At 71.0% G+C, this 112,142-nt stretch carries 106 protein-coding genes and 5 tRNA genes (1 of these 111 cut by a window edge); 72 read left to right on the forward strand and 39 right to left on the reverse strand.

Annotated elements, in window-relative coordinates:
* From RWH45_RS14120 to RWH45_RS14130, 3 genes are all read left to right on the forward strand, one after another.
* Window positions 1-906, forward strand: the 3' portion of a protein-coding gene (locus RWH45_RS14120) for a YifB family Mg chelatase-like AAA ATPase (protein ID WP_315995525.1). 621 nt of this gene lie to the left of the window's left edge; the window shows 906 of its 1,527 coding nt (coding positions 622-1,527); the start codon falls outside the window, past its left edge; its stop codon occupies window positions 904-906.
* A complete protein-coding gene (gene dprA / locus RWH45_RS14125) occupies window positions 903-2,096 on the forward strand; it encodes a DNA-processing protein DprA (RefSeq protein ID WP_315995526.1) in 1,194 nt (397 codons plus the stop codon). The genes RWH45_RS14120 and dprA overlap by 4 nt, the downstream gene beginning before the upstream one ends.
* Window positions 2,097-2,240: 144 nt before the next feature.
* Window positions 2,241-3,257: a tyrosine recombinase XerC gene (locus tag RWH45_RS14130; protein ID WP_315995527.1), complete on the forward strand. Its 1,017-nt coding sequence runs from the start codon at window positions 2,241-2,243 to the stop codon at window positions 3,255-3,257.
* Window positions 3,258-3,421: 164 nt separating this feature from the next.
* On the opposite strand, the gene RWH45_RS14135 is transcribed toward RWH45_RS14130, so the two are convergent.
* Complete coding sequence (locus tag RWH45_RS14135; RefSeq protein ID WP_315995528.1) at window positions 3,422-3,646, reverse strand: hypothetical protein; 225 nt, start codon at window positions 3,644-3,646, stop codon at window positions 3,422-3,424.
* 22 nt (window positions 3,647-3,668) lie between these two features.
* On the opposite strand from RWH45_RS14135, the gene RWH45_RS14140 reads away from it, so the two are divergent.
* Window positions 3,669-3,968 (forward strand): hypothetical protein, encoded by a 300-nt coding sequence (locus RWH45_RS14140; protein WP_315995529.1) that lies wholly within the window; start codon window positions 3,669-3,671, stop codon window positions 3,966-3,968.
* A gap of 346 nt (window positions 3,969-4,314) precedes the next feature.
* On the opposite strand, the gene RWH45_RS14145 is transcribed toward RWH45_RS14140, so the two are convergent.
* Window positions 4,315-4,830 carry a murein hydrolase activator EnvC family protein gene (locus tag RWH45_RS14145; RefSeq protein ID WP_315995530.1) on the reverse strand — a complete coding sequence of 172 codons (516 nt, stop codon included), beginning with the start codon at window positions 4,828-4,830 and terminating at the stop codon, window positions 4,315-4,317.
* A gap of 315 nt (window positions 4,831-5,145) precedes the next feature.
* Here RWH45_RS14145 and rpsB point away from each other — a divergent pair, with 315 nt between their 5' ends.
* From rpsB to RWH45_RS14190, 9 genes are all read left to right on the forward strand, one after another.
* Window positions 5,146-6,039, forward strand: a complete 894-nt coding sequence (gene rpsB / locus RWH45_RS14150) for a 30S ribosomal protein S2 (RefSeq protein WP_315995531.1) — start codon at window positions 5,146-5,148, stop codon at window positions 6,037-6,039.
* A 155-nt stretch (window positions 6,040-6,194) separates the two neighbouring features.
* Window positions 6,195-7,022, forward strand: coding sequence for a translation elongation factor Ts (gene tsf, locus RWH45_RS14155; RefSeq protein WP_136585461.1), 828 nt, complete (start codon window positions 6,195-6,197; stop codon window positions 7,020-7,022).
* Between the two features lie 131 nt (window positions 7,023-7,153).
* Complete coding sequence (gene pyrH / locus RWH45_RS14160) at window positions 7,154-7,873, forward strand: UMP kinase (RefSeq protein ID WP_315995532.1); 720 nt, start codon at window positions 7,154-7,156, stop codon at window positions 7,871-7,873.
* 74 nt (window positions 7,874-7,947) lie between these two features.
* The gene (gene frr / locus RWH45_RS14165) at window positions 7,948-8,502 is read left to right on the forward strand and encodes a ribosome recycling factor (protein ID WP_315995533.1); all 555 of its coding nucleotides are present in this window, start codon (window positions 7,948-7,950) and stop codon (window positions 8,500-8,502) included.
* Between the two features lie 5 nt (window positions 8,503-8,507).
* Window positions 8,508-9,554 carry a phosphatidate cytidylyltransferase gene (locus RWH45_RS14170; protein WP_315995534.1) on the forward strand — a complete coding sequence of 349 codons (1,047 nt, stop codon included), beginning with the start codon at window positions 8,508-8,510 and terminating at the stop codon, window positions 9,552-9,554.
* Complete coding sequence (locus tag RWH45_RS14175) at window positions 9,551-10,126, forward strand: DivIVA domain-containing protein (protein WP_315995535.1); 576 nt, start codon at window positions 9,551-9,553, stop codon at window positions 10,124-10,126. Before RWH45_RS14170 ends, RWH45_RS14175 begins: the two co-directional genes overlap by 4 nt.
* A 238-nt stretch (window positions 10,127-10,364) precedes the next feature.
* Complete coding sequence (locus RWH45_RS14180) at window positions 10,365-10,904, forward strand: aggregation-promoting factor C-terminal-like domain-containing protein (RefSeq protein ID WP_315995536.1); 540 nt, start codon at window positions 10,365-10,367, stop codon at window positions 10,902-10,904.
* 9 nt (window positions 10,905-10,913) lie between these two features.
* Entirely contained in the window at window positions 10,914-11,201 is a 288-nt protein-coding gene (locus RWH45_RS14185) for an Rv1322 family protein (RefSeq protein WP_315995537.1), read from the forward strand.
* Entirely contained in the window at window positions 11,201-11,923 is a 723-nt protein-coding gene (locus RWH45_RS14190; protein ID WP_315995538.1) for an alpha/beta hydrolase, read from the forward strand. The genes RWH45_RS14185 and RWH45_RS14190 overlap by 1 nt, the downstream gene beginning before the upstream one ends.
* A gap of 2 nt (window positions 11,924-11,925) precedes the next feature.
* Here the strand turns inward: RWH45_RS14190 and RWH45_RS14195 are convergent, their stop codons facing one another.
* Window positions 11,926-13,002: an AI-2E family transporter gene (locus tag RWH45_RS14195; RefSeq protein ID WP_315995539.1), complete on the reverse strand. Its 1,077-nt coding sequence runs from the start codon at window positions 13,000-13,002 to the stop codon at window positions 11,926-11,928.
* A gap of 171 nt (window positions 13,003-13,173) precedes the next feature.
* Here RWH45_RS14195 and RWH45_RS14200 point away from each other — a divergent pair, with 171 nt between their 5' ends.
* Window positions 13,174-14,985 (forward strand): DUF8094 domain-containing protein, encoded by a 1,812-nt coding sequence (locus RWH45_RS14200; RefSeq protein ID WP_315995540.1) that lies wholly within the window; start codon window positions 13,174-13,176, stop codon window positions 14,983-14,985.
* On the forward strand, window positions 14,982-15,917 hold the full coding sequence (locus RWH45_RS14205) for a tetratricopeptide repeat protein (RefSeq protein ID WP_315995541.1): 936 nt from the start codon (window positions 14,982-14,984) through the stop codon (window positions 15,915-15,917). The genes RWH45_RS14200 and RWH45_RS14205 overlap by 4 nt, the downstream gene beginning before the upstream one ends.
* Before the next feature lie 180 nt (window positions 15,918-16,097).
* Here the strand turns inward: RWH45_RS14205 and glgB are convergent, their stop codons facing one another.
* The 3 genes from glgB to glgX all read right to left on the reverse strand — a co-directional run bounded on the left by glgB (window position 16,098) and on the right by glgX (window position 22,485).
* On the reverse strand, window positions 16,098-18,236 hold the full coding sequence (glgB, locus tag RWH45_RS14210) for a 1,4-alpha-glucan branching protein GlgB (protein WP_315995542.1): 2,139 nt from the start codon (window positions 18,234-18,236) through the stop codon (window positions 16,098-16,100).
* Entirely contained in the window at window positions 18,233-20,200 is a 1,968-nt protein-coding gene (locus tag RWH45_RS14215) for an alpha-1,4-glucan--maltose-1-phosphate maltosyltransferase (RefSeq protein WP_315995898.1), read from the reverse strand. Before RWH45_RS14215 ends, glgB begins: the two co-directional genes overlap by 4 nt.
* Before the next feature lie 185 nt (window positions 20,201-20,385).
* Window positions 20,386-22,485 carry a glycogen debranching protein GlgX gene (gene glgX, locus RWH45_RS14220; protein WP_315995543.1) on the reverse strand — a complete coding sequence of 700 codons (2,100 nt, stop codon included), beginning with the start codon at window positions 22,483-22,485 and terminating at the stop codon, window positions 20,386-20,388.
* Between the two features lie 47 nt (window positions 22,486-22,532).
* On the opposite strand from glgX, the gene RWH45_RS14225 reads away from it, so the two are divergent.
* The 3 genes from RWH45_RS14225 (at window position 22,533) to ligA (ending at window position 27,336) form a co-directional block, all read left to right on the forward strand.
* A complete protein-coding gene (locus RWH45_RS14225) occupies window positions 22,533-23,726 on the forward strand; it encodes a cysteine desulfurase family protein (RefSeq protein WP_315995544.1) in 1,194 nt (397 codons plus the stop codon).
* Between the two features lie 9 nt (window positions 23,727-23,735).
* Complete coding sequence (mnmA, locus tag RWH45_RS14230; protein ID WP_315995545.1) at window positions 23,736-24,833, forward strand: tRNA 2-thiouridine(34) synthase MnmA; 1,098 nt, start codon at window positions 23,736-23,738, stop codon at window positions 24,831-24,833.
* Between the two features lie 64 nt (window positions 24,834-24,897).
* Window positions 24,898-27,336, forward strand: a complete 2,439-nt coding sequence (ligA, locus tag RWH45_RS14235) for an NAD-dependent DNA ligase LigA (RefSeq protein WP_315995546.1) — start codon at window positions 24,898-24,900, stop codon at window positions 27,334-27,336.
* Between the two features lie 75 nt (window positions 27,337-27,411).
* On the opposite strand, the gene RWH45_RS14240 is transcribed toward ligA, so the two are convergent.
* Window positions 27,412-27,912 (reverse strand): hypothetical protein, encoded by a 501-nt coding sequence (locus RWH45_RS14240; RefSeq protein ID WP_315995547.1) that lies wholly within the window; start codon window positions 27,910-27,912, stop codon window positions 27,412-27,414.
* Between the two features lie 170 nt (window positions 27,913-28,082).
* Window positions 28,083-29,762 carry a long-chain-fatty-acid--CoA ligase gene (locus RWH45_RS14245; RefSeq protein ID WP_315995548.1) on the reverse strand — a complete coding sequence of 560 codons (1,680 nt, stop codon included), beginning with the start codon at window positions 29,760-29,762 and terminating at the stop codon, window positions 28,083-28,085.
* An 82-nt stretch (window positions 29,763-29,844) separates the two neighbouring features.
* On the opposite strand from RWH45_RS14245, the gene gatC reads away from it, so the two are divergent.
* From gatC to RWH45_RS14275, 6 genes are all read left to right on the forward strand, one after another.
* Entirely contained in the window at window positions 29,845-30,144 is a 300-nt protein-coding gene (gene gatC, locus RWH45_RS14250) for an Asp-tRNA(Asn)/Glu-tRNA(Gln) amidotransferase subunit GatC (protein WP_315995549.1), read from the forward strand.
* Window positions 30,141-31,661: an Asp-tRNA(Asn)/Glu-tRNA(Gln) amidotransferase subunit GatA gene (gene gatA, locus RWH45_RS14255; RefSeq protein ID WP_315995550.1), complete on the forward strand. Its 1,521-nt coding sequence runs from the start codon at window positions 30,141-30,143 to the stop codon at window positions 31,659-31,661. Before gatC ends, gatA begins: the two co-directional genes overlap by 4 nt.
* Window positions 31,661-33,175, forward strand: coding sequence for an Asp-tRNA(Asn)/Glu-tRNA(Gln) amidotransferase subunit GatB (gene gatB, locus RWH45_RS14260; protein ID WP_315995551.1), 1,515 nt, complete (start codon window positions 31,661-31,663; stop codon window positions 33,173-33,175). Before gatA ends, gatB begins: the two co-directional genes overlap by 1 nt.
* Before the next feature lie 225 nt (window positions 33,176-33,400).
* On the forward strand, window positions 33,401-34,657 hold the full coding sequence (locus tag RWH45_RS14265; protein WP_315995552.1) for a DNA polymerase IV: 1,257 nt from the start codon (window positions 33,401-33,403) through the stop codon (window positions 34,655-34,657).
* An 80-nt stretch (window positions 34,658-34,737) separates the two neighbouring features.
* A complete protein-coding gene (locus RWH45_RS14270; protein ID WP_315995553.1) occupies window positions 34,738-35,058 on the forward strand; it encodes a hypothetical protein in 321 nt (106 codons plus the stop codon).
* Entirely contained in the window at window positions 35,033-35,626 is a 594-nt protein-coding gene (locus RWH45_RS14275; protein ID WP_315995554.1) for a nucleoside/nucleotide kinase family protein, read from the forward strand. Before RWH45_RS14270 ends, RWH45_RS14275 begins: the two co-directional genes overlap by 26 nt.
* Before the next feature lie 30 nt (window positions 35,627-35,656).
* Here RWH45_RS14275 and RWH45_RS14280 read toward each other — a convergent pair whose 3' ends face one another.
* The 6 genes from RWH45_RS14280 to RWH45_RS14305 all read right to left on the reverse strand — a co-directional run bounded on the left by RWH45_RS14280 (window position 35,657) and on the right by RWH45_RS14305 (window position 37,800).
* Entirely contained in the window at window positions 35,657-36,139 is a 483-nt protein-coding gene (locus tag RWH45_RS14280) for a DUF2017 family protein (protein ID WP_315995555.1), read from the reverse strand.
* Window positions 36,136-36,435 (reverse strand): ATP-dependent Clp protease adapter ClpS, encoded by a 300-nt coding sequence (gene clpS / locus RWH45_RS14285; protein ID WP_391404522.1) that lies wholly within the window; start codon window positions 36,433-36,435, stop codon window positions 36,136-36,138. The genes RWH45_RS14280 and clpS overlap by 4 nt, the downstream gene beginning before the upstream one ends.
* Window positions 36,435-36,782 carry a metallopeptidase family protein gene (locus RWH45_RS14290; RefSeq protein ID WP_315995899.1) on the reverse strand — a complete coding sequence of 116 codons (348 nt, stop codon included), beginning with the start codon at window positions 36,780-36,782 and terminating at the stop codon, window positions 36,435-36,437. The genes clpS and RWH45_RS14290 overlap by 1 nt, the downstream gene beginning before the upstream one ends.
* Before the next feature lie 168 nt (window positions 36,783-36,950).
* Window positions 36,951-37,026, reverse strand: a tRNA-His gene (locus tag RWH45_RS14295).
* Window positions 37,027-37,062: 36 nt separating this feature from the next.
* Window positions 37,063-37,689: an oligoribonuclease gene (gene orn / locus RWH45_RS14300; protein ID WP_315995557.1), complete on the reverse strand. Its 627-nt coding sequence runs from the start codon at window positions 37,687-37,689 to the stop codon at window positions 37,063-37,065.
* A gap of 35 nt (window positions 37,690-37,724) precedes the next feature.
* Window positions 37,725-37,800, reverse strand: a tRNA-Arg gene (locus RWH45_RS14305).
* A 104-nt stretch (window positions 37,801-37,904) separates the two neighbouring features.
* Here RWH45_RS14305 and RWH45_RS14310 point away from each other — a divergent pair.
* Window positions 37,905-38,114 (forward strand): methyltransferase, encoded by a 210-nt coding sequence (locus RWH45_RS14310; protein WP_315995558.1) that lies wholly within the window; start codon window positions 37,905-37,907, stop codon window positions 38,112-38,114.
* Between the two features lie 50 nt (window positions 38,115-38,164).
* Here the strand turns inward: RWH45_RS14310 and yczE are convergent, their stop codons facing one another.
* On the reverse strand, window positions 38,165-38,773 hold the full coding sequence (gene yczE / locus RWH45_RS14315) for a membrane protein YczE (RefSeq protein WP_315995559.1): 609 nt from the start codon (window positions 38,771-38,773) through the stop codon (window positions 38,165-38,167).
* 61 nt (window positions 38,774-38,834) lie between these two features.
* On the opposite strand from yczE, the gene yczR reads away from it, so the two are divergent.
* Window positions 38,835-40,253: a MocR-like transcription factor YczR gene (gene yczR / locus RWH45_RS14320; RefSeq protein ID WP_315995560.1), complete on the forward strand. Its 1,419-nt coding sequence runs from the start codon at window positions 38,835-38,837 to the stop codon at window positions 40,251-40,253.
* Window positions 40,254-40,541: 288 nt separating this feature from the next.
* Here yczR and RWH45_RS14325 read toward each other — a convergent pair whose 3' ends face one another.
* Complete coding sequence (locus tag RWH45_RS14325) at window positions 40,542-40,799, reverse strand: hypothetical protein (protein WP_315995561.1); 258 nt, start codon at window positions 40,797-40,799, stop codon at window positions 40,542-40,544.
* A 204-nt stretch (window positions 40,800-41,003) separates the two neighbouring features.
* Between RWH45_RS14325 and RWH45_RS14330 the strand changes: the two genes are divergently transcribed.
* The 4 genes from RWH45_RS14330 to RWH45_RS14345 all read left to right on the forward strand — a co-directional run bounded on the left by RWH45_RS14330 (window position 41,004) and on the right by RWH45_RS14345 (window position 44,420).
* Window positions 41,004-41,564 carry a single-stranded DNA-binding protein gene (locus tag RWH45_RS14330; RefSeq protein ID WP_315995562.1) on the forward strand — a complete coding sequence of 187 codons (561 nt, stop codon included), beginning with the start codon at window positions 41,004-41,006 and terminating at the stop codon, window positions 41,562-41,564.
* Between the two features lie 54 nt (window positions 41,565-41,618).
* On the forward strand, window positions 41,619-42,137 hold the full coding sequence (locus RWH45_RS14335; RefSeq protein ID WP_315995563.1) for a DUF6993 domain-containing protein: 519 nt from the start codon (window positions 41,619-41,621) through the stop codon (window positions 42,135-42,137).
* A 71-nt stretch (window positions 42,138-42,208) separates the two neighbouring features.
* Window positions 42,209-43,888 carry an energy-dependent translational throttle protein EttA gene (ettA, locus tag RWH45_RS14340; RefSeq protein ID WP_315995564.1) on the forward strand — a complete coding sequence of 560 codons (1,680 nt, stop codon included), beginning with the start codon at window positions 42,209-42,211 and terminating at the stop codon, window positions 43,886-43,888.
* Window positions 43,881-44,420, forward strand: coding sequence for an acyl-CoA thioesterase (locus RWH45_RS14345; protein ID WP_315995565.1), 540 nt, complete (start codon window positions 43,881-43,883; stop codon window positions 44,418-44,420). Before ettA ends, RWH45_RS14345 begins: the two co-directional genes overlap by 8 nt.
* Before the next feature lie 94 nt (window positions 44,421-44,514).
* Here the strand turns inward: RWH45_RS14345 and RWH45_RS14350 are convergent, their stop codons facing one another.
* Window positions 44,515-45,384: an acyl-CoA thioesterase gene (locus RWH45_RS14350; protein WP_315995566.1), complete on the reverse strand. Its 870-nt coding sequence runs from the start codon at window positions 45,382-45,384 to the stop codon at window positions 44,515-44,517.
* Window positions 45,385-45,438: 54 nt separating this feature from the next.
* On the opposite strand from RWH45_RS14350, the gene RWH45_RS14355 reads away from it, so the two are divergent.
* Both RWH45_RS14355 and RWH45_RS14360 read left to right on the forward strand, forming a co-directional pair.
* Window positions 45,439-46,107, forward strand: a complete 669-nt coding sequence (locus tag RWH45_RS14355) for a DUF8185 domain-containing protein (RefSeq protein WP_315995567.1) — start codon at window positions 45,439-45,441, stop codon at window positions 46,105-46,107.
* A gap of 191 nt (window positions 46,108-46,298) precedes the next feature.
* Entirely contained in the window at window positions 46,299-47,126 is an 828-nt protein-coding gene (locus tag RWH45_RS14360; RefSeq protein WP_315995568.1) for a cation-transporting ATPase, read from the forward strand.
* A 112-nt stretch (window positions 47,127-47,238) separates the two neighbouring features.
* Here the strand turns inward: RWH45_RS14360 and RWH45_RS14365 are convergent, their stop codons facing one another.
* The 5 genes from RWH45_RS14365 to pepN all read right to left on the reverse strand — a co-directional run bounded on the left by RWH45_RS14365 (window position 47,239) and on the right by pepN (window position 53,415).
* Window positions 47,239-47,688, reverse strand: a complete 450-nt coding sequence (locus tag RWH45_RS14365) for a globin (RefSeq protein WP_315995569.1) — start codon at window positions 47,686-47,688, stop codon at window positions 47,239-47,241.
* A complete protein-coding gene (locus tag RWH45_RS14370; RefSeq protein ID WP_315995570.1) occupies window positions 47,685-48,938 on the reverse strand; it encodes a mechanosensitive ion channel family protein in 1,254 nt (417 codons plus the stop codon). Before RWH45_RS14370 ends, RWH45_RS14365 begins: the two co-directional genes overlap by 4 nt.
* Window positions 48,939-49,022: 84 nt before the next feature.
* Window positions 49,023-49,823, reverse strand: a complete 801-nt coding sequence (locus RWH45_RS14375) for an ABC transporter permease subunit (RefSeq protein ID WP_315995571.1) — start codon at window positions 49,821-49,823, stop codon at window positions 49,023-49,025.
* Window positions 49,820-50,731, reverse strand: a complete 912-nt coding sequence (locus RWH45_RS14380) for an ABC transporter ATP-binding protein (protein WP_315995572.1) — start codon at window positions 50,729-50,731, stop codon at window positions 49,820-49,822. The genes RWH45_RS14375 and RWH45_RS14380 overlap by 4 nt, the downstream gene beginning before the upstream one ends.
* 134 nt (window positions 50,732-50,865) lie before the next feature.
* A complete protein-coding gene (pepN, locus tag RWH45_RS14385) occupies window positions 50,866-53,415 on the reverse strand; it encodes an aminopeptidase N (RefSeq protein WP_315995573.1) in 2,550 nt (849 codons plus the stop codon).
* 151 nt (window positions 53,416-53,566) lie between these two features.
* Here pepN and RWH45_RS14390 point away from each other — a divergent pair, with 151 nt between their 5' ends.
* From RWH45_RS14390 to RWH45_RS14410, 5 genes are all read left to right on the forward strand, one after another.
* On the forward strand, window positions 53,567-54,754 hold the full coding sequence (locus tag RWH45_RS14390) for a ferrochelatase (RefSeq protein ID WP_315995574.1): 1,188 nt from the start codon (window positions 53,567-53,569) through the stop codon (window positions 54,752-54,754).
* 90 nt (window positions 54,755-54,844) lie between these two features.
* Window positions 54,845-55,387, forward strand: coding sequence for a ribose-5-phosphate isomerase (locus RWH45_RS14395; RefSeq protein WP_315995575.1), 543 nt, complete (start codon window positions 54,845-54,847; stop codon window positions 55,385-55,387).
* A complete protein-coding gene (locus tag RWH45_RS14400; protein ID WP_315995576.1) occupies window positions 55,387-56,376 on the forward strand; it encodes an Fpg/Nei family DNA glycosylase in 990 nt (329 codons plus the stop codon). The genes RWH45_RS14395 and RWH45_RS14400 overlap by 1 nt, the downstream gene beginning before the upstream one ends.
* Before the next feature lie 135 nt (window positions 56,377-56,511).
* The gene (locus tag RWH45_RS14405; protein WP_315995577.1) at window positions 56,512-57,135 is read left to right on the forward strand and encodes an FMN-binding negative transcriptional regulator; all 624 of its coding nucleotides are present in this window, start codon (window positions 56,512-56,514) and stop codon (window positions 57,133-57,135) included.
* Window positions 57,132-58,625, forward strand: a complete 1,494-nt coding sequence (locus tag RWH45_RS14410; RefSeq protein WP_315995578.1) for an amidohydrolase — start codon at window positions 57,132-57,134, stop codon at window positions 58,623-58,625. The genes RWH45_RS14405 and RWH45_RS14410 overlap by 4 nt, the downstream gene beginning before the upstream one ends.
* 115 nt (window positions 58,626-58,740) lie before the next feature.
* Here the strand turns inward: RWH45_RS14410 and RWH45_RS14415 are convergent, their stop codons facing one another.
* From RWH45_RS14415 to RWH45_RS14435, 5 genes are all read right to left on the reverse strand, one after another.
* On the reverse strand, window positions 58,741-59,226 hold the full coding sequence (locus tag RWH45_RS14415) for a Dps family protein (protein WP_076675873.1): 486 nt from the start codon (window positions 59,224-59,226) through the stop codon (window positions 58,741-58,743).
* A 110-nt stretch (window positions 59,227-59,336) separates the two neighbouring features.
* Complete coding sequence (locus tag RWH45_RS14420; RefSeq protein ID WP_315995579.1) at window positions 59,337-60,536, reverse strand: signal peptidase I; 1,200 nt, start codon at window positions 60,534-60,536, stop codon at window positions 59,337-59,339.
* On the reverse strand, window positions 60,527-61,021 hold the full coding sequence (locus tag RWH45_RS14425) for a hypothetical protein (protein ID WP_315995580.1): 495 nt from the start codon (window positions 61,019-61,021) through the stop codon (window positions 60,527-60,529). The genes RWH45_RS14420 and RWH45_RS14425 overlap by 10 nt, the downstream gene beginning before the upstream one ends.
* On the reverse strand, window positions 61,018-61,533 hold the full coding sequence (locus RWH45_RS14430; protein ID WP_315995581.1) for a hypothetical protein: 516 nt from the start codon (window positions 61,531-61,533) through the stop codon (window positions 61,018-61,020). Before RWH45_RS14430 ends, RWH45_RS14425 begins: the two co-directional genes overlap by 4 nt.
* A gap of 12 nt (window positions 61,534-61,545) precedes the next feature.
* A complete protein-coding gene (locus RWH45_RS14435) occupies window positions 61,546-62,142 on the reverse strand; it encodes an alternate-type signal peptide domain-containing protein (protein ID WP_315995582.1) in 597 nt (198 codons plus the stop codon).
* 148 nt (window positions 62,143-62,290) lie between these two features.
* Between RWH45_RS14435 and RWH45_RS14440 the strand changes: the two genes are divergently transcribed.
* From RWH45_RS14440 to RWH45_RS14450, 3 genes are all read left to right on the forward strand, one after another.
* Window positions 62,291-62,827, forward strand: coding sequence for a gamma carbonic anhydrase family protein (locus tag RWH45_RS14440; protein ID WP_315995583.1), 537 nt, complete (start codon window positions 62,291-62,293; stop codon window positions 62,825-62,827).
* Window positions 62,828-62,951: 124 nt separating this feature from the next.
* Window positions 62,952-63,341, forward strand: a complete 390-nt coding sequence (locus RWH45_RS14445; protein WP_315995584.1) for an A1S_2505 family phage non-structural protein — start codon at window positions 62,952-62,954, stop codon at window positions 63,339-63,341.
* The gene (locus tag RWH45_RS14450; RefSeq protein WP_315995585.1) at window positions 63,338-63,694 is read left to right on the forward strand and encodes an SdpI family protein; all 357 of its coding nucleotides are present in this window, start codon (window positions 63,338-63,340) and stop codon (window positions 63,692-63,694) included. Before RWH45_RS14445 ends, RWH45_RS14450 begins: the two co-directional genes overlap by 4 nt.
* 36 nt (window positions 63,695-63,730) lie before the next feature.
* On the opposite strand, the gene RWH45_RS14455 is transcribed toward RWH45_RS14450, so the two are convergent.
* A tRNA-Gly gene (locus RWH45_RS14455) sits at window positions 63,731-63,804 on the reverse strand.
* A gap of 190 nt (window positions 63,805-63,994) precedes the next feature.
* On the opposite strand from RWH45_RS14455, the gene RWH45_RS14460 reads away from it, so the two are divergent.
* The 8 genes from RWH45_RS14460 to RWH45_RS14495 all read left to right on the forward strand — a co-directional run bounded on the left by RWH45_RS14460 (window position 63,995) and on the right by RWH45_RS14495 (window position 70,486).
* Window positions 63,995-64,068, forward strand: a tRNA-Pro gene (locus tag RWH45_RS14460).
* 73 nt (window positions 64,069-64,141) lie between these two features.
* Complete coding sequence (gene tig / locus RWH45_RS14465) at window positions 64,142-65,653, forward strand: trigger factor (protein WP_315995586.1); 1,512 nt, start codon at window positions 64,142-64,144, stop codon at window positions 65,651-65,653.
* Window positions 65,654-65,852: 199 nt separating this feature from the next.
* On the forward strand, window positions 65,853-66,368 hold the full coding sequence (locus RWH45_RS14470; protein ID WP_315995587.1) for a tetratricopeptide repeat protein: 516 nt from the start codon (window positions 65,853-65,855) through the stop codon (window positions 66,366-66,368).
* Between the two features lie 78 nt (window positions 66,369-66,446).
* Entirely contained in the window at window positions 66,447-67,031 is a 585-nt protein-coding gene (locus RWH45_RS14475) for an ATP-dependent Clp protease proteolytic subunit (protein ID WP_058231493.1), read from the forward strand.
* Window positions 67,032-67,054: 23 nt separating this feature from the next.
* A complete protein-coding gene (locus RWH45_RS14480) occupies window positions 67,055-67,717 on the forward strand; it encodes an ATP-dependent Clp protease proteolytic subunit (protein ID WP_315995588.1) in 663 nt (220 codons plus the stop codon).
* 261 nt (window positions 67,718-67,978) lie between these two features.
* Window positions 67,979-69,247, forward strand: coding sequence for an ATP-dependent Clp protease ATP-binding subunit ClpX (clpX, locus tag RWH45_RS14485; RefSeq protein WP_315995589.1), 1,269 nt, complete (start codon window positions 67,979-67,981; stop codon window positions 69,245-69,247).
* Window positions 69,248-69,288: 41 nt separating this feature from the next.
* Window positions 69,289-69,822 carry a hypothetical protein gene (locus tag RWH45_RS14490; protein WP_315995590.1) on the forward strand — a complete coding sequence of 178 codons (534 nt, stop codon included), beginning with the start codon at window positions 69,289-69,291 and terminating at the stop codon, window positions 69,820-69,822.
* A gap of 154 nt (window positions 69,823-69,976) precedes the next feature.
* Window positions 69,977-70,486 carry a GNAT family N-acetyltransferase gene (locus tag RWH45_RS14495; protein ID WP_315995591.1) on the forward strand — a complete coding sequence of 170 codons (510 nt, stop codon included), beginning with the start codon at window positions 69,977-69,979 and terminating at the stop codon, window positions 70,484-70,486.
* 42 nt (window positions 70,487-70,528) lie between these two features.
* On the opposite strand, the gene RWH45_RS14500 is transcribed toward RWH45_RS14495, so the two are convergent.
* The 3 genes from RWH45_RS14500 to valS form a co-directional block, all read right to left on the reverse strand.
* On the reverse strand, window positions 70,529-72,577 hold the full coding sequence (locus RWH45_RS14500; RefSeq protein WP_315995592.1) for a M3 family metallopeptidase: 2,049 nt from the start codon (window positions 72,575-72,577) through the stop codon (window positions 70,529-70,531).
* Between the two features lie 190 nt (window positions 72,578-72,767).
* Window positions 72,768-73,016: a hypothetical protein gene (locus RWH45_RS14505; RefSeq protein ID WP_315995593.1), complete on the reverse strand. Its 249-nt coding sequence runs from the start codon at window positions 73,014-73,016 to the stop codon at window positions 72,768-72,770.
* On the reverse strand, window positions 73,016-75,586 hold the full coding sequence (gene valS, locus RWH45_RS14510; RefSeq protein ID WP_315995594.1) for a valine--tRNA ligase: 2,571 nt from the start codon (window positions 75,584-75,586) through the stop codon (window positions 73,016-73,018). Before valS ends, RWH45_RS14505 begins: the two co-directional genes overlap by 1 nt.
* 390 nt (window positions 75,587-75,976) lie before the next feature.
* On the opposite strand from valS, the gene RWH45_RS14515 reads away from it, so the two are divergent.
* The 9 genes from RWH45_RS14515 (at window position 75,977) to ndk (ending at window position 88,193) form a co-directional block, all read left to right on the forward strand.
* Window positions 75,977-76,816, forward strand: coding sequence for a DUF559 domain-containing protein (locus RWH45_RS14515; protein ID WP_315995595.1), 840 nt, complete (start codon window positions 75,977-75,979; stop codon window positions 76,814-76,816).
* A gap of 386 nt (window positions 76,817-77,202) precedes the next feature.
* On the forward strand, window positions 77,203-78,816 hold the full coding sequence (locus RWH45_RS14520) for an ABC transporter substrate-binding protein (RefSeq protein ID WP_315995596.1): 1,614 nt from the start codon (window positions 77,203-77,205) through the stop codon (window positions 78,814-78,816).
* A gap of 25 nt (window positions 78,817-78,841) precedes the next feature.
* Window positions 78,842-79,819 carry an ABC transporter permease gene (locus RWH45_RS14525; RefSeq protein WP_315995597.1) on the forward strand — a complete coding sequence of 326 codons (978 nt, stop codon included), beginning with the start codon at window positions 78,842-78,844 and terminating at the stop codon, window positions 79,817-79,819.
* A complete protein-coding gene (locus tag RWH45_RS14530; RefSeq protein WP_315995598.1) occupies window positions 79,816-80,646 on the forward strand; it encodes an ABC transporter permease in 831 nt (276 codons plus the stop codon). The genes RWH45_RS14525 and RWH45_RS14530 overlap by 4 nt, the downstream gene beginning before the upstream one ends.
* Window positions 80,643-82,190 (forward strand): dipeptide ABC transporter ATP-binding protein, encoded by a 1,548-nt coding sequence (locus tag RWH45_RS14535; protein ID WP_315995599.1) that lies wholly within the window; start codon window positions 80,643-80,645, stop codon window positions 82,188-82,190. The genes RWH45_RS14530 and RWH45_RS14535 overlap by 4 nt, the downstream gene beginning before the upstream one ends.
* A 428-nt stretch (window positions 82,191-82,618) precedes the next feature.
* Window positions 82,619-86,014 carry an isoleucine--tRNA ligase gene (gene ileS / locus RWH45_RS14540; protein WP_315995600.1) on the forward strand — a complete coding sequence of 1,132 codons (3,396 nt, stop codon included), beginning with the start codon at window positions 82,619-82,621 and terminating at the stop codon, window positions 86,012-86,014.
* Window positions 86,011-87,363, forward strand: a complete 1,353-nt coding sequence (locus RWH45_RS14545) for a bifunctional folylpolyglutamate synthase/dihydrofolate synthase (RefSeq protein ID WP_315995601.1) — start codon at window positions 86,011-86,013, stop codon at window positions 87,361-87,363. The genes ileS and RWH45_RS14545 overlap by 4 nt, the downstream gene beginning before the upstream one ends.
* Complete coding sequence (locus RWH45_RS14550) at window positions 87,360-87,773, forward strand: DUF4233 domain-containing protein (RefSeq protein ID WP_315995602.1); 414 nt, start codon at window positions 87,360-87,362, stop codon at window positions 87,771-87,773. The genes RWH45_RS14545 and RWH45_RS14550 overlap by 4 nt, the downstream gene beginning before the upstream one ends.
* A gap of 3 nt (window positions 87,774-87,776) precedes the next feature.
* Window positions 87,777-88,193, forward strand: a complete 417-nt coding sequence (gene ndk / locus RWH45_RS14555; RefSeq protein ID WP_103209139.1) for a nucleoside-diphosphate kinase — start codon at window positions 87,777-87,779, stop codon at window positions 88,191-88,193.
* Window positions 88,194-88,438: 245 nt separating this feature from the next.
* Here the strand turns inward: ndk and RWH45_RS14560 are convergent, their stop codons facing one another.
* Both RWH45_RS14560 and RWH45_RS14565 read right to left on the reverse strand, forming a co-directional pair.
* The gene (locus RWH45_RS14560) at window positions 88,439-88,675 is read right to left on the reverse strand and encodes a PLDc N-terminal domain-containing protein (RefSeq protein WP_315995603.1); all 237 of its coding nucleotides are present in this window, start codon (window positions 88,673-88,675) and stop codon (window positions 88,439-88,441) included.
* A 24-nt stretch (window positions 88,676-88,699) separates the two neighbouring features.
* Window positions 88,700-89,299, reverse strand: a complete 600-nt coding sequence (locus RWH45_RS14565) for a vitamin K epoxide reductase family protein (RefSeq protein ID WP_315995604.1) — start codon at window positions 89,297-89,299, stop codon at window positions 88,700-88,702.
* Window positions 89,300-89,658: 359 nt separating this feature from the next.
* On the opposite strand from RWH45_RS14565, the gene RWH45_RS14570 reads away from it, so the two are divergent.
* Complete coding sequence (locus RWH45_RS14570; RefSeq protein WP_315995605.1) at window positions 89,659-92,394, forward strand: Rne/Rng family ribonuclease; 2,736 nt, start codon at window positions 89,659-89,661, stop codon at window positions 92,392-92,394.
* A gap of 71 nt (window positions 92,395-92,465) precedes the next feature.
* On the opposite strand, the gene RWH45_RS14575 is transcribed toward RWH45_RS14570, so the two are convergent.
* Window positions 92,466-92,744 carry a DUF4031 domain-containing protein gene (locus tag RWH45_RS14575; RefSeq protein WP_315995606.1) on the reverse strand — a complete coding sequence of 93 codons (279 nt, stop codon included), beginning with the start codon at window positions 92,742-92,744 and terminating at the stop codon, window positions 92,466-92,468.
* A gap of 214 nt (window positions 92,745-92,958) precedes the next feature.
* Between RWH45_RS14575 and rplU the strand changes: the two genes are divergently transcribed.
* From rplU to rsfS, 9 genes are all read left to right on the forward strand, one after another.
* Window positions 92,959-93,267 (forward strand): 50S ribosomal protein L21, encoded by a 309-nt coding sequence (rplU, locus tag RWH45_RS14580; RefSeq protein WP_076675829.1) that lies wholly within the window; start codon window positions 92,959-92,961, stop codon window positions 93,265-93,267.
* A gap of 18 nt (window positions 93,268-93,285) precedes the next feature.
* The gene (gene rpmA / locus RWH45_RS14585) at window positions 93,286-93,543 is read left to right on the forward strand and encodes a 50S ribosomal protein L27 (RefSeq protein ID WP_058596273.1); all 258 of its coding nucleotides are present in this window, start codon (window positions 93,286-93,288) and stop codon (window positions 93,541-93,543) included.
* A gap of 151 nt (window positions 93,544-93,694) precedes the next feature.
* On the forward strand, window positions 93,695-95,239 hold the full coding sequence (gene obgE, locus RWH45_RS14590) for a GTPase ObgE (protein ID WP_315995607.1): 1,545 nt from the start codon (window positions 93,695-93,697) through the stop codon (window positions 95,237-95,239).
* Window positions 95,236-96,072, forward strand: a complete 837-nt coding sequence (gene proB, locus RWH45_RS14595; protein WP_315995608.1) for a glutamate 5-kinase — start codon at window positions 95,236-95,238, stop codon at window positions 96,070-96,072. Before obgE ends, proB begins: the two co-directional genes overlap by 4 nt.
* 4 nt (window positions 96,073-96,076) lie before the next feature.
* A complete protein-coding gene (locus RWH45_RS14600; RefSeq protein ID WP_315995609.1) occupies window positions 96,077-97,336 on the forward strand; it encodes a glutamate-5-semialdehyde dehydrogenase in 1,260 nt (419 codons plus the stop codon).
* A gap of 55 nt (window positions 97,337-97,391) precedes the next feature.
* On the forward strand, window positions 97,392-97,616 hold the full coding sequence (locus tag RWH45_RS14605) for a hypothetical protein (protein ID WP_315995610.1): 225 nt from the start codon (window positions 97,392-97,394) through the stop codon (window positions 97,614-97,616).
* 10 nt (window positions 97,617-97,626) lie between these two features.
* The gene (gene nadD / locus RWH45_RS14610; RefSeq protein ID WP_136585537.1) at window positions 97,627-98,223 is read left to right on the forward strand and encodes a nicotinate-nucleotide adenylyltransferase; all 597 of its coding nucleotides are present in this window, start codon (window positions 97,627-97,629) and stop codon (window positions 98,221-98,223) included.
* Window positions 98,220-99,353, forward strand: a complete 1,134-nt coding sequence (locus tag RWH45_RS14615; protein ID WP_315995611.1) for a hypothetical protein — start codon at window positions 98,220-98,222, stop codon at window positions 99,351-99,353. Before nadD ends, RWH45_RS14615 begins: the two co-directional genes overlap by 4 nt.
* Entirely contained in the window at window positions 99,350-99,730 is a 381-nt protein-coding gene (rsfS, locus tag RWH45_RS14620; protein WP_315995612.1) for a ribosome silencing factor, read from the forward strand. The genes RWH45_RS14615 and rsfS overlap by 4 nt, the downstream gene beginning before the upstream one ends.
* Window positions 99,731-99,980: 250 nt before the next feature.
* On the opposite strand, the gene RWH45_RS14625 is transcribed toward rsfS, so the two are convergent.
* The 5 genes from RWH45_RS14625 to RWH45_RS14645 all read right to left on the reverse strand — a co-directional run bounded on the left by RWH45_RS14625 (window position 99,981) and on the right by RWH45_RS14645 (window position 103,637).
* Window positions 99,981-100,053: transfer RNA gene (locus tag RWH45_RS14625), tRNA-Ala, on the reverse strand.
* Window positions 100,054-100,094: 41 nt separating this feature from the next.
* Complete coding sequence (locus tag RWH45_RS14630) at window positions 100,095-101,006, reverse strand: 3-methyladenine DNA glycosylase (RefSeq protein WP_437127350.1); 912 nt, start codon at window positions 101,004-101,006, stop codon at window positions 100,095-100,097.
* A complete protein-coding gene (locus RWH45_RS14635; RefSeq protein WP_315995613.1) occupies window positions 101,003-101,713 on the reverse strand; it encodes an SOS response-associated peptidase in 711 nt (236 codons plus the stop codon). The genes RWH45_RS14630 and RWH45_RS14635 overlap by 4 nt, the downstream gene beginning before the upstream one ends.
* A 206-nt stretch (window positions 101,714-101,919) precedes the next feature.
* Window positions 101,920-102,951: an App1 family protein phosphatidate phosphatase gene (locus RWH45_RS14640; protein ID WP_315995614.1), complete on the reverse strand. Its 1,032-nt coding sequence runs from the start codon at window positions 102,949-102,951 to the stop codon at window positions 101,920-101,922.
* Window positions 102,952-102,956: 5 nt separating this feature from the next.
* On the reverse strand, window positions 102,957-103,637 hold the full coding sequence (locus RWH45_RS14645) for a DedA family protein (RefSeq protein WP_315995615.1): 681 nt from the start codon (window positions 103,635-103,637) through the stop codon (window positions 102,957-102,959).
* Between the two features lie 42 nt (window positions 103,638-103,679).
* Here RWH45_RS14645 and RWH45_RS14650 point away from each other — a divergent pair, with 42 nt between their 5' ends.
* The 5 genes from RWH45_RS14650 to holA all read left to right on the forward strand — a co-directional run bounded on the left by RWH45_RS14650 (window position 103,680) and on the right by holA (window position 111,867).
* Window positions 103,680-104,921 carry an anthranilate synthase component I family protein gene (locus tag RWH45_RS14650; RefSeq protein WP_315995616.1) on the forward strand — a complete coding sequence of 414 codons (1,242 nt, stop codon included), beginning with the start codon at window positions 103,680-103,682 and terminating at the stop codon, window positions 104,919-104,921.
* A gap of 65 nt (window positions 104,922-104,986) precedes the next feature.
* A complete protein-coding gene (gene leuS, locus RWH45_RS14655; RefSeq protein ID WP_315995617.1) occupies window positions 104,987-107,560 on the forward strand; it encodes a leucine--tRNA ligase in 2,574 nt (857 codons plus the stop codon).
* A gap of 252 nt (window positions 107,561-107,812) precedes the next feature.
* Window positions 107,813-108,433, forward strand: a complete 621-nt coding sequence (locus RWH45_RS14660) for a ComEA family DNA-binding protein (RefSeq protein WP_315995618.1) — start codon at window positions 107,813-107,815, stop codon at window positions 108,431-108,433.
* A 2-nt stretch (window positions 108,434-108,435) separates the two neighbouring features.
* On the forward strand, window positions 108,436-110,736 hold the full coding sequence (locus RWH45_RS14665) for a ComEC/Rec2 family competence protein (protein WP_315995619.1): 2,301 nt from the start codon (window positions 108,436-108,438) through the stop codon (window positions 110,734-110,736).
* 93 nt (window positions 110,737-110,829) lie between these two features.
* Window positions 110,830-111,867 carry a DNA polymerase III subunit delta gene (gene holA, locus RWH45_RS14670; RefSeq protein WP_315995620.1) on the forward strand — a complete coding sequence of 346 codons (1,038 nt, stop codon included), beginning with the start codon at window positions 110,830-110,832 and terminating at the stop codon, window positions 111,865-111,867.
* Window positions 111,868-112,142 lie beyond the last annotated feature (275 nt).

The raw sequence follows: 112,142 nt of genomic DNA on the forward strand, positions 1-112,142 counted from the left end.
CTCGTGGTGGCGGCCGCGGGCGGGCATCACGTCCTCATGAGCGGACCACCGGGGGCCGGTAAGACCATGCTGGCCCGCCGACTGCCCGGCATCCTGCCGCCGCTCGACGACGAGGCGGCCCTGTCCGTCGCGTCGGTGCGCTCGCTCTCCGGCGAGACCGTGACCCGTCTGACGCGCGTACCGCCGTTCGAGAGTCCCCACCACGGGGCGACGGCGGCCGCGCTCATCGGGGGCGGCTCCGGAGTGATCCGCCCGGGCGCGATCGCGCGGGCGAGTGAGGGCGTTCTGTTCCTCGACGAGGGCGGGGAATTCCCGGCCTCGGTCTTGGACGCCCTGCGGCAACCGCTCGAGAGCGGGGTGATCCAGGTGCATCGCTCCGGCGTGGCGGCGACCTATCCGGCGCGGTTCCAGCTGGTGGTGGCCACCAATCCGTGTCCGTGCGGGCAGTACGGCGTCCCGGGAGCCACGTGCGAATGCGCCCCGCAAGCGATCCGCCGCTACACCCGGCGCCTGTCGGGACCGCTGCTGGACCGCATCGACATCGACCTTCGCCTGCAACGCGTCTCGTCGGTGCGCCGCGACTTCGCAGGCGCGACGATGACGACGGCGCATGCCCGGTCGCTGGTGGCGGAGGCACGCGCCCGTGCCGCGCGACGGTGGGACGAGACGCCGTGGCGGCGGAACGCCGATGTCCCCGGAACCTGGCTGCGCGGACCCGCTGCGCCGAGCTCCGAGGTGCTCGCGCCGCTCGACGTCGCGCTGCGACGAGGCGCCCTGACGCTGCGCGGATACGACCGCCTCATGCGCGTCGCCTGGACGGTCGCCGACATCGCCGGCCACGACCGCTTGGAGGCAGCCGACGTCGGTCGAGCGCTCTTCCTGCGGCGCGGAGCGAACGCCTCATGATCCCCATCGAACTGTCCGAGGCGTCGGCGCGCCGCGCGCTCGACGGGCTTCGCGAGGGCGTCGACCTCGGCGACGAACCGCTCGACCCGGCGGAGGTCTATGCGCGCGCGGTGTGGAGCGTGCTCGTCGAGCCGGGAGACAGCGAGGCGGGCGTGCTGATCGCGGCCGTCGGCGCCGCCGCAGCGCTCCGTGTGGTGATGGACGGCCGCGGTGACGCCCTCGACCGGGCACGAGCGCGATGGATGCCGAGACTCCAGGGTTCGGCGGTCGACGCCGCTCTCGACGCGGCTCGGCGATGCGGCGCCCGCCTCGTGGTTCCCGGAGATGAGGCGTGGCCAGCGCGCTTCGGAGATCTCGAGGCGCACGCCCCGGTCGCCCTCTGGCGACGGGGGAGAGGGACGCCGTCGGATGCGCCCGCGGTCGCTCTCGTGGGCGCGCGTGCCGCGACCGCGTACGGCGAAGGTGTGGCGGCCGATCTCGCCGCCGAGCTCGCGGCGGCAGGTGCGGTGGTGATCTCCGGCGCCGCCTACGGCATCGACGGCGCGTGCCACCGGGGTGCGCTGTCGATGGGTGGCACGACGGTGGCCTTCCTCGCCGGAGGGGTCGACCGCCCGTACCCCCGCGGACACGAGGGTCTTCTGGAGCGGATCGCGGCGACGGGGGCCGTGTGGAGCGAGACCCCGTGCGGAGCGGCGCCGACGAAGTGGCGGTTCCTCGGGAGGAACCGCCTCATCGCGGCGATGGCCCACGCGGTCGTCGTCATCGAGGCCGGCTGGCGGAGCGGATCCCTGAACACCGCCGGCCACGCCGCGATGCTCGGCAGGCGGCTCGGGGCGGTGCCCGGTCCGATCACGAGTGCGGCGTCGGCCGGATGCCATCGGGTGCTGCGCGAATTGGACGGCGTGTGCGTGACGTCGGCGGCGGACGTCCTCGAAATGCTGGGAGCGGACGGCCCTCCCGCGGGCGACAGTGGGCGCGCCGCCGATGCCGGCAGGACCGATGACACCACGAGGCTGTTCGACGCGCTGTCGCCTCGATCGGCGAGGTCGGTCGACGATGTGGCACGACGGAGTGGACTCGCCCGTGACGATGCCGCCGTCCTGCTCGGCTTCGCGGAGTTGGAGGGTCGTGCCGTCCGCGGCGACGACGGCGCGTGGCGTTCGGTGACGCGGGGGAGTACTCGGCCATGAGAGGGGGCGACGCCGCGTCCGGCTGCAGCGCGGCGGTCCTGGGCGGAGCGCATCGTCGGCGACGGGCCGAGGGCCGGGGCACCGGCTCGCGCGCTTCCCGCGCGTCACCCGCGGCTCGGCGACGGCGGGAGTCAAAGTGGGAGGGTGCGTACATCCGCGGTGGTCGAGGGCTATCTGTCCCACCTGGCGGAGGTGCGCCGCCTCTCGGCCGCGACGGTCCGCGCCTATCGGTCGGATCTCGACGACCTGGTGCGCGTCCTGAACGATCCGCCGATCGCCGAGATCGGGGTCGACGACCTTCGCGAATGGCAGTGGCGCGCCTCGCAAGCGGGCAAGAGCAAAGCCACCGCGGCTCGACGCACCTCGACGGTGCGCGGGATGTTCGCCTGGGCGGGCGACGCCGGCCTCGTCACCGTCGATCCGTCCCAACGGCTCGTCTCCCCCAAGCGCGGGCGGACGCTCCCCGCCGTGGCCACGCAGGACGCGCTCTCGGAGGTGCTCGCCGCGGTGGCCGAGTCGGCGACGCAGGGCGATGCCGTCGCTCTCCGCGATCACGCCCTTCTCGAACTGCTCTACGGCTCCGGGGCGCGGGTCTCCGAGGCATGCGGACTCGACCTCGACGACATCGACCACGAACGGCGGACCCTCCGGCTACGCGGAAAAGGCGACAAGGAGCGCGTCGTGCCGTTCGGACTGCCGGCCGAGCGCGCCCTCCAGGCCTACCTCGTCCGGGCTCGGCCGGTCCTCCGCGCCCGGAGGGAAGCGCAGGCGTCCGACGATCTCCCCCGCAGCGACCGGGGGCGCCCCGACGCAGCCCGTGGCGATGGCGGTCGGGCGGCCCGCTCCAGCTCGGGCGGCGCTGCACACGGCACGGACCGCGACGCGCGAGCTGTGTTCCTCGGAGCGAAGGGGTCGCGCCTGGGACCGCGCGCCGTCCATGCGCTCGTGTCGCGCACCGTCGGTCCGCGGCTGGGGACCGACGTGCTGGGCCCGCACGCGCTCCGGCACTCCGCCGCCACACACCTCCTCGACGGCGGCGCCGATCTGAGGGCCGTGCAGGAGATCCTGGGCCACGCCAGTCTGGGGACCACTCAGATCTACACGCACGTCTCGGCGGAGAGGCTCCGGGAGGCGTACCGTCTCGCCCACCCTCGAGCCTGAGCCCGGCGGCCCCCGGCTGGCGTGCGCGACCCCGCACCCCGTAGCGTGGGAGCCGTGCCGTCCCGTCGAGTCGTCGCCGCTGTCGCAGGTGCGTTGTTCGCCTGCGGTGCGCTCACCGCGTGTGCGATGCAACCCCAACCGGTCGAGACGCGACTCCCGCCCGGTTACGGAGCCTCGGACGCTTCGCCGACGGCATCCGTCCCGACGGCATCCGTTCCGTCGCCCTCGGTCGTGACGCGCTCGCCGGCCCCGGACGCCGATGCGACATCCGCGCCGCTGGTCACCGTCACTCCGCAGCCCTCGAGCCCCGTCGCCGACCCCGGCGCGCTCTCGTGCGGCGACGGCGGCAGCCAGAACATCTCGGGCTCCGAGCGATCCGTGCGTGTCACGGGCACGTGTTCGGAAGTGACCGTGTCGGGGTCGGCCCTCACCGTCGACGCCTCCGGGGCGTCCATCGGCACGCTCCGGATCTCCGGCGACCGGGCGCGTGTCGTCGCCGCCGGAATAGACATGGTCGTGGTGCAGGGGAACGACGGCTCGGTCGAATCCTCAGGCGGGATCGGAAGCGTCGACCTCAGCGGCGACCGTACGTCGATGCAGGCGGCGGGTGCCATCTCGGCGGTGACCGTTCGCGGGCAGGACAACGTGGTGCGCGCCGGTGGGGGCATCGGAACGACGACGATCGAGGGTCGCGGCAATCAGATCGGGTGATGCCGGTCCTCGACCGGGCGCCGGTGAGGCCGATCTTCGCCCGACACGGGGGAGCACGACGGGGCCCGAGGCGGCGCCCCACGAACGGGAGCGGTGAGGCCGACCTTCGCCCGACACGGGGGAGCACACGAGCCCTGTTGCAGCGCCCCGAACGGCAGCCGGTGAACCCGATCCTCGCCCGACACGGGGGAGCACCAGGATGTCCGAGCGGCGCCCTGCGACCGGGCGCCGGTGAGCCGATCTTGGCCCGAAGCGGGGCAGGACGGGGACCCGAGGCAGGGGCCCGGGGTGACGCCGACACGGGGAGGAGCGCCCCGGAACGACACCGCGAGTCATCCTCCGCCGCTCAGCAGCACGGCAGGAGCACAGCGCGTGGCACGCCGCCGAGAAGACGGAGCGGATTGACGTACTCGCCGTCGAGGCGGACCCCCAGGTGTACCGTCGCGGGCGCGGTGTGCCCGCCCTCGGCGACCATCGCGAGCGGCTGGCCCCGCGCCACGTGCTCACCGACCGCCAGGTCCGAGACGACCGGCTCGAACGAACTCACCAGGCCCCCGCCGTGGTCGATCGTGAGCACCCCGCGCCCCGCGACCGCGCCGACGAAGGCGACGACCCCGTCGGCGGGAGCGCGCACCTCCGTGCCGGCGAGGTCGACGCCCCGATGGCCCGGACCGTAGGGGTGCGCGGGGGCCTCCCACCCGCGCACGATCCTCACCGGAGAGACCGGCCACACCCAGCCGCGCTCGGCGAGGGGGGCCGCACCGTCCCCGCGAGCCGGGGCGTTCATGCCGACGAGCGCTGCGCACAGGGTCAGGATCACGACGATCGCAGCGAGGCGTCGGCGCGCGGAAGGAGGAGTCATGGCGGGGAGTCTGCCCCTCCCCGTCACCTCCGCGTGGCGGCCGCGGCGCGAATCGGGACGGACCCGTGCGCGCACGCGGTGGGGAGGAGGCGTCCTGTATGCTGGGGGATGCATCCCGCACGTCGGGATGACTCCGCGTGCCCACAGCGCATCGCGTCTTCTTCCCAGAAGCCGCACCGCGCGGCATCCACACCCCATGGTCCTCCGCTCCGGCGGGTGGCGGGTGTGCGCCGGGCACCAGGCTCGCCGGACGGTCCGTCCGGCGCGAATAACCGCAACCACGGCGCGAAAGCGCCCAGAAACAGGAGTACGACCATGGCCGTCGTCACCATCCGCCAGCTGCTCGACAGCGGCGTTCACTTCGGACACCAGACCCGCCGGTGGAACCCGAAGGTCAAGCGCTTCATCCTGACCGAGCGCTCCGGCATCCACATCATCGACCTGCAGCAGTCGCTCGGCTACATCGACAAGGCGTACGAGTTCGTCAAGGAGACCGTCGCGCACGGCGGCACCATCCTCTTCGTCGGCACCAAGAAGCAGGCGCAGGAAGTCCTCGCCGAGCAGGCGACCCGCGTGGGCCAGCCCTACGTCAACCAGCGCTGGCTCGGTGGCCTCCTCACCAACTTCCAGACGGTGTCGAAGCGCCTCGCCCGCATGAAGGAGCTCGAGGAGCTCGACTACGAGAACCCGGCCGAGAGCGGCTTCACCAAGAAGGAGCTCCTGCTCAAGAAGCGCGAGCTCGACAAGCTGCACAAGTCGCTCGGCGGTATCCGCAACCTGCAGAAGACCCCGTCGGCCATCTGGGTCGTCGACGCCAAGCGCGAGCACCTCGCGGTCGACGAGGCCAAGAAGCTCGGCATCCCCGTGATCGGCATCCTCGACACGAACGCCGACCCCGACGAGTTCCAGTACCCGATCCCCGGTAACGACGACGCGATCCGCTCGGTGAGCCTGCTCACGCGCATCATCGCCGACGCCGCGGCCGAGGGCCTCATCCAGCGTCACCAGCCCGCCGGTGAGGAAGAGGCCGCCGAGCCTCTCGCCGAGTGGGAGCGCGAGCTGCTCGAGACCAACGCCGAGACCACCGAGGCCGCGACCGAGTCGGCTGACGACGCCGCCGGCGCCGAGGCTCACGACGAGGCCGTCGCCGCCGAGTCGGGCGAGACCGCGACCGAGGTCGCGGACGCCGAGGCCACCGACAGCAAGTAAGCCGCACGACGCCGCCGTCACCCCCGCGTGCACGGCGCGTCACCCGCACAGGCTACGATCCGGCGGGGTCGTGACAGCCCCCTTCTCGTGAGGGCGGCGACACGGCCCCGCCGGGCCCACATCTAGAACGCAAACGACAAGGAGACCGCCACACCATGGCAAACTTCACGATCGCCGACATCAAGGCGCTGCGCGAGCAGCTCGGCACCGGCATGGTCGACACCAAGAAGGCGCTCGAAGAGGCCGACGGCGACGTCGAGAAGGCCGTCGAGATCCTGCGCCTCAAGGGCGCCAAGGGCAACGCGAAGCGCGCCGACCGTTCGACGAGCGAGGGCCTCGTGGTCGCTCGCGAGAACGCCGGCTCGGTCACGCTGCTCGAGCTCGCCTGCGAGACCGACTTCGTCGCCAAGAACGAGCGCTTCATCGCTCTGGCCGACAAGGTCGTCGACGCGGCGGCCGCCGCCGGTGCCGACTCGGTCGAGGCCGCTCTGGCCGCCGACGCCGAGGGCAAGACCGTCGAGCAGCTCATCTCCGACGAGGCCGCGATCATCGGCGAGAAGGTCGAACTGCGCCGCGTGCGCACCATCTCGGGCGACAAGTTCGAGGTCTACCTGCACAAGACCAGCAAGGACCTGCCCCCGCAGGTCGGCGTGGTCCTCGCCTACACCGGTGACGACGCCGAGACCGCTCGCTCCATCGCGCAGCACATCTCGTTCGCCAACCCCTCGTACCTCACCCGCGACGCCGTGCCCGAGGCCGACGTCGAGAAGGAGCGCGAGATCGTCACCGAGATCTCCCGCAACGAGGGCAAGCCCGAGGCCGCCCTGCCGAAGATCGTCGAGGGACGCGTGAACGCGTTCTTCAAGCAGGTCGCCCTGCTCGACCAGGACTACGCGAAGGACAACAAGCTGTCCGTCGCCAAGGTCGCGTCCGACGCCGGTCTCACCCTGACCGACTTCGCCCGCTTCAAGGTCGGCGCGTAACCCTTCGACAGGCTCAGGGCCCGTCATGAGGCCCGGGATGCCATGGCATCCCGGGCCTTTTCCCTGCCCGCGGCCCGTATCGGTCGGCGTCGGCGGGGGGATAGTTTGTTCAAGACGAGAGGACACCACACGTGATCGATGAAGCCACCAAGCGCCGCCGGGTTCTGCTGAAGCTGTCGGGGGAGGCGTTCGGCGGAGGCCAACTGGGTGTCAATCCCGACGTCGTCAGCCAGATCGCACGCGAGATCGCCGAGGCGGTGGACCGGGTCGAGATCGCGATCGTGGTCGGCGGCGGCAACTTCTTCCGCGGCGCCGAGCTCAGCCAGCGCGGCATGGATCGCGGCCGCGCCGACTACATGGGCATGCTCGGCACCGTGATGAACTCCCTGGCCCTGCAGGACTTCCTCGAGCAGGCGGGAGCCGCCACGCGCGTGCAGTCGGCGATCTCGATGACGCAGGTGGCCGAGCCCTATATCCCGCGACGGGCCGTGCGTCACCTCGAGAAGGGCCGCGTCGTGATCTTCGGCGCCGGCGCCGGCCTGCCGTACTTCTCCACCGACACCGTCGCCGCCCAGCGCGCGCTCGAGATCGGTGCGACCGAGGTGCTGGTCGCCAAGAACGGCGTCGACGGCGTGTACACGGCCGACCCGCGCGTGGACCCCAGTGCCACCAAGCTCGACCACCTCACCTACAGCGACGCGCTGCAGAAGGGCCTCAAGGTCGTGGACTCGACGGCGTTCAGCCTCTGCATGGACAACGGCATCGACATGCGCGTGTTCGGCATGGAGCCGGCCGGCAACGTCACCCGTGCGCTGCTGGGCGACGAGATGGGAACCCTCGTCACCGCGTGACGCGCCGCGCGGGCCCGGGGAGCCGGGCCCGCGCGCGACTAGACTGGCACCTCAGTCCAACGAATGGAGTCACCGTGATCGCCGATGTCCTCGCCGATGCCGGAGCGCGAATGGATCGCGCCGTCGAGGCCGCGAAGGAGGACTTCGCGACCGTCCGCACCGGACGCGCGAACCCCCAGATGTTCCAGAAGGTCCTGGTCGACTACTACGGGTCGCCCACCCCTCTCGCGCAGCTCGCGTCGCTGAACAACCCCGAGGCGCGCACCCTCGTCATCAACCCCTACGACAAGTCCGCGTTGAAGGCCATCGAGCAGGCCATCCGCGACATGCCGAACCTCGGTGTCAACCCCACCAACGACGGCACGATCGTCCGCGTCACCATGCCGGAACTCACGCAGGACCGCCGCAAGGAGTACGTCAAGATCGTGCGCGGCAAGGGAGAAGACGCGAAGGTGCAGGTGCGCAACCTGCGCCGCAAGGCGAAGGACGACCTCGATGCCCTGAAGAGCGACGTCGGCGAGGACGAGCTCGTTCGGGCCGAGAAGGAGCTCGACGCCGTCACGCGCACGCACGTCGACCTGATCGACGACGCGCTCAAGCGCAAAGAGGCCGAGCTTCTCGAGGTCTGACCCGCATGCCCGACGCCCCTGAGACCGGTGACGCCGAGCCGGTCGACCCGCTCGACGTCCGTCGTGCCGATCCGACGCGCCGTCCGACGACGGGCGAGGGGGTCACGGCGATCGAGTCGCAGCTGCGTGCCATGCGATCGGATGCCGAGCAGCACATCGCGCACGCGCGCGCCGAGTTCGACCAGGCGAACGAGCGTCTGAAGCAGCGCACGGGGCGCGACCTGATCGTCGCGACGCTCATCGGCGTGGGGATCGGTGCGATCGTGATCGCCTCGCTGATCTTCGTGAAGTGGGCCTTCGTCCTCTTCGCCGCGGCCGCGATGGTGCTGGGGGTCGTCGAGTTCAGCCGAGCCCTGCAGGTCGCCGGGCGGCGCGTCGACGTCGTCCCGCAGCTGGTCATGGGGTTCGTGCTGCTGCTCAGCGGGTTCTTCCTCGGCGCCTGGGTGCACTGGATCGCCACCCTCGTCGCGGTCGTCGTGGTCGTCGTGTGGCGGCTGGTGGCGCAGCTCTTCGCCGCCGACGGACGGCTGCGCATCGACGTCATCGGCGATGTGCTCGTCGCGGGGTTCGTGCAGCTGTACGTTCCGTTCCTCACCAGCGTCGCCATGATCCTGCTCGCTCAGCCGCGCGGGGAGTGGTGGGTTCTCGCGTTCCTCATCCTCGCCGTCGCGGCCGACACGGGTGCGTACATCTCGGGCCTCACATTCGGTCGGGGCGGGCGGCATCCGATGGCTCCGCGCATCAGCCCGAAGAAGACCTGGGAGGGTTTCGCGGGCGCGTGCGTGGCGGCTCTGGTCGCCGGGGCGCTTCTCGCCGTGTTCATGCTCCAGGTTCCGTGGTGGGCCGGGCTCATCTTCGGCGCGACCGTGCTGGCCACGGCGACCGTCGGCGACCTCGGCGAGTCGATGGTCAAGCGCGACCTCGGCATCAAGGACATGAGCTCGTGGCTCCCCGGACACGGGGGGGTTCTCGACCGCCTCGACTCGATCCTGCCGTCGGCGACGGCCGCTCTGGTGATGTTCTATCTGCTCGCCCCGTTGGGAGTGTCATGACCGAGACCCCGATCCACGACAAGGTCGCCGCGACCCCTTTCCCCGAGACGACGGGACGCACCAAGGGCTACGAGAAGCGCGCCGTCGACGCATTCCTCGCCCGCGCGCGCGACGCGTTCGAAGCCGACGACCCCGGCGTCCTGCGCTCGTCGGAGGTTCGCGCGGTGTCGTTCCCGCTGGTCAAGGGCGGCTACGCCGTGGCATCCGTCGACGCGGCCCTGGGTCGGGTCGAAGACGCCTTCGCCGCACGAGAGCGCGAGCACGCTCTCTCCCGGCTCGGGGCGCGGGCCTGGGTCGCGGAGACGCGCGACACCGCCCAGGTCGTGCTCGACCGTCTCGGTCGGCCGCGCGGACAGCGCTTCGAGCGCGTGTCGCTGCTGCATTACGGGTACCGAGTCGACGAAGTCGACGTCGTCGCCGACCGCGTCGCGCGCTACCTCGCGGCGGGCGACCCCGTGACGCCCGACCAGGTACGCGCCGTCGCCTTCCGCCTGCAGCGCGGTGGATACCGCGAGACCCAGGTCGATGCGGTGCTCGACGCCGTCGTCGAGGTCATGCTCGCCGTCGGATGAGGCATCAGGATGACACCCGTTCCGACTCGTCGGTAGACTCGGCGGCACTGTGACTTCTGGCTCGGAACTCTCGCGTAGATCATCGGACCGCGTCGCCCGTCGAGGCGTCGGGTCGGTCGACGTGGTACCCCCCGCTCTTCCGCGCCGCTCGGCGCCACGCTGGTCCCGTCGTCGCGGCGTGGTCGGCGTGTTCGGCGCGTGCGCGGCGGTCCTGTTCGCGGCCGCCTACGTCGGGCCCATGAGCGCCGCGTTCTCGCCGGCGCAGGCCGAGGAGCCCCGCACGGTCACCCTCTACGCGGAGGGCCTCGGTGACACGCAGGCGGTGTCGACCTCGGGCGAGAAGCAGGCCCCCGACCTGCAACGCTCGAGCTACAACGTGTACGTCAAGCCGAAGCCGACCCCCACCCCGACGCCCACGCAGACGCGCAGCAGCGACTCGGGTTCGTCGGCCGGCGGCGACGGCGGTGGCGGTGGCGGAGGGCCGCTGTATTACTCCGGCGGGGGAGCGCCCGCGGAATGGATGGCCGCCGCCGGCATCTCGGATGCCGACATGGGCTACGTCGACTACATCGTCAGCCGCGAGAGCGGGTGGAATCCGAACGCCACCAACCGCTCCTCGGGAGCGTGCGGTCTCGTGCAGGCCCTGCCGTGCAGCAAGGTCCCCGGCAACGGGTACGACCCGGTCGACAACCTGCGCTGGGCGACCGGGTACGCCACGGGCCGATACGGCAGCTGGGCGGGCGCGTACGCGTTCTGGACGAGCAACCACTGGTGGTGAGCGGCATCCATGCCCCGCTCCCGTAAGCGCCGCCCCGATCCGGGTCGCGGCGACGACTCGCTCGATCGTCTGATCGCCGGGTGGAAGCGCACCGAGGTCAAGCGCGGATCGGAATGGACCGTGCAGCCGCTCTCGGGACCGCAGGCGGTCAAGGACTACATCTGCCCCGGATGCGGACGCACGGTCGCTTCCGGCACCCCCCACCTCGTGGTCTGGCGCGCCGACGGCGTGCTCGGCGACGCGGCGGATCTCGCCGCACGTCGGCACTGGCACACCCACTGTTGGAGGATCGCCTGATGGAGATTCGCGGACCCGTCCTTCTGCCCGCACGCCGGGAAGACGTCGCCCTGCACACGGTCGACGAGCTCACCCTCGTCGGCGAGCTCGCCCTGCCCCTCGACCGCGAGCCGGTGGCGACCCTCGTGACGTTGCACCCGCTGCCCACGGCGGGCGGGTTCATGGACTCGCACATCCTGCGCAAGGCGGCCGGCCGCCTGCCGGCCCTCGCCGATCTCGCGGTGCTGCGGTTCAACACCCGAGGCACGACGTCTCCCCGCGGCACGAGCGACGGCGCCTTCGACGGGGGAGCGAACGAGTGCTTCGACGTGGCGGCGGCGATGGATTTCGTGCGCGAGCGCGGTCTGCCCCGCCCCTGGCTGGTGGGGTGGTCGTTCGGCACCGAGCTCGCGCTGAAGTACGGCCGCGACCACGACATCGAGGGCGTCATCCTGCTGTCGCCTCCGCTGCATCGGGCGACCGCCGACGAGGTCGCGGCGTGGGCGGGAGACGAGCGCCGGGTGGTCGTGCTGGTTCCCGAGTTCGACGACTACCTGCGACCCGACGAGGCCCGCGAGCGCTTCGCGTCGATCCCGGAGGCCACGCTCATCGCCGTCGAAGGCGGGAAGCATCTGTGGGTCGGCGAGACGCAGACGCGCCGCGTGCTCACCGAGATCGTCGCCGCGGTCGCCCCCGACGCCCTTCCGCTCCCCACCGAGTGGGATGGCGACGTCGTCGGCTGAGCTCAGCGCTCGTTCTGCCGCGGGATGATGACCTCGCGGTAGATGATGAGGATGCTCGCGGCCACGGGGATCGCGATGAGGGCGCCCAGCAGGTTGAGCAGTGCGCCGCCGGCCAGCGCCGAGATCACGACGACCGAGCCCGGCACCGACACCGCGCGGTTCATGATGCGCGGGGAGATGACGTACGCCTCGATCTGCATGTAGACGAGGTAGTAGATCGCCGCCGCGATGATCGCCCACCCCGGCGTTCCGAGTCCCGGAATGAGGCAGGTGAGCACGATGATCGTCGAGCCCGTCAGCGTTCCCACCAGGGGGATGAGCGAGAAGAAGAACGCGATCACGGCGAGCACGGCCGGGAACGGCGCGTTGATGATCGTGAGGAAGATGGCGCTGAGCACGCCGTTGATGACGCCCAGGCTCACCTGCCCCATGACGTAGTAACCCACGGAGTCGGTGATCTTCTCGGCGAGCTCGATGAAGCGCGCGCGCTTGGACGCCGGGACCAGCTGGTACACCGCCGACTTGAGCGAGGGAGTGGATGCCGTGAAGTAGATGGTCAGGATCAGCACGATGAACGCGCCGCCGAGGCCCGCTGCCACGGCGCCGGCGCCCGTGAGCAGGCTGTTGCCGATGACCGTGGAGATCGAGCCGACGTCGAGGGTCGTGAACCAGTGCTGGATGCCGGCCCAGACGTCGTCGATCTTGAGCCAGGGAAGGGAGTCGGACACCCACTGCTGCACCTGCGTGACGATCTCGTTCCAGCGTCCCGGCTGCAGCAGCTGCTCGACCTGGGAGATCAGCTGGGCGATCTGGCTGACGATGATCGGCACGACCATGAAGATGATGCCGGCGAAGACGCCGAGCACCGCGAGGATCGTCACGAGGACGGCCGCCCAGCGGGGCAGACCGCGCCGCTCCAGGAAAGACACCACGGGGTCGAGGCCCAACGACAGGAACAGGGCCGTCCCGACGTACAGCAGGATCGTCGAGAGGTTCTGCACGCTCCCGATGAGCAGCAGGCCGACGCCGACTCCGAGAGTCGCCAGGAGTGCGACCCGGAAGGGGTTGTGGATCTTCATGCCGAACGACTCCCGCCTCAGCCGGGCACGCGCCCGTCTCGTCAGGATAGTGACCGTGCGGGCGGGATCGGCGAGGCGCGAGCCTCGCCGCGAACTTTCAGCCGCCCTCCGATAGTCTGAAACGTCGATTCTTCGGTGGCGCCCGAGCTGCCGGTGGGGATGGTGTGAAGCGTGAGATTCGTCTGGGCCGTGGTGGCGTTCGTCATCGCCGCCGCCATGATCGGTGCCGGGATCGCTCAGCGCACGGTTTTCCAGGGTCCATCCGAGACCACCACGTCGGTGCAGACGGAGGGGTCGGCGGCGTACACGCTGATCGACGGCTCCGTGCTCACGAGCGTCCCGGGCGCCCAGACGCTGCGCGTCGAGGGCGACGGCGCAGTGTTCGTCTCCTACGGGCGCACGGCCGACCTCAAGGCGTGGCTCGCCGACGTCGACTACACCGCGGTGACCGTGGACGGTGAGGGGACGGTGCAGACCGCCGATCAGGCCCCGACCGTGACACCCACCTCCGACGCCGCCGCGGGGCGGAGTCCGATCGACAACGACCTGTGGCTGGACGAGTACGAGCAGACCGGGTCGCTGTCCACCACCCTGCAGCTGCCGGACGACATGAGCGTGCTCGTGGCATCCGACGGCACGGCTCCCGCGCCCTCGAACATCAGCGTCACGTGGCCCATCGACGACTCGACGCCCTGGGCGGGTCCGCTCATCGTCGGCGGCGGTATCGCCCTGCTCGCGGGCCTCGTGCTCTACCTGCTCGGCATCCGGCACGTGCGCCGTTCGCGGCGCCCGCGCCGGAAGGGATTGCCCCTGCCGGTCACGGAGCCCATCTCCATCGCCGAGTCGGATGCCGCAGCTCGCGACGCGTCCGCGTCCAAGGGGGTCGTGAGCGAGAGCCCCGCGCGCCGCGGGACAGGCTCGCGCGGCCGGCGCGCACTCGTCGCGGTCCCGGCCCTCGGCGTCTCCGTCGCACTGCTCGCCGGCTGCTCGGCGGATGCCTGGCCGCAGTTGGCGGCATCCGAGACTCCGAGCCCGACCCCCACGGTCGTCGTTCCTGAGGGGCAGTTCCCGCCCGCCGTGACCGAGGCGCAGGCGAAGCGGATCGTCGCGCGCGTGTCGAGCACTGTCTCCTCGGCCGATGCGGCGCTCGATCAGAACGCCGCCGCCCAACGCCTGTCCGGACCGGCGCTCGCCGAGCGTGCCACCAACTACACGCTGCGTGCGGCTCTGCCCGACCGCCCGGCGCTCCCGGCCATTCCCGCGGAGCCGGTTCAGATCGTGCTGCCGCAGACGACGGGCACCTGGCCGCGCACGCTCATGACCGTGGTGGAGTCGGCGGATGCCGCGACCCCGACCACGACGATCATGATGATGACGCAAGAGACGCCGTGGGACGAGTACAAGGCGTCGTACGTCGGGAACCTCGAGGCCTCCACCAACCTGCCGGAGCTCGCCGCCCCGTACGTGGGCGCGACGCAGGTGCCGCCGGACTCCTCGTTCCTCACCCTCGCTCCCGAGAAGGTCGCCGCCGCCTACGCCGACATCATCAACAACGGCGAGAACAGCACCTCGGCCGCGCTCTTCGACACCGCGAACGACCTGTTGCTCTCCGCGATCCAGGACAACAAGACGAAGCGCACCGACGAGCTCAACCAGACCGGCGCCGGAACGGCTGAGATCAGTTTCGCCGCCTCGGCGGGGCCCGCCGCCCCCATCGCCCTCGCGACGCTCGACACCGGCGCGATCGTCGCCGTGAATGTCTACGAGAGCGACACGGCGAAGCCCACGAACGCCGACGCGGTCATCAAGCTCGACAACAATCCGGCGGTCAAGGCCCTGACCGGTGTCGACCAGTCCGCGACAGGCTTCACCACGACCTACTCCGACCAGGTGTTCTTCTACGTGCCCAGCCAGGGCTCCGACGACAAGATCCGCCTGCTCGGCTACCGTTCCAGCCTCCTCGAAGCGAAGGTGTCCCCGTGAGCACTCCCGCCCCCGGCTCCGTCATGCGCGGTGCCGTCGACCTCTCGTCGCTGCGCAACCGTCCCGCGGCCCCCGCGACCCCTCCCGCCGAGGGCGCCGCCCCGGCCGGTGCCCTGCCCCTGGTCTTCGATGTGACCGACGCGACCTTCGGCGAGGTGCTCGAGCTCTCGCGCACGGTTCCCGTCGTCATCGACCTGTGGGCCGAGTGGTGCGGGCCGTGCAAGCAGCTCAGCCCGGTGCTCGAGAAGGTCGTCACCGAACTGGCCGGCCGCCTCGTACTGGCGAAGGTCGACGTCGACGCCAATCCGCAGCTGGCGCAGGGCTTCCGCGCGCAGTCCATTCCGATGGTCCTCGCGCTCGTCGCGGGTCAGCCCGTTCCGCTGTTCACCGGCGCGGTGCCCGAGCAGCAGGTGCGCGACGTCTTCGCTCAGCTGCTGCAGCTCGCCGCCCAGCACGGCGTCACCGGCACCGTTCCCGTCGCCGGGGCGGCCGATGCGGCTCCGGCAGAGGAGCCCCCGCTGCCGCCGCTGCACGCCGAGGCGTTCGCCGCGATCGAGGAGGGCGACTACGCCCGCGCGATCACGGCGTACGAGAAGGCTCTCGCCGAGAATCCGCGTGACTCCGACGCCCGTGCGGGCCTCGGTCAGGTGCGCCTGCTCGACCGCGTGCAGGGCGCCGACCTGCAGGCGGCGCGCGCCGCGGCGGCGGCCGATCCCACGGGCGTCGACGCCCAGTTCGTCGTCGCCGACCTCGATGTCGTCGGCGGACACGTCGATGACGCATTCGGGCGTCTGCTCGATCTCTTCGCGGCGCTCCCTGCCGACGAGCGCGCCCCGGTCCGCGAGCGCCTGCTCGAGCTGTTCGGGATCATCGGCGACGACGACGCCCGCGTCGTACGGGCGCGCGCGCGACTGGCATCCCTGCTCTTCTGACACGACCGACGACGCGGCCCGGTCCCTCTCGGGGGTCCGGGCCGTCGTTCGTCCTAGCCGGCGCGAGATGCGATCGTCGATCAACACGCGGGTGTCCCCTCCCACCGGAGGCCGGTCACGGACCCCGGGCACGCGAACGCCCCGCCCCGGTGATCGGGACGGGGCGTCGGACTCCGCGGGTCAGGACCCGGCGCGGTGGTGCAGCCAGAGCACCCCGAGCGGCGGGAGGGTGAGGGTCGCGCTCCCGCGGCTATCGGTCGTGACCGTGCCGAGGTTGCCCTGGCCAGAACCGCCGAACACCTCCGCGTCGCTGTTGAGCACTTCGGTCCACGACCCGGATTCGGGCAGGTCGAGCGGGAAGTCGGTGAGCGGGACGCCGGAGAAGTTGCACACGACCGCGATCGTGTTGCCGTGGTGGTCACGACGGGCGAAAGCGAGCACGTTCGGGTTCCACGCGGGCGCACCGAGACGCGAGAAGGCCGCTCCGTCGTGGTCGCGTGACCACAGCGCCGCCTGGTCCTTGTACACGCGGTTCAGCTCGGCGACGAATTCGTGCAGTTGCTTGTGGGAGGGCTGGTCGAGCATCCACCAGTCGATCGACCGGGACTCGGACCACTCCGACATCTGGCCGAACTCCTGGCCCATGAAGAGCAACTGCTTGCCCGGGTGACCCCACATGTACGCCAGGAAGGCGCGCATGTTGGCGAGCTTCTGCCAGTGGTCTCCCGGCATGCGGCCGAAGAGGCTCCCCTTGCCGTGCACGACCTCGTCGTGGCTGATGGGCAGGACGAAGTTCTCGCTGAAGGAGTAGACGAACGAGAACGACAGCTCGCCCTCGTGGTGCGACCGGTACATCGGATCGCGACCGATGTACTGCAGCGAGTCGTTCATCCACCCCATGTTCCACTTGAAGCCGAAACCGAGTCCGGCGTGCGACGTCGGGGCGGTGACGCCGGGGAAGCTCGTCGACTCCTCGGCGATGAGGGCGATGCCGGGGTAGCGCTTGTAGGACGTCGCATTGACTTCCTGCAGGAAGCGGATCGCCTCGAGGTTCTCGCGACCGCCGAATTGGTTCGGTGCCCATTCGCCGTCGTTGCGGGAGTAGTCGAGATAGAGCATGGATGCCACGGCATCCACGCGCAGACCGTCGACGTGGAACTCCTCGAACCAGTACAGCGCGTTCGCGACGAGGAAGTTGCGCACCTCGTTGCGGCCGTAGTCGAAGATGAGCGTGCCCCAGTCCTTGTGCTCGCCGCGGCGGGGGTCGGGGTGCTCGTAGAGGGCCTCGCCGTCGAAGCGGGCCAGGGCGAAGTCGTCTTTCGGGAAGTGCCCGGGGACCCAGTCCATGATGACGCCGATGCCGGCCTGGTGAAGACGGTCGATGAGGTAACGCAGGTCGTCGGGGGAGCCGAAGCGGCTCGTGGGGGCGTAGTAGCCCGACACCTGGTAGCCCCACGACCCACCGAAGGGGTGCTCGGCGAGCGGAAGGAACTCGACGTGGGTGAAGCCCTGAGCGCCGACGTAGGCGATGATCTCGTCGGCCGCGTCGCGGTACGAGAGGCCCTGCTTCCATGAGCCGAGGTGCAGCTCGTAGATCGACATCGGGCGGTCGATCGGCGCGGTGCGGGAGCGCTCGTCGATCCAGCCGTCGTCGGCCCAGGCGTAGGCGGAGTCGGTGACGACCGACGCGGTGGCCGGGGGGACCTCGGCGAGGCGCGCCATCGGGTCGGCCTTCTCGATCCACTGGCCACCGCGGGTGAGGATCTCGAACTTGTAGCGGGCGCCGATCCCGACCCCGGGGATGAAGAGCTCCCAGACGCCGCTTCCGCCCATCGAGCGCATCGCGCTGCCCGACCCGTCCCAGCCGTTGAAGTCGCCGATCACGCGCAACGCCCGGGCGTCGGGCGCCCACACGGTGAAGGCGGTGCCCGAGGACCCGTCGAGTTCGCGGACGTGCGCTCCGAGCACGCGCCACAGCTCCTCGTGACGTCCCTCGGTGATGAGGTGCAGGTCGAGCTCGCCGATGGAGGGGGCGTGGCGATAGCCGTCATCGGCCGCATGCTCCGACCCGTCGTACGACGCACGTACCAGGTAGGCACCGGGGAAGGCGTCGACCGCGGCCTCCCAGATGCCCCCGCGCACGTGCTCGAGCGGAACCGGGGTGCCGTCGGCGAGCTCGGCGACGACGGTCGCGGCGAGGGGGCGCCGCGAGCGGATGACCCACCCGTCGCCGGTCTCGTGCACGCCCAGCACGCTGTGCGGGTTGTGGTGGGAGCCGTGGGCCACGGCATCCAGGATCTCGGGGGAGAGGGAGGTCATCGGTTCTCCTTGACGTGCAGGATGTGCACGGGCTCGCTGAAGGCGTCGAGGCGGACGAAGTTGTGGTCGGCCCAGGTCCAGACCTGGCCGGTCACGAGGTCTTCGACGTCGTACGACGCGCCGGGTTCGACGCCGAACAAGGTCGTGTCGAGGTGGACGGTGGTCTCGCGCGCCGAGTGCGGGTCGACGTTGGCGACGACGATCACCGTGTCGGAGGTGCCCGTGGGGCTGAGGGCGGCATCCAGGTGCTTGGAGTACACGAGGATGGCGTCGTCGTCGCTCCAGTGCACCTGCAGGTTGCGCAGCTGACGGAGGGCCGGATGGGCGCGGCGCGCGGCGTTGAGCATGCGCAGGTAGGGGGCGAGAGAGTCGCCCGCCGCCTCGGCGCCCGCCCAGTCGCGGAACTTGTACTCGTACTTCTCGTTGTCGATGTTCTCTTCGGAGCCCGGGCGCGCGATGTTCTCATAAAGCTCGTACCCGGCGTAGACGCCGTAGGTGGGGGCGGCCGTCGCGGCGATCGCGGCGCGGATCTTGTAGGCCGGGCGCCCCCCGAACTGCAGGTACTCCGTGAGGATGTCGGGGGTGTTGACGAAGAGGTTGGGCCGCAGGAAGTCGTCGGTCTCGTGGGCGAGGCCGCCGAGGAACTCCTCGAGCTCCTCCTTCGTGTTGCGCCAGGTGAAGTACGTGTAGCTCTGCTGGAACCCGGCCATCGCCAGACCCTGCAGGGGTGCCGGACGCGTGAACGCCTCCGCCAGGAAGACGGCGTCGGGTTCTTCCGCGCTCACCGTGGCGATGAGCCACTCCCAGAACTGCAGCGGCTTGGTGTGGGGGTTGTCGACGCGGAAGATGGTGACTCCCTGCGCGATCCAGTGGCGCACGATGCGCAGCACCTCGGCGCGGATGCCTTCGGGGTCGTTGTCGAAGTTGACCGGGTAGATGTCCTGGTACTTCTTGGGCGGGTTCTCGGCGAACGCGATCGAGCCGTCGGGGAGCGTCGTGAACCACTCGGGGTGGTCTGCGACCCACGGGTGGTCGGGCGAGGCCTGCAGCGCGAGGTCGAGCGCCACCTCGACGCCGTTCTCGCGCGCGGCGGCGACGAAGGCGCGGAAGTCCTCGAGCGTGCCGAGGTCGGGGTGCACCGTGTCGTGCCCGCCCTCCGCGGCGCCGATGGCCCACGGCGAGCCCGGGTCGCCCGGCTGCGTGACGAGCGTGTTGTTCGGACCCTTGCGGTTGGTCACGCCGATGGGGTGGATCGGCGGGAGGTAGAGCACGTCGAAGCCCATGTCGGCCACGCCGGGGAGGCGATCGACGGCGGTGCGGAACGTGCCGCTGACCACGGACCCGTCGTCGCGGCGCGTGGCGCCCTCCGAGCGCGGGAAGAACTCGTACCAGGCGCCCACGCCGGCGCGCTCGCGCTCGACGAGCAGCTCGGCGTCTTTACCGACCGAGACGAGTCCCATCATCGGCCGGACCTCGAACAGCGCGGCGATCGCGGGGTCGCGCACGATCTGCAGGGCGGTGTCGTCGTGCACCTCCGGGTCGCGCAGCGCGCGGGCGGCGTCGTACAGGCGGTCCTTGTCGCTGCCGGGGCGCTTCTTCTCGCCACGGGCGCGGTCGAACAGCTGGGCGCCCATCTCGCGCATGAGCGCGGTGTCGACACCTGCGGCGATCTTCAGGTCGGCCGCGTGCTCCCATGTCGCGAAGTCGTCGGCGAACGACTCGAACCGGAAGCGCCACACGCCCTGCTCGAGCGGGGCCACGAGGGTCGACCAGCGGTCGAAGCCGTCGTTGAGGGGGCTGAGTCGATGCAACGACTCGTCACCCGAGGGCGAGAACAGTCGCACCTGGACGCCGATGCGGTCGTGCCCCTCGCGGAATGCGGTGACCGTGAAGGGAACGGCTTCGCCCAGGTACGCGGACGGGCGGAATCGCCCACCCGGGACGCTCGGATGCGGCAGGGCCATCGGGATGCGCGGCGTGACCACGCTGCGCGAGGCCGGCGTCGGCTTGACCGGACGCACGGGAATCGAGGCGGCGCTGCGCCAGGGCAGCTCGGGCGAAGGAGTCGTCGTGGTGGCCACGATCCGAACCTACCGCGGGCCACCGACGTTGCCGCATCGTTTCGCGCGGCCTTGACAGGGCGCTGCGGTTACTCGACGCGGAACAGCATCATCGACGCGCCCGTCACCGGCACGACGTCTCCCGCGGCGAACCGGGCTGGGGCGGACGTGGGCGTCTCGTCGGCACTGGACCACAGGGCGAGGTAGGCGAGGTCGGGCTCTCCGTCGATGCGCGGCAGCACGATCTCGGTGTCCGCCTCGGTGCCGTGCACCACGAGAAGCACGCGGTTCGGGTCCTCGTCCTCGGGCGTCGACGTCGCGAGGTACTGCAGCGTGCGGTGGGCGGGGTCGTTCCACCGGTCGCTCGACATCGTGTCGCCGCGCTCGTCGAACCACTCCATGACGGATGCCGAGGGGATCCGCTCCCCGAGCCGGGCGAAGCGGCGGGGGCGCAGGGCGGGGTTCTCCCGCCGCACCTGCAGCAGGCGCTGGGTGTGGGCGAACAGGTCGCGCTGCCAGGGCGCGAGGTCCCACGACAACCACGTCAGGGCGGAGTCGTGGCAGTAGGCGTTGTTGTTGCCGCGCTGCGTGCGCCCCATCTCGTCTCCGGCCGTGATCATGGGGACCCCGGCGGACAGCAGCAGGGTGCCCATCAGGTTGCGCATGGCCTTGCGTCGCGTGGCGAGGACGCGCTCGTCGTCGGTGCGGCCCTCGGCGCCGTGGTTGAACGAGCGGTTGGTGTCGGCACCGTCGCGGTTCTGCTCGCCGTTGCCCAGGTTGTGCTTGACGTCGTACGACACGAGATCGCGCAGCGTGAAGCCGTCGTGGGCCGTGACGAAGTTGACGCTCGCGAGCGGGCCGCGCTCCTCGCTGAACGTGTTCGACGAACCCGCGAGCCGGGTGGCGAACCCGCCCACGCCGACCGGGGCGGTGTCGGCGCGGCGCGCGTAGTCGATGTCGCTCAACCAGAAGTTGCGCACGCGGTCGCGATACCGGTCGTTCCACTCCAGCCACCCGGGGCCGAAGTTGCCGGTCTGCCATCCGCCCATGCCGACGTCCCAGGGCTCCGCGATGAGTTTCGCGTCCGCGAGCCGCTCGTCGTCGCGGATGGCCGTGAGCAGCGGGTGATCGGGGGCGAAGGAGTGATGCGCGTCCCGCCCGAGCGTCACCGCCAGGTCGAAGCGGAAGCCGTCGATCTGCACGTCTTCCGACCAGTAGCGGAGCGAGTCCAGGACGAGCCGGGCAGCGGCATCCGTCGAGGTGTTCACCGCGTTGCCGCATCCGGTCTCGTCGATGTAGACGCCCTCGGCCGTCTGCCGGTAGTAGGCGCGGTTGTCAATCCCGCGCAGGCTCGTGCGGGGACCGCCGATGCCCTCTTCGGCGGTGTGGTTGTAGACCACGTCGAGCAGCACCTCGAGCCCCGCCTCGTGCAGGAGCTTGACCATCCCCTTGAACTCGCGCAGCACTGCGTCGGGGCCCTCGGCGCGGCTGGCGGCCGTGGCGTAGGGCGCGTGCGGGGTGAAGAAGTTGAGGGAGTTGTAGCCCCAGTAGTTCGACAGTCCGAGCTGCAGCAGGCGCGGTTCGGTGGCGAAGGCGTGCACGGGCAGCAGTTCGACGCTGGTGACCCCGAGCGAGAGCAGATGGTCGATCATCGCGGGGTGCGCGAGGCCCGCGTACGTGCCGTGCAGTGCCGGGGGGATGAAGGGATGCCGCTTGGTCAGGCCCTTCACGTGCCCCTCGTAGATCACCGTGCGGTCCAGGGGCACACGGGGCTTCGCCGACGAGCCCCAGTCGAACGAGCCGTCGACGACGACCGAGCGCCAATCGCCGAAGCTGCCCGACACGAGTCCGCGCGAGTACGGCTCGATCAGCAGCGACTGCGGGTTGAAGGTGTGTCCCGGTCCGTGCGGTCCGCCCACGCGGATCGCGTACCGTGCCCCGGGCCGCAGGAGCGGTGTCGACGCCTCGAACACGCCCCCGCCCACGGGAGTCATCGTGATCGTCTCGGTGGCCCAGTCGAGGTCGACATCGTCGAAGACGAGCAACTGCATCGCGTCGGCGGCGCCCGACCACACGCGCAGCGTCCCGCCGTCGGGACCGAGACGCACCCCGAGGTCGTCGAGCGCGGGAGTCAGCAGGCTCGGTCGGGTGGAGGAGCGGGCGGGAAGGACAGTCTCGGGTCGGACCATGCGTCTTAGGGTAGTGAAGACGGACGGCGGAGCCGGGAGGGTGGCGGATGCGGGTCTACCTCGATCACGCAGCGACGACGCCTCTTCGCGCAGAGGCGCGGGAGGCCTGGCTCGCCGCGCACGAGGTGCTCGGCAACCCCTCGTCGATCCATGGGGCGGGTCAGGATGCGCGGCGCCTGCTCGAAGACGCCCGTGACGGTCTCGCCGAGGTCCTGGGATGCCAGAGCATCGAGGTCGTGCTGACCTCGGGCGGCACGGAAGCGGCGAATCTCGCCCTGAAGGGGCTCTGGTGGGCGCGCGAGCCCGGTGCCCGTGCCGTGGTGCTGCCCGACGGCGAGCATCACGCGACCCTCGACGTCGTCGGCTGGCTCGCGGCGTCGCAGGAGGCCGAGGTCCGCTCCGTGCCCCTCGACCCGGTCGGGCGCATCGACGGCGACTCCTTCGCGGCCGCCCTGCCCGGGACCGCTCTCGCGACGGCGCTCGTGGCCAACAACGAGGTCGGGACGATCCAGGATGCCGCGGGCCTGGCGGCAGCGGCATCCGGTGCCGGAATTCCCCTGCACCTCGACGCGGTGTCGGCGCTCGGGCAGATCCCGGTCGATTTCGCCGCGTGGCGCGGGGCCGTCTCGGCGCGCGGGGGACTGGTCGCGATGTCGGTGTCGGCGCACAAGGTCGGCGGACCCGTCGGCGTGGGCGCCGCCGTCGTGTCGCGGCACGCCACGATGACACCGCTCCTGCACGGCGGCGGTCAGCAGCGCGGGCTCCGCGCCGGGACGCAGGACGTCGCGGGTGCGGCCGCCTTCGCCGCCGCCGCACGAGCGGCCGAGGCGGAGCGCGAGCGGGAGAGCGCGCGTCTGGCGGCCCTGCGCGACCGTCTGGTGAGCGGCATCCTGCATTCCATCCCCGCCGCGCGGCTGCTGGGCGACCCCCACGACCGCCTTCCCGGCAACGCGCACGTGCTGTTCCCGGATGCCGCCGGCGAGACGCTGCTGTTCCTGCTCGACATGGCGGGGGTCGCGGTCTCGACCGGGTCCGCCTGCCAGGCCGGGGTGGCCGAGCCCTCGCACGTGGTGCTCGCCCTGGGCCACGACGACCGTGCGGCGCGATCGGTGCTGCGCTTCACCCTCGGGCACACCTCCACGGCCGATGACGTCGAGTCCGTTCTCGCCCGGCTCCCCGACGCGTACGCGCGGGCCGTGGCATCCGGCGCATCCGGCGCCCGTTCAGCGGGCCGTTCGTAGACTGGGACGATGCGAGTTCTGGCGGCGATGAGCGGAGGCGTGGACTCCGCGGTGGCGGCGGCCCGCGCCGTGGAGGCCGGTCATGACGTGGTCGGTGTGCACTTGGCACTCTCGCGGGCCGGCGGGACTCTTCGCGCCGGGAGCCGCGGCTGCTGCACGATCGAGGACGCCATGGACGCGCGCCGCGCGGCCGACAAGCTCGGGATGCCCTTCTACGTGTGGGACTTCTCGGAGCGCTTCCGTGACGACGTCATCGAGGACTTCGTGTCGGAGTACCGCGCGGGCCGCACCCCCAACCCCTGCATGCGGTGCAACGAGAAGATCAAGTTCGCCGCCCTCCTCGAGCGCGCGATCGAGCTCGGCTTCGACGCCGTCTGCACCGGCCACTACGCCACCCTCGTCGACACTCCGGAGGGTCGCGAACTGCACCGGGCCTCGGATGCCGCGAAGGACCAGTCCTACGTGCTCGGCGTGCTGACGGCCGAGCAGCTCGCGCACACGTACTTCCCGCTCGGGTCGACCCCCTCGAAGGCGGTCGTGCGTGCGGAGGCCCAGGCGCGGGGACTCACCGTGGCGCACAAGCCCGACAGCCACGACATCTGCTTCATCCCCGACGGCGACACGCGCGGCTGGCTCGCCGACAAGGTGGGCGCCGAGCGCGGTGACATCCTCGACCGCACGGGCGCCGTCGTGGGCACCCACGAGGGGGCGCACGCCTTCACCGTGGGGCAGCGACGCGGACTGCAGCTGGGGGTTCCGGCATCCGATGGGAAGCCCCGGTTCGTGCTCGAGGTGCGCCCGGTGAACAACACCGTCGTGGTGGGACCGAAGGAAGCCCTGGCCTGCAGCGAGATCGCCGGGGAGCGCTTCACCTGGGCGGGCCGCGCGCCGTCGGCGTCGACCTTCGCCTGTCACGTGCAGATCCGGGCTCACGCCGATCCGGTGCCGGCCGCCGCCGTGCTCGAGGACGGGGTCGTGACCGTGCGACCCGAGACGCCGTTCGACGGTGTCGCACCCGGGCAGACCGCCGTGCTGTACGACGGGACGCGCGTGATCGGTCAGTTCACCATCGACCGGACGGTGTCGGCGGTTCCGGTCGAGGTCTGACGCGTTCGACGTCGCGCGGTGGTGCGCGCCCAGGGCAGAACGGCGCGCGGCAAGGGCCGCGGCGATGTCGCAGGCCCTCCCTAAGCTGGATGCCGTGACTGAGCTCCCCGACATCCCCCTCGACGCGGCGCGCGCCGAATGGACCGACCTGGCCCAGCGCGTGCTCGACGCGCGCGACGCGTACTACGGGCGCGACGCCGAACTCGTCGACGATGCGACGTACGACGGATGGATGCATCGGCTCGAGGCGCTGGAGCGCCGCTATCCCGAGCTGCAGGGGCAGGACAGTCCGACGCAGTCCGTCGGAGCCGCCGAGGCGACCGACCTCGTGACGATCGAGCACGCCGAGCGCATGCTGAGTCTCGACAACGTGTTCTCATCCGACGAACTGCGCGATTGGGCGGTCAAGACGCAGGCGTCGGCGGGCCGGCCCGTGCAGTGGCTCAGCGAGTTGAAGATCGACGGGCTCGCGATCAACCTCCGCTACGAGAACGGCGTCCTGACTTCGGCGGCGACGCGCGGAGACGGCCGCGTCGGCGAGATCGTGACCGAGAACGCCCTGCGCGTGACCGGCATCCCTCGCGAGCTGTCGGGCGAGGGGCATCCGGCCCTCGTCGAGGTGCGCGGCGAGGTGTTCATCCCCGTCGCCGCGTTCGAGAACCTCAACCGTCTGCAGGGCGAGTACCGGGAGCGCGCGATCGCCGAGGCGCGCGAGCGCTCCGCGGGACGACGCGGAGGGCGGGCGTTCGACGAAGAGAAGGCGGAGCTCGCCGCGGCGCGCCGCTTCCCGGCCTTCGCGAATCCGCGCAACGCGGCGAGCGGCGGGCTGCGGCAGCAGATCGAGAAGAAGAGCGGTCTCGAGCTCGAGGCCGGGCTCGCCCGTATCGCCTCGCTGGCCCTGTACGTGCACGGGATCGGCGCCTGGCCCGATCCGCCGGTGGCGGCGCAGAGCGAGATCTACGATCTGCTGAAGGGATGGGGCCTGCCGACCTCGCCGTACAGCAAGGTCGAGGCCTCGATCGACGGCGTCCTCGACTTCGTCGCCCATCACGGTGAGCATCGGCATGACGTCGAGCACGAGATCGACGGTGTCGTCGTCAAGGTCGATGAACTTGCCCTCCACGACGAGCTCGGCGCCACGAGCCGTGCGCCCCGCTGGGCGATCGCGTACAAGTACCCGCCCGAGCAGGTCAACACGAAGCTGCTCGACATCGTCGTGTCGGTCGGCCGCACCGGGCGCGCCACGCCGTTCGCCGTGATGGAGCCCGCCAAGGTGGCCGGCAGCGTCGTGCGCCAAGCGACGCTTCACAACCAGGACGTCGTGAAGGTCAAGGGCGTGCTCATCGGCGACACCGTCGTGCTGCGCAAGGCGGGCGACGTCATCCCCGAGGTGCTCGGTCCCGTCGTCGAGCTGCGCGACGGCACCGAGCGGGCCTTCGTCATGCCCGCCGACTGCCCGGAGTGCGGCACGCCGCTGCGCCCGGCGAAAGAGGGCGACATCGACCTGCGGTGCCCGAACGCGCGTTCGTGCCCCGCGCAGGTCCGCGGTCGCGTCGAGCACATCGGCTCGCGTGGTGCCCTCGACATCGAGGCGCTCGGCGAGGTGACGGCCGCCGCCCTCACGCAACCAGAGGTTCCCGAGCGCCCGCCGCTCGACACCGAGGCCGGGCTGTTCGATCTCACCGTCGACGAGCTGGTCCCCATCGAGGTCGTCGTCCGCGACTCCGAGACGGGGGAGCGCAAGGTCGACGCCGACACGGGCGAGCTGGTGCGACGCGCACCGTTCCAGAAGCTCGGCCCCGCGACCTACCCGCCCGGATCCGAAGACCTCGACCCCGCGGAGCGCCGCCGTCGTGGCATCCGGAAGGACTACCGCGAGGTGCGCCCCTCGGAGCAGGCGACCAAGCTGGTCGCCGAGCTGGAGAAGGCCAAGACCAAAGACCTGTGGCGCCTGCTCGTCTCCCTGAACATCCGTCACGTGGGTCCGGTCGCCGCGCGCGCTCTCGCGCAGTGGTTCGGATCGCTGGATGCCATCCGGGCGGCCACGCGGGAAGAGCTCGCCGCCGTCGAGGGGGTCGGCGGCATCATCGCCGACGCGGTGATCGATTGGTTCGAGGTCGACTGGCATCGCGAGATCGTCGAGCGCTGGGAGGCGGCCGGCGTGCGCTTCTCGATCCCCGGCCACCCGGGCCCGGGCGCCGCCGCCGCGGCGGGGGGCGTGCTCGCGGGCGTCACCGTGGTCGCGACCGGTTCTCTCGACGGCTACACGCGCGAAGGAGCTCAAGAAGCGATCATCTCGGCGGGTGGCAAGGCCGCGTCGAGCGTGTCGAAGAAGACGGACTTCGTCGCCGCCGGCCCGGGTGCCGGATCCAAGCTCGCCAGGGCCGAGGAGCTGGGGCTGCGCATCCTCGACGCGGCGCAGTTCAAGATCTTGGTCGAGCAGGGGCCCACCGCGCTCGACGGCGCGGGGTCGGAGGGTGACGCGGAGGCGCCGACCGAATGACGGGGGAAGGGCGGGGCCGAAGCCCCGCCCTTCCGGTTCGCGGGACCGCAGCCCCGCCCTTCCGGCTGCTGCCCGTCAGCCGGCGCAGGCCGTGCCGGCCTGTGTGAAGCTCTCCTGCAGTGCGGTGATCTGCTCACCCAGCCCACTCGCTTTGCTCGGGTCGGCCATGACCCCCTCGAGGAACGTGACGTACTGGTCGAGGGTCTGAGTGGCGTTCTGCGCCGCGGGGGCGATCTCCGCGTTCGTGATCTGCGAGAAGTCGCCCTTCACCTTGCTCGCGAGCTCCTTGAAGCGGGTGACCGCAGCCTGGGGATCCGACGTGTCGATGTCGCCACTGGCGGAGGTGACGTCGTTGAACGACGTGATGATGATCTGGCAGGCGTCCTGCTTCGACTGGTCTCCGGCCGGCGCGACCGATGCCTGCGACGGCGTCGGGGCGGAGCCCGATGCGACGCTGCTCGGCGCCGAGCTCTCCTGCGCGGCGGAGTCCGCATCCGAGGATCCGCCCCCGGAACACCCCGCCAGGAGCAGAGCGGTCGCGGCGACGGCGGCGAACGAGGCGCGTTTGATGATCATGTGAGTCCCCCCAAAGGTCACGGCCGGGCCAGGGATCGGCCCGTCGCCCCACGGTAGCGAAGCTGCGCTCATCGGCACGGATCCGGCTACCCCCTTGCGCGGAGCGGGTCGCATCCCCCTCGGACGGTAGCGCGCCGAAGCCGGTCGCCGGGCAGCCCCGCGGCGCCCCCTCAGTCCGCCAGCAGCGTCTCCCGCACCTGACGGCGCAGGACTTTGCCGATGAGCGAGCGCGGCAGGTCGTCGACGATCACGATGCGACGGGGCACCTTGTACGGCGTCAGGATGCCGCGCGCGAACGCCCGGACCGCTTCGACGTCGAGTTCGCCGGCGACGGTCGGCACGACGGCCGCGACGACCTCCTCGCCCGAGTGCTCGCTCGGCAGGCCCACGACGGCGACGTCGGCGACGCCGGGGTGCTGACGCAGCACGTTCTCGACCTCGGTGGGAGCGACGTTGAACCCGCCGGTGATGATGAGCTCCTTGATGCGGTCGACGATGCGGACGAAGCCGCCCTCGTCGATCGTGACGATGTCGCCGGTGCGGAACCAGCCGTCGACGAACACCGCGTCGGTCTCCTCCGGCTTGCCGTAGTAGCCCGAGAACACCTGCGGTCCGCGCACGAGGAGCTCGCCGCGCTCGACGTCGGTCCGCGGGTCGTCGGGGTCGACGACCCGGCACTCGGTTCCCGGCAGCGGGAGTCCGACCGTCCCCGCAACACGGTTGTCGGCGACGGGGTTGGCCATGAGCACGGGGGAGCACTCGCTCAGCCCGTACCCCTCGACCAGGTATCCGCCCGTGGCCTCCTCGAAGGGGACGACCAGCTCGTGCGGCAGCGCCATGGCGCCGGAGATGGCCACGTCGGTGCCGGCGAGCGACACGCCCCGCTCCCGGGCGGCGGCCAACAACCGCTCGGCGATGGGGGGAACGAGCGGCAGAAAGGTCGCCGGATGCTTCTTCGTCACGGCGAGCACGAGGTCGGCGTCGAACTTCGGGAAGAGCACCAGCCGGGCGCCCATCGACATCGCGAAGGTGAGGCAGAGAGTGAGGCCGTAGGCGTGGAACATCGGCAGCACCGCGTAGACGACGCATCCCTCTCCCCGCACGATCTGCGGGACCCAGGCCCGCGCCTGCGCGGCATTGGCCAGCAGGTTGGCGTGGGTGAGCATGGCGCCCTTGGGCGTGCCCGTGGTGCCGCTCGTGTACTGGATGATGGCGAGGTCGGACGTGACCGGGCGCGGATGCGAGGCGGGCAGAGGTGCGTGGCGCACGACGTCGTCCCAGTCCACTGCGCCCTTGGTGGCGGCGTGCAGAGCTGCGCGGGATTCGCGGGCTTTCGCGACCGGCAGACGCAGTGCGAGACGCGTCGTCCACGGCATCGCCCGGGTCACGTCCACCGAGATCAGGGTGTCCAGGCGCAGATCGGCCGGGAACTCCTGCACGGTCGCCACGACCTTGCTCCACACGATCGCGTGCTTCGCCCCGTGGTCCTCGAACTGCTTGCGCAGCTCCCGGGCGGTGTAGAGCGGATTGTGCTCGACCACGACCGCTCCGAGCCGCAGCACGGCGTAGAACGCGACGATGTGCTGCGGGCAGTTGGGCAGCACGAGCGCCACCGGGTCCCCCGCACGCACACCGTGCGCGGCGAGGGCCGCCGCGGCGCGCGCGATCTGCTCCGACATCTCGGCGTAGGTGGTCTCGCGTCCGAAGAACTGCAGGGCCGGGGCGTCGGGGTAGTCGCGCGTGGAGGCGTCGACGATGTCGAGGAGCGACCCCGTCTGCGCTTCCAGGTCTTCGGGCACCCCCGCGGCATAGCTCGAGGTCCAGGGTCGCGGCGGATCGAAGCTCGTCACCCGGCCAGCCTAGGGCGGCGTTCCGGTGGGAGCCAGGCGGCGCGCGACGGGGAGGAGACCGTCTGCGAACTAGACTCGGGGGGTGTCTGAAATCACTCCTGATCTCGTGCGCCATCTCGGTGTGCTCGCCCGGATCCAGTTGAATGACGAGGAGGTCCAGAGCCTCACCGGCCAGCTGGATGCCATCGTCGACAACATCGCGAAGGTGTCCGAGGTGGCGACGCCCAACGTGGCGGCCACGAGCCACCCGATCCCGCTCGAGAACGTCTTCCGCCCCGACGTCGTTCAGCAGCAGCTGACGCGCGAGCAGGTGCTGCAGAACGCCCCCGACCAGGCCGACGGCCGTTTCCGTGTGACCGCGATCCTGGGAGAAGAGCAGTGACCGACCTCACTCGCCTGACCGCGGCCGACCTGGCCGCCAAACTCGCCTCGTCCGAGGTGTCGAGCGTCGAAGCCACGCAGGCGCACCTCGACCGCATCGCCGCCGTCGACGGCGACGTCCACGCCTTCCTACACGTGAGCGATCACGCGCTCGAGGTCGCGGCCGACATCGATCGCCGTCGCGCCGCGGGCGAGCAGCTCCACGAGCTCGCGGGTGTCCCGCTCGCCGTCAAGGACGTGCTCGTCACCACCGACATGCCCTCCACGAGCGGATCGAAGATCCTCGAGGGCTACATGTCGCCCTACGACGCCACGGTCGTCGCGCGTTCCCGTGCGGCCGGCCTCGTGCCCCTCGGCAAGACGAACATGGACGAATTCGCGATGGGCTCCTCGACGGAGTTCTCGGCCTACGGTCCCACCCGCAACCCCTGGGACCTCGATCGCATCCCCGGAGGCTCCGGCGGCGGGTCGGCGGCGGCCGTCGCCGCGTTCGAGGCGCCCCTGGCCCTCGGCTCCGACACCGGCGGCTCGATCCGTCAGCCCGCGCACGTCACCGGCACGGTCGGCGTCAAGCCCACGTACGGCGGGGTCAGCCGCTACGGCGCGATCGCCCTGGCATCCAGCCTCGACCAGGTCGGTCCGGTCACGCGCACCGTCCTCGATGCGGGCCTGCTGCACGACGTCATCGGCGGGCACGACCCGAACGACTCGACCTCGCTCTCCGACGCGTGGCCGTCGTTCGCCGCAGCCGCCCGCGAGGGCGCGACCGGAGAGGTCCTCAAGGGCCTCAAGGTCGGCGTCATCCGCGAGCTCGACGACCGTGGCTTCCAGAAGGGCGTGTCGGACTCGTTCCGCGCGTCGCTGGCGGCCATGCAGGCCCAGGGGGCCGAGATCGTCGAGATTAGCGCCCCGCACTTCGAATACGGCGTCGCGGCGTACTACCTGATCCTCCCCGCGGAGGCGTCGAGCAACCTCGCCAAGTTCGACTCGGTGCGCTTCGGTCTGCGAGTCACGCCGCAGGGCACCCCCACGGTCGAGAACGTCATGGCCGCGACGCGCGATGCCGGGTTCGGTCCCGAGGTCAAGCGCCGCATCATCCTCGGCACGTACGCGCTGTCGGCGGGTTACTACGACGCGTACTACGGCAGCGCCCAGAAGGTGCGCACGCTCATCCAGCAGGACTTCGACGCGGCGTTCGCGCACGTCGACGTCATCGCGACTCCGTCGGCGCCCACCACGGCGTTCCGCCTGGGGGAGAAGCTCGACGACCCGCTGCAGATGTACCTCAACGACGTGACCACGATCCCGGCGAATCTCGCCGGCGTCCCGGGCATCTCGATCCCGAGCGGCCTGGCGGACGACGACGGGCTGCCCGTCGGCATCCAGTTCCTCGCCCCCGCCCGCGAGGACGCGCGTCTGTACCGCGTCGGTGCCGCGCTCGAGGCGCTGCTGGTCGACCAGTGGGGCGGACCGCTGCTCGACAAAGCCCCTTCTCTCACGAACGGAGCGTCCCTCTGATGGCCAAAGACGCACTCATGGACTTCGACGAGGCGCTCGAGCTGTTCGAGCCCGTCCTCGGTTTCGAGGTGCACGTCGAGCTGAACACCGCGACCAAGATGTTCTCGGCCGCTCCCAACCCCGCCAACGAGGCCCACCACGGCGCCGAGCCCAATACGCTCGTCGCCCCGGTCGACATGGGCCTGCCGGGTGCGCTGCCCGTGGTCAACGCCGAGGCGATCCGCTCCTCGATCAGCCTGGGCCTCGCCCTCGGCTGCTCGATCGCGCCCTCGAGCCGTTTTGCGCGGAAGAACTACTTCTACCCCGACCTCGGCAAGAACTACCAGATCTCGCAGTACGACGAGCCGATCGCCTTCGAGGGCTCGGTCGAGGTCGAGCTCGAGGACGGCACCATCGTCACCGTGCCGATCGAGCGAGCCCACATGGAAGAGGATGCCGGCAAGCTCACCCACATGGGTGGCGCGACCGGTCGCATCCAGGGCGCCGAGTACTCGCTCGTCGACTATAACCGCGCGGGTGTGCCGCTCGTCGAGATCGTCACGAAGCCGATCTTCGGCGCGGAGCACTCCGCTCCGGCGCTTGCGAAGGCCTACGTCGCGACGATCCGCGACATCGTGCGCGGTCTCGGCATCTCGGAGGCGCGGCTGGAGCGCGGAAACCTCCGCTGCGACGCGAACGTCTCGCTGCGCCCCCGCGGGCAAGAGAAGCTGGGCACACGCACCGAGACGAAGAACGTCAACTCCATGCGCTCGGTCGAGCGCGCGGTGCGGTACGAGATCCAGCGTCAGGCCGCGATCCTCGCCAAGGGCGGGACGATCACGCAGGAGACGCGCCACTGGCACGAGGACACCGGTCGCACCTCTCCCGGTCGCCCCAAGTCGGATGCCGACGACTACCGCTACTTCCCCGAGCCCGACCTGCTGCCGGTCGTGCCCGCGCCCGCGCTGATCGAGGAACTGCGCGCCGCGCTGCCGGAGCCCCCGGCCGCTCGCCGTCGTCGCCTCAAGGCCGAGTGGGGCTTCACCGACCTCGAGTTCCAGGACGTCGCGAACGGCGGGCTGCTCGACGCGGTCGCCGACACGATCGCCGCGGGCGCCGCCCCCGCCTCGGCGCGCAAATGGTGGACGGGCGAGATCACGCGCGTCGCCAATGCACAGGAGCGCGACGCCGCCGACCTCGTGTCGCCCGCGAACGTCGCCGCGCTGCAGAAGCTCGTCGATGAGGGAACGCTCACCGACAAGCTCGCGCGCCAGGTGCTCGAGGGCGTCATCGCCGGAGAGGGCACCCCGCGGGAGGTCGTCGACGCCCGAGGCCTCGCCGTGGTCTCCGACGACGGGGCGCTCATCGCCGCGATCGACGACGCCCTCGCCGCCCAGCCGGACGTGCTCGCGAAGATCCGCGACGGCAAGGTGCAGGCCGCCGGCGCCGTCATCGGGGCGGTCATGAAGGCCATGAAGGGCCAGGCCGACGCCGCGCGCGTGCGCGAGCTCGTGCTGGAGCGCGCCGCGCAGTAAGACACCGGATGCCACGGCCCCGGCGCTCCACGCGCGCGGGGCCGTGGCATCCGTCGTTCGCGGGGCGTTCCGCGGGGTGCCGACGGGGATCGTCGACCCGCCCTCGGTCAGCTGAGCCGCGGAATCGCTACGGAGCGGGGCAGATCGCCGTAGGCGGATCGCTGACTCGAGGGGTCGTCGCCCGCGCCGACCTCGATGTCGGAGGTCCGGGGGACAATGGATGCCATGGGACGCGGAGACGGCACGGGGCGCATCGTCTCGCGACCCGACGCCGACGACACGGGCACCGGCATCCTGCACGTCGACATGGATGCCTTCTTCGCGTCGGTGGCCGTGCTCGACGATCCGTCGCTCGCGGGCAAGCCGCTCATCATCGGCGGTTCCGAGGGGCGCGGCGTCGTCTCGAGCGCCTCGTACGAGGCACGCCGCTACGGCGTGAAGTCCGCCATGCCCGTGGCGATCGCACTGCGCCTGTGCCCCACCGCGATCGTGGTCAACCCGCCGTACCACCGCTACACAGAGATGTCGCGGCAGGTGATGGCGATCTTCCACGACGTCACTCCGCTGGTCGAACCGCTCTCGATCGACGAGGCGTTCCTCGACGTGCGCGGGGCGCGTCGGCTGTGGGGGAGTCCGGGCACGATCGCGCGCGACCTGCGAGCCCGTGTGCTCGCGGAGACCGGTCTCACGTGCAGCATCGGCGTCGCGGCCACCAAGCACGTCGCCAAGATGGCCTCCACCATCTCCAAGCCCGACGGCCTGCTCGTCGTGGCGGCCGCCGACACGGAGGCGTTCCTGCGGCCGCGGTCCGTCCGCGCCCTGTGGGGAGTGGGGCCCAAGGCCGCCGAGGCTCTGGAGGCCCGCGGCATCCGTCTCATCTCCGACATCCTCGACACACCGCGGCACGCGCTCGATCAGGTTCTGGGGGCGGCGATGGGGGAGCGCATCTGGCACCTGTCGCGCGGGATCGACGCACGCGAAGTGCACACGGGTCGGTCCGAGAAGAGCGTCGGCCACGAGGAGACGTTCCACACCGACATCTCCGACACGCGCACGCTCCACGTGGAGCTGCGCCGCCTCGCCGACCGGGTCGGAGCGCGCCTGCGGACGCAGCAGTACGAGGCCGCGACGATCTCGATCAAAGTCCGCTTCTCCGACTTCACCACGTTGAGCCGCTCGCGCACGCTGCCCGAGCCCACCTCGGTCGGACAACGCATCGGCGACGCGGCGATCGACCTGTTCGACTCGATCGACCGCCGCCAGGCCGTCCGGCTGGTGGGGGTGCGTGGCGAGAAGCTCAAGCCGGCGGCCATGGCCGCGACGCTCTGGGACGACGACGCCGAGTGGCGACGGGTCGAGGGCGCCCTCGACGGCGCGGCTGCGCGGTTCGGCCGCGGAGCCGTCACCCGCGGGTCGTTGCTGGGACCGTCGCGAGGGGGCGGCGCCCTGCCGACGAACCCGCGGCCGTCGTACGACCACTGACGACGAGCGAGACCCTCGCACGAGCCGTGACGGCGCGCAACGCCCTGCGGCCCGGCGAGGCGGGCCGCTACGGTGGGGGCATGCCCAACATCGCATTGGAACTCGGCAAGCAGGCCACTAGCTTCGGCGTCACCTCCGCGTACGGGGAGCAGCAGGACGTGGACGGCGTGCGCATCGTCCCCGTCGCGCTCACCTGGGCCGGGTACGGCGGCGGCTCGGACGAGCAGGGCAACGGTGGAGGCGGGGGAGGCGGATACACCCTCCCGCTCGGCGCCTACATCCGCCGCGGCGACGACCTGCGGTTCGACCCGAACGTCGTGTCGCTGCTCGCCGTCGGCATCCCGTTCGTGTGGGTCGCCGGTCGCGCGCTCAGCCGTGTCATCCGCGCCCTCAAGAAGTAACACGGACCCGGTCGACGAGGCCCTCACCGCGGCGGTGGCCGCGGTCTCGGCGCGTATCACGGCGGTCGGCGCACCGAACCCGGCCGTCGTCATCGACGGACGCAGCGGCGCCGGCAAGAGCTCGCTCGCACGGCGGCTGGTGTCGGCGTGGCCCGGTCGCGGGCGCGTGCAGCTCGTCGCGCTCGACGACGTCTATCCGGGGTGGGACGGGCTCGCCGAGGGCGTGGCCTACGCCCGGGAGGTGATCCTGCTGCCCCATGCCCGTGGACTGCTCGGCGTCTGGGAACGGTGGGATTGGGAGGCCGGGACGCGCGCCGAGGCGTACGCGGTGGACCCCTCGCTTCCGCTGGTCGTCGAGGGGGCGGGCATCCTCACCCCCGAGGTCGCGCGGCTGGCCGACGTCTCGGTCTGGGTGGAGGCGCCGACCGACTCGCGCCGGCACCGCGCGCTCGAGCGCGACGGCGACACCTATCGCCCGCACTGGCGGCGCTGGGCGCTCCAAGAGGACGCCCACCTCGACGCCCACAGCCCGGCTGAGCGTGCCGACGTGCGCGTTCGCATCCCCTGACACCTCCGCCGAGGCCGACCCGACCCGGGCTCAGGGGCGTTCGAGAGCGGCCATGAGGCCGTCGAGGCGATAGCCGATCCAGTCATAGACCCCGAACCTCGGATCGTCGGGCTGGTGATCGTCTTCGTCCTGGATGCCGAGTCTCGTGGCGAGCACGAGGCGCACCGCCGACAGCGTGCGCATCCACGCGAGGGCTTCCCCTTCGCCCAGGGCGACGGCGATCGTCGCATCCGGGTCGCCCGCGGGGGTGGGCTCACCGCCGTCGGCGCCCAGCGTCTGAAGGACGGTTGCGGCATCCTGGGAGCGCCGCTCGATCAGGTCGCCTCCGGTGAGCCGACGGAACTCGCGACTGGCGGCTTCGTCGTCGGGGTAGGCGTCGGGCATCAGTCGCGCCACGGCCGGGTCGTCGTCGGTGCGGGAGTCGGCGAGGAGATCGCGGAACTGCCCGACGATGCCGGCGAGGTGGAGGGCTTCGAGACCGCTGATCTCGAGGACGACGATCCGCTCGCTCACGAGGGGTCCTTCCTGACGGTGGCCCAGAGACCGAAGTCGTGCATGGCCTGGGTATGGGCTTCCATGACCTCGCGCGGACCGCGTGCGACGACGGCGTGACCGTCGTGGTGCACAGCCAACATGAGGCGGTGGGCCGTCGCGGCGTCGAAGCCGAAGTAGGTGCGGAAGACGTGGCTCACGTAGCTCATGAGGTTCACGGGGTCGTTCCAGACGACCGTCTGCCATGACGACGGCGGCTGGGCGTCGAGGTCGCGTTCGACGTCGGAATCCAGGTCGGGCGAGGCGAGGCCGGCCATCACGCCCACCCGAGTTCGTGCAGGCGGTCGTCGTCGATGCCGTAAAAGTGCGCGATCTCGTGCACGAGAGTGGTGTGGATCTCGTCGCGCAGGTCGTCCTCGTCGGTACAGGCGGCGAGGTGCGGTTCGCGGTAGACGATGATGCGGTCGGGCAGCTCGCCGACGCCGTAACGGTCGCGCTCGGTGAGCGCCCATCCGTCGTAGAGCCCGAGGAGATCGAGCGAGCCGTCCTCGGGACGGTCCTCGACGACGAACACGACGTTGTCGAGACCCTCGACCATGTCGTCGGGGAGGCAGTCGAGTTCGTCGACGACAAGCTGCTCGAACGCCTCCGGCGACATGACCATCGCGGGGCGCGCGTCGACGTCGTCGTTCACGTGGCCTCCCGGGTGTCGAAGCGAGGGGCGGATGCCGCATCCGTGCGGGCGGCGTCCACCGAACGATTCTACGGGCGTGGGGGAGGCGGCATCCGGAAATGCAGAAGCCCGGCGCGATCTCGGCCGGGCTTCTGTGAGTGGGGTGGCTAACGGGACTTGAACCCGCGGCCCCCGCGACCACAACGCGGTGCTCTACCAACTGAGCTATAGCCACCATGTGTCCTCGGAAGAAGACAACTGAAAGATTATGTCACACGTCGAGGGCGAACGACGACACGGCCGACGCTGACACGGCCTTCGCCTCGTCGCTTGTGGGGCCGGGCTGGGGCACGAACACGGCGGCGCGGTAGTAGGCGAGCTCGCGGACGGACTCGCGGATGTCGGCGAGGGCGCGGTGGCCGCCGTTCTTCGCGGGGGCCTGGAAGTAGGCGCGCGGGTACCACCGGCGCGAGAGCTCCTTGATGCTCGACACATCCACGTTGCGGTAGTGCAGCCAGCGGTCGACACGCGGCATGTACTTCGCGAGGAACATGCGGTCGGTGCCGATGGTGTTGCCGGCGAGCGGCGCCTTGCCTTCGACCGGCGCGAAGCGCTGGATGTACTCGAGCGTCTGGAACTCGGCATCCGCGAGGCTGACGCCGTTCGGGATCTCGTCGAGCAGTCCCGACGACCGGTGCATCTCGGTGACGAACTCGCCCATGTTGGCCAGGGCGGAGTCGTCGGGCTTGATGACGATCTGGAAGCCCGGATCGAGCACGTTCAGCTCGAAATCGGTGACGACGACGGCGATCTCGACGAGCTCGTCGACGCCGAGGTCGAGGCCGGTCATCTCGCAGTCGATCCAGACGAGCCGGTCGTTCTCGGAGGCGTTTACCATCCCCACATCCTACTGAGGGGGTGCGACACCGGTTCTGGTCCCCCAGACACGATTCGAACGTGTGACCGGCGGATTAGAAGGCCGCTGCTCTATCCACTGAGCTACTGGGGGTCGTCGGTCCAGGATATCGGTCGCACTCTCGGCGCGGCACCAGCCCCTGGCGCCGGCCCCCGCGCGGGCGTAACCTCCGGGCGAAGGAGAGCAAAGGAGCACTCATGTCAGACACCGCGACACGACGACTCTGGGTGGCCTACGGCCCGGTGGGGGTCGTCGGCACCATCCAGAAGGATGCCGAGGGCTACAGCGTCCACATGACGGGCAAGGACGAGCGGCTGGGCGTCTACCCGTCGATGGACATCGCCAAGAGCGCGTTGCACGCGCACCTCAAGCCCGGCAGCGACCGCCCGGAGTTCCGCGAGCACTGAGCGCGAAGCGCCCCGCCCGCGCGGTATCCGTCGCGGGCGGGGCGCTCGTGTCAGACCCGTGCCGCCGACCGCGGGCGCGGCGCCGACCGGGGAGTCGCGAGCAGCGGCATCGCGATGTGCACGAGGGGTCCGATGCCCAGGGCGAAGACGACGGTGCCGATTCCCACGGTGCCGCCCAGGAGCCACCCGAGCACGAGCACCGACCCTTCGACGGTGAGCCGGCACGCCCAGATGGGCCAGCCGAAGCGTCCGTGCAGGCCGGTCATGAGCCCGTCGCGGGGGCCGGGACCGAAGTTCGCTCCAATGTAGAGCCCGGATGCGACTGCCACGAGCACCACGCCGGCGACGAGCATGAGGGCCTGGAGCCAGAAGACGTCGGGGTGCGGCAGGATGCCGAGGGCGAGTTGCAGGCTGGTGCCGACCAGGAGGATGTTCGCGATCGTGCCGACGCCCGGCTTCTGACGCAGGGGGATCCACAGGAGCAGGACGCCGAGGCCGATGATGTTGGTGACCCACCCGATGCCGACGCCCGTCACGCGGGCGATGCCCTGCGCGAAGACGGTCCACGGGTCCACGCCGAGCCCGGCGGCGACGGTGAGGGCGCAGCCGGCGCCGTAGAGGACGAGGCCGACGAGGAGGCGGGTGACGCGGGAGAACATGAGGCAATCCAATCACCGGATTGGACCGTTGCTTAGAGGCCAATCGAGATAGTGTGGCCGCATGGACTCACGGATCTCCGCGCGCGCCCTCGCCGCAGCCCTCGGCGGCTGGCGGGGGAGCGGCCCGGCGTACGAGGCGCTCGCCGACGGGGTGCGTCTGCTGTGCCTCGACAACCGCCTCGCGCCGTCGACCGCTCTCCCCGCCGAGCGCGAGCTCGCCGCCGCGCTGTCGCTCAGTCGGACGACCGTCGCAGCGGCCTATCGCAGCCTGCGGGAGACGGGGCACATCGAGAGCCTGAGAGGCAGCGGCAGCGTGACGCTCCCGCTGCGGCGGAGCGACCCCGGCCGCCTGGAGGCCGACGCCGACAGCATCGACCTGCAGCAGGCCAGCCCGGCGGCGTGGCCGGGGCTCCCCGCCGTCATCGCCGAGGCGGCGGCCCAGGCGCCGGCGCTCGTCGCCCGGATCGGATACGACGTCGTCGGCGACCCGTCGCTGCGGGCGGCCATCGCGGATCACTACACGGCGCGCGGGCTGTCGACCGCCCCCGATCAGATCCTCGTCACGACGGGGGCGCAGAGCGCGATCCATCTGATCGCGTCCGTACTCATCGGCCGCGCCGACCGGGTCATGCTCGAGACGCCGACCTATCCGCACGCGGCCGACGCCTTCCGCCGGGTGGGTGCGCGGCTGATCGGCGTGCCCGTCGACGCGGAGACCGGGTGGGACATCGAACGCGCCGAGCAGAGTTTCGCGCGCGCCCTTCCGTCACTGGCTTACCTCATGCCCGACTTCCACAACCCGACCGGCCGCACGATGGACCCCCGCGAGGTCGACGCGTTCTTGTCGGGGGCCCGCGGCGCCGGAACGCTCCTCGTACTGGACGAGACGACAGGGCAACTCGACATCGACCGCCGGGGGGATGCCGCGCCCTTCCCGGACGACGATCGCATCATCCGCGTCGCTTCGTTGGGCAAGACCGTCTGGGGCGGCCTGCGGGTGGGATGGGTGCGCGCCGCCCCCGACATCATCCGCCGCCTCGCCAGCGGGCGCCCCGTGCACGACCTGGGAACGCCGGAACTCGAGCAGGCCATCGCGACGCGACTGGTGCCGCGGCTCGACGAGATCGCGCGGCAGCGGGGAGAGCTGCTGCGGGCGGGACGCGACGCCCTGCGCAGCGCGTTGATCGACGCGTTCCCGGAGTGGGACGTCCCGCGGGTGAGTGGCGGCGTGTCGATGTGGGTCGGCATCGGAGAGCCGCTCAGCACTCCGCTCGTCATGAACGCGCGCTCACGCGGTCTCGCTCTCTCCGCCGGCTCGCGGTTCGCCGTGGAAGGCGGCCACGACCGGCGCCTGCGCGTGCCCTTCACCGCTCCGCCTGCCACGCTCGAGCGCGCGGTGGGGATCCTCCGTGCGGCGTGGGACGACGTGCGCGGTGGACGCACGGTGCCCGCGCGGGAGGACTTCGCCACGGTCGTCTGAGCCGGTCGCCGTCGCGCTCGGTTGGGGCTCACCCGGGTGCGGATGCGTCTGCGCACGTCGATGCGCCCGCGTGTCGGATGTCGCCGCGTCGGTGCGCCCGGATGTCGAGGCGTCGCCGTGTCGAGGCGTCGCCGTGCCGGTGCGTCGCCGTGCCGATGCGCCCTGGCGTCGATGCACCCCGTGGTCAGTGCACACCCGCGTCGATGCCTCCGGCGTCCATAGACCCCGGCGTCGAGGCGCGCCCCGTGTCGATGCTGCCTGTGTTGCTGCCTCGCGTCGAGGCGCCGTTCATCGGGCGTAGCGCAGACACTCGACGGCATCGCTCGACGACCAGAACTCGCCGAGGCGTCGGAAGCTGCCCGAGGCGGCGTGGAAGCGTTCGGCCGCGTACCGCCATCCTCCATCGGACGCGGTGGCACGGATGTGGCCGACCATGACGCCGCGCGGGTCGGCGATGCGCCACAGACCGGCGGCGACATGCGTCGCCGCACCCCACCCGGCCGGGCGCGGTGCCGGAGCGAGGTCGTTCCACAGTGCGGTGCTCATGCGGACACCGTACGACCGACCTCCGACATCGCCGTCGCCGTGCCCATCCCACTCCTCCTCCCCACCGCCTCGGCTGCCCCATCCGTCCACGGAACCGGCGGAACCGCCTCCGCCGCCCGGGCGAGTCGCGCGACGCTGACATGGCTCCGGCATCCGTCGGGCACGCGGATGCCGGAGCGTCACGACACATCGAGAGGACACATCATGAGCGATCACATCACCCTGGTCGGCAACATCGTCGGCGACCTCGAGCAACGCACCACCCGCGGGGGCGGGCCGGTCGCGGCGTTCCGACTCGCCGTGGGCGAGAGGAAGTTCGACCGGGAGAAGGGCGAGTGGGTGGACGGACACACGAACTTCTACGCCATCTCGGTCTTCGGCGACCTCGGCGCCAACGCCCTCCGCTCCTTCCGGAAAGGCGAGCGCGTGATCCTGAGCGGCCGCCTGCGTCTGCGCGAGTGGGAGACCGAGAGCAAGCGCGGGGTCAGCGCCGACGTCGTCGCAGACGCGATCGGCCACGACCTGCGCTGGGGGGTGTCGGTGTTCCACCGCGCCGCGAAGCCGCAGACTGCCACCAGCCCGTCTCCCGCTGAACCCACACCGCGCGCCGAAACGGACGGCGACGGATGGAGCCTGCCGGGCGCCTCGCTCGAGACGGACGCCGGGGGTTCGGGTGAAGGGGCCGAACGCGCTCGGGCTGAGGTCGTCGTGGCGGCGGGGGAAACCGGTCGGGTCGAGACGCCCGCCGACGCCACCCCGTTCTGATCCGGGGCGGGTCACCCTCCGGTGGTGCGTGGACGGGTCCGTAGACTCGTGATCGTGCCTCGCTTCCCCGGACGACTCTTCGCCGCTCTGACCCTCGTGGCCGTGTTCGGGCTCGCGGGCTGCACGGGGAGTTTGGCCGCACCGGGGCCGGATGCCGGCGACGCGGCGACGTCGACGGCAGGGGAGACGCCCGGCGAGGAGGCGACGACTCCGTCGTCCGCGGGCGATGCGTCGTCGACCCCGGCGGCCTCGTCCGCGAGCGAGGGCGCGCAGCGCCTTCCGCTGTTCTCGCAGACCGTGGCCTCGGTATGGGCCGGGCCGAATCCGGCGTCGGGGCGCGCGTACATCGACGCCCTGACGGCGGCGGGCTTCGACAAGGCGGCGATGCAGGTCACCGCCGATGAGTCCACCATCGGCAATGCGGCGGAGAGCATCGAATTCGCGGTGCGCCTGGGCGACGAGTGCCTCGTCGGACAGGTGGGCCCGTCGATCGGCGACCCTGTGACGACGGTGCTCCCGGGACTCGGCTCCGGTGGGTGCCTGATCGGGCAGACGCGCGCGATCGATTGGTGACGGACCCGCGGCGGCCGCTGTGCGCTCGTCACGTCGGTGCGCAGGGGAGCCGCCCCTAGACTGGAACGGTTATGGCCGAATACATCTACTCCATGGTCCGTGCCCGCAAGGCGGTCGGCGACAAACTCATCCTCGACGACGTCACGATGTCGTTCCTCCCCGGCGCCAAGATCGGCATGGTCGGTCCGAACGGTGCGGGAAAGTCCACGATCCTCAAGATCATGGCCGGCCTCGACACGCCCTCCAACGGTGAGGCGCGCCTCAGCCCCGGCTTCACCGTCGGCATCCTGATGCAGGAGCCCGAGCTCGACGACAGCAAGACCGTGCTGGAGAACATCCAGGACGGCGTGGCGATCAAGCCCAAGCTCGACCGCTTCAACGAGATCTCCGCCCTCATGGCCGACCCCGACGCCGACTTCGACGCGCTGCTGGCCGAGATGGGCACGCTGCAGGAAGAGATCGACGCCGCCGACGGCTGGGACCTCGACTCGCAGCTCGAGCAGGCGATGGACGCCCTGCGCACCCCGCCCGCCGATGCGAGCGTCGTCCCGCTCTCCGGTGGAGAGCGTCGCCGCGTCGCGCTGGCGAAACTGCTGCTGCAGAAGCCCGACCTGCTGCTCCTCGACGAGCCCACCAACCACCTCGACGCCGAGAGCGTGCTGTGGCTCGAGCAGCACCTCAAGGCCTACAAGGGTGCGGTCATCGCCATCACCCACGACCGGTACTTCCTCGACAACGTCGCGGAGTGGATCGCCGAGGTCGACCGCGGTCACCTGTACCCCTACGAGGGCAACTACTCGACCTACCTCGACAAGAAGGCGCAGCGCCTCGACGTCCAGGGCAAGAAGGACGCGAAGCTGGCCAAGCGCCTGAAGGACGAGCTCGAGTGGGTCCGCTCCAACGCCAAGGGGCGTCAGGTCAAGTCGAAGGCCCGCCTGGCGCGCTACGAGGAGATGGCCGCCGAGGCCGAGCGCACGCGCAAGTTGGACTTCGACGAGATCCAGATCCCCGCGGGTCCGCGCCTGGGCAGCATCGTCATCGACGCGAAGAAGCTCGAGAAGAGCTTCGGAGACCGCTCGCTCATCAGCAACCTGAGCTTCAACCTCCCGCCGAACGGCATCGTCGGCGTGATCGGTCCGAACGGTGTGGGAAAGACGACGTTGTTCAAGACGATCGTCGGCCTCGAGCCCCTCGACGGCGGAACGCTGAAGATCGGCGAGACCGTCAAGATCAGCTACGTCGACCAGTCGCGCGCGAACATCGACCCCGAGAAGACGCTGTGGGAGGTCGTCTCCGACGGCCTCGACATCATCACCGTGGGCAAGACCGAGATCCCCTCGCGCGCCTACGTGTCGAAGTTCGGTTTCAAGGGCCCCGACCAGCAGAAGAAGGCCGGGGTGCTCTCCGGTGGTGAGCGCAACCGCCTCAACCTCGCCCTCACGCTGAAGGAGGGCGGGAACCTGCTGCTCCTCGACGAGCCGACCAACGACCTCGACGTCGAGACGCTGAGCTCGCTCGAGAACGCCCTGCTCGAGTTCCCCGGCTGTGCCGTCGTCATCACCCACGACCGGTGGTTCCTCGACCGCATCGCGACGCACATCCTCGCCTACGAGGGCACCGAGGAGAACCCCGACCAGTGGCACTGGTTCGAGGGCAACTTCGAAGCCTACGAGGCGAACAAGATCGAGCGCCTCGGAGCGGATGCCGCCAACCCGTCGCGGTCGACCTACCGCAAGCTCACGCGTGACTGACGCAGAAGCATTCCCCGACTCGGGCCCCGCCACCGCGGGGCCCGAGCGGCTTCACGTGCCGATCCCTCTGCGCTGGGGCGACCTCGACGCGCTCGGACACGTCAACAACACCTCGATGCTCAAGTTGCTCGAAGAGGCGCGTCTGCGCGCTTTCTGGCGCGGGGACGGCGAGGGTGAGGCCCTGCCGACGGCCGTCTTCGACATGAGCGTGCTCGAGAGCGGCGGAGAACGCGCGACGCTGATCGCTCGTCAGGAGATCGAGTACCTCCGTCCCGTGCCCTACAGCCAGCGTCCGCTGGACGTGCGCATGTGGATCGGTGCGATGGGGGGCTCGAGCGCCGACATCTGCTTCGAGGTGTTCAGCCCGATCGGCGACGCCGAGCAGGTGCTCTACGCGCGCGCCACGGCCGTCGTGGTCCTCGTCGACACCGCGAGCGGCCGTCCCATCCGCTGGAGTGCGGCCGAGCGGGCTGCGTGGGGGCCCTACGTCGGTGACCCGATCGAGTACCGTCGCCGAGCCGCGAAGGGCTGACTCCGGTCGACGCACGAGGTCTGCGCCTCGACGCCGCCGTGCGTCGACATGGCGCGGGACGGATGCCGCCGGGCGGCGGCATCCGTGATCGCGGTCACTCGCGCGGGACCCGCACCATGACCTCCTGCGCGACGCTCGCCAGCAGCGCACCGTCACGCGTATAGACGCGGCCCGTCGACAGCCCGCGACCGCCGCGGGCGTTCGGCGACTCCTGCACGTAGAGCAGCCACTCGTCCACGCGTCCGGGACGGTGCCACCACATCGCGTGGTCGAGGCTCGCCACGCGCAAGCCCGGTGCGTTCCAGGGAACGCCGTGGGCGCGCAGGATCGTCTCCTGGATCGTCAGATCGCTGAGGTACGCGAGGGCGGCCCGGTGCACGGCCGGGTCATCGGTGATGGGACGGCGCAGCTTCATCCACACGGCCTGCCGCGGCACCCGCGGCCCCTCGACCGAGGCGTACACCGGTGACGACACGTGACGCACGTCGACAGGGCTCGCCGACAGCATCCGCCGGCTGATGGGGTGCAGCGTCTCGACGTCGACGGGCGCCGTGTCCTCGGGCGGGGCGATTCCGTCGGGCATGGGCTCGAAATGCTCGAGTCCGGGGTCGTCGTCCTGGAATGACGCGATCATCGAGAAGATCGGAACGCCCGACTGGAACGCCTGCGTGCGCCGGGTCGAGAACGACCGGCCGTCGTGGATCCGGTCGACCGAGAAAGTGATGCCGTCGGCCGGATCGCCGGGACGCAGGAAGTACCCGTGCATCGAGTGCACGGTGCGTTCGGCCGGGAGGGTACGCGAGGCGGCGACGATCGTCTGCGCGAGCACCTGGCCGCCGTAGACACGGCCGGTCGGCATCGCCTGCGACACACCCGTGAAGATGTCTTCGGTCGTCCGGGCGCCGGCATCGCGGAGGTCGAGGACCGCGAGCAACGACGCCACGGGATCGATGGCGTCGGTCACGCTGACTCCCGTTCCGGTGCGGCGAGGTGCGCACCGCTTGCTAGTTTAGAGCGGGTGTCCGCGCGCCTGTTGTTCCCCGACCCGCAGGCGGCAGCCGACCTGCTGACCTTCTCCAGTCGAACGATCCGTCTCGGCGACGGAACCGTGCGCCTGCGCGCCCGCGGGGGAATGCTCGTCACGACGGCCGCGCCCCTCGCGCCGCGCGGCCTGATGGACGCGACGCCCACCGTGCTCGGGCTGCGCGCATCGGCGATCGACCCCGAGCTGGAATGCGACCTCGTCGTCGAGGCGTCCGCGCTTCTGCCGGCCCCCGACGACGCGAACGCGGTCGTCCTGCCCGAGACGGCGACCTCTCCGGCATGGGCGGGCATCTCGCCGCCGCAGGGCGGCTGGGAGCAGACGGATGCCGTCGACTCGGCCGTCCTCGCCGCGCGTGCCCAGTACGGTGTCGCCGCCGTCGCCGACGCGCTCCCGGCCGACGCGGGCGAGGACGTGGTGCGGGTGATCCGGGCCCAGGTGTGGGGACAGGCCGACGAGGCTTTGGGCGGACTGCCGCTCGGGGTGGCCTTCGCGGCGTTCGCGCTCGGGTTCATCGCCGGCGGCGAAGAGGCGCCCGTGCGCCGCAGCGGAGCGTGGACGCGGCTGAGCCTCACCCGCGGGCACGTGCTCGTGCGCGGGCCGGTGCGCTCGGGGCTGACGGCGGTGCGCGCCACCGGAAGCTGACCGCACGGCGGCCGAGCGTCATCCAGGAAGCACAAAGGTGCCCGCCCTACCGTGGAAGCAGCAAGGGGAGTACTCCCGACGCGGCGTATCCGTCATCACGAGTCCACGGTTGGATTCCGGGTACGTCGGCCCCGAGGGGCGGAGGAGACCTTGACGTCGCGGCAGCATGCCGCCCGTCGAGAGGTATCCCCGTGGTTTCATTCTCCCGTCTGTTCGACCTCGCCTCGAAGGCCGCCGGCAAAGCCTCGGCCGCCAAGAGCGGGTCCCCGTCTTCCGGGAATCGCGACTGGCGCGACATGGTGCGCTCGGCCGCCGACGCCGTGACCGGCGACTCGCGGCCGCGCACCCCGGGGGCGCCGCCCGCCACCCCCGCCGATCGGTACGCCCCGCCCGCGGCGGGCCGACGCCCGGCATCCGGAGGCGCCGTCTCGGCCGACGATCGCGCCGCCATCGCGCGCTACGACTACCTGCTGCGCACGGCCGACCCCGACCGCGTCGAGCAGATGCACCGCGAGGCCTTCGCTCGGCTCACCCCGGCGCAACGCGCGCACGTGCGCGAGCGGATGAATGCCGAGCTGGCGCCGCACGAGCAGCCCCGGTCCGACGCTCCTGACGACCTCGCCCGCACCGCGGCGCGGGCGGAGGCGGCGAGACCGGGTCGCATGTCGTCGCTGCTCGCGAGGGCCGGGAAGGGCGGACTCGTCGGCGCCGGTGTCGTCGGCGCCGGCGGCCTGCTCGCCGCGGTCGCCGGAGGCGCGGTCGTCAGCGGTGTCGCCGCACCCCTGCTCGCGCAGGCGATGCAGTCCGGGGTCGACTTCGCGGGACTCGCCGAGGGGGTGGACCTGGAGGCCCTGGCATCCGGAGTCGATCTCACCTCGCTCGCGGAAGGATCGGGCATCGGCGAATGGGCCGGAGGGGCGCAGGATGCCGTATCGGGAGCGGGCGAGCAGATCAGCGGGTTCGGCGAGGGCCTGTCGAACCTCGACCTCCCGGGCTTCGGCGACTTCCTGGGCCGCTGAGCCCGGGCGACGGGCGGAGTGGCACCCGCGCGCGGGGTGCACCGACCCCGCGGTTGCTCGGCGAGGCCACCCGCGCTCGCTGAGCGGCGCGGGCCGGCGGGGCGGACGGCCGTCAGTCCGCTGAGCGGACCGGCAGCCCCGTATCGGGGCGTCCGTTCTGCTGCGGGCCGATCCCGCGCGCCTCGAACGTGTTGACCATGGCGTAGGCGGCGCGTTCGAGGTAGTCCCACAGGGGGGCCTCGAAGGCCGGCGGCAGGGCGATCTCATCGACGGCGGCGCGCATGTGTCGCAGCCAGCGGTCGCGCGCGTCGGGATCGACGTGGAACGGCATGTGCCGCATGCGCAGGCGCGGGTGCCCGCGCGTCTCGCCGTAGGTCGTCGGTCCACCCCAGTACTGCGCGAGGAAGAGCGTCAGCCGGTCGGCGGCCGGGCCGAGGTCCTCTTCGGGGTACATGGGCTTGAGAACCTCGTCGGAGGCGACGCCGCGATAGAAGGCGTCGACGAGTCGGCGGAAGGTGTCCATACCGCCGACCTGATCGTAGAAGCTGACGGGTTCGGTCATGACGTGCTCTCTTCGTCGGCGCGCACGGCCGGGGGAGTCGGCTTCGGCGTGTCGGCGCCCGGCGCGGCGGGCAGATCCACGACCGAGGTGGGGGTGTCGTCGCGCAGCGTCTTGGTCTTCTTCGTCTTCGGCGCCGGCGCGCCGTCGTGCTCGGTGTGGTCCTCCACCGTCTCGGAGACGTCGATGCGACGCCCGCGCGGCTTCCACCGGGGACGGTCGTTCACGACGGCGACGGGCGTCTCCTTCGTCTTCGGCGGGTGGGCGCCGCGCACGCTCTGCGCGCCCTCTGCTCCGGTGAGCACGATGGAGTTCAGCTGTGGCAGCGCGATCCCCATCGCATCGATGGCGCGCTTGAGGCGCGCGCGCAGCTCGCGGGCCACGTCGTCCTTCGCGCTCGAGCGCGTCTTCATCACCAGGCGGATGACGAGGGCGTCACCGCTGATGGACTCCAGGCCCCAGATCTCGGGCTGCTCGATGATGCGTGAGCGCCACTTCTGCTCCTTCGACATCGTCTTCGCCGCGGTGAGCATGGCCTGCTCGACGTCGTCGATGTCGGCATCCACCGGCACGGCGAGATCGATGATGACGCGCGACCAGCCCTGCGACATGTTGCCGATGCGCGTGATCTCCCCGTTGCGCACGTACCAGAGCGTGCCGTTGACGTCGCGCACGTGCGTGATGCGGACGCTCACGAACTCCACGATGCCCGTCGCCAGGCCCAGGTCGACGACGTCGCCGATGCCGATCTGGTCTTCGGCCACGATGAAGATGCCGTTGAGGACGTCTTTGACGATGTTCTGCGCGCCGAAGCCGAGGCCGGCGCCGATCGCGGCGGTGAGCAGGGTGAGGGATGCGAGGGCGTCGGGCGCGACGATGCCGGCGATCCACACGAGGGCGACGATCACGAGCACGACGTTGACGATGTTCTGCAGGATCGTCCCCAGGGTGCGCGTTCGCTGCACGAGGCGGACGGCGCTCAGGGGAGATCGGTCGAGGGCCTGCGTGTCGTCGACCCGCGCCTTGACCTTGGCGCCGTTGACGATGCGGTCGACCACGCGGCGGATGACCACGCGCAGGATCCATGCGGCGATGGCGATACCGACGACGATCCCCAGGATCTGCAGGAGCACGCCGCCGAAGTCGAGCAGGCGGCCGCCGATCCACGTCCAGGTGTCGAGGTTGGCGAGGTCCGAGGGCGAGGTGATCGTGGGAGACGGACTGGGGGAGGGATTTTCGGCGAGAACGAACATCGGGATTCAGACTAACGACGGATGCCTCGGCGCCGGCTGAGCGTCGAGGCATCCGTGGAGGGTGCGAAGGATGGGGAGGAACGATCAGGCGTCGCGTGTGCGCAGCGCGATCCATCCGAGCGCGAGCGGACCGACGACCCACCCCGCCAGCGTGAGCGCGGGCTCGAGCAGGTCCTGCGCTCCGGGTTGCGTCAGCGCACCCGCCGCGTTGACGGGAAGGTACTTCGCCGACTCGACGATCCACATCCACTCCGGCCCCGCGATCGAGAAGAGGCTCAGGACGATGGGCAGCACGAACAGCACGCCCACCGTGACCGCGATGGCCCCCGCGCCGCTGCGCAGGAGGAAGCCGAAGCCGACGCCCATCAGGGTGAAGCACGCCATCGACAGCACGCCGAAGCCGAGCGGGACGACCGAGTCCGCCGGGGTCGCCCAATCGACAGGGGCCTGCATCATCGGTGCGGTGACGGCCATCGCGACGGCGTAGATCACGACCGTGGTGACCATCATGGTCGCGGCCACGACCATCGCCTTGGCCAGCAGCACGGCGCCGCGACGCGGTTCGGCGGTCAGGGTCGAGCGGATCATGCCGGTGGAGTATTCGCCGGTGACGACGATCGCGCCGAGGATCCCCGCCACGAGCATGGTGAACTGGGTGGGAGCCAGGATGACGTTGGTCGGCGCCATCGCCCCGCCGGTGTCGCTCGTGGCCAGGGCGATGAGGAGCGACATGCCGACGGACATCGCCGCGGTCACTCCGAGCGACCACCACGTCGATCGGAGGCTGAGGACCTTGACGGCCTCGCTGCGCAGCAGGTGGGCGAAGGTCAGACGGTGAGCCGGAGTGTGCGTGGACCTGCGGGGTCCGGCGGCGAGCGTGGTCATGCGATCTCCTTGGTCTTGTACTCGACCGAGTCATCGGTCAGGGCGAGGTAGGCGTCCTCGAGGGACCCCACGCGCGGACTGAGTTCGTACAGGGGGATGCCGCGGGCGGCGGCGATGTCGCCGACCGTCCGGGCCGTGACCCCGGTGATCTGGGCCGCGCCCGGCTCGATGGCCGTGACCGTGGCATCCGGGGTCTGCAGCGCGGTGACGAGGTCGTCGAGCCGGGGCGAGCGCACGACGAGGGTGGTGGTGGTCCACGCCCCCACGAGGTCGGCGAGAGGGGCGTCGGCGAGGACGCGGCCGCGCCCGAGGACGATGACGTGGTCGGCGGTCTGGGCCATCTCGCTCATGAGGTGGCTCGACAGCAGCACCGTGCGACCCTCCGCGGCCAGGTGCCGCACGAACTGGCGCACCCAGCGCACGCCCTCGGGGTCGAGGCCGTTGACGGGCTCGTCGAGGATCAGCGTGTGCGGGTCGCCGAGGAGGGCCGCCGCGATGCCGAGGCGCTGTCCCATCCCGAGCGAGAACCCGCCCGCGCGCTTGCCGGCGACCGCCCCGATGCCCGTGAGCTCGATGACCTCGTCGACGCGATCGCGGCCGATGCCGTGCGTCGCGGCCAGAGCGCGGAGATGGTTCCTGGCCGAGCGGCCGGTGTGCACGGCCTTCGCGTCGAGCAGCACCCCGACCTCGGTGAGCGGCGAGCGCAGGTGGCGGTACTCCTGGCCCGCGACCGTGACCCGTCCGGCCGTGGGACGGTCCAGTCCTACGATCATGCGCATGGTCGTGGACTTGCCCGCGCCGTTGGGGCCGAGGAAGCCGGTCACCCGGCCCGGGGCGACGGTGAACGAGACGCCGTCGACGGCGGTCTTCGCGCCATAGCGCTTGGTGAGGTTGTCTGCAACGATCATGCGTTCGACGCTACGGATCGGCCCCCGGACCGGTCATCGTCCGCGGGGATGATCCCGCGTCGCCGCGAGGATGACCGGAGACGACGGATGCCCCCTCCCGGGGTGGGAGAGGGGCATCCATCGGGGGGCGCGACTTACTGCGCGTCGCGCTCCTGCACGGCCAGCGCGCGCTCGACACCGGCGAGGTTCTCGCCGACCAGGCGACGCAGCGCGGGAGCGGCGTCGGCGTGCTGCGAGAGCCACTTCCGCGTCGCGTCGCGCAGCGCCGTGTTCGCGAGGGCCGCGGGGTACAGACCCACGATGAGGTACTGCGCGATCTGGTAGCTGCGCGATTCCCAGATCGGCAGCAGCATCGCGAAGTAGGGCTCGACGAAGTCGGCGAGCACGTCGACCGTGGTCGGGTTCGTGAACCCGGCCGCGGTGGACCGCACGATCGTGTTGGGGGCGTCGGAGCGCGCGATGAGCGAGTCCCAGGCCTCCTGCTTCGCCTCGTGCGAGGGCAGCGACGCCTTCGCCATCGCGGCGAACTCGCCGCCCTTGGCGGTGTTGTCGGCGGCGCGGGCCTCGTCGATGTCGGTGGCGGTGACGGCGCCGGCCGCGGCGAGCGAGACGAGCAGCTGCCACGACAGGTCGGTGTCGATCTCGAGACCCTCGAGGGTCGTCGCGCCGTCGCGCAGGGCCTTGACCGTCTCGGCGTGGGCCGGGGTGGATGCCGCCGACGCGAACGCCGTGACGAACTGCAGCTGGCTGTCACTCCCGGCCTCCGCCTGCTGCGCGAGCGTCCACAGCCCGTCGGCCACGCGCTCGCGCGCGGCGTCGCGGGTCGCCGGAGCGACGTAGGAGTTCGCGGCGAGCTGCAGCTGGGCGAGGGTCGTACGCACGGTGGTGGACTCGGTCTCGGAGCCGATGTTCTGCAGCACCAGATCGAGGTAATCGGTCGCCGAGGCCTCGGCATCCCGGGTCTGATCCCAGGCCGCACCCCAGACGAGCGAGCGGGCGAGCGGGTCGGAGATGTCCTTGAGGTGGGCGATCGCGGTGGCCAGCGAGCGCTCGTCGAGACGGATCTTCGCGTACGCGAGGTCGTCGTCGTTGAGCAGCACGAGGTCGGGACGACGGATGCCGCGCAGCTCGGCCACCTCCGTGCGGTCGCCGTCGACGTCGAGCTCGATCTGGTGCACGCGCTCGAGCGCTCCCGCGTCGTTCAGCGAGTAGAAGCCGATGCCGAGGCGGTGCGGGCGGATGGTGGGGTAGTCGCTCGGCGCGGTCTGCACGATCGCGAAGCGCGAGATGGTGCCGTCGGCGCCCTCCTCGATGAGCGGGGTCAGCGTGTTGACGCCGGCCGTCTCGAGCCACTTCTTGGCCCAGTCGCCCAGGTCGCGGCCGCTCGTGGTCTCGAGCTCGGTGAGCAGGTCGCCGACCTCGGTGTTGGACCACTGGTGCTTCTGGAAGTAGGCGGCGACCCCGGCGAAGAACTGCTCGATACCGACCCAGGCGGCCAGTTGCTTGAGCACCGACCCGCCCTTGGCGTAGGTGATGCCGTCGAAGTTGACCTGCACGTCTTCGAGATCGTTGATCTCGGCGACGACGGGGTGCGTCGAGGGCAGCTGGTCCTGGCGGTACGCCCAGGTCTTCTCCATCGCGTTGAAGGTCGTCCAGGCGGCCTCCCACTCGGTGGCCTCGGCGGTGGCGATCGTCGACGCCCACTCGGCGAACGACTCGTTCAGCCACAGGTCGTTCCACCACTTCATGGTGACGAGGTCGCCGAACCACATGTGCGCGAGCTCGTGCAGGATCGTGACGACGCGGCGCTCCTTCACGGCATCCGTCACCTTGGAGCGGAAGACGTAGGTCTCGGTGAAGGTGACCGCACCGGCGTTCTCCATCGCGCCCGCGTTGAACTCGGGCACGAAGAGCTGGTCGTACTTGGCGAAGGGGTAGGGGAAGCCGAACTTCTCCTCGAAGTACGCGAAGCCCTGGCGGGTCTTGTCGAAGACGTAGTCGGCATCCAGGTACTGCCACAGGCTCTTGCGGGCGAAGACCCCGAGCGGGATGACGCGGCCGTCGGCGCTCGTCAGCTCGCTGTAGGTGGCCTCGTAGGGGCCGGCGACGAGCGCGGTGATGTACGAGGAGATGCGCGGGGTCGCGGGGAAGTCCCAGCGGGCGGCGTCGTCGGAGACGGCGACCGGCTCGGGCGTGGGGGAGTTGGAGACGACCTTCCAGCGTGCGGGCGCCGTGACCGAGAAGGTGAACTCCGCCTTCAGGTCGGGCTGCTCGAACACCGTGTACATGCGGCGCGAGTCGGGCACCTCGAACTGCGAGTAGAGGTAGACCTCGCCGTCGACGGGGTCGACGAAGCGGTGCAGGCCCTCGCCCGTGTTCGTGTATTCGCAGTCGGCCTCGACGACGAGCTCGTTCGAGGCTTCGAGACCGTCGAGCGCGATGCGCGAGTCGGCGAAGACGGTCGCCGGGTCGAGCGAGCGACCGTTGAGCGTCACCGAATGCACGGTGCGGGCGATGAGGTCGATGAAGGTCGACTCTCCCTCGGTCGCGGCGAAGGTCACCGCGGTGCGGGAGGAGAACACCTCGTCTCCGCGGGTCAGGTCGAGCTGCACGTGGTACTCGTGCGTGTCGACGATCGCGCGGCGCTCCTGCGCTTCGATGCGGGTCAGGTTCTCTCCTGGCACTGGCGTTCTCCCGGGGATGAGGGTGGGATCGTCGCGGATGACGCGCCGGCGTGGGTGACGACGGACGCCGTCGGCGACGACGACAACCGTAATAGCCTAGTCGCGAGATAACTCGCGTCCAGGCCCATCGGGTGGATGGGAAGATGACTGCGTGAGCACGACCGACACGGACACCAGCCCTGAGACCGTCCTCTACGCGTCGCCCGCCGCGTCATCCGGACCCAAGTGGGTCGAGACGCCCGTGGCGTACGACGGCATCCTCCTCGCCGGCTTCGGCGGACCGGAGGGCCAGGACGACGTGATCCCGTTCCTGCGCAACGTCACGCGCGGGCGCGGCATCCCCGACGAGCGCCTTGAAGAGGTCGCCCATCACTACCGCCACTTCGGCGGAGTGAGCCCGATCAACCAGCACAACCGCGAGCTCAAGGCCGCCCTCGAGGCGGAGATCGCCAAGCGCGGGCTGGGGCTTCCGGTGTATTGGGGCAACCGCAACTGGTCGCCGTACCTCGAAGAGGCCGTGACCGAGGCGGCCGAGGCCGGCGACACCACCCTCCTGGCCATCGCGACCAGCGCGTACAGCTCGTTCTCGAGCTGCCGCCAGTACCGCGAGGACTACGCGCGGGTCCTAGAGGCCACCGGCCTCGGCGAGACCGTGACCATCGACAAGGTGCGCCAGTTCTTCGACCACCCCGGCTTCGTCTCGACCTTCGTCACGGGCGTCTCCGAAGCCGTGTCGGCATTCGTGGCCGAGGGCATCGCCCCGGAGAAGATCCGCGTGCTCTTCTCCACCCACTCCATCCCCACCGCCGATGCTCAGCGCTCCGGCCCGCGCGACGTGGACTTCGGCGAGGGCGGGGCCTACGAGGCCCAGCACAAGGCCGTCGCCGCCTTCGTCATGGCCGAGGTCGCCGCCGCCGTCGCCGACGTCGAGTGGGAGCTCGTCTACCAGTCCCGCTCGGGCCCGCCCACGCAGCCCTGGCTCGAGCCCGACGTCAACGACGTCATCGCCGAGCTCCCCTCGCGCGAGGCGGAGGCCGTGGTGATCGTGCCGCTCGGCTTCGTCAGCGACCACATGGAAGTGCTGTGGGACCTCGACACCGAGGCGATGGAGGCCGCCGAAGAGGCCGGCATCCGCGCCGTGCGCACGCCGACCCCCGGCATCGACCCCGCCTACGTGTCCGGCCTGGTCGATCTGGTCGAGGAGCGACTCAAGGGCACACCGAAGGCCGACCGTCCGCACCTGACCGACCTCGGGCCCTGGTACGACGTCTGCCGCCCCGGATGCTGCGAGAACATCCGCGCCGGCTTCAAGCCCGTCGCGGCGGGTCTGCGCCCCTGACGCCCCCGATGCCGCCCGTCCCTCGCGAGGGGGCGGGCGGCATCGTCATCCCCACCCGCTTCGCCCGCGGCCCTCAATAGGATTGGCCCCATGCGCATCCACATCGGCACCGATCACGCCGGTCTCGAGTTCTCCACCCAGATCCAGCACCACCTCGCCGCCCAGGGACACGAGGTCATCGACCACGGGCCGGTCGAGTACGACCCGCTCGACGACTACCCGGCGTTCTGCATCCGCGCCGCGCAAGCCGTCGTGCGCGACCAGGCTGCGGGCGTCGAGGCCCTCGGTGTGGTCTTCGGCGGCTCGGGCAACGGTGAGCAGATCGCGGCGAACAAGGTGCTGGGCGTGCGCGCCGCGCTCGTGTGGAACATCTCCACCGCCGAGCTCGCCCGCGAGCACAACGACGCCAACGTCATCTCCATCGGCGCGCGCCAGCACACCTTCGACGAGGCCGCGTCGTTCATCGACCGCTTCATCGCGACGCCGTTCTCGGGAGAGGAGCGCCACGCGCGCCGCATCGGTCAGCTCGCCGCGTTCGAGCAGGACGGTGTGCTTCTTCCCGACCCGCGCGCCGGCCGATCGGAGAACACCATGACCGACGCGAGCGATTCGTTCGACCCCGAGGCAGGCTGATGCCCGAAGGGCATTCCGTCCATCGGATCGCTCGGCAGTTCGAGCGCAACATCGTCGGACGCACGGTCTCGGCATCCAGCCCGCAGGGCCGATTCGCCGAGGGTGCCGCTGTGCTCGACGGACGCGAGGCGCTCGAGGCGCGGGCGGTCGCGAAGCAGATGTTCCTCCGCTTCGACGGCGACGTCTGGCTGCGGGTGCACTTGGGCATGTACGGCGCGTGGGACTTCTCGGGCGAGGTCTCGGTCGACGCCACCATCGCGTCGTCCAACGGGCGCATGGGCCAGACGAACCAGCGGGGCACCGTCGTCGACGAAGCGATCATGGATGCCGCGGGTGAGAACTCCCTGAGCTCGATCGGCGCCCCGCGACGTTCCCGCGTGCGGATGTCGGAGCAGACCACCGGCCTCGACGAGGAGACGGAGTGGCCGCCGCCGCCCGTGGGAGCGGTGCGTCTGCGTCTTCTCACCGAGACCACGTGCGCCGACCTGCGCGGCCCGACCGCGTGCGCCCTGCAGACGCCCGACGAGGTGCAGGCGACGATCGACAAGCTCGGGCCCGACCCGCTGGTCGACGACCTCGCCGAGGGCGAGGAGCGCTTCACCGCGACGGTGAGGAAGAAGCCCACCCCCATCGGGCTGCTGCTCATGGACCAGTCCGTCGTCAGCGGCATCGGCAACGTCTACCGCGCCGAGCTGCTGTTCCGCGCCCGGCAGAACCCGCACACCCCCGGTCGCGAGGTGCCCGAGGAGGTGGTGCGCGATCTGTGGCGCGACTGGGCGCGGCTCCTGCCCATCGGCGTCGAGACCGGCCAGATGATGACGATGGACGATCTCGATCCCGAGGCGTACCGCCGCGCGATGGCGCACCGCGACGACCGGCACTGGGTGTACCACCGCGCGGGGCTCCCGTGCCGGATCTGCGGCACGACGGTGCTGATGGAGGAGGCCGCGGGGCGGAAGCTCTACTGGTGCCCCAACTGCCAGGCGTGACGGCGTCCGGAGGAGGTCGAGCCCGGTCGAGCCTCCAGGCGTTTCGGGGGTTCCGGTCCCTGCGACGGGCTCAGGGACCTGAGTCGCGGAGGAGGTCGAGCGCGTCGGAGCCCGGCTCCGTTCTAGGCTGATCCGGTGCGCCAGAATCCGAGCTTCGCGATGACCGACGTCGGTGAGATCCGCCGTCTCATCGACCTCCATCCGTGGGTGACCCTCGTGAGCCAGACCGATGACGGCCTCGTCGCCTCGCACTACGCCGTCATGCTCGACGACACCCGCGACGACCTCACGATCGTGGGGCACGTGGGCAAACCCGACGATGTCATCCTCGGTCTCGGTGATCGCGAGCTGCTCGTGGTCGTCCAGGGCCCGCACGGCTACATCACCCCGCGCTGGTACGGCGACGTCCCCGCCGTGCCGACCTGGAACTTCGTCTCGGCGCACCTGTCGGGCATCCCGGAACTGCTGTCGGCGGAGGAGAACATCCGCGTGCTCGACCGGCTCGTCGACCGCTTCGAGGGTGACGGCGCCGATGCGCGCGGGCTGTACACGCTCCCGAACGACGCCGCCTTCGTCGAGCGCCTCGAGCGCGGCACGGTCGGCTTCCGCCTGACGCCGACGCGCGTGACGGCGAAGCGCAAGCTCAGCCAGAATCGCAGCCCCGAGGTGATCGACACGATCATCGCGGGACTCGGGTCTGACAACCCGGGGCTCGCGGCGGAGATGCAGCGCGCCGCCGACGCACGGGTGCGCCCGTGATCGGGGAGAGCGTCGGCTTCGTCCGCGGCGTGCGCGTGGCCGGCCCCGGGCGCGAGCTGCTGCCCACCGACGAACCGGTCGACCTCGTCCTCGCCGACGGGGTCATCGCCGACATCGCGCCGACCGGCAACCTGCGCCCCGCCGGTGTCGTCGTCGAGGGCGAGGGCGGGTGGCTCCTCCCGGGCCTGTGGGACCACCACGTGCACGTGCTCCAGTGGGCCCTCGCGGCGGATCGCGTCCCGTTGGGCGAGATCTCCTCCGCGCATGAGGCGGCGGCCATCATGGCGCTCGCGCCCCTCAGTGACGGGCGACGGATCGGTTCCGGCTTCCGCGACGGGTTGTGGGCCGACGCGCCGCGCCTCGACCTGCTGGATGCCGCGACCGGCGACGTCCCGACCTATCTCATCAATGCCGACGTGCACAGCGTCTGGATGAACTCCGCGGCCTTCCGTCGCGAGCGGTTCGCTCCCGTGGCATCCGGGATGCTGGTCGAGGAGGACGCGTTCGAGATCTCCCGTCGCCTGAACGCCGTGGAGGCCGATGTCGCCGACGGCGCCGTCGAGCGCATGGCGCGAGCCGCGGCGGCCCGGGGCCTCGTCGGGCTCGTCGACCTCGACATGACGTGGAATGACGAACCGTGGCAGCGTCGCGCGGCGCGGGGCTTCGACGCCCTGCGGGTGTCCTACGGCACCTACCCTCAGCACCTCGACCGGGCGATCGCCGAGGGCCTGCGGACGGGTGACCGCGTGCGCGGCGGGCGGAACGACCTCGTCCGCGTCGGACCGCTGAAGGCCATCACCGACGGCTCGCTTGGCACGCGAACCGCCGCGTGCGCTCACCCCTATCCCGGCGATCCCGCCAACCGCGGTCTGCTCACCGTCGCCCCCGACGACCTCGTCGAGATGATGACGCGAGCGACCGCCGCCGGTCTCGCGTGCGCGATCCACGCGATCGGCGACGTCGCCAACAGTCACGCGCTCGACGCCTACGCGGTGACGGGTGCGGTCGGGACGATCGAGCACGCGCAGCTCGTGGCCCACGCCGACATCCCGCGTTTCGCCCGCCTCGGCGTGGCGGCCAGCGTGCAGCCCGAGCACGCGCTCGACGACCGCGACATGACGGATGCCATCTGGGCCGGGCAGTCGGCGCAGCCCTACCCCCTGCGGGCCCTGGCCGACAGCGGCGCCAACCTCCGCTTCGGATCCGATGCTCCGGTGGCGCCGCTGGATCCGTGGGCGGCGATGGCCTCCGCGGTGTTCCGCACTCGCGACGGGCGCGAGCCCTGGCAGGCGCATCAGAGGGTGGAGATCGGCACCGCGATCGCGGCATCCACCGCCGGGGGATCCACGACACCGGCCGAGATCGCGCCGGGGGCGGTCGCCGACCTCGTGATCGTCGGCGTCGATCCGCTGACCGCCGATGAGCGCGCGCTGCGGTCGATGCCCGTGCGCACGACACTGGTGGCCGGCCGGGTGACCCACGGCGTCTGACGGCTTCTCCCGCGTCGCGCGACGGTCCGGCATCTCCGGGACCGCCCGGATGACCGAGGGCGCCCGGGCATGACGAAGGGGGCGGTGCTCACGCACCGCCCCCTTCGTCGACGTCTTACGCGGCGAGGTGCGCGAAGAGGAACCAGCGGTCCTTGTCGAGGCCGCGCTTGATCTCGATCGCGACGTCCTGGCTCGACATGTCGATCTCGTCGAGGCCCTCGATGGCGGCCTCGATGTCGACGAGAACTGCGTCGATGTCGGCGATCACCGCACGGATCACGACATCCGACTGCGCGAAGCCGGCAGGCACCTCGGTCGCCTTCGCCTTGGCGGCGACGGTGGACAGGCGCGAGTCGATCGGCAGGCCCAGGGCCACGATGCGCTCGGCCGCGAGGTCGGCCCAGTCCTGCGCGTGGGCGACCACGGTGTCGAGCAGCTCGTGCACGCCGATGAAGTTCGAGCCGCGCACGTGCCAGTGCGCCTGCTTGCCGTTGACGACGAGGGCCTCGAGGCCGATCACGACGGGGGAGAGGAACTGGGCCGTGCCGGCGGCCATCGTGGGGTCGACGGTGGTGGCGGCGGGGGTCTGAACGGTGCTCATGTCTGCTCCTTGTCGCAGTGAACGAAGTCTGATGGGTGCAACGCTACTCACGCCCGAGCATTCCGCAAGCAAGATGAGGCTCGGCTAAATCCCCGGTGAGGAGGCAATCCTTACCTTCCCTCCGCTCCTCTCCGACGTCCTGCCGCGGCGCCGGCTATCAGGGCGGCGGTAGCCACGATGACGAGCCCGACCGGAGCCGCGGGCGCACCCGTCCGGGGGAGCTCTGCGGAGGTCGGCCGCCCGGGGAGCACCGCACCCGCGGTCGCCTGGGTCAGCTGCACCACCGGGGTCACCGTGGCCCGTCCCCGGCGGGAGTCGTTCTGCGCCTCCGCGTCGAGACGCAGTGCCATGTCGAGGCGCACCGTGCGCCCCGCCGGAATGATCTCGCTCACCCACGCGCCGCCGGGCGGCACCGGGACCGACGCCACGACCAACCGCAGGGCGTCCGCCAGCGCTCGGCTGGCAGGGTCGCCGTCGTCGGTGGTCTCGAGCCGCAGTCCCGCGCGAGCGGGGTCGGCACTGCCGTTGCGGATCCAGAGAGTGGCGACGCTGCTCGTCCCGGGGACGAGCGGTCCATCCGGTGCGAAGAGGCGGATGGAGCCGTCGGCGACGAAGTGCTCGCCGTCGTCGCTCACGAGGAGCCGCGCTGGAGAGGAGCCGACGGTGTCCGCCCTCGCGGGCGCCGGGACCGCCACCGAGCACGACGCGGCCAGGATCGCCGCGACAACCACCATCGGGGTGCGCGAGCGGCGTCGAGGACGACGCAGGTCGAGAGCGAAAATCACCGCGCCCCACGCGATCACCGCGACGCCGACGACGGCGATCGCTGCCCCGCGCTCCTGGCCGCCGAAGACGGCCGAAGGGTAGCCGAGCAGCGGGAGCGCGAGCACGACCGTGCCGCGGAGCTGTTCGCGTTGCACGGGAGGGTCGTCGAGGTCGTTCGCGTCACCACGGGTGATGAGAAGTCGGTCCCCGCTCGTGCTCGAGATCGTCCCCACGACGCGATGCGTCACCACGGCCGGCTCGCCCGACCGGATCTGGTAGGTCACGACATCGCCCACGCGTACGGCGTCGAACGGCGTCGGGCGCACCGCGATGAGGCTCCCCGGCGGCATCCCGGGATTCATGCTGCCGGTGAGCACCGTGTAGGTCTGCGCGCCGAGGACGGCGGGCACGACGACGGTCAGGAGGGCGAACGCCGAGACGGCGATCAGGAGGACCGTCGACAGGATGCCGCGCGCCCGCGCCATGCGTCCGGGGGAGGGCGGGGCGGAACGGCGATCGCGCCGGAGGCCGACGTTCACGGACACGTCGCACCCCCGAGGACGAAACCGAGGCCGTTCCCGGGGACGACGGTCTGCGCAGCGCTGGGCGACGACCGCCAGAGGCCGTTGATCGACACGGCGGCGACGGTGGGATTGCCGGTCAGCAGGGTCACCACGCCGCCGAGCAGTCCGCCCTGCACGGTGACAGAGAACGTCTCTCCGGTCACGGTGGAATCCTGCACGCGCGCGAGCTCGGGGGGCTGACCCGTCCGCACGTTGGTGGCGATCACGGAGTACTCCTTCGCCCCCGTCACCCGCGCCCAGGTGAGGCGCGCGGCGGCGAGCCCGTTGACGGTCGTCGGCGCGCACGACAGCAGCGTCGGCGCACCGAGTGCGCCCGCATTCAGGGCGGGCAGCGGGACGGGCGCGCTCACCTGCCACGCGGCGGATGCCGGGCTGGCGCCCGCCAGGGCCAGGATCAGCGCGGTCACCGCGACCGTGGCCCGCGCGTGTCGACGCCGCGTCGTCACTGCACGACCTGGTCGGCGGTGACGACGACGGTCGGCGTGAGCGCCGTGCCCTGGAGGGAGGCGGGGGCATCCGCCGCAAGGGTGGCGCGCACGCACAGGTCGACCGACTGTCCCGGGCTGAAGCCGCCGGCCGGTGCATAGGACGTACCCGAGGCGATGACCGTCGCGCTTCCGCACGAGCCGAGGTAGACCCGCGTCGTGACGTACGCCGGGGCGGTGACGGTGGGCGTCAGACGCCAGCGCAGCGTCGTTCCGCCGGCGCGGGTCTCGGTGACTCGCAGCAGGGGGGTGTCGCTGGAGCGGTCGGGGTACAGCGGCGTCCACGTCGACCAGTCCCCGATCCACTGGGTGGCGAGGTCGAACGACCCGGATGCCACGGGTCCCGCCGTCAGCGATGCCTGAGCGCGCCAGGAAGCCTGGGCGGCAGCGGTGCCGGTACCGAGCACCAGGGCCGCCGCGAGCACCGCCGCTGCGCGCAGTCGTCCGCGGGGGGACGCATCACGCGTCGACATCGAGGCACCGGGTCAGCTGGACGCCTGCGTGAGCGTGAAGGCGATGTCGTTGAGGTTGACGCTCTGGGTGGCTCCGGCACGGCCCGTCGTCCCGGGCTTGAAGGTGATGGTGAGGGTCGCCGTGGCGGCGCCGCTGTTGGCCGAGGTGAGGCGGTAGGTGTTCGTGCCGGTCGCCGTGCCGTAGCTGCTCACCGTGAGGACCACGTCGAGGTTGCTGCCCAGGGCTCCCGATGTGAACGTCGACCCCACCTCGGCCTTGAGGTCCGCGGCGATGGTGGTGCCCACCAGCGTCACGTCCAAGGGCTGGGTCAGGGTGAGGACGTCTCCGGGGACGATCTTGACGGTGGTCAGGTTGCTCACCGATTGCGCCGAGCCCAGCACGCCCTTCAGGCTCCACGTGCCCGTGCCGAGCGAGAGGTTGAGATCACCCGCGCTGACGGGGCCAGCGGTGAGCGCGGTCTGGGTCGACCAGTAGGCATACGTCCCACCGCCTGCCGACAGCAGGGCGGCACCGACGGCGATTGCGAGGATGGCGGTGGTGCGCCGGTGCCGTCGGACGGGTCGGGCGGTGGGGGTGGGGGCGGGGGCGGGTGCTGTCGACGATGACATGACGACTCCAAGAGCGGCTGCGACTGAGGTGGCTCCGAACCTACGAGGGCTCCGGCCGGCTGCCACTACCGGTTCTGGGTCGCCGGGTACCGTTCCGCTCGTCCCTCGGTAGTCGTCAGTAGTGCCCCGCGACGGCTAGCCTCGGCCCATGACGATCGCCCCCGATGCCTCCGTCCTGACCCTCGACGGCGCGACGCCCTCCCTGCACGGCAGTGCGTTCGTGGCATCCGGGGCCCGTGTCGTGGGTGCGGTGACCCTCTCCGAGGGGGCGAGCGTCTGGTACAACGCCGTCCTTCGCGCCGACAGCGCCCCGATCGTGGTCGGGCCCCGCAGCAACCTGCAGGACAACGTCTCCGTGCACGTCGATTCCGGCCACGGGGTCGTCATCGGCGCCGACGTATCGGTCGGCCACAACGCGGTCGTGCACGGATGCAGGATCGACGACGGATCGCTCATCGGCATGGGCAGCGTGGTGCTCTCGGGTGCGCACATCGGCGCGGGATCGCTCGTGGCCGGGGGCGCGGTGGTGCTCGAGGGGACGATCGTGCCGCCGGGGTCGCTGGTGGCGGGTGTTCCGGCGAAGGTGCGCCGCGAGCTCACGGCGGCGGAGCGCGAGGGGATCGTCCGCAATGCGGAGACCTACCTCAGGCACACGGCGCGCCACGCCCACGCGCAACACGTCTGATCCATCACGCGGGACCGTCGGTGCTCGGGACGCGGTGCGCAGTGAGCGCGGCCCGCTGTTTCGCTCGCCGTCCGCCACCCGCGATGGGTGGGCGTCGCGAGCGAGGCGTGCATAGGGTGGGGCGATGACCATCACCACTCTCGAGCCCGGTGAGGTCTTCGTCTTCGGGTCGAACGCGGCCGGCGCGCACGGCGGGGGAGCGGCCCGGTTCGCCCTCGATCGTTTCGGGGCCGTGTGGGGACAGGGCGAGGGGCTGCAGGGTCGGTCCTACGCGATCGACACGATGTCGGGGCCGACCGTCTTCGAGGAGCAGGCGCGCCGATTCGTCGCGTTCGCTGCCGACCACCCGGAACTGCGCTTCCTCCTCACCGAGGTGGGCTGCGGGATCGCCGGATACCGCCCCGAGCAGGTGGCGCCGTTCTTCACGGGGGCCGGTCGCAACGTCGAACTGCCCGCGTCGTTCCGCCGCGTCCTGGCCCGCCGTGCCCCCGGTGCCGAGGGAGAGGTCCCGTGATCATCGCCCTCAGCACCGCCGTCCCTCTGCTGATCGCCGGGGCGCTCATCGCGTGGCTGGCCTACCGGTCCTCCCGCGGCACGCTGACCCGCAACCTCTGGATGGGCATCCGCACGACCTCCACGATGCGCAGCGACGAGGCGTGGCGGGTCGGTCACACCGCGGCCGTCGTGCCGATGGCCGTGTCCGGGGCCGGTCTCATCGCGGCGGGAGCCGCGGCGATCGTCGTGGGCGAGGACGCGGCTGTGTGGACCGCGATGGCCGGCTGCGCGTGGGCGGTCGTGTGGCTTCTCGTCGCCGCGGTCGTGGCCGGGCGCGCGGTGGAACGGATGGATGCCGATACCGGGCGCTGATCGGAAGGAGCCGTGATCGTCGCAACGACGGGGGAGTGGAGGGGCTGACGAGAATCGAACTCGCATCATCTGTTTGGAAGACAGAGGCTTTACCACTAAGCTACAGCCCCGAATTCCGCCGCTCATGACGAGCCGCGGAGTCGGACTCGTCTACTGTACGACACGGCGCAGGCGGTCGCGAACGCACCCGGTCGACTCGGATGCCGATTTCGCCCCGCACCGCGAGAAAACCGGCGGTCCCAGGTCGATCGACTAGACTTTCCGAGGTCGTTTCGTCGAACGCGTTCGCGCGCGTCGCCCCGGGGCGTAGCTCAGCTTGGTAGAGCGCCCGCTTTGGGAGCGGGAGGCCGCAGGTTCAAATCCTGTCGCCCCGACGCAACGGCCCCACAGACCACAGGCCCACACGGCCCCCGCGTGCGCGCGGGCCACACGAGGAGAACACACCGCATGGTCAACAGCACCGTCGAGCAGCTCAGCCCCACCCGGGTCAAGCTCCACATCACGGTCTCGCCCGACGAGCTCAAGCCGAGCATCGCCCACGCCTACGAGCACATCGCCCGCGACGTGCAGATCCCCGGCTTCCGCAAGGGCAAGGTCCCCGCGCCGATCATCGACCAGCGCATGGGCCGCGGCGCCGTCATCGAGCACGCCGTCAACGAGGGTCTCGACGGGTTCTACCGTCAGGCCGTCGAGGCGCAGGACCTCCGCGTCATCGGCCGCCCGAGCGCCGAGATCGTCGAGCTCCCCGAGCTGAAGGACTTCTCCGGCGACCTCGTCGTCGATGTCGAGGTCGACGTGCGCCCCGAGTTCGAGCTGCCCGCGTACGACACCATCACGGTGACCGTCGACGCGGCATTCGCCGACGAGGCCGGCATCGACGCCGAGCTCGACCGCCTGCGCGCCCGCTTCGGCACGCTCGTCACCGTCGACCGTCCGGCCACCAGCGGCGACTTCGTCGAGCTCGACCTCGTCGCCACGATCGACGGCAACGAGATCGACCGCGCCGAGGGCGTGTCGTACGAGATCGGCTCCGGCGAGCTGCTCGAGGGCATCGACGAGGCGATCGAGTCGCTCACCGCCGACGAGCAGACCACCTTCCGCTCGAAGCTCGTCGGTGGCGAGCACGCCGGCGAAGAGGCCGAGGTCGCCGTCACCATCAAGGCCGTCAAGGAGCGCGAGCTCCCCGACGCCGACGACGACTTCGCCCAGATGGCGTCCGAGTTCGACACCATCGCCGAGCTCCGCGAGTCGCTCAGCGAGCGCGTGTCGCAGCAGGCCGTGTTCACGCAGGGTTCGGCCGCGCGCGACAAGTTCATCGACGCCCTCCTCGAGGCCGTCGAGATCCCCGTGCCCCCGCAGCTCATCGAGGACGAGGTGCACAACCACCTCGAGGGCGAGAACCGCCTCGAAGACGACGAGCACCGCGCCGAGGTCACCGAGGCGAGCGAGAAGCAGTTCCGCACGCAGATGGTGCTCGACAAGATCGCCGAGGACGCCAACGTCCAGGTGTCGCAGGACGAGCTGACGCAGTACCTCATCCAGTCGGCTGCGCAGTACAACATGGCGCCGCAGGACTTCGTCAACGCGCTGCAGCAGGGCAACCAGCTCCCCGCGCTCGTCGGCGAGGTGGCCCGCAACAAGGCCCTCGCGATCGCGCTCGGCAAGGTCACCGTCGTCGACACCGACGGCAAGCCCGTCGACCTGACCGGTTTCGTCGCCGTCGAGGGCGAAGAGCCCGTCGAGGGTGACGACGTCGCGGACGAGGGGCCGGCCGAGGAGGCCGCCGCTGAGGAGGCCCCCGCGAAGGCTCCGGCCAAGAAGCGTGCCCCCGCGAAGAAGAAGGCCGACGCTGACGCGGCTCCCGCCGAGGAGGCCGCCGCTGAGGAGGCCCCCGCGAAGGCTCCCGCCAAGAAGCGCGCCCCGGCCAAGAAGAAGGCCGACGCCGCCGACGGCGAGTAAGTCATGACGGAGGGGGTGGATGTCACGGCATCCGCCCCCTTCTTCGTTCCCGGATTCCGGTGAGCGTCCCCGACACGCCCTCCAGCGCACCGCTCGCGCGTCGTGTCCAGACGCTCGACATCCGGGTCACCGACCCCTGTTGAGTGTCCAGAACACGCCGCGCGTACCGACGGTCGGCGGCGCGTCCTGGACACTCAACATGCCTGACGAGAGATGGATGCGACACATGGACGACTGGCAGAGCAGAGTGGATGCCGTCTGGGCCGATGATGCGCTCAGCCCCACCGAGGTGATCTCGCGGATCGACGAGCTCGCCGCCGAGCGACCCGACGACGATGCCGTGGCGCTCTTCGAGCGGGCAGGAGCACGCGACTCGGCGGGCGTCGAGGACGAGGCCGAGGTGTTGTACCGTCGCGCGCTCGAGATCGGCCTCGACGACGAGCGCCGCACCCGCGCGACGATTCAGCTCGCCAGCACCATCCGCAACCTCGGCAAGACGGAGGAGGCGCTCGGGATGCTCCGGGCGGAGTATGAGCGCGAGCCGCGCGGGGAGCTGCACGACGCGGCTGCCGCCTTCTACGCCCTCGCGCTGGTGTCGAGCGGGGAGCCGGAGCAGGCGGCATCCGTCGCTCTCCAGGCCCTCGCGCCGCACCTGCCGCGCTATACCCGTTCCGTGACCGGATACGCGCGAGAAATCGCCGACGATCCGCGCTGATCCGCCCGCGGCGAACACGGCATCCCGCCCACGGACCCGCCGGTAGATTCGTTGCAGATCACCGGAAGAGGAGCACACATGCCCGAACCCCTTATGGCAACGAGCGTCTTCGACAGGCTGCTGAAGGACCGCATCATCTGGCTCGGTTCGGAGGTGCGCGACGAGAACGCGAACGAGATCTGCGCCAAGATCCTGCTGCTCGCGGCAGAGGACCCGCAGAAGGACATCTACCTCTACATCAACTCGCCCGGCGGCTCGATCACGGCCGGCATGGCGATCTACGACACGATGCAGTTCGTGCCGAACGACATCGTCACCGTCGGCATCGGCATGGCGGCGTCGATGGGCCAGCTGCTGCTGACCAGCGGCACCAAGGGCAAGCGCTACATCACGCCCAACGCGCGCGTGCTGCTGCACCAGCCCCACGGCGGCTTCGGCGGCACGTCGAGCGACATCCAGACGCAGGCGCAGCTCATCCTCGACATGAAGCGCCGCCTCGCCGAGATCACCGCGAACCAGACCGGCAAGAGCGTCGAGCAGATCAACGCCGACGGTGACCGCGACCGCTGGTTCACCGCTCAAGAGGCCCTCGAGTACGGCTTCGTCGACCACATGCGCGAGCACGCCACCGACGTCACCGGCGGCGGCGGAACCGCGGCCTGAGTCGAGAGGAAAAGGACACCGACATGAACATCCCCACCTTCGGCGGCGCAGCGGCCCACATGCCCTCGAGCCGCTACGTCCTTCCTCAGTTCGAGGAGCGCACGGCCTACGGCTACAAGCGCCAGGACCCCTACAACAAGCTGTTCGAGGACCGCGTCATCTTCCTGGGCGTCCAGGTCGACGACGCCTCGGCCGACGACGTCATGGCCCAGCTGCTCGTGCTCGAGTCGCAGGACCCCGACCGCGACATCATCATGTACATCAACTCGCCCGGCGGCTCGTTCACGGCCATGACGGCGATCTACGACACGATGCAGTACGTCTCGCCGCAGATCCAGACCGTGGTTCTCGGTCAGGCCGCGTCCGCGGCATCCGTGCTCCTGGCCGCCGGCGCGCCCGGCAAGCGTCTGGCCCTGCCGAACGCCCGCATCCTGATCCACCAGCCCGCCATGGGCGAGGCCGGTCACGGGCAGGCGTCCGACATCGAGATCCAGGCGCAGGAGATCCTCCGCATGCGCACCTGGCTCGAAGAGACGATGGCCCGCCACACCGGTCAGGACGTCTCGAAGGTCAACAAGGACATCGACCGCGACAAGATCCTCTCCGCCGCCGAGGCGATGGAGTACGGCATCGTCGACCAGGTGCTCACGACCCGCAAGCGTCAGCCCGCGGCCCTCACCGCCTGACACGCTCGCGACACAACGAAGCCCCGCAGACCCGTTTCGGTCTGCGGGGCTTCGTCGTGCGCGGTGAGCCCCGCGTGAGTCGCCGGATTTCGTCGCCCCCGGCGATGCGGGAGCGACAGATCCCGGCGAATCGCGCGGGGGAGGGAGGGTCCGCCGTCGGCGATCACGACACCGCCGGGCGCGCAAATGCCCTCGGATGTCGCGGGCTCGGGTTAGGCTCGGGTACACACCGGCGGGGGCCGGGTGACGGGAGGAACCGGCATGGCACGCATCGGTGAGAGCGCCGACCTGTTCAAGTGCTCCTTCTGCGGCAAGAGCCAGAAGCAGGTGCAACAGCTGATCGCCGGTCCCGGCGTGTACATCTGCGACGAGTGCGTGGAGCTCTGCAACGAGATCATCGAAGAGCGCATGGCCGAGTCCTCGGCCGGCGAGGTCGCCGAATTCGACCTGCCCAAGCCGCGCGAGATCTTCTCCTTCCTCGAGGAGTACGTCGTCGGTCAGGAGCCCGCCAAGCGCGCCCTGGCCGTCGCCGTCTACAACCACTACAAGCGCGTCCGCGCGCACGGCACGCTGCAGCCCGCCGAGGCGCGCGCCGAAGAGATCGACATCGCCAAGAGCAACATCCTGCTGCTGGGCCCCACGGGCTGCGGCAAGACCTATCTCGCCCAGACGCTCGCGAAGCGCCTCAACGTGCCGTTCGCGGTGGCGGATGCCACGGCCCTCACCGAGGCCGGCTACGTCGGTGAAGACGTCGAGAACATCCTCCTCAAGCTCCTCCAGGCCGCCGACTTCGACGTCAAGCGCGCCGAGCAGGGCATCATCTACATCGACGAGGTCGACAAGATCGCCCGCAAGGCCGAGAACCCCTCGATCACGCGCGACGTGTCGGGTGAGGGCGTGCAGCAGGCGCTCCTGAAGATCCTCGAGGGAACCGTCGCCTCGGTTCCGCCGCAGGGGGGCCGCAAGCACCCGCATCAGGAGTTCATCCAGATCGACACGACGAACGTGCTGTTCATCGTGGCCGGTGCCTTCGCGGGGCTCGAGGAGATCATCTCCGCTCGCGTCGGCAAGCACGGCGTCGGCTTCGGCGCTCCGCTGCAGCGTAAGGAGGACGCGCCCGATCTCTTCAGCGAGGCGCTGCCCGAAGACCTGCACAAGTTCGGTCTGATCCCCGAGTTCATCGGTCGTCTGCCCGTCGTGGCATCCGTCTCGCCGCTGGATCAGGACGCGCTGATGGAGATCCTCACCGCGCCCCGCAACGCCCTCGTCAAGCAGTACCAGCGCATGTTCGAGCTCGACGGCGTGCAGCTCGAGTTCGACGACGACGCGCTGCGCGCGATCGCCGATCTGGCGGTGGCCCGCAAGACGGGTGCGCGCGGTCTGCGCGCGATCCTCGAGGACGTGCTCGGCCCCATCATGTTCGACGTGCCCTCGGCCGACGACATCGCGAAGGTCGTCATCACCCGCGCGGCCGTCGAAGACGGAGCCCAGCCGACGATCGTGCTGGCGCAGAAGCGCCGCAGCGCCTGACCACTCCGCTCGTGTTCCACGGGCGCGGTGAGCGGCTGCGGGTGAGCCCTCTCGCCGTCGGGGGAGTGACGCGCGGGGCGCGGCTGGTCGTGCGAGACGATCCGGGGGCTGCGCTGTCGACTCTCGTCGACGCCCTGCGTGCCGAGCGGTTCGACGTCGGCGACGACCGCATGTCGCGGGCCCTGTCGGCGCGGGGGTCGGAGTGGATCGCGCAGGACGTGCGCATCGGGGATCCCTCCCCGACATGGTCGTCGGGGATCTTGGATGCCGCGCTGCAGCACACCCCGCTCGCCTTCCTACCCGGGCTCCGCCGACGCGCCACCCCCACGGTCGTCGTCGCGAGCGCCCGCGCTCACGACGAAGGGGCGGAGCTCGTGGCGTTCTCGCACCCGACCCTGGTCGGCTGGACCACGACGAACGACGCGGCGCACCTCCTCACCGCTACCCTCGACCGCGTCGAGGCGCAGTACGCGCCCGCGGGACTCCTGGTGACGCGAGAGGCCCTACGCGGCATCGCGAACGACGGAGCGCCCGCCTCGCAGCAGTTCGTCCGCGACGTGCTCGGCTGGCGCTGAGGTCCTCCGCTCCCGCGTCCGCGGTGCACCGGTGCGCGGACGCCCTCCGGCGGCCGGGCCGAGGAGCGCGCGGCCGGCGCGCCCACCCGACGGACGCCGAGCACCGTCCTGCACCCCGAGGCCAAAGAGGTTCCGAGGCGGGCAGGATGGAGGGATGCTGTCCGCTCTTGCTGTCCCCGTCGCCCTGTCGAGTCGAGCCGGGGAGGTGCAGCTGCGCCGGGCCGTTCCGGCCGACCTGTCCGGGCTGATGGTCCTTCTCGCGGATGATCCGATCAGTGCGGCGCGCGGCGATCGCGGTGACGATTCCGACGGCACGGCCTATGCGGCGGCGCTGCGAAGCGTGCTCGAGGCTCCGCTGAACGACCTCCTCGTCGTCGACGATGCGGAGGGCCGTCTCGTCGGCACCCTGCAGCTCACCGTCATCCCCGGCATGGCCCGACGCGGCGCCACCCGCCTGCTGGTGGAAGCCGTGCGCGTGGCCTCGACGGAACGCTCGGCGGGCATCGGCACGGCCGTGATGCAGTGGGTGATGCACGTGGCCGCACCGGCGACCGGCGCGAGCCTCGTGCAACTGACTTCCGACGCGGCGCGCGTGGATGCCCACCGGTTCTACACGCGTCTCGGCTTCGTCGACTCGCACATCGGGTTCAAGTACGCGCTCTGACGCGGCGTCCCCGGACGCCGGGAGCGGCCGCGCGCACCGACCTCAGTCGGCGAGACCGCGCCGCTCGAGAAGCGGCTGGATCTCGGCATCCCGACCCCGGAAATCGCGGTAGGCGGCGAGGGGATCGCCGGACCCACCGACCCCCAGCAGCCTCCGGCGGAAGCGGTCGCCGTTCGCGCGCGTGAGTCCGCCGTTCTCGCGGAACCACTCCACGGTGTCGGCGTCGAGCACCTCGCTCCAGATGTAGGAGTAGTACCCGGCGCTGTACCCGCCCGAGAACACGTGCGCGAAGTACGTCGAGGCGTAGCGGGTGGGAACGGCGGGGTTGTCGAGGCCGATGTCGGCGAGGGCTCGCGCCTCGAACTCCGCCACGTCAATGCCCGCCGAGGCCTGGTCGACCGAGAGGCCGTGCCACGCCTGGTCGATCCAGGAGGCCGCGAGGTACTCGCTGGTTGCGAAGCCCTGGTTGAACGCCTCGGAGGCGTGCAGTCGCTCGACGACATCGGCGGGGAGCGGCTCGTCGGTGTCGATGTGGCGGGCGTAATTCGTGAGGATCTCGGGCCAGAGGATCCACATCTCGTTCACCTGGCTGGGGAACTCGACGAAGTCGCGGTAGACGGCCGTGCCGCCGAAGTGCGGATAGGTCACCGTCGCGAAGAGCCCGTGCAGGGCGTGGCCGAACTCGTGGAAGAGGGTGGTGACCTCGTCGAGCGTCAGCAGCGTCGGGGTTCCGGGAGCGGGCTTGTTGACGTTGAGGTTGTTGACCACCACCGGGGCCGTGCCGCGGAGCCGGGACTGTGTCACGATCGAGTTCATCCACGCGCCCCCGCGCTTGGTGTCGCGCGTGTACAGGTCGAGCAGGAACAGCCCGAGCTCGCTGCCGTCGGCGTTGTGCACCTCGAACACGCGCACGTCGGGGTGGTACCCCTGCAGGTCGTGGCGTTCGGTCATGCGGATGCCGTAGAGCTGCTCGGCGGCGAAGAACACGCCGTCGCGCAGCACGCGCTCGGCCTCGAACCACGGCCGGAGGGCCGCGCGATCGAGGTCGTACCGTTCGGCGCGCACCTTCTCGGTGTAGAACGCCCAGTCGTGGGCTTCGATCCGGATGCCGTCGGCATCCGCGATCTCCTGCAGGGCGTCCTGCTCGCAGCGGGCGTTGGCCGCTGCGGGGGCGGCGAGCCGTCGCAGCAGGTCGCGCGCGGCATCCGGAGATCCCGCCGTCTGATCCGCCAGGACGGCCGCCGCGTGCGAGGGGTAGCCGAGAACGGCGGCGCGCTCGGCGCGCAGACGCACGATCTCGCGGAGGACCCCGCGGTTGTCGTTGTCGTTGCCGCGCGCGGCGCGGGAGCGCGACGCCTCGAGCAGGCGGCGGCGGCTCTCACGATCCGTCAGAGAGGCGAGAAGCGGGTGCCCCGTGTACAGGGTGAGGGTGACGACGTAGCGGCCGTCGAGTCCGCGGCTGGTCGCTGCCTGAGCGGCGGCGGACAGCTCGCCGTCGCTGAGTCCGTCGAGTTCGGCGGCGGTGTCGAACGCCACGGCGAGGTCGTTCGTGTCGGCGAGGAGGTTCTTCTCGAAGGTGTTGGTGAGCACCGAGAGTCTCTGATTGAGCTCGGTCAAGCGCTGCTTCTCGGCGTCGTCGAGGCCGGCGCCCGCGAGCGACATCTCGCGGTGGTACCGCTCGACGAGGTAGCGGCTCTCGGCGTCGAGATCGAGGTCGTCGAGCTGCGCGTGCACGGCGGCGATGCGGGCGAACAGCGCGGAATCGAGCTGGATGGCGTCGCGGTGTGCCGACATGAGCGGAGCGAGCTCCTCTTCGACGGCCTGGATCTCCGCGGTGCCGTCAGCACCGGTGACGGTGTAGAACGTGCGGCTCACACGACCGAGCAGTTCGCCGCTGCGCTCGAGCGCGACGAGCGTGTTCTCGAAGGTCGGCGCATCGGACTGCGCGGTGATCGTGTCGATCTCGTCGCGCTGTGCGGCGAAGCCGGCCTGGAACGCGGGCAGGTAGTGCTCGACGCGGATGCTGCCGTACGGCGGCAGATCGTAGGGGAGCGAGGGCGGCGCGAGGAGGGGATTGGGGGCATCCGTCATCGGTCCAGCCTAGGCGGCGTGCCGTCCGCGGTCACGGCCGCGGCTCCTCCGCGGCGACGGCATCGACGCGCTCAGCCAGCCGGGGCGGAGGGTCCTGAGCCAGAGGAAGGGACCGGGACCTCTCGCTGTCGAACGAGAGAGCCCGCCGTCCGCCCGGAGGCGGCGGCGGGCTCTCGCCGGCGACGACGGCTCAGGCGAACTCGGCGTCGTCGTCGTACCGCACGACGACCTCGCCCGAGGCCTCCTGCGAGACGATGACCCCCGTGTCGAGCTCGGCCACGGGGCGTCCTTCGAGGAAGGTCAGCGTCCACCGCGGCGCGGGGGCGCTCAGACCATCGGGGTTGAGCGTGGCCTCGACCGCGGCGATCTGGGCGTGCAACGCCTCGGGAACGGCCTTCGGCGGCTGCTCACGGGCGGTCCAGCGGGTTCCGAGCTGCATCAGGCCTCCTGGGGTGCGAACACGATGTCGTTGACGGTGGTGGTGTTGGCCTCGGCGAACGAGATCGTCTCGATGCGCCCGACCGCGCGCAGGTCGCCCTCGGCGAGACGCAGGGCCGCGACGTTCGGACCCGACACGATCAGCGAGGTGACCGGCGTCTTCTGCGAGGCCTTGGCCTCGGTCTTGGCGCGACGGATGCCGATGAGCGCGGCGCTCACCGCGGTCAGCACCGCGGGGTCACCCTCGATGCCGAGCGGCTCGGGCCAGGAGGCGGTGTGCACCGATCCCTCTTCGAACCACGACCACACCTCTTCGGACGCGAACGAGAGCACGGGGGCGAACAGGCGCACGAGCGTCGACAGGGCCGTTCGCAACGCGAGGGCCGCCGAGGCCTGACCCACGTCGGTCTGGTCGTAGGCGCGCTCCTTGACGAGCTCGAGGTAGTCGTCGCAGAACGTCCAGAAGAACGACTCCGTGATCTCCAGCGCGCGTGCGTGGTCGTACGCCTCGAACGCGGCGGTGGCGTCGCGCACGACGGCATCCAGGGTCGCCAGCATCGACGCGTCGAGCGCGTGCGTGACCTGGGCCCCCTCAGGGACGGGGAACGACAGCACGAACTTGGCCGCGTTCAACAGCTTGATCGCGAGGCGCCGACCGATCTTCACCTGCGTGGGGTTCTGCGGGTCGAACGCCGCGTCGGTGCCGAGGCGGCTCGACGCCGACCAGTAGCGCACGGCGTCGGAGCCGTGCTGCGTGAGGATGTCGGCGGGCGTCACGACATTGCCCTTCGACTTCGACATCTTCTTGCGGTCGGGGTCGACGATGAAGCCCGAGATCGCGGCATCCGACCAGGGGCTCCGGTCGTCCTCGAGCGCGCTGCGCAGCATCGTGGAGAAGAGCCAGGTGCGGATGATGTCCTGACCCTGCGGGCGCAGGTCGAACGGCGAGACGAGGTTCCACAGCTCCTCGTCGCGCTGCCAGCCACCGGCGAGCTGCGGGGTGAGCGAGGACGTCGCCCACGTGTCGAGGATGTCGCGCTCGGCGTCGAAGCCGCCGGCGACGCCCCGCTGATCCACCGTGTAGCCCGGGGGCACGTCGGTCGTCGGGTCGACGGGGAGCGAGGCGAGGTCGGGCGTGAGTACGCGCGAGTAGTCCCGCTCGCCGTTCTCGTCGAGGCCGTACCAGACGGGGATCGGCACGCCGAAGAACCGCTGGCGCGACACGAGCCAGTCGCCGGTGAGGCCGTTGGTCCAGTTCTCGAAGCGCACGCGCATGAAGTCCGGATGCCACGACATCTCGCGGCCGAGGGCCACCAAACGCTCGCGCAGCTCGGCATCCCGAGCGCCGTTGCGGATGTACCACTGGCGCGTCGACACGATCTCCAGCGGGCGGTCGCCCTTCTCGAAGAACTTCACGGGGTGGGTGAAGGGCTTGGGGGCGCCCTCCATGGCGCCGGACTCCTGCAGGAGCTCGACGATGCGCTTCTTGGCGCTGAACACCGTCTTGCCCGCGAGTTCCGCGTACGCCGCCTTCGCGGCATCCGTCACGATCACATCGGGGGCCTCGGCGACGATGCGACCGTCCTTGCCGATGATCGTGCGGTTCGGCAGGTCGAGCTCGCGCCACCAGATGATGTCGGTCACGTCGCCGAAGGTGCAGATCATGGCGATGCCCGATCCCTTGTCCTTCTGCGCGAGGGGGTGCGCGAGCACGGGCACCTCGACGTCGAACAGCGGGGTGCGCACCGTGGTGCCGAACAGCGGCTGGTAGCGCTCGTCATCCGGGTTCGCCACGAGTGCCACGCACGCCGGCAGCAGCTCGGGACGGGTGGTCTCGATGAACACGTCGCCCGAGCCGTCGGTCTTGGCGAAGCCGACGCGGTGGTAGGCGGCGGGCTGGTCGCGGTCCTCGAGCTCGGCCTGGGCGATCGCGGAGCGGAAGTCCACGTCCCACAGCGTGGGGGCGAGCGCCTGGTAGGCCTCGCCGCGCTCGATGTTGCGCAGGAACGCCAGCTGGCTCGTGCGGATCGAGTCGTCCGAGATCGTGCGGTAGGTCTGGGTCCAGTCGACGCTGAGGCCCAGCTCGCGGAACAGCTCCTCGAACTGCTTCTCGTCTTCGATGGTGAGCTGCTCGCACAGCTCGATGAAGTTGCGGCGGCTGATGGGCACCTGGTCGGCGGCCTTGCTGCTCTTGTTGTCGCCGCCCGCGAACGGCGGGGTGAAGTCGGCATCGTAGGGGAGCGAGGGGTCGCAGCGCACGCCGTAGTAGTTCTGCACGCGGCGCTCGGTCGGCAGGCCGTTGTCGTCCCAGCCCATCGGGTAGAACACCGTCTTGCCGCGCATGCGCTCGAAGCGCACCTTCACGTCGGTGTGCGTGAACGAGAACACGTGGCCGATGTGAAGGCTTCCGGATGCCGTCGGCGGCGGGGTGTCGACCGAGTACACGCCCTGACGGCCGGCCTCTGCGGCGCGCAGACGGTCGAAAACGTACGTGCCGCGCTCGTTCCACGCGGCGTCCCACTTCTGCTCGAGGCCTTCCAGCGCGGGCTTGTCGGGAATGGTGGCAGCCATGGGGTACTCCTCGAGCGATATGGGCGGCACTGTGTGAGCGTGCCTGATGGGTGTGGGGTCCAGGATACCGGGGTCGCGGGCGGCACGTGGGTCTGCGGAGGGTGTGGCGGGAGCTGGCCGTGAACGAGACAGGGCCAGGGCGCTCCCGCCGCCGCCCTAGCGTTCGCGATCTGCCCAGCGTCAGTCGTGTTCGAGGTTCGGTGACTGAGCGGAGGCGGATTGCGAACGGGGAGCGGTGATAGGAGAGGGCGGACAGTGTCAATGCCTGCGGAGTGGACGGGAGATCGGGTTCGACAGTCGCTCGGCGACCCTTCCTCCCGAGGGCTTCGTGGTTCCACGGATCGTCCCATCGGCCCCGGTGGCTCTCCGCGAGCGGACACGATGGACGGTATGCACCCTCCGCCGGTTCTTCGAATCGCCGATCGTGTGGCGCTGCTCGGCGGCGTCGCCCGCTCGACACGGCTCCTCGACGAGGGACACAGCAAGCATCACCTGGCCCGCGCGGTGGAGAAGGGACTGCTCTTCCGCGTGCAACGCAACTGGGTGGCCGTTCCGGGTGCGGATCCGCTTCTCGTCGCAGCGGCCCGTACGGGCGTCGTGCTGTCTTGCGTCACCGCGGCTCGGCGTCTGAAGCTCTGGATCGCAGAGTCGCCCGAGCTCCCGCATGTCGCGTACCGCGGGTCGGGTCGGGTGCGTGGGCCCGCAGCCGTCGTCCATTGGCAGCGACCGGTCGTCCCGAGGCATCCTGACGCCCTCGAAGACGGGGTGGAGAACGTGCTCATGACGGTCGCAGCGTGTCAGCCCTACGAACGGGCGCGAACGGTGTGGGACTCGGCGCTCAACCAGCGACTCATCGACGTGGAGGTTTTGCGGCGGCTGCCGTGGACGGGAGCGGCGCGGCGCCTCGCTCACGAGTCGTCACCGTGGGCCGACTCCGGGCTCGAGACCATCTTCATCGTTCGGCTGCGGTGGTTGCATCTCCCCGTCCGCCTGCAGATCTGGATCGCGGGTCACCGCGTCGATGTGCTGATCGGCGAGCGTCTCGTGGTTCAGATCGATGGCGCGCATCACGTCGGCGCACAACGGACTTCCGACATCGATCACGACGCGCAGCTCATGCTGATGGGCTATCACGTCATCCGAGTCGGGTACGCCCAGGTCATGCACCAGTGGGAGGACGTGCAGGAGCGGATCATGCACGCCATCGCGCAAGGTCTGCACAAGGCCTGACGCACGGCCGACCGGGAGAGTGGTGGGCGCCGTCCTGGCGAGGGTCGAGGCCCGGTGCCGTCGCAGGGTCAGTTATCTGCCCTGAGGCGGGTGCCGTGGCAAGGAGGCGACTGATCGGGCGCCGATCACTGACCCCGGCCGGATCGCTGACGTGGGCCGGGGTCGAAGCTCGGTGCCTCTGCAGGCTCAGTGATCTGCTCCGGGTAAGTGCGGTGGCGGGGAGGCGACTGATCGGAGGCCGATCACTGACCCAGGGCAGACGACCGCACAACGGCCGATCGCCCCGCACGGGCAGATCGCGCGGCGCCGCAGCCGCCACTTTCCGCACCCGGTCCAGGAACACCGGTAGGCTGGGGGTTCCCCACCCGATACCTCGAGGTTTCGTCATGCCCTCTCAGCTTTCCCGCCGCGTCCTCTCGGCCGTGGCCGTCGGCGCGGTCGCCGCTCTGTCCCTCTCCGCCTGCGCCGGGTCCGACCCGGCGGCATCCGGTGACGGCGAGATCGTCTGGGCCATCGAGGGCGCGAACCTCTCGGCCGGCAAGATGGACCCGCAGACCAGCCAGCTCGACGTCACCGCAATGGTGCAGCGGGCCGTGCTCGACTCGCTCGTGTTCCAAGAGGCCGACGGATCGTTCTCGCCCTGGCTCGCCGAGTCGTGGGACATCGAGGACGGCGGCGCGAGCTACCTCTTCCGCCTGCGCGACGACGTGACCTTCCACGACGGCACGCCCTTCGACGCGGCCGCGGTCAAGGCGAACTTCGACCGCATCGTCGACCCCGACACCGCCTCCGCCCAGGCCGCGAGCATGCTCGGCGGCGAGCTGTACGCGGGCACCGACGTCGTCGACGAGCACACCGTGCGCGTGCGGTTCACGCAGCCGTACGCGCCGTTCCTGCAGGCCGCGAGCACGGCGCTCCTCGGCTTCTACTCCCCGAAGGTGCTCGAGACCCAGGCCGACCAGCTCGCCGCGGGCGGTCCCGACATCACCGTCGGCACGGGCCCCTTCGAGCTGACCGAGTACACGCCCGACCAGGACATCGTCTACACCCGCAACGACGACTACACCTGGGGTCCCGACGGCGCCGGCGCGCCGACCTTCAAGACGCTTCGCGTCGACATCCTCCCCGAGGCCTCGGTGCGCGTGGGGGCGCTCTCCAGCGGCCAGGCGGACGTCGTGACCAACCTGCCGCCGAACCTCGTGTCGCAGGTGCCGGCCGACGACACCGTCCAGTCGATCGCCTACCCGGGCCTGCCCTACTCGCTCTTCCTCAACGAGAAGTACGGTGTCTTCGCCGATCAGAAGGTGCGCCAGGCGTTCACCCGTGCGATCGACGTCGACACCGCCGTGAGCGAGATCTTCTTCGGCCAGTACCCTCGCGCGTGGAGCATCCTCGGCGCCACCACCCCCGGCTACGACGCGAGCCTCGAGAACTCGTGGCCCTTCGATCCGGCCGCCGCGAACGCCCTGCTCGACGAGGCCGGCTGGACCGGACGGGATGCCGACGGCATCCGCACCAAGGACGGCCAGCGCCTCACGGCCCGCTGGATCGCCTGGACCCCCGTGCCCGATGACCGCGCCGCGCTGGCCAACGCCGTGCAGAGCGACCTGAAGGCCGTGGGCTTCGACCTGCAGCGCGAGGTGCTCGAGCCGGGCGCGTACAACGAGCAGTACGGCCCGAAGACCTACGACGTCACCGACTGGGGCTTCTCCGGCGTCGACCCCGACCTGCTGCGCAGCCACCTCGCGACCGACGGGTTCCAGAACGCCTCGCAGGTGAGCGACCCGGCGATCGACGCCCTCCTCGAGCAGGGCGCCTCGACCACCGACACGGCCGCGCGCAACGACGTGTACGCCCAGGTGCAACAGTGGAACGCCGAGCACGCCGCGATCGTGCCCCTGTACAGCCCCACGCTGATCAGCGCCGTGAGCCCCGACGTCACCGGGCTGAGCTTCGACCTCTACGGTCGTCCGCTCTTCGCCACCGCCACGGTCGGCTGAGCGCCCCTGCGACGACGGATACCGGATGCCACGCTCTCGCCCGCGCGCGATCCTCACGCGCGTCGGCGGGCTCGTGGCATCCGTCGTCCTGGTCCTGTGGGGGGCGGCGACCCTGGCGTTCGTGGCCTTCCGCGTCATCCCGGGCGATCCCGTCGAGGTGATGCTCGGGCCGCAGGCGCAGGTGAGCGATGCGGTCAAGGCGGCGATGCGCAGCGATCTCGGCCTCGACCGCCCGGTGCTCGAGCAATATGCGGCGTTCCTCGGTCGCCTCGCCCGCGGCGACCTGGGCGAGTCGTACCAGCTGCGCCTGCCCGTGACCGAGGTGATCGGCCGGCAGCTCGGGCCGACGCTGCAGCTCTCGGCGCTCGCCCTGGTGATCGCGCTGGTGCTGGCCCTGGCATCCGCTCTGCTCGTGCGCGGGCGGACGGGCCGGGCCGTGGCATCCGGAATCGAGCTCGTGGTGCTGTCGTCGCCGGTGTTCTGGACGGGGCTCGTGCTGCTCAGCGTGTTCTCGTTCCAGCTGGGGTGGTTCCCGGTGTCGGGGGCGCGGGACGGCGCCGCGATCGTGCTCCCCGCGGTGACGCTGGCCCTGCCCGTCGCGGCCCTGCTGTCGCAGGTGCTGCGCGACGGCGTCGAGGCGGCCGAGCGCGAACCGTTCCTGCTGACCGTGCGGGCCCGCGGCGCCGGGGCGGTGCGCGAGAGCGTGCACCACACGCTGCGGCACGCGGGCGTCGGGGGACTCACCCTCGCCGCCTACCTCGTCGGATCCCTGCTGGGCGGGGCGGTGCTGGTCGAGACCGTATTCGCCCGACCGGGCATCGGCCGCGTGACGCTCACCGCCATCACCGACCGCGACCTGCCCGTGATCACCGGGGTGATCCTGCTCAGCGCGCTCGTCTTCGTCGTGGTCAACACGATCGTCGACCTCGTCGTGCCCCTCATCGACCCGCGGCTGCGTTCCGCGGGACCTGCTCTGCGCACGCGGACGGCGGTGCCGTCGTGAGCGGTCGCGCGACGAGCCGCGCCGGACGAACGGCGGCGCTGGGCGCAGCGGGCGTCGTGCTCGCGGCCATCGCCCTCGCCGCCGTCGCGCCGACGCTGCTGGCGACCCATGACCCGCTGCTCACCGACGTGCGCTCCGCGCTGCAGCCGCCCAGCGCGGCGCACTGGTTCGGCACCGATCAGAGCGGCCGCGACGTCTACTCGCGCGTCGTGCACGGGGCGGGGCGCTCGGTCGGCATCGGCCTGCTCGCCACCACCCTGGCGCTCGCGGTCGGCGTCGTGGCGGGCTCGCTGTCGGCCGTGGCGCCGCGCTTCGTCGACGCGGCCACGATGCGTGTGGTCGACGTGCTGCTGGCCTTCCCCGAGTTCCTCGTGGCGCTGCTCGTGGTGGCGGTACTCGGTCCCGGCGCGGTCAACGTCGCGATCGCGGTGACGATCGCGGCGGTTCCGGTGTACGTGCGACTCGCGCGCGCGCAGACGCGCTCGCTCGCGGCGGCGGAGCACGTCGAAGCGGCGCGCCTCATCGGCGTTCCCGCCCCGGTGGTGCACGTGCGCCACGTGCTGCCGGGGGTGCTCGGTGCCGTCAGCGTGCTCGCGACCATCGGGATCGGGACGAGCATCCTCGCCGCCGCGGGGCTCAGCTTCCTGGGACTCGGTCCCACCGAGCCGACGCCGGAGTGGGGCCTCATGCTCTCCGCGGGGCGCAACCTCCTGCTGCAGGCCCCGTGGGTGGCGCTGTTCCCGGGGGTGGCGATCACCGCGACCGTGGTGAGCGTCAGCGTCATCGGCCGCATCCTCCGCGCACGGGTCGAGGAGCGGGGCGCATGAGCGGCGTGCGGGTGCGGGGCTTGCGCATCGACGGTCCGTCGGGCGCGATCGTCAGCGGTCTCGACCTCGACGTCGCTCCGGGGGAATGCGTCGCGATCGTCGGCGAGTCGGGCACCGGCAAATCGGTGAGCGCCCGGGCGCTGCTGGGGCTCACACCGACGAACCTGCGAAGCACGGCCGACGAGCTCGAGATCGACGGCGTCGACGCGCGCGGCTTCGGCGAGAGGCAGTGGAGAGGGCTCCGCGGTCGTCGCATCGCACTGGTGTCGCAGGACGCCCTCGTCTCGCTCGATCCTCTGCGCCGCATCGGTGCCGAGGTCGCCGAGCCGGTCCGCATCCACGAGCCCGCGGTGCGCGGTGCCGCTCTCGCCACCCGGGTGCGCGACAGCCTCGAGCGCGTGGCGATGCCGGAGCCCGACGAGCGTGCGCGGCACTACCCGCACGAGCTGTCGGGGGGCCTTCGTCAGCGCGCGCTCATCGCCTCCGCGCTGGCGGCGCACCCCGCGGTGCTGGTCGCCGACGAACCCACGACGGCACTGGATGCCACCGTGCAGGCCCGCGTGCTGGGCCTGCTCCGCCGCATCGCCGACGACGGCGTGGCGGTCGTGTTCATCAGCCACGATCTCGGTGCGGTCGCCCGGGTCGCCGATCGCATCGTCGTCATGCACGAGGGACGCGTCATCGAGACCGGTGCGACGGCCGAGGTGCTGGCATCCCCTCGCGATCCGCACACGCGAGCGCTCGTGGCGGCGGTCTCGCACGAGCCGCTCGGCCGGGCCCCGCGCACCGACGAGCCCCTGGTGAGCGCCGAGGGCCTCGTCAAGCGTTTCGACGATCGCGTGGCGGTCGACGGCGTCTCGCTCGCGGTGCGCCGCGGGCGCACCCTCGCGGTGGTGGGGGAGTCGGGCTCGGGCAAGACGACCCTCGCCCGCATGATCGTGGGGGTGACGGATCCGGATGCCGGGTCGCTGCGCTTCGACGCCCGTCCCTGGTCATCGCGGGTCGCCGTCGGCGCCGCGCGCACGCGCGTGCAGCTGGTGCAGCAGAATCCGTGGGGCGCGCTCGACCCGCGATGGACGGTCGGACGAACCCTGACCGAGGCCGTCGCCGCCGGAGGGGTGCCGCGCAGGGGGCGCCGCGCCGCCGTCGCCGCGCTGCTGGACGAGGTCGGGCTCTCCCCGGGGTTCGTGCGCCGTCGTCCCGCGCAGCTTTCCGGCGGGCAGCGGCAGCGCGTGGCGATCGCTCGCGCCCTGGCGGTGTCGCCCGATCTTCTCGTGCTCGACGAGCCCGTGTCGGCCCTCGACGCCTCGGTGCGGGCGCGCATCCTCGACCGCCTCCTCGCGCTGCAGGCCGAGCGCGACCTCGCGATGGTGTTCATCACGCACGACCTCGACGTGGTCGCCGCGATCGCCGACGACGTCATCGTGATGAAGGACGGTCGAGTGGTCGACTCGGGCGCCGTCTCGTGCGTCTTCGCCGACCCCGGGCACCCCTTCACGCGCGAGCTGCTCGCCGCCGCCGGCCTGGGCCCCGCGGCATCCTGAGCCCGCTCCGGGTCGCCGGCCCCCGCAGCCGCTTCCCTTCCCGCGCGCCCGCCCCGCGGCCGCACGCCCTCCCGCACGCCGCGCCCGGGCCCGCCTCCGTCGAGCGTCGAGCGTCGAGCGTCCACGACACGCCGCTTCGCTCCGTGCCGTGCGGCGTGTCGTGGACACTCGACCTGAAGGGCGTCCGGTACGTCCTGACAACCGCCGCTTAAGACGCCCGGCTCGCGTAGAATGGGGGGAACGGCGTCGATCCGGCCATCACCGGGGAGCTCGTGGAAGAAACGGGTCCAGGCCCGGACTAGAACCGCGCGGGGCAGGCCCGTCACAGCCGCAGTGAGAGTGGCGCTCCGTCGCGGGGCGCAATGCAGGGTGGTACCGCGGTCCCCACAGGATCGTCCCGGCGAGCAGACCTCGACCCGCGGAGAGACATGACCTACCCTCGCCCCTCATCCTTCGGCCCCGCCGCTGACCTCAGCGCCGCGGAGACGGCATCCGTCGTCCCCAGCCCCCGCTTCCCGACCATCGAACAGGACACGCTCGCGTTCTGGCAGAGCGACGACACCTTCCGTGCGTCGATCGCGAACCGCGAGGGCGCCGAGGAGTGGGTGTTCTACGACGGCCCGCCGTTCGCGAACGGCCTGCCGCACTACGGTCACCTACTCACCGGCTACGCGAAGGACGTCTTCCCGCGCTTCCAGACCATGCGCGGCAAGAAGGTCGACCGCGTCTTCGGGTGGGACACCCACGGCCTGCCCGCCGAGCTCGAGGCGATGAAGCAGCTCGGCATCACCGAGAAGGACGAGATCGAGGCGATGGGCGTGGCGACCTTCAACGCCAAGGCCCGCGACTCGGTGCTCGAGTACACGCGCGAATGGCAGGACTACGTCACCCGCCAGGCCCGCTGGGTCGACTTCGAGCGCGGCTACAAGACGCTCGACACGACCTACATGGAGAGCGTCCTCTGGGCCTTCAAGACCCTGCACGACAAGGGCCTCGCGTACGAGGGCTACCGCGTTCTGCCGTACTGCTGGCGCGACGAGACGCCGCTGTCGACGCACGAGCTGCGCATGGACGACGACGTGTACAAGATGCGTCAGGATCCCTCGGTCACCGTGACGTTCCCGCTCGTCGGTGCCAAGGCCGAGGCCCTGGGCCTCACGGGTGTGCGCGCCCTGGCGTGGACGACGACGCCGTGGACGCTGCCGACGAACCTCGCGCTCGCGGTGGGTCCCGGCATCCGGTACGCGGTCGTCGAGGGCGGACCCCACGGCGCCGCCGACGTGCACCGGGCTCCCGACGGCACGGCCGACGAAGCCTTCGAAGCGGTCGCGCACCGCTACCTGCTGGCCGAGGACCTGCTGCCGAACTACGCCAAAGACCTGGGCTACGAGAGCCCGGATGCCGCCCGCGCGGCCGTGCAGACCACGATCCTGGGCGCGGAGCTCGAGGGCGTGTCGTACGACCGCCTCTTCGACTACTACGCCGACGCCGAGACGTGGGGGACGCAGAACGCGTGGAAGATCCTCGTCGACGACTACGTCACCGTCTCCGACGGCACCGGCATCGTGCACCAGGCTCCTGCCTACGGTGAGGACGACAAGCGTCTCGCGGATGCCGCGGGCCTGCCGACCATCATCTCGCTCGACGACGGCGGCCGGTTCCTCTCGGCGGTCACCGACGTCGCGGGGGAGCTCTGGATGGAGGCCAACCGGCCCCTCATCCGCTTGCTCACGCAGGCCGGCCGCCTGCTGCGCGAGGCGTCGTACGAGCACTCGTACCCGCACTGCTGGCGCTGCCGGAACCCCCTGATCTACAAGGCCGTGTCGAGCTGGTTCGTGCGCGTGACCGACATCAAGGACGATCTGCTGGCGAACAACCAGCAGATCACCTGGGTGCCCGAGAACGTCAAGGAGGGGCAGTTCGGCAAGTGGCTCGAGGGTGCGCGCGACTGGTCGATCAGCCGCAACCGCTACTGGGGTTCGCCGATCCCGGTGTGGAAGAGCGACGACCCGAACCACCCGCGCGTCGACGTGTACGGCTCGCTCGCCGACATGGAGGCCGACTTCGGCCGCCTCCCGCGCAACGCCGACGGCGAGGTGGATCTTCACCGTCCCTACATCGACGATCTGACGCGCCCGAACCCCGACGACCCGACGGGTGAGTCGACGATGCGCCGCATCGAAGACGTCCTCGACGTCTGGTTCGACTCGGGTTCGATGCCGTTCGCGCAGGTGCACTACCCGTTCGAGAACCACGAGTGGTTCGACGAGCATGCCCCCGCCGACTTCATCGTCGAGTACATCGGACAGACCCGCGGCTGGTTCTACGTCATGCACGTCCTGTCGACCGCGCTCTTCGACCGCCCGGCCTACACGGGCGTGTCGTGCCACGGCATCGTGCTCGGCAACGACGGGCAGAAGATGTCGAAGTCGCTGCGCAACTACCCCGACGTCCGCGAGGTCTTCGACCGCGACGGCTCGGATGCCATGCGGTGGTTCCTCATGTCGTCGAGCGTGCTGCGCGGGGGGAACCTCGTCGTGACCGAGGAGGGGATCCGCTCGGGCGTGCGCGAGTTCCTGCTGCCGCTGTGGAACGCGTGGTACTTCTTCGCGACCTACGCGAATGCGTCAGGCACTGAGGGGTACACCGCCGAGTGGCGCACCGACTCGACCGACGTGCTCGACCGGTACATCCTCGCGCTCACCGGCGACCTCGTGACGAACGTCGCGGCCGATCTCGAGGGCCTCGACTCCACGACCGCGGCCGAGCGCCTGCGCGACTTCGCCGAGGTGCTGACGAACTGGTACATCCGCCGCTCGCGCGACCGCTTCTGGGTCGGCGTGACCGACGACCCGACGAGCCGCGAGGCCTTCGACACGCTCTACACCGTGCTCGAGACGCTCACCCGCGTCGCCGCCCCGCTCATCCCGCTCGTGTCGGAGCGCGTGTGGCAGGGGCTCACCGGCGGGCGCAGCGTGCACCTGACCGACTGGCCCGACGCCTCGGCGTTCCCCGCGGCGGAAGACATCCGCACCGCGATGGACACCGTCCGCGAGGTCTCCAGCGTCGCCAACGCCCTGCGCAAGAAGGAGGGCAAGCGCGTGCGCCTGCCGCTTCCGCGTCTGACGGTGGTGACCCCGGATGCCGCGGGCCTCGCGCAATTCGACGACATCCTGCGCGAGGAGCTCAACGTGAAGAGCGTCGAGCAGGTCGCGCTGCAGGACGGCACCGCCGCCGAGTACGGGATCACGCACCGCCTGTCGGTCAACGCGCGGGCCGCGGGGCCGCGCCTGGGCAAGCAGGTGCAGCAGGCGATCAAGGCCGCCCGCGAGGGCGACTGGAGCGAGGTCGACGGACAGGTCGTCGCCGGCGGCATCCCGCTCGAGCCCGCCGAGTACGACCTGGTCGTCGAGACGGCGGGCCGGCCGGAGGGCGAGGCGCTCGCGGTCCTCGCCGGCGGTGGTTTCGTGCTGCTCGACACCGTCACCACCCCCGAGCTCGAGGCCGAGGGCCTGGCGCGCGACATGATCCGCGGCATCCAGGACACCCGCAAGGCCGCCGGCTTCGACGTGAGCGACCGCATCTTCCTCTCGCTCACCTTCGTCGAGGACGCGGACGCGCAGGCGGTGGCACAGGCGTTCGACGCCGCGGGCGTGGCATCCGAGACGCTCGCCGAGGCCGTCGTGCTGGCGGGACCCGAGGGCCGGCTCATCGAGCACGGCTCCGCCCTGCCCGCCGAGTACGAGACGCAGATCGCCGCGAACACCTACGCGAACGTCGGTGCCGTCACGGTCGCCGTCGCGCGGATCGGAGCGTCCGCATGAGCGACCGCACCCGCGCCGACGCCGTCTACAGCGCCCTCCTGCAGCGACAGGGCGAGCAGTGGGTGCAGCCGCGTGTCGAGCGCACGCGCCGCGTGCTCGAGCTGCTCGCCGACCCCCAGCGCACCTACCGCGTCATCCACGTGACCGGCACGAACGGCAAGACCTCGACCAGCCGCATGATCGAGAGCCTGCTGCGCGCGATGGGCCTGCGGACGGGCCTGTTCACCAGCCCCCACCTCGAGCGCTTCACCGAGCGCATCCTCATCGACGGAGAACCCGTGGCGGATGCCGCGATCGCCGACGCGTGGGACGAGATCCAGCCGTTCGTCGACATGGTGGATGCCGAGCTCTCGGCATCCGACGACGCTCCGCTGACCTTCTTCGAGCTCCTCACCGTGCTCGCCTTCGTCGTGGCGGCGGACGCCCCGATCGATGTGCTCGTGCTCGAGGTCGGCATGGGCGGCGAGTGGGATTCCACCAACACCGCCGACGGAGACGTGGCGGTGTTCACCCCGATCGACATCGACCACGCGGACCGCCTCGGGTCGACGATCGCCGAGATCGCGACCGTCAAGGCCGGGATCATCAAGCCCGGTGCGGCGGTCGTCACGGCCGCCCAACCGCCCGAGGCGCTGCGGGCCATCCGCGCGCGCGCCGAGAAGGAGGGCGCCACCGTCTCCGTGGCGGGCGACGGCTTCGCCCTCGAAGACCAGACCCTGGCCGTCGGCGGGCAGCAGGTGTCGATTCGCGGCGTGGCCGGGAGCTACCGCGAGGTGTACCTCCCGCTCTACGGGGCCCACCAGGGCGCCAACGCCGCCCTCGCCGTCGCCGCGGTCGAGTCGCTCATCGGCGGGGGAGAGCAACCGCTCAACGCCGACGTCGTGGCCGACGGCCTCGGCAACGCGACCTCGCCGGGCCGCCTGCAGCTCCTCGGAACCGCGCCGACCGTGTTCGTCGACGCCGCCCACAACCCGCACGGCGCCCGCGCCCTGGTCGCGGCGTTGAAAGAGTCGTTCGACATCGACGAGTGGGGCGCCGTGGTCGGCATCCTGGAGGGGAAGGATGCCGCGGGCATCATGACGACGCTCGCCCCGGCCGTCGCCCGGGTCTTCGCCACCGCGCCCGACAGCGACCGCGCGACCGATCCCGATGCGATCGCCGATGTCGCCGAGGCCGCCGGCCTGCCGGTGACGGTGCACCCGACGCTCGAGGACGCCGCCGACGCGGCGCGCTCCTGGGCCGTCGAGTCGGACCGACGGGCTGTCGTGATCGCCGGGTCCGTCGTTCTCGCGGGAGAGGCTCTGCGCCTGTCGGAACTCGAGGACTGGAAGGCCGGGTGGCAGGGATGAGCCCGCGCGAACCGCGTGCCCCGCGGCCCCGTCGTCAGCGCGGCGCGCAGGAGTCCCTCGGCGCGGTGGTCCTCGGCTTCGAGTCGATCATCGTCTTCCTCGGCGGTCTCGTGGTCTACGGCCTCAAGGTGCTTCCGTTCGGCATCGAGCCGTGGTGGGGGATCGTCGGCGGTGTCGTCCTCGCCGTCGCCATGGTCGCGGTCTCGGGCTCGTTGCGGCACCGCTGGGCGCTGTTCGCCGGGTGGGGGCTGCAGGTGCTCCTCCTGCTCGGGGGGTTCCTGGTTCCGGCCCTCGCCGTGGTCGCTCTCATTTTCGGCGGCATGTGGGCGTATGCGACGATCAAGGGAGCGGCCCTCGATCGTGCGAACGCGCGGCGGGCCGCCGACCCCGACCTCTCGAACGGAGAATGACCCATGGCCACCGAAGAGACCCTCGTCCTGGTCAAGCCCGATGGCGTGGCTCGCGGCCTGACCGGCGCGATCCTCGCCCGCATCGAGGCGAAGGGCTACGCCCTCGTCGACATCCGCCTGGTCGAGCCCGACCGTGAGACCCTCGCCCGGCACTACGCCGAGCACGAGGGCAAGCCCTTCTACGAGCCGCTGCTCGAGTTCATGATGTCGGGCCCCTCGGTCGCGATCCGCCTCGCGGGCAACCGCGTCATCGAGGGATTCCGCTCCCTCGCCGGCACGACCGACCCCACCACCGCCGCCCCCGGCACCATCCGCGGCGACTTCGGCCGCGACTGGGGCCTCAAGGTGCAGCAGAACCTCGTGCACGGCAGCGACAGCGTCGAATCCGCGGAGCGCGAGCTCGCGATCTGGTTCGCCTGAGTTTGAATGCCGAGAAGGCCGTCGCCCGAGAGGGTGGCGGCCTTCGTCGCTCCCGCGGGCCTGTCGTGACGCACCGCCGGCCTTTCGCGGCGTGAGGTGGCTGAGCCTGTCAACGCCACAGCCTCGGCGGTTCCCGGCCCCTTCGACGGGGTCAGGGACCTCCGCTCGCGACCCGGGTGGCTGAGCCTGTCGACGCCACCGCCCCCCGGGACTCTGTGCCGCCGGGTGCGCTCGGGCCCCGCGTTTCAGACGCGCGGACGACTCACCGCGCTCCGGCGACCCGCCGTGAGCCAGGCCACCGGACCCAGCACGGGCACCAGCAGAATGAGCGCCGCCCACAGTGCCACCGCCAGTGACGACGCCGAGTCGGCCGTGCGCGAGAGACTGACCAGCCCCCAGATCGCGAGCCCCAGCGCGACGACGGCGCCACCCGACCACACGAGGTCGCTCGTCGCGGGCACCAGGGGGTTCACGGCATCCATGTCCCGAACGCTACCGCGCTCGCGTCAGAGCTGCGACAGCACGTCCAGGCGCACCTGCGCCAGCACGGCGACGACGACGTAGCACGCGAAGCTCATGAGGGGCACCCACACCATCAGTCGGTCGGCGAGCTCCCGCACCTTCGGCGCGCCCGGGATCACGCCCTCGCGCAGCACGTGCAACGTCACCACGAAGAACGACGGGATGACCACCGACCACGTGACCATGCACCACGGGCAGAGGGTCGCGAGGACGAAGAGGCTCTGCGCGATGAGCCAGACGACGAAGCCGATGGCGAAGACGAACCCGAGCCAGAACAGCACCCAGAACCACCGGGCGAACCGGGCACCCGCCAGCAGCGCCATTCCGACCACGATCGGCGCGATCCACGCGGCGAGGCCGATGATCGGGTTGGGGAAACCGAAGACGCTGCCCTGCGACGATTGCAGATTGGTCGAGCACTGCACGAGGACGCTGAAGTCGCACGAGGCGGCGGCCCCCGGGTTCATGAGCTGATGGAAGCGTTCCATGGTGAGCGAGAACGCCGCCCACCATCCGACCGCGCCCGCGAGGATCAACCAGATCGCGACGCCGATCGGACGACGGGGGGTGACGCTTTCGCTCATGGGGCGATTCTGCCACCGTCGGCATATCGGCCCGCTGTGGGCCTCTCGGCGTCGAGCGAACGCCGGGAGACGCGCCACGGGAGGGGCGGATGCCGCCGCGTGTCGCCCGTCGCCGTCGATCGGGCCGCTCGACGGGACCGTCCGCTGGCTGTTTCGCCGGTCCGTGCGATAATGAAAGCTGATGTGACCGCGGCCGCGCCGCAGGAACATCACCCAGAAGACTTCGGGCGATGACCGCCCTTCGCAGCACGAGCCGCAGGCCTGCTGCAGACCGAGTGAGTTCGCAGCCCCGCCGGGTGCGGCGCTGCATGAGATTTCGTCGGGCGACGCGCGGTGTCGCCCGCCAGGGAGAACCCCGAATGGCCGAAGTGACCGACGATCAGACCCCCGCCGAGCAGGCGCCGATCGAGAACCCCGAGACCGAGACCCGCGAGACCGAGGCGGTCGCCACGTCCGACCCCGCCGACACCACGCCTGCCGCGACCTCCGGTGTCGACGAGGAAGAGGCTGCGGTCCAGGATGCCGCGCATGCCGCCGCCGAGGACACCCGGGCGCCGGCCGTGCTCGAGGGCGACACCGCCACGGGCGACGCCGCCACGGGCGACGCCGCCACGGGCGAGCAGCCCGAGGGCGAGGCCGACGCGGAGGCTCCGGTCGACCCGTCCGCCGTCTCGGCAGACGACGCCCCCATCGGCGGCGACTCCGACGCCCCCGCCGACGCGCTCGTCGAGCGGAGCGGCACCTCTTCGACCGCCGAGGCGACTGCCGCCCTCGAGGAGCCCGCCGCCGCGGAGCCCGCCCCCGAGAAGCCCGCCGCCGCGGAGCCCGCCCCCGAGAAGCTCGCGAAGGCCGAAGAGGCCGTCGCGGTGGAGCCGGAGAAGCCCGCCGAGACCGAGAAGCCCGCGCGCCCGACGGCGGTGTCGCTCGGCCTTCTGCCCGAGAACTTCGTGTCGGCCGTCTCGACCGCTCTGCACTTCTACGCTCCCGCGCTCCCGCCGCTGCCCGTCCGCGAGGAGTCGTGGGATCGCGACGACCGCGACGATGAGGGTCCCGCCGAGCGCGGTTCGTCCAACGCCCGTCGACGCAACCGCCGCCGTGGGGGAGCGGGCACCGGCGCCGCCGATGACGCCCCTGAGGCTCCCCCCGCCCCCGTCCGCCAGCGCGCGGTCGAGGTCATCACCGAGCCGCAGCGCATCAAGGGCTCCACGCGTCTCGAGGCCAAGAAGCAGCGTCGCCGCGACGGACGCGAGGCCGGCCGCCGCCGGCCCGTGGTGACCGAGGCGGAGTTCCTCGCCCGCCGCGAGGCCGTCGACCGCGTCATGGTCGTGCGCTCGAAGGCGGGTCGCATCCAGATCGCCGTGCTCGAGGACAACGTGCTCGTCGAGCACTACGTCGCCCGCAACCAGGACGCCTCGCTCATCGGCAACGTCTACCTCGGTCGCGTGCAGAACGTGCTCCCGAGCATGGAGGCGGCGTTCGTCGACATCGGCCGTGGCCGCAACGCGGTGCTTTACTCCGGCGAGGTCGACTGGGATGGCGTCGAGACCAACAACCAGCCCCGCCGCATCGAGCTGGCGCTCAAGTCGGGCGACCGCGTGCTCGTGCAGGTCACGAAGGATCCCGTGGGCCACAAGGGTGCGCGCCTGACGAGCCAGATCTCGCTGCCCGGCCGCTACCTGGTCTACGTGCCGAACGGCACGATGAACGGCATCTCGCGGAAGCTCCCCGACACCGAGCGCGCCCGTCTGAAGAAGATCCTGAAGGAGGTGCTCCCCGAGTCCTCGGGCGTGATCGTGCGCACCGCCGCCGAAGGCGCCACCGAGGAGCAGCTCACCCTCGACGTGCAGCGCCTCACCTCGCAGTGGGAGCACGTGTCGAGCCAGGTCAAGACGATCCAGGCCCCGGCCCTGCTGCACTCCGAGCCCGATCTGCTCGTCAAGATCGTGCGCGACGTCTTCAACGAGGACTTCACGCGCATGCTCATCCAGGGCGACGAGGCGCTGCAGACGATCTCGTCGTACCTCCAGGGCGTCGCCCCCGACCTGCTCGAGCGGGTCGAGAAGTACGAGGGCGAGCAGGACCCGTTCGACGCGTTCCGCGTCACGGAGCAGATCGAGAAGGCTCTCGACCGCAAGGTGTGGCTGCCCTCGGGCGGTTCGCTCGTCATCGACCGCACGGAGGCGATGACGGTCGTCGACGTCAACACCGGCAAGTTCGTCGGTTCGGGCGGCAATCTCGAAGAGACCGTCACCAAGAACAACCTCGAGGCCGCCGAGGAGATCGTCCGTCAGCTCCGCCTGCGCGACATCGGCGGCATCATCGTCGTCGACTTCATCGACATGGTCCTGGAGTCCAACCGCGACCTCGTGCTCCGACGCCTCATCGAGTGCCTGAGCCGTGACCGCACGAAGCACCAGGTCGCCGAGGTCACCTCGCTCGGCCTGGTGCAGATGACGCGCAAGAAGCTCGGCCTCGGCCTGCTCGAGACCTTCAGCGAGGCGTGCGAAGTGTGCGCCGGCCGTGGCGTCATCGTGCACCACGATCCCGTGGTGCGCCATCGCGCCACGGGATCGGCGGGCGGCAACGGCGGCGGTAACGGCAACGGCGGTTCGTCGAACCGACGCGGTCGCGGCGGAAACGGACAGAACGGCAACGGCCAGAACGGCGGCAACGGAAACGGCTCGCCGCAGAACGGCGGCAACGGCGGCAACACCGGGGCAGCCGCCGCGCAGGCGGGCGGAACGCACGTCATCACCGAGGGGGTGAAGTCCGCGCTCGCGCAGATCGCGGCATCCACCGTGAAGCCCACCATCGACGACCCGGCGGTCGTCGAAGCCGCGGTCGTCGCCTCGGTGGAGGCCGTTCTCGAGGCCAAGTCGGAGTCCGAGGCCCCCGCGGCACCGGCGCGCGAGAAGCGTCCGCGCAAGAAGCGCGAGCCCAAGGCCCCCCGCACCGAGAAGGACGCTCTCCTCGAGTCCGTGCTCGAGGCGCTTCCCGAGCCCAAGGCCCCGGGACAGGGTCGTTCACGTCGGCGCGTGACCACGGCCGCCCTCACCGGCACCCCGGTGAACGCGCAGCCGCCCGCCGACGCCTGAGCTCCCGGCATCCGTCATCGAGGTGTCGGACGTGTCACTCCCGCTCGTCTGCGGAGGGCGCGTCCGGCACCTCACTCGTGGGGGCGACGCCGCTCGCGCGCGGTGATGCGCAGCCCCGAGGCGCGCAGGCGGCGCACGAGCTCCTTGCCGCCCACGTGCTGGGCACCCGCGGCGACGAGGTCGGCGTGCCGCTCATCGGGCACGTCGTAGTGGTCGAGATCGAAGGCGCGCGGAGGGATGCCGGCGGCGGCGGCGAAGGCGTGCAGCTCGTCGAGGTCGCTGTCGCTCACCAGGTGCGCCCACAGCCGTCCGTGCGCGGGCCACTGCGGGTCGTCGATGAGGATCGCCATCCCGCGATCCTACGGTCGACACGCGGGGCGGATGCTTTTGCCGGATCCTCCCGGGTGAGCTAAACTTGACCCTTGGTGCGTCGCGTCCGCTCTCATCGGAGCGTGACCCCGCTGACTTTCGTCGGCCGGATCGCACCGAGACTTGGGTCGTCAGACCCTCCCGACGTCATCAGACAACCGGAGCCGTGCGCTCCCGAACGAAAACAGGTGTGAAGTGGTTTACGCAGTTGTGCGCGCCGGCGGCCGCCAGGAGAAGGTCCAGGTCGGCACGGTCGTCGTGCTCGACCGCCAGAAGGCGAAGGTCGGCGAGAGCATCCAGCTGCCCGCCGTCCTGTTCGTCGACGGCGACGCGGTCACGACCGACGCCGACAAGCTCGCGAAGGTCTCGGTCACGGCCGAGGTGCTCGGCGAGGAGCGCGGTCCGAAGATCGTGATCCAGAAGTTCAAGAACAAGACCGGCTACAAGAAGCGCCAGGGCCACCGTCAGGACCTCACGCGCGTCAAGATCACCGGCATCAAGTAAGAGCCAGGAGACGCAGAGATGGCACACAAAAAGGGCGCAAGCTCCACCCGCAATGGTCGTGACTCCAACGCACAGCGCCTCGGCGTGAAGCGCTTCGGCGGCCAGGCCGTCAACGCCGGCGAGATCCTCGTCCGCCAGCGCGGCACGCACTTCCACCCCGGCGCCAACGTCGGTCGTGGTGGCGACGACACACTGTTCGCTCTGGCCGCCGGTGCGGTCGAGTTCGGCAACAAGGGCGGCCGCAAGGTCGTCAACATCGTCGCTGCTGCGGAGTAATCCTCAGCGCTCCGGCGCTTCCGAGGGGGTGGGCACTGCCCGCCCCCTCGTCTTTTTTCCCGTGCACGGCTGACCCGAACCCCGCCTGCACCGACGGCATCCCCGTCTCCGCCGCGTCGGCCCCGCCGCCGCCCACCCGGAAGGACCCGCCATGGTCACCTTCGTCGACCGCGTGACCCTGCACCTGCGTGCGGGCAAGGGCGGCAACGGCTGCGTCTCGGTGCGCCGTGAGAAGTTCAAGCCGCTGGCCGGTCCCGACGGCGGGAACGGCGGCAGCGGCGGCGACGTCGTGCTCGTCGCCGACCCGCAGGTGACGACCCTGCTGTCGTACCACCACTCGCCGCACCGCTCCGCGGGCAACGGCGGTTTCGGTATGGGCGATCACCGCTCGGGCGCCTTGGGCGAGGACCAGGAACTCCCCGTCCCGCTCGGCACCGTGGTGAAAGACCCCGACGGCAACGTGCTGGTCGACATGCTCACCCCCGGCATGCGCTTCGTCGCCGCGCCCGGCGGCCTGGGCGGTCTCGGCAATGCGGCCCTGGCCTCGCCGAAGCGAAAGGCCCCCGGCTTCGCCCTGCTCGGCACCCCCGGCTGGGAGGGCGATGTCGTCCTCGAGCTGAAGACCGTGGCCGACGTGGCGCTGGTCGGCTTCCCGTCCGCCGGCAAGTCGAGCCTCATCGCCGCGGTCTCCGCCGCGCGGCCCAAGATCGCCGACTATCCCTTCACCACCCTCCACCCCAACCTGGGCGTGGTGCAGGCGGGCGATGCGCGGTACACGATCGCCGACGTACCCGGCCTCATCGAGGGCGCGAGCGAGGGCAAGGGTCTGGGGCTCGAGTTCCTGCGTCACGTCGAGAGGTGCACGGCGCTGGTCCACGTGCTCGACTGCGCGACGCTCGACCCGGGCCGCGATCCGCTGAGCGACCTCGACATCATCCTCGCGGAGCTCGCTGCCTACCCGGTGCCCGAGGGTCAGGTGCCGCTGCTCGAGCGCCCGCAGATCGTCGTGCTCAACAAGATCGACGTGCCCGAGGCGCACGAGCTCGCGGACTTCGTCCGTCCCGACATCGAGGCGCGCGGCTTCCGGGTCTTCGAGATCTCCACCGTCAGCCGCGCGGGTCTGCGCGAGCTCACGTTCGCCCTCGGCGACATCGTGGAGCAGCACCGCCTCGCCACCATCGACGACGCTCCCGCCGAGCGGGTCGTCATCCGTCCCAAGGGCGCGGAGAAGGACTTCGAGATCAAGGTGGAGGGCGGCACGTACGGCCCCCTTTACCGCATCCTCGGCGACAAGCCGGTCAAGTGGGTGCAGCAGACCGACTTCCAGAACGAGGAGGCGGTGGGTTATCTCGCCGACCGCCTCGCCCGTCTGGGCGTCGAAGACGGTCTCTTCCGCGCCGGCGCGGTCGCCGGTGCGACGGTCGTCATCGGGCCCGGCGACGGCATCGTCTTCGACTGGGAGCCCACGCTCACCTCCGCCGCGGAGCTCATGACCGCGCCGCGCGGAACCGACCCCCGCCTGGTGCAGAACAACCGCCGCACCTCCTCGGAGCGTCGCGAGCAGTATCACGAGCGCATGGATGCCAAGGCCGACGCCCGCGCCGAGCTCGAGGCCGAGCGCCGTGCGGCGCGTGCCGCGGGGATCTCGCCCGACGGCGACTCGTCCGCCCTGACGTCCGAGGACGAGGAGCGGTGACCGCGACGACCCGCGCCGATATCCCCGGCGCATCCCGCGTCGTGGTCAAGGTCGGGTCGTCGTCGATCAGCGGCGACGGCGCTCACCGCATCGACACGATCGTCGACGCGCTGTCCCGCGCCCACGGAAGCGGCACCGAGGTGGTCCTCGTGTCGTCGGGCGCGATCGCCACCGCCCTGCCCCTGCTCGACCTGGAGGGGCGGCCGAACGACCTCGCGACGCAGCAGGCGGCCGCCGCCGTGGGCCAGAACGTGCTCATGTGGCGCTACCAGACCTCGCTCGACCGGTTCGGACTGCTGGCCGGGCAGGTGCTGCTGACCGCCGGCGACCTCGAGAACGCCACGCACCGCTCCAACGCTCGGCGTGCCATGGAGCGGCTGCTCGGTCTCGGCATCCTGCCCATCGTCAACGAGAACGACACCGTCGCCACCCACGAGATCCGCTTCGGCGACAACGATCGGCTCGCAGCCCTCGTGGCCCAGCTCATCGGTGCCGACGCCCTGGTGCTGCTGAGCGACATCGAAACCCTCTTCACCCGCCCGCCGAGCGAGCCGGGCGCCCGCCCGATCACCGATGTGGCCTGGGGCGACGATCTCTCCGACTTCGAGTTCGGTGCCGGGGTCGTCAACGGTGTCGGCACCGGGGGAGCGGCCACGAAGGCGTCCGCGGCGAAGCTCGCGTCGACCGCCGGCGTCGGTGTGCTCGTCACGAGCGCCGACCTCGTGGCATCCGCCCTCGCGGGAGACGCGGTGGGCACCTGGTTCGCTCCGAACCCCGATCCCGTCACCCTGGCCACGGGCCCCGTGGGCGCCGTGAGCGCGCCGGTACACTGAGCCCATGACCGTGATCGCCGCCTCCGTCGACGAGCGCCTGCGTCTGGCCAAAGACGCCGCGCGCGAGATCGCGCTGCTCGACTCGGCGCGCAAGAGCGCGCTGCTCGTCGCCGTCGCGGACGCCATCGACGAGGCCTCCGCCGAGATCGTCGCGGCCAACGCCGACGATCTCGAGCGCGGTCGGACGGATGCCATCGGCGAGTCGCTGCTCGACCGTCTGCGCCTCGACGCGGGGCGCGTCGCGGCGCTGGCCGCCGCCGTCCGCGCGGTCGCCGAGCTCCCCGACCCGGTGGGTCGCGTGCTCGACACGCGCACGCTCCCCAACGGTCTCGCGCTGCAGAAGGTCGCCGTGCCGTTCGGCGTCGTCGGCTCGATCTACGAGGCGCGCCCGAACGTGACCGTCGACATCGCGTCGCTCGCGCTGCGCTCGGGCAACGCCGTCGTCCTGCGGGGCGGTTCAGCGGCGCAGAGCAGCAACGCCACGCTCGTCCGGGTCATGCGCGATGCACTGAGCGCCCAGGGCGTCGACCCCGAGGCGATCCAGAGTGTCGACGACTTCGGGCGAGACGGTGCGCGCGCGCTCATGAATGCTCGCGGTCTCGTCGACGTCCTCGTGCCGCGGGGGAGCGCTTCGCTCATCGAGACCGTGGTGACCGAGTCCACCGTCCCCGTGATCGAGACCGGCGCGGGCGTGGTGCACGTCTTCCTCGACGCCACGGCGCGTGACGACTGGGCGCGCGACATCGTCCTGAACGCCAAGGTGCAGCGGCCGAGCGTGTGCAACGCCGTCGAGACGGTCCTCGTGCATCGCGACGCCGCCGACCGTCTGCTGCCCGAGCTGCTGGCATCCCTCTCCGACGCCGGGGTGACCGTGCACGGCGACGACGCCACCCGCGCGCACGACGACCGAGTCGTGGCCGCCACCGACGACGACTGGGCGCGCGAGTACGGGACGCTCGACCTCGCGGTGCGCGTGGTCGACGACCTCGACGAGGCTCTCGCGCACATCCGTCGCTATTCGACCCAGCACACGGAGTCCATCGTCACGGCCGACCAGGCCGCCGCCGACCGGTTCCTGGCGGAGGTCGACTCCGCCGTGGTGCTCGTGAACGCATCCACGCGTTTCACCGACGGAGGCGAGTTCGGCTTCGGCGCCGAGGTCGGCATCTCCACCCAGAAACTGCACGCCCGCGGACCCATGGGTCTCGCCGAGCTGACGAGCACCAAGTGGCTCGGGCGCGGCGACGGCCAGGTGCGCGCCTGACCGCCTAAAATGGCAACGCGCGTTGCGATGCGCGGATCTTTCGAACGGAGCACTGATGACTTTCGTGTCACTTCTCGCCCAGGCCGCTGAAGAGGGCGCCCACCACGGGGGCAACGTCCAGGCCTCGACCTTCTGGTACGGCGTGGTGGCCTTCGTCGTCTTCGTCTCGTTGAGCCTGGTCACGCTGTCGTACCGCAACGTGTCCAACCGTCACGCGCACAAGGCCGCGGCCTACACGCAGAAGCACGGCACGCCCACGCCCGAGGCCCACGGCCACTGAGGGCCACCGTATGTCGGTGACGCGCGCCCCTCGTATCGGGGTCATGGGTGGGACGTTCGATCCCATCCATCACGGTCACCTCGTCGCGGCCAGTGAGGTCGCGCAATCGTTCGACCTCGACGAGGTCGTCTTCGTACCCACGGGTCGTCCCTGGCAGAAAGACGACGTCACCGAGAGCGAGCATCGCTATCTCATGACGGTGATCGCGACGGCATCCAATCCGCAGTTCACCGTGAGCCGCGTCGACATCGATCGCGCGGGCCCCACCTATACGATCGACACCTTGCGCGACCTGCAGGAGCAACGCCCCGGCGCCGAGCTCTTCTTCATCACCGGAGCCGACGCGGTCGCGCAGATCCTCAGCTGGCGCAATCACCAGGAGCTGTGGGACCTGGCGCATTTCGTCGCCGTCTCGCGTCCGGGTCATGTGCTCACCACGGAGGGACTCCCCTCCGAGAACGTGAGCCAGCTGGAGATCCCGGCGTTGTCGATCTCGTCCACAGACTGCCGCGCGCGTGTGCGCCGAGGACACCCGGTGTGGTACCTCGTGCCCGACGGCGTCGTGCAGTACATCGCGAAGCATCACCTCTACCGGAGTAAGGCATGAGCTCTTCCGAGACCCCAGAGACGCCCGCCCTGACCCGTCGTCAGCTGCGCGAGCTGCGTCAAACCGGCGCGACCCCGATCATCCCGCCGCAGCCCGAGGGCGAACAGGCTCCGGATGCCGAGACCTCCGCACCCGCCGAGGTCATCGACGCAGTGCCCGCCGCCGCGGGCGACGAGGCGGCCAACGGCTCCGCGGGCGACGAGTCGACCGCCGATTCCGCGGGTGACGTCGTGGACGACAACGCCGTGGGCACGCCCGCCCAGGAGCCCTCCGTCGAGAACACGCCGGTCGAGGAGGCCCCCGCCGAGGAGGAGGCCTCCGTCCCGGCACCCGCCGAAGAACCGGCCACCCCCGCCCTGCGGCCCGCCGTCTTCGACTCGCCCTTCGCCGACGCGGGCGCCGAGTTCGGCGTGTCGGGTCTGACCCGACGCCAGGCGCGCGCGCAGGAGAAGATCCGCACGGCGGCCGTTCCGATCATCAGTTCCGACCTCGAGCCCGCGCAGCCCCGCCAGGCCGCCCCGCAGGCCCCGGTCGCCGAGGAGACCGCGCCTCCCGCGATCTTCCGTCCCGCCGCCTCCGAGACGGACGAGAGCCCGGTCGCGACCACCGAGGAAGCGCCCGCGCCGTCGGTGGTCAATCCGGCACTGGGCTCCGACCTGCTCGACGGGCAGACGCCCGACATCAGCCTGCCGGCGTCGTTCGATCAGCTCATCTCGCGCAACACCGGCGCCACGGGCGCCGTCTCGACCCCGAACGCACTGATCCTGTCGCAGACCCCGACCGGCGTGCCGCTGGTCGGCCCCATCAACGGCACGGGCGAGATCATGATCACCGGCACCTTCGCGCTCCCCGAGGGGCTCGGATCCGTCGGCCACGCACCCGGCACCACCGACGGCCGTGACGCCGACGCGGTGCTCCTCGACGGCGAGCTCCCGCCCGCCTCGTCCCCCACGCCGATCGCCGCCAGCGCCGCGATCAGCACCGTCAAGCAACCCGGCGAGATCATTCGCCCCCCGGCGCCCGAGAAGGGGAGCAAGCTCCTCGTCGGCCTCATCATCACGACCGGCGCCCTCGCGCTGGCGGTGGCCGTCACTCTCGTGCTCGCCTTCACGACAGGAGTCTTCCGATGACAGCCACCGACAACGGGCGGGAGATGGCGCAGATCGCCGCTCTCGCCGCCGACTCCAAGAGCGGCGACGACATCGTCGCCCTCGACGTGTCCGAGCCCCTTCCGCTGGTCGACGTGTTCCTGCTCGTCACCGGCCGCAACGAGCGCAACGTCGCGGCGATCGCCGACGAAATCGAAGAGAAGCTGCTCGAGGCCGGCCACAAGCGCCTGCGCCGCGAGGGCCGCCAGGAGTCCCGCTGGGTCCTCCTCGACTTCGGTGATCTGGTCGTGCACGTGTTCCACGAGGAGGAGCGCGTCTACTACGGTCTCGAGCGTCTGTGGAAGGACTGCCCGGTCATCCCGATCGAGCTGCCCACCCCCGCGACCGCGTCCGAGTGACCACGCCGCGAACATCGCCCTCTGCCGATCGGCAGGGGGCGTTTTCGTGTGGCCGGAGCGGGCGAGCCGACGTGCCCTCCGAAAGGCCCCGGATCGGCATCCGTTCAGGCATCGAGATCGGATGCCGGGATCCGGATCGCCCCGATTCCCGAGGCGTCCCGGGAAGCTAGGCGGCAGGGAGAGGGCGGCTGGCGGGAACGCCGCCGCAACCAAGAAAGCCCCCGCCGAAGCGGGGGCTTTCTCTACCGGGTGGACCTGAGGGGACTCGAACCCCTGACCCCCTGCATGCCATGCAGGTGCGCTACCAGCTGCGCCACAGGCCCGTATTTTTGTTTTCCGCCCCGTTTGAGGCAACTCCATGAGCTTACAACACGGATCGCAGACGAGAAAAATCGACGCCGCCGGGCGTGTCGTCGGACGACGTCACGGCAGCCAGCAGTCGCTGTCGAAGCTCCTGACCACGGGCGCTGAGCGCGCGCTGTCGCGCGACGTACGCGGCTTTGCCCTTCGGCGTTTCGATGGCCACCGCGTCGTAGCCCCAGTCGGTGAGGTCGTACGGCGACGCTTCCATGTCGAGGGTGCGGATGTCGCGGGCGAGTGCGAACGCGTCGAGGAGCACGGAGCCGGGGACGAGAGGGCCGAGCTTGACCGCCCATTTGTAGACGTCCATGCCGGCGTGCAGGCAGCCCGGCTGCTCCCACTCCACCTGATCGTCGCGCCGCAGCGTACGGCGGTTGAGCGGCACGGCGTCGGGGGTGAAGAATCGGAACGCGTCGAAGTGGGTGCACGTGAGGTCATGCGCGTCGACCACCGCGTCGGTGCCGGCACGGCCCAACCGCAGCGGAACGGCGTGGCGCACCTCGTCGGCACGGTAGGCCATCGCCCACTCGTGCAGACCGAAGCACCCGAACTGCGGGGCGCGATCGCGCGTCGCGCGCAGGAGGTTCACGATCCCGCGGTACATCGAGCCCCTGTCGGCGCGGAAGCCGGCGGCATCCACGCGCACGTCGTCGCCGTCGGCGCGGTACCAGCGCCAGGAGCTGCGTTCGGTCGCGTCTCGCAGGATCACGCCCGGTCCCGGATGCCACCGCCGCAGGATGGCGGGCTTGTACGAGTAGTACGTGAACAGGAAGTCCTCGACGGGGTGCTTCTCGCCGCGGCTCGCGCGCGCGCGGTGCGCGGCGGTCATCGCGTCCGCCCGCTCAGCGTGGGCGGAGGCCAGCGGCGTCCATTCGTCGCGGGCGAGGACCGCGTCGGTGTCGATGGTCACGGTCATTCGACGGGGGCGATGAGCTCGGGGGAGTCGTTGCGCACGTTGCCGACCGCCGACGACACGACGTGGTCGTCGAGCGTCTCGGCCACGTCGGGGGCCGCATCGATCGCGGCGTCGAGGATGTCGCCGACGTTCTCGGTGGTCGGGTCGAGCCACGCATCGGCGACATCGGGGTCCATGAACAGCGGCATGCGGTCGTGGATCGAGCCGAGGCGGCCGATGGAGTCGCGCGTGAGGATCGTGCAGCTCAGCACCCATCGCGCCGGATCGTCCTCGGCGCGGGCGGGGTCTTTCCACCACTCGTAGAGTCCCGCGAAGAACAGCGGCGACCCGTCGGCGGGGTGGATGTAGTGCGGCGTCTTGCCCGCCTCGGTGGTCTTCCACTCGTAGTACCCGGATGCCGGGATGATCGCGCGCCGCTTGATGAGCGCGTTGCGGAACATCGGCTTGTCTTCGACCTCTTCGCTGCGGGCGTTGAAGGCCCGCGCGCCGATTTTCAGGTCTTTCGCCCAGCCCGGCACGAGACCCCAGCGGGCCACTTCGAGGCGGCGCACCGGCGGCTCGCTCTTGAGCGAGTCGAGCACGATGGCCACCGGCGAGGTGGGAGCGATGTTGTACGACGGCTGAGGCAGGTCGTCGGCCTCGACGTCGACGCGCAGCACCCCCACGAGTTCACTGGCGACATTGGCCACGACGAATCGACCGCACATAACTCCACCGTACGCGGACCCTCCGACATCGGCGCGACCGTCACCCTTCCCGCGCTCTCGGCGGAGCGCAGAGCCGCGCGCATCCGACGGTCTCGCGACGTGCGGGTTCTCGGCACACCACCGGATCGCCGATCACCTCCGGGACCCGCCGCGGCTGCGCGACTCCTCGAGGTTCCGCACGGCGCGGGGCGCCGTGGCATCCGGGATCAGGCGTCGCGGGAGATGACCCCGACGTCCTCCAGGCGGTCGAGCAGGGCGGCCCCGTCGGAGCCGGTGACCCACGGCACCTCGGCCGCGGAGTGATCGTCGACGACGGTGCGACCACCGGCGAGCACGGCCTCGGCGGGCAGGAGGCGGCGGATCGCGACGGCCTTGACGTTCTGCGGGTGCTCGATGGCGAAGCCGGTGTAGATGGCGTCGTCGTGCTGGCCGTCGTCTCCGACCAGCAGCCACTTCACGTGCGGGAACTCGGCGGCGAGGCGGCGCAGGTTGAGCTCCTTGTGGTCGCGGCCGCTGCGGAACCAGCGATCGTGCGTCGGACCCCAGTCCGTCAGCAGGAACGAACCCGCCGGGAACAGGTGACGGCGCATGAACCGGGTGAGCGTCGGGGCGACGTTCCACGCGCCCGTCGAGAGGTACACCACGGGCGTACCCGGGTGCTCGCGGGTGAGACGCTCGAGCATGACCGCCATGCCGGGGACGGGCTGTCGCGCGTGCTCGTCGACGACGAAGGAGTTCCACGCCGCCAGGAGGGGGCGGGGGAGAGCCGTCACCATGACGGTGTCGTCGATGTCGCTGACCACGCCGAAGCGCACGTCGGAGCCCACGATGAAGACGCGGACCTCCGCCGGGGTGCTGCCCTCGACCGACATCGTGACCGTCTGCCAGCCGGGCTTGAGCGCGGCGGGGAGCTTCGCGTCGATGACACCCCCGCGATCGGCGGCGACCTGGTGCGTCACCCCGTCGATCACGACGGTGACGTGCGCGAAGCCCACCGGAACGGCCGCGAAGCTGCGCCACCCGCGGAGGCTCTCGAGTTCACCCGTGGAGGTGCGCTTGGTCGGCGGGGCGATCAGGACGCGGCCCAGGACGCGCACCCATTCCTCGGTGCCGTAGCCGGGGAAGCCGGTGACGGCGGGACGGAGGCCGCGGGCGCGTGCGCGTCGTTCGCGCCAGCGGTGGAAGCGACGCTCCAGTCGGGCGAACCAGAGCACTTTGGCGCGAGGATTGCGAGGCATCCGCCTCAGTCTTTCACGTCGCCGTCCGCGGATTCCAGGACGTGCCCGTCATCGGTCAGGTGACGACGTTCCATCCGTTCGATGACCTTCTTGCCCACGAAGACCAGCACGAGGAAGACGACGAGGATGCCGACGAAGACGTAACCGGCGTAATGGATGCGGTCGCTGAGCTCGCGGTAGGTGCCCGCCGCCCCCGCGGCGACCGTGACGTAGAGGCTCGCCCACACGACGCACGCGGGCGTGGTCCACGCGAGGAACCGGCGGTAGCTGTACCCGCTCATCCCCACCGTGAGGGGGACGAGGGAGTGCAGCACGGGGAGGAATCTCGAGAGGAAGATGGCCGGCCCCCCGCGCCTGCGCAGGTAGCGGTCGGCGCGGTCCCAGTTGCGCTCGCCCAGCTTCTGCCCCAGGCGCGACGCACGGATGCGCGGGCCGAAGTACCGCCCGAGCCAGAAACCGAAGCTCTCGCCGATGAGCGCCCCCACCACGATCGCGGCGGCCAGCACGACGCCCTCCAGCGGAGAGGCGACAGCCGTGCCGGCGACGATGACCATCGTGTCGCCGGGGACGATGAGGCCGACCAGCACGCTCGTCTCGAGCATGACCGCCAGACCGGCGATGACCGTGCGCAACACGGGGTCGACGTTCTGGACGACGTCGAGCAGCCACGTGAGGATCTCGTTCACCTCCCTCAGCCTAGAGCCGCCGGGCACGCCTAGCCTGGGAGCGTGCCCCACTCCGCCTCTCCATTCACCCGGCACGCATGGATCGACCCCGAAGCGGTGTTCCTCCACGTCTTCGCCACGGCCGCTCACGCGTTCTGGCTCGACGCCGGAGTCGATGCCGAGACGGGATGGAGCTGGATGGGGGCGGGGAGCCCGGCGGGGGAGGTCGGCCCCTCCGGCGTCGATGCGGCGCGGGCGAGCGCACCCGACGATGACGGGGCCGGCGCCTTCCGCGGGGGATGGGTCGGCTGGCGCACGTACGAGGGCGACGGGGCGTGGCTGCGCGTGGACGCGTTCCTCGCGTTCGACCACGCTTCCCGCCGCCTCTTCGTCTTCGGCGACGCGGCGGCGGCGGAGCGCCTCGTCTCCGTTCCCCCCGCCGACCCCGTTCCGGACGCGCCGGCCCGGGGCGTGGCATCCGCGCGTGTCTCGCCCGACCGGTACGCCGAACTCATCCACGCGTGCCGCGAGCGGATCCGCGAGGGCGACGCGTACCAGCTGTGCCTCACCACCCGGTTCACCGTGCCGGGAGCGGTCGATGCGCTCGACGTGTTCCGCCGTCTGCGCCGGGCGTCGGGGTCGCATCACGCGGGATTCCTGCGGCAGGGCGGGACCGCCCTCGCGAGCGTGTCACCCGAGCGCTTCCTCACCGTGCGCGACGGAGACGTGCACACGCACCCGATCAAGGGCACGCGGCGCCGCGCCGCCGATGCCGAGACCGACCGGGCGCTGGCCGAGGAGCTGCGGACGGATGTCAAGGAGCGCGCCGAGAACGTCATGATCGTCGACCTGATGCGCAACGACCTGTCGCGCGTGTGCGAGCCGTCGACGGTCGGCGTCGATCGCCTCCTCGAGGTGGAGACCTACCCGAGCGTGCACCAGCTCGTGAGCGAAGTGTCGGGGAGGTTGCTGCCCGGGACGACGATTGGGGAGCTGCTGTCCGCGACCTTCCCGGCCGGGAGCATGACGGGCGCCCCCAAGCAGTCGGCGATGGACATCCTGGCCGGGCTCGAGGGAGCGCCCCGCGGTGTGTACTCCGGCGCCTTCGGCTGGGTCGGCGACGACGGCTCCGCCGACCTCGCCATGGTCATCCGCAGCGTCGTGGTGGAACCGGATGCCGCCTGGGTCGGCGCCGGCGGCGGCATCACGTGGCGTTCGGTCGCGGCATCCGAGGTGGCCGAAGTGGGGCTCAAGGCCCGCAGTCCGCTCGCCGCGCTCGGGGTCGACGTCCCGCCCGGGTGGTGACCGGGACTCCGATAGCCTGGGAGCCGGCCCTCGTGGCCTCCCGACCTTCACGATTGGCTTCACCCGTGTCTCAGAATTCCGCAGCAGACCCCCGCGAGGGGGGCTTCGACACCCACGCCATCCAGGCGAAGTGGCAGCAGGCTTGGGCCGAGAAAGACCCCTTCCGCGCCGGTGGCGACGACGACACGCGCCCGCGCAAGTACGTGCTCGCGATGTTCCCCTACCCCTCGGGCGACCTTCACATGGGTCACGCCGAGAACTACCTCTACTCCGACATCGTGGCGCGCTTCTGGCGCCACCGCGGCTACAACGTGCTCAACCCCATCGGGTGGGACTCCTTCGGCTTGCCGGCCGAGAACGCCGCGATCAAGCGCGGCGCCGACCCCGTCGAGTGGACGTACGCGAACATCGACCAGCAGAAGGCGAGCCTGAAGGACTACGGCGTCTCGTTCGACTGGAGCCGGGTGCTGCACACGAGCGACCCCGAGTACTACCGCTGGAACCAGTGGCTGTTCCAGAAGTTGTACGAGAAGGGCCTGGCCTACCGCAAGGACGCCCTGGTCAACTGGGACCCGGTGGATCAGACCGTGCTCGCCAACGAGCAGGTGCTGCCCGACGGCACGAGCGAGCGCAGCGGCGCCGTCGTGGTGAAGAAGAAGCTGACGCAGTGGTTCCTGCGCATCACCGACTACGCCGACCGTTTGCTCGACGACCTGAACCAGCTCGAGGGCTTCTGGCCGAGCAAGGTCATCCAGATGCAGCGCAACTGGATCGGTCGCTCGGTCGGTGCCGACATCGAGTTCGAGATCGAGGGGCGCGCCGACAAGATCACGGTCTTCTCCACGCGCCCCGACACGCTGCACGGCGCGACGTTCTTCGTCGTGGCGCCGGAGTCCGATCTCGCGGCCGAGCTCGCGGCATCCGCTGATCAGGGGGTGCAGGAGACGTTCCGCGCCTATCTGGAGCAGGTGCAGCGCGCGACCGACATCGAGCGTCAGTCGACCGACCGGCCCAAGACGGGCGTGTTCCTGGGGCACTACGCCGTCAACCCGGTCAACGGCGAGAAGCTGCCGATCTGGGCCGCCGACTACGTGCTGGCCGACTACGGCCACGGAGCGGTCATGGCCGTGCCCGCGCACGACCAGCGCGACCTCGACTTCGCGCGCGCCTTCGACCTGCCCGTCAAGGTGGTCGTCGACACCAACGCGCCCGTCACCGGGGCGATCCCGGTCATCGAGCTGGATGCCGACGGCGTGCCGATCGATCCGCTCGGCGACGTCGATGACCTCGATCCGGTCAAGACCGGGGTCGCGCTGACCGGTGACGGTCGCATGATGAACTCGGGTTCGCTGAACGGGCTGAGCAAGCGCAACGCGATCGCCCGCATGATCGAGGAGCTCGAGGCGAAGGGCGTCGGCCGCGCGGCCAAGACGTACCGCCTGCGCGACTGGCTGATCTCGCGCCAGCGTTACTGGGGCACGCCGATCCCGATGCTGCACGGCGAGGACGGCTCGATCACCCCGGTGCCCGCCGACCAGCTGCCGGTGCGCCTGCCCTCGGTCGAGGGTCTCGACCTCAAGCCCAAGGGCACCTCGCCCCTGGGGGCGGCGACCGAGTGGGTGCAGGTCACCGACCCCGAGACGGGGCAGACGCTGCTGCGCGACCCCGACACGATGGACACCTTCGTCGACAGCTCTTGGTACTACCTGCGCTTCCTGTCGCCGAACAACGAGACCGAGGCGTTCCCGACCCGCGAGGCGTCGAAGTGGGGTCCGGTCGACTTCTACATCGGTGGCGTCGAGCACGCGATCCTGCACCTGCTGTACGCGCGTTTCATCACCAAGGCGCTGTTCGACATGGGCCTGGTGGAGTTCACCGAGCCCTTCTCGAGCCTCATCAACCAGGGCATGGTCATCCTCGACGGCGCGAAGATGTCCAAGAGCAAGGGCAACCTGGTGCTGTTCCAGGAAGAGCTCGACGCCCACGGCGCCGACGCGCTGCGCGTCGCGCTCGCCTTCGCCGGCCCGGTCGAGGACGACAAGGACTGGAACGACGTCTCGACCACCGGTGCGGCGAAATTCCTCGCCCGCGCCCTGCGCATCGCGCACGACGTCGACAGCGAGACGGACGTCGTCTGGGCCGAGGGAGACGCGTCGCTGCGCCGCGTGACCCACCGCCTGCTGGCCGAGGCGCCGAACCTCATCGAGCAGACGAAGTTCAACGTCGTCGTCGCACGCCTCATGGAACTGGTCAACGCCACCCGCAAGGCGGTCGACGGGTCCGCCGGGGCGAGCGACCCCGCCGTGCGCGAGGCCGCCGAGGTCATCGCCATGACCCTCGACCTGTTCGCCCCGCACACCGCGGAGGAGATGTGGCAGACGCTCGGCTACGAGGGATTCGTCGGCCTCGTCACCTGGCGCCAGGCCGACCCGACGCTGCTGGTCGAAGACACCGTCACCGCCGTCGTGCAGATCGACGGCAAGGTGCGCGGCACGCTGCAGGTCTCGGCCAAGATCGGCGCCGACGAGCTGGAGAAGCTCGCCCGCGCCGACGAGAAGGTGCTGCGCGCCCTGGGCGACCGCGAGATTGTTCGCGCGGTCGTGCGCCCGCCGAAGGTGGTCAGCTTCTCGACGAAGTGATCGTCGCCTCCGGATGCCACGTCCTGACGCTCCCCGGAGCGTTGGGGCGTGGCATCCGGTGTTCTCGGGGTGGGGGCATGAGCCGTGGCGCTTCGTGAGCGGGTGAGCGGGCCGGCGTCGATGCGGTAGCGGCGACGCCGTCGGGGAACTCCGCCTCAGGCGGTTCCTCCCCACGGGGCGAGATGGCGGGCTCGTCCACGGATGCCGTCGGCGTGCCCACTCGGGAACGGTGCTCCTGCCTACCGTGAGCGTATGACCGCCCGTCCCGTGCAGACCCCGGATGCCGACTCGTCCGGTGCGCGCCGGAAGCTCGGCGTCGGTGCGGTCATCGTGCTCGTGTTGGCGGCCTTCGCCATCACCATCGGGATCGGGATGTTCCGCGCAGCGACCGGGGCCGAGACCGTCACGCCCGGCCCGTCGCCGTCGCGCAGCGCGATCGTGCCCGTCCCGTCCGGCATGTACGTCCATGTCGCCGGTGCCGTCCGCCGGGCGGGGCTCTATCGGCTCGATGCCGGTGGCCGGGTGGCTGACGCCGTCGCGCTGGCCGGCGGGTTCGCCGACGACGCGGACCGCGACGGCGTCAATCTCGCCCGCACGGTGACCGACGGGGAGCAGATCGTCGTTCCGGTGGCGGGTGCCGCTCCGGAGACGAGCGCGCCGGCGACCGCGGGGGGCGCGAACACCCTCATCGACCTCAACACGGCGACGGCCGAGCAGCTCGACACCCTGCCGCGGGTGGGGCCCGCGATGGCCGACCGCATCATCGCCTGGCGGACGGAGAACGGACGGTTCACCAGCGTCGACGACCTTCTGTCGGTGCCGGGCATCGGCGACAAGATGCTGGCCGCCATCCGCGACCTGGTGCACGTGTGAACGTGAGGCGGGCACTGCTGCGGCGGTCCCTGCGGCCGGTCGCTGTGGCGGGGGGCACGTGGGCGGCGGCCGCCGCGGCGACCGTCCTGACCGATCCCGGCCTTCTCGCGGCGGGCCTTGCGGCGGCCGCGGCCGGAGCGGTGGCGCTCCTCACCCGGGTGCGGCATCCGATCCTGGTCGTCGCCGCTGTCGCGCTGGGCTGCGCGGGCGCCTCGGCCGGCACGGTGGCGTCCCTCGTCCCCACGCGCGAGGCCGTCGCGCATCTGCAGGTGGAGGGCGGGCGGCATCTGCGCGTCACGGCGACCGTGACGGGACATCTCGCCCGCAGTTCCCAGGGCGGGGCGTGGGCGGATGCGACGGTCTCCCTCGTCGCTGCGGGCGACACCGCGGTGCGCGGGCTGATCCCGGCCCGGATCGGCCTCGACTCCGAGACCCTGGACGACGCCGCTGCACTCGGGCCCGGCAGCGAGCTCGTCGTCGCGGGAACGGGTATCCCCACTGATCCCGCCGACCGCGCGATCCTGGCGCTGCGGGTGACCGAGGTCGAGCGGGCGGCTGCGCCCGAAGGTCTCTGGGCGACATTCGAACAGCTGCGAGACGGGCTGGTCGACTCGACTCGCGGCCTGCCGCAACCGGGGGCGGGCCTCATCCCGGGACTGGCCGTCGGAGACACCTCCAGCCTCGACAGCGCCACCGAGACCGCCATGAACGCCGCCTCCCTGTCGCACCTGACGGCGGTGTCGGGTGCGAACTGCGCCTTGGTCGTGGGGTCCGCGTTCGGTCTCCTCTCCCTGTGCGGGGTCGGCCGCGGCATCCGGGTGGTCGGCGCGCTCACCGTCCTGGCCGCGTTCGTCATCCTGGTCACACCCGAGCCCAGCGTCGTCCGAGCAGCGGTGATGAGTGCGATCGCGCTGCTGGCGGTCGCCCTGGGGCGATCGGCCGTCGGAATCGCCGTGCTGGCGGGGGCGACGACCGCGCTGCTGATCGCCGACCCGTGGCTGTGCCGATCGCTCGGCTTCGCCCTGTCGGCCGCGGCGACCGCGGCCCTGCTCGTGTTGGCGCGCCCGCTCGCCGACGGTCTCGGGCAATGGATGCCGGCACCCCTCGCTCTGGCGCTGGCGGTGCCCTCGTCGGCTCAGGTCGTGTGCGGCCCGCTGATCGTGCTGATCGACCCCCACGTTCCGCTGCTCGGGGTGGTGGCGAACATACTCGCCGATCCGGCCGCGGCGCCGGCGACGATCGCGGGGGCGCTCGCATGCATCGCCCCCATCCCCTGGTTGCGCGATGGTCTGACGGTGCTGGCGTGGATCCCCGCCGCCTGGATCGCCGCGGTCGCGCACACGACCGCCGGTGTGCCCGCGCAGAACCTGCCGTGGCCGGACGGGACCACGGGTGCTGCGCTTCTGGCCGTCGTCGGTGCCGCGATCATCATGGCGATCGTCCGCCCTCAGCGGGTGCCGCGCCTGACCGCCGTTGCGACGGCGATGGTCGCGGTCCTGGTGGGGGTGGCCGGCGCCACGGGAACCGTGCGCTCCGTGGCCGGGCCGCTCACCGTCCCGGTGGCATGGCAGGTGGCCATGTGCGACGTCGGGCAGGGCGATGCCACGCTGTGGCGGTCCGGTGCAGCGGTCGCCCTCGTCGACACGGGGCCGGACCCGCAACCGCTCGCGGACTGCCTGCAGACCCTCGGCATCGCGCGCCTCGACCTGGTCGTGCTGACGCATTTCGACAAGGACCACGTGGGCGGGTCGGCAGCGGTCGTGGGCCGAACCTCGCTGGTGCTCCACGGCCCCCTGGGAGAGTCGACCGATCAGAAGCTGCTCGACCGCTTCTCTGCCGGTGGGGCGCGGCTCCTCGCCGCCACGATGGGGATGACGGGCGAGGTGGGCGACACGCGGTGGCAGGCGCTCGGCCCCCTGCCCGGAATGGAGCCGGGAAACGCCGCGAGCGTCGCGATCGACGTCGCCGGCGAGAACTTCCCGCGTACCGTTCTGCTCGGCGACCTCGGCGCCGAGCCGCAGGCGGCGTTGCTGCGCCGCATCGAGCTGCCGCGGGTGGAGATCGTGAAGGTGTCCCACCACGGTAGTGCCGACCAGGACGGCGAGCTCTACCACCGGTTGCACGCCGCCGTCGGGCTCATCGGCGTCGGAGCCCACAACACCTACGGACACCCGACCGCGCGTCTGCTCGACATCCTGCAGAAGGAGGGCACGATCGCGGCACGGACGGACACCGGCGGGATCCTCGCCGTCTGGCATGACGATGAAGGACGACTCGCGCTGTGGCGCCAGCGCGAGGCATGACCGGACCGGCGCCCGTTCGGCGCTCGACCCGGGCCGCCACGCGCTGAGACGCCGACCGACCACGGTGTCCGAGGGCATCGGTAGGCTGGGGGAGTGACCCCGGCCCCTCGACGCGCAGCGCCCGCCAAGGCCAAATCGGCCATCCCGCAGGTGTCCTGGCGTGCCCCGCAGCCGGCGCCCATCGTGCTGGTCTCCGGCCCCGAAGAGGTCTGCGCCGAGCGTGCCATCGCCGGCATCCGCTCCCTCCTGAAGAGCGAAGACCCCAGCCTCGAGGTCACCGACATCCGTGCCGACGACTACGCCGCCGGCACCCTGCTCTCCGTCACGTCACCGTCGCTCTTCGGCGAGCCGCGCCTCGTCCGCGTCAGCGGGGTCGAGAAGTGCAGCGACACGTTCCTCACCGAGGCCGTGTCGTACCTGTCGCAGACGCAGGAGGGCGCCACGGTCGTCCTGCGCCACACCGGCGCGAGCGTCCGCGGGAAGAAGCTCCTCGACGGCATCCGCGCGGGTCAGGGGAGCGGCATCGAGATCGCCTGCCCCGCCGTCAAGCGCGACTCCGATCGCTTCGACTTCGCGGTCGGCGAGTTCAAGGCGGCCCAGAAGCGTATCGCCCCCGTCGCGCTCCGCTCGCTCGTGTCCGCTTTCGCCGATGACCTCACCGAGCTCGCCGCCGCATGCCAGCAGCTCATCGCCGATGTGCCGGGCGACATCGACGAGCGCATCGTCGAGCGCTACTACGGCGGGCGCGTCGAGACCTCGGCGTTCACCGTCGCCGACACGGCCATCGCCGGGCAGTACGGCCCGGCGCTGCTCGCGCTGCGGCACGCCCTGGCATCCGGAGCCGACCCCGTGCCGCTCGTCGCCGCTGTTGCGATGAAGCTGCGCACCATGGCGCGGGTCGCGGGGACGCGCGAGTCGTCGTCGGCCACCGCGCAGCGCCTCGGCATGAAGGACTGGCAGGTCGACCGCGCGCGCCGCGACCTCGTCGGCTGGACCGGCAACACCCTCGGCATGGCGATCCACGCCACGGCGCGCGCCGATGCCGAGGTCAAGGGCGCCTCGCGCGAGCCCGTGTTCGCGCTCGAGCGGATGATCACCGTCATCGCCACGCGCGCGCCGTACGGCGACTGAGGCGGCGCCCGGCGTCGGGGCCCCCGTGAGCAAGCGCCTCAGGTACGGGCGACGACAGCGCATCGTTCGGAGACAGGTCCGATCCGGCCGGGATGCCCCTGTCACGGAACGATCCCCTGTCCTCGAGTGCGAGCCGCGTCGGCACCCGATCACGCCCGCGCGATGTGGCGCGCCAGGAACGTCGCCGCCCGGAGCGTGAGTCGCGGCTCCGCTCGCCGCAGGTCGCGAACCACGACCACCTCATCGTCATCCGGTGAGGACACCGCCCGCGCCCA

Origin of the sequence: Microbacterium galbum (genome assembly GCF_032464915.1) — a bacterium.
Classification (GTDB): Bacteria; Actinomycetota; Actinomycetes; order Actinomycetales; family Microbacteriaceae; genus Microbacterium; species Microbacterium galbum.

What these genes read in the sequence shown, in the direction of transcription:
- dprA (WP_315995526.1), top strand. Translation starts at nt 903, where the DNA reads ATGATCCCCATCGAACTGTCCGAGGCGTCGGCGCGCCGCGCGCTCGAC.
- RWH45_RS14145 (WP_315995530.1), bottom strand. Translation starts at nt 4,830, where the DNA reads ATGACTCCTCCTTCCGCGCGCCGACGCCTCGCTGCGATCGTCGTGATC.
- rpsB (WP_315995531.1), top strand. Translation starts at nt 5,146, where the DNA reads ATGGCCGTCGTCACCATCCGCCAGCTGCTCGACAGCGGCGTTCACTTC.
- tsf (WP_136585461.1), top strand. Translation starts at nt 6,195, where the DNA reads ATGGCAAACTTCACGATCGCCGACATCAAGGCGCTGCGCGAGCAGCTC.
- RWH45_RS14170 (WP_315995534.1), top strand. Translation starts at nt 8,508, where the DNA reads ATGCCCGACGCCCCTGAGACCGGTGACGCCGAGCCGGTCGACCCGCTC.
- RWH45_RS14175 (WP_315995535.1), top strand. Translation starts at nt 9,551, where the DNA reads ATGACCGAGACCCCGATCCACGACAAGGTCGCCGCGACCCCTTTCCCC.
- RWH45_RS14180 (WP_315995536.1), top strand. Translation starts at nt 10,365, where the DNA reads ATGAGCGCCGCGTTCTCGCCGGCGCAGGCCGAGGAGCCCCGCACGGTC.
- RWH45_RS14185 (WP_315995537.1), top strand. Translation starts at nt 10,914, where the DNA reads ATGCCCCGCTCCCGTAAGCGCCGCCCCGATCCGGGTCGCGGCGACGAC.
- RWH45_RS14190 (WP_315995538.1), top strand. Translation starts at nt 11,201, where the DNA reads ATGGAGATTCGCGGACCCGTCCTTCTGCCCGCACGCCGGGAAGACGTC.
- RWH45_RS14195 (WP_315995539.1), bottom strand. Translation starts at nt 13,002, where the DNA reads ATGAAGATCCACAACCCCTTCCGGGTCGCACTCCTGGCGACTCTCGGA.
- glgB (WP_315995542.1), bottom strand. Translation starts at nt 18,236, where the DNA reads ATGACCTCCCTCTCCCCCGAGATCCTGGATGCCGTGGCCCACGGCTCC.
- RWH45_RS14215 (WP_315995898.1), bottom strand. Translation starts at nt 20,200, where the DNA reads ATGGCCCTGCCGCATCCGAGCGTCCCGGGTGGGCGATTCCGCCCGTCC.
- glgX (WP_315995543.1), bottom strand. Translation starts at nt 22,485, where the DNA reads ATGGTCCGACCCGAGACTGTCCTTCCCGCCCGCTCCTCCACCCGACCG.
- RWH45_RS14225 (WP_315995544.1), top strand. Translation starts at nt 22,533, where the DNA reads ATGCGGGTCTACCTCGATCACGCAGCGACGACGCCTCTTCGCGCAGAG.
- mnmA (WP_315995545.1), top strand. Translation starts at nt 23,736, where the DNA reads ATGCGAGTTCTGGCGGCGATGAGCGGAGGCGTGGACTCCGCGGTGGCG.
- ligA (WP_315995546.1), top strand. Translation starts at nt 24,898, where the DNA reads ATGTCGCAGGCCCTCCCTAAGCTGGATGCCGTGACTGAGCTCCCCGAC.
- RWH45_RS14240 (WP_315995547.1), bottom strand. Translation starts at nt 27,912, where the DNA reads ATGATCATCAAACGCGCCTCGTTCGCCGCCGTCGCCGCGACCGCTCTG.
- gatB (WP_315995551.1), top strand. Translation starts at nt 31,661, where the DNA reads ATGGCCAAAGACGCACTCATGGACTTCGACGAGGCGCTCGAGCTGTTC.
- RWH45_RS14265 (WP_315995552.1), top strand. Translation starts at nt 33,401, where the DNA reads ATGGGACGCGGAGACGGCACGGGGCGCATCGTCTCGCGACCCGACGCC.
- RWH45_RS14270 (WP_315995553.1), top strand. Translation starts at nt 34,738, where the DNA reads ATGCCCAACATCGCATTGGAACTCGGCAAGCAGGCCACTAGCTTCGGC.
- clpS (WP_391404522.1), bottom strand. Translation starts at nt 36,435, where the DNA reads ATGGCCGGCCTCGCCTCGCCCGACCTGGATTCCGACGTCGAACGCGAC.
- RWH45_RS14290 (WP_315995899.1), bottom strand. Translation starts at nt 36,782, where the DNA reads ATGGTCATGTCGCCGGAGGCGTTCGAGCAGCTTGTCGTCGACGAACTC.
- orn (WP_315995557.1), bottom strand. Translation starts at nt 37,689, where the DNA reads ATGGTAAACGCCTCCGAGAACGACCGGCTCGTCTGGATCGACTGCGAG.
- RWH45_RS14310 (WP_315995558.1), top strand. Translation starts at nt 37,905, where the DNA reads ATGTCAGACACCGCGACACGACGACTCTGGGTGGCCTACGGCCCGGTG.
- yczE (WP_315995559.1), bottom strand. Translation starts at nt 38,773, where the DNA reads ATGTTCTCCCGCGTCACCCGCCTCCTCGTCGGCCTCGTCCTCTACGGC.
- yczR (WP_315995560.1), top strand. Translation starts at nt 38,835, where the DNA reads ATGGACTCACGGATCTCCGCGCGCGCCCTCGCCGCAGCCCTCGGCGGC.
- RWH45_RS14325 (WP_315995561.1), bottom strand. Translation starts at nt 40,799, where the DNA reads ATGAGCACCGCACTGTGGAACGACCTCGCTCCGGCACCGCGCCCGGCC.
- RWH45_RS14330 (WP_315995562.1), top strand. Translation starts at nt 41,004, where the DNA reads ATGAGCGATCACATCACCCTGGTCGGCAACATCGTCGGCGACCTCGAG.
- ettA (WP_315995564.1), top strand. Translation starts at nt 42,209, where the DNA reads ATGGCCGAATACATCTACTCCATGGTCCGTGCCCGCAAGGCGGTCGGC.
- RWH45_RS14365 (WP_315995569.1), bottom strand. Translation starts at nt 47,688, where the DNA reads ATGACCGAACCCGTCAGCTTCTACGATCAGGTCGGCGGTATGGACACC.
- RWH45_RS14370 (WP_315995570.1), bottom strand. Translation starts at nt 48,938, where the DNA reads ATGTTCGTTCTCGCCGAAAATCCCTCCCCCAGTCCGTCTCCCACGATC.
- RWH45_RS14375 (WP_315995571.1), bottom strand. Translation starts at nt 49,823, where the DNA reads ATGACCACGCTCGCCGCCGGACCCCGCAGGTCCACGCACACTCCGGCT.
- RWH45_RS14380 (WP_315995572.1), bottom strand. Translation starts at nt 50,731, where the DNA reads ATGATCGTTGCAGACAACCTCACCAAGCGCTATGGCGCGAAGACCGCC.
- RWH45_RS14395 (WP_315995575.1), top strand. Translation starts at nt 54,845, where the DNA reads ATGCGCATCCACATCGGCACCGATCACGCCGGTCTCGAGTTCTCCACC.
- RWH45_RS14400 (WP_315995576.1), top strand. Translation starts at nt 55,387, where the DNA reads ATGCCCGAAGGGCATTCCGTCCATCGGATCGCTCGGCAGTTCGAGCGC.
- RWH45_RS14415 (WP_076675873.1), bottom strand. Translation starts at nt 59,226, where the DNA reads ATGAGCACCGTTCAGACCCCCGCCGCCACCACCGTCGACCCCACGATG.
- RWH45_RS14430 (WP_315995581.1), bottom strand. Translation starts at nt 61,533, where the DNA reads ATGTCGACGCGTGATGCGTCCCCCCGCGGACGACTGCGCGCAGCGGCG.
- RWH45_RS14435 (WP_315995582.1), bottom strand. Translation starts at nt 62,142, where the DNA reads ATGTCATCGTCGACAGCACCCGCCCCCGCCCCCACCCCCACCGCCCGA.
- RWH45_RS14440 (WP_315995583.1), top strand. Translation starts at nt 62,291, where the DNA reads ATGACGATCGCCCCCGATGCCTCCGTCCTGACCCTCGACGGCGCGACG.
- RWH45_RS14445 (WP_315995584.1), top strand. Translation starts at nt 62,952, where the DNA reads ATGACCATCACCACTCTCGAGCCCGGTGAGGTCTTCGTCTTCGGGTCG.
- tig (WP_315995586.1), top strand. Translation starts at nt 64,142, where the DNA reads ATGGTCAACAGCACCGTCGAGCAGCTCAGCCCCACCCGGGTCAAGCTC.
- RWH45_RS14470 (WP_315995587.1), top strand. Translation starts at nt 65,853, where the DNA reads ATGCCTGACGAGAGATGGATGCGACACATGGACGACTGGCAGAGCAGA.
- RWH45_RS14475 (WP_058231493.1), top strand. Translation starts at nt 66,447, where the DNA reads ATGCCCGAACCCCTTATGGCAACGAGCGTCTTCGACAGGCTGCTGAAG.
- RWH45_RS14480 (WP_315995588.1), top strand. Translation starts at nt 67,055, where the DNA reads ATGAACATCCCCACCTTCGGCGGCGCAGCGGCCCACATGCCCTCGAGC.
- clpX (WP_315995589.1), top strand. Translation starts at nt 67,979, where the DNA reads ATGGCACGCATCGGTGAGAGCGCCGACCTGTTCAAGTGCTCCTTCTGC.
- RWH45_RS14495 (WP_315995591.1), top strand. Translation starts at nt 69,977, where the DNA reads ATGCTGTCCGCTCTTGCTGTCCCCGTCGCCCTGTCGAGTCGAGCCGGG.
- RWH45_RS14500 (WP_315995592.1), bottom strand. Translation starts at nt 72,577, where the DNA reads ATGACGGATGCCCCCAATCCCCTCCTCGCGCCGCCCTCGCTCCCCTAC.
- RWH45_RS14505 (WP_315995593.1), bottom strand. Translation starts at nt 73,016, where the DNA reads ATGCAGCTCGGAACCCGCTGGACCGCCCGTGAGCAGCCGCCGAAGGCC.
- valS (WP_315995594.1), bottom strand. Translation starts at nt 75,586, where the DNA reads ATGGCTGCCACCATTCCCGACAAGCCCGCGCTGGAAGGCCTCGAGCAG.
- RWH45_RS14515 (WP_315995595.1), top strand. Translation starts at nt 75,977, where the DNA reads ATGCACCCTCCGCCGGTTCTTCGAATCGCCGATCGTGTGGCGCTGCTC.
- RWH45_RS14520 (WP_315995596.1), top strand. Translation starts at nt 77,203, where the DNA reads ATGCCCTCTCAGCTTTCCCGCCGCGTCCTCTCGGCCGTGGCCGTCGGC.
- RWH45_RS14525 (WP_315995597.1), top strand. Translation starts at nt 78,842, where the DNA reads ATGCCACGCTCTCGCCCGCGCGCGATCCTCACGCGCGTCGGCGGGCTC.
- RWH45_RS14535 (WP_315995599.1), top strand. Translation starts at nt 80,643, where the DNA reads ATGAGCGGCGTGCGGGTGCGGGGCTTGCGCATCGACGGTCCGTCGGGC.
- ileS (WP_315995600.1), top strand. Translation starts at nt 82,619, where the DNA reads ATGACCTACCCTCGCCCCTCATCCTTCGGCCCCGCCGCTGACCTCAGC.
- RWH45_RS14545 (WP_315995601.1), top strand. Translation starts at nt 86,011, where the DNA reads ATGAGCGACCGCACCCGCGCCGACGCCGTCTACAGCGCCCTCCTGCAG.
- RWH45_RS14550 (WP_315995602.1), top strand. Translation starts at nt 87,360, where the DNA reads ATGAGCCCGCGCGAACCGCGTGCCCCGCGGCCCCGTCGTCAGCGCGGC.
- ndk (WP_103209139.1), top strand. Translation starts at nt 87,777, where the DNA reads ATGGCCACCGAAGAGACCCTCGTCCTGGTCAAGCCCGATGGCGTGGCT.
- RWH45_RS14560 (WP_315995603.1), bottom strand. Translation starts at nt 88,675, where the DNA reads ATGGATGCCGTGAACCCCCTGGTGCCCGCGACGAGCGACCTCGTGTGG.
- RWH45_RS14565 (WP_315995604.1), bottom strand. Translation starts at nt 89,299, where the DNA reads ATGAGCGAAAGCGTCACCCCCCGTCGTCCGATCGGCGTCGCGATCTGG.
- RWH45_RS14570 (WP_315995605.1), top strand. Translation starts at nt 89,659, where the DNA reads ATGGCCGAAGTGACCGACGATCAGACCCCCGCCGAGCAGGCGCCGATC.
- RWH45_RS14575 (WP_315995606.1), bottom strand. Translation starts at nt 92,744, where the DNA reads ATGGCGATCCTCATCGACGACCCGCAGTGGCCCGCGCACGGACGGCTG.
- rpmA (WP_058596273.1), top strand. Translation starts at nt 93,286, where the DNA reads ATGGCACACAAAAAGGGCGCAAGCTCCACCCGCAATGGTCGTGACTCC.
- obgE (WP_315995607.1), top strand. Translation starts at nt 93,695, where the DNA reads ATGGTCACCTTCGTCGACCGCGTGACCCTGCACCTGCGTGCGGGCAAG.
- RWH45_RS14600 (WP_315995609.1), top strand. Translation starts at nt 96,077, where the DNA reads ATGACCGTGATCGCCGCCTCCGTCGACGAGCGCCTGCGTCTGGCCAAA.
- RWH45_RS14605 (WP_315995610.1), top strand. Translation starts at nt 97,392, where the DNA reads ATGACTTTCGTGTCACTTCTCGCCCAGGCCGCTGAAGAGGGCGCCCAC.
- nadD (WP_136585537.1), top strand. Translation starts at nt 97,627, where the DNA reads ATGTCGGTGACGCGCGCCCCTCGTATCGGGGTCATGGGTGGGACGTTC.
- RWH45_RS14615 (WP_315995611.1), top strand. Translation starts at nt 98,220, where the DNA reads ATGAGCTCTTCCGAGACCCCAGAGACGCCCGCCCTGACCCGTCGTCAG.
- rsfS (WP_315995612.1), top strand. Translation starts at nt 99,350, where the DNA reads ATGACAGCCACCGACAACGGGCGGGAGATGGCGCAGATCGCCGCTCTC.
- RWH45_RS14630 (WP_437127350.1), bottom strand. Translation starts at nt 101,006, where the DNA reads ATGACCGTGACCATCGACACCGACGCGGTCCTCGCCCGCGACGAATGG.
- RWH45_RS14635 (WP_315995613.1), bottom strand. Translation starts at nt 101,713, where the DNA reads ATGTGCGGTCGATTCGTCGTGGCCAATGTCGCCAGTGAACTCGTGGGG.
- RWH45_RS14640 (WP_315995614.1), bottom strand. Translation starts at nt 102,951, where the DNA reads ATGCCTCGCAATCCTCGCGCCAAAGTGCTCTGGTTCGCCCGACTGGAG.
- RWH45_RS14660 (WP_315995618.1), top strand. Translation starts at nt 107,813, where the DNA reads ATGACCGCCCGTCCCGTGCAGACCCCGGATGCCGACTCGTCCGGTGCG.